Annotated in this window: 104 protein-coding genes, 1 tRNA gene and 11 pseudogenes (1 of these 116 only partly in view); 41 read left to right on the top strand and 75 right to left on the bottom strand. The window is 60.3% G+C overall.

From position 1 onward, the window contains the following. From ligD to ABIB00_RS29915, 3 genes and pseudogenes are all read right to left on the bottom strand, one after another. Positions 1-601, bottom strand: a pseudogene (gene ligD, locus ABIB00_RS29925) (non-homologous end-joining DNA ligase); its annotated part reaches 312 nt to the left of the window's first position; the annotation flags it as partial. After that, positions 601-1,186: pseudogene (locus ABIB00_RS29920) on the bottom strand (alpha-ketoglutarate-dependent dioxygenase AlkB). The pseudogenes ligD and ABIB00_RS29920, both read right to left, overlap by 1 nt. Then, entirely contained in the window at positions 1,173-1,415 is a 243-nt protein-coding gene (locus ABIB00_RS29915; RefSeq protein WP_354052952.1) for a hypothetical protein, read from the bottom strand. Before ABIB00_RS29915 ends, ABIB00_RS29920 begins: the two are co-directional and overlap by 14 nt. A gap of 520 nt (positions 1,416-1,935) precedes the next feature. Here ABIB00_RS29915 and ABIB00_RS29910 point away from each other — a divergent pair. Beyond that, the gene (locus ABIB00_RS29910; protein ID WP_354106835.1) at positions 1,936-2,715 is read left to right on the top strand and encodes a Crp/Fnr family transcriptional regulator; all 780 of its coding nucleotides are present in this window, start codon (positions 1,936-1,938) and stop codon (positions 2,713-2,715) included. 133 nt (positions 2,716-2,848) lie between these two features. Beyond that, positions 2,849-3,427, top strand: coding sequence for a response regulator (locus ABIB00_RS29905; RefSeq protein ID WP_354106834.1), 579 nt, complete (start codon positions 2,849-2,851; stop codon positions 3,425-3,427). Positions 3,428-4,149: 722 nt separating this feature from the next. On the opposite strand, the gene ABIB00_RS29900 is transcribed toward ABIB00_RS29905, so the two are convergent. Beyond that, positions 4,150-4,353, bottom strand: coding sequence for a cold-shock protein (locus ABIB00_RS29900; protein ID WP_354106238.1), 204 nt, complete (start codon positions 4,351-4,353; stop codon positions 4,150-4,152). A 452-nt stretch (positions 4,354-4,805) separates the two neighbouring features. Here ABIB00_RS29900 and ABIB00_RS29895 point away from each other — a divergent pair, with 452 nt between their 5' ends. Beyond that, positions 4,806-5,573 (top strand): Crp/Fnr family transcriptional regulator, encoded by a 768-nt coding sequence (locus tag ABIB00_RS29895; protein ID WP_354106833.1) that lies wholly within the window; start codon positions 4,806-4,808, stop codon positions 5,571-5,573. Positions 5,574-5,578: 5 nt separating this feature from the next. Continuing rightward, positions 5,579-5,803, top strand: a complete 225-nt coding sequence (locus tag ABIB00_RS29890; protein ID WP_354106832.1) for a DUF6894 family protein — start codon at positions 5,579-5,581, stop codon at positions 5,801-5,803. 1,256 nt (positions 5,804-7,059) lie between these two features. On the opposite strand, the gene ABIB00_RS29885 is transcribed toward ABIB00_RS29890, so the two are convergent. From ABIB00_RS29885 to ABIB00_RS29875, 3 genes are all read right to left on the bottom strand, one after another. Next, positions 7,060-7,458: a hypothetical protein gene (locus ABIB00_RS29885; RefSeq protein WP_354106831.1), complete on the bottom strand. Its 399-nt coding sequence runs from the start codon at positions 7,456-7,458 to the stop codon at positions 7,060-7,062. Between the two features lie 525 nt (positions 7,459-7,983). Beyond that, positions 7,984-8,133 (bottom strand): hypothetical protein, encoded by a 150-nt coding sequence (locus tag ABIB00_RS29880; RefSeq protein ID WP_354106830.1) that lies wholly within the window; start codon positions 8,131-8,133, stop codon positions 7,984-7,986. 1,060 nt (positions 8,134-9,193) lie between these two features. Next, positions 9,194-9,499 (bottom strand): hypothetical protein, encoded by a 306-nt coding sequence (locus ABIB00_RS29875; protein ID WP_354053337.1) that lies wholly within the window; start codon positions 9,497-9,499, stop codon positions 9,194-9,196. Between the two features lie 753 nt (positions 9,500-10,252). Between ABIB00_RS29875 and ABIB00_RS29870 the strand changes: the two genes are divergently transcribed. Then, positions 10,253-10,708, top strand: a complete 456-nt coding sequence (locus ABIB00_RS29870; RefSeq protein WP_354106829.1) for an H-NS histone family protein — start codon at positions 10,253-10,255, stop codon at positions 10,706-10,708. A gap of 291 nt (positions 10,709-10,999) precedes the next feature. Here the strand turns inward: ABIB00_RS29870 and ABIB00_RS29860 are convergent, their stop codons facing one another. Then, on the bottom strand, positions 11,000-11,233 hold the full coding sequence (locus ABIB00_RS29860; protein WP_354106828.1) for a hypothetical protein: 234 nt from the start codon (positions 11,231-11,233) through the stop codon (positions 11,000-11,002). A gap of 674 nt (positions 11,234-11,907) precedes the next feature. Between ABIB00_RS29860 and ABIB00_RS29855 the strand changes: the two genes are divergently transcribed. Then, complete coding sequence (locus ABIB00_RS29855; protein WP_354106841.1) at positions 11,908-12,276, top strand: outer membrane protein; 369 nt, start codon at positions 11,908-11,910, stop codon at positions 12,274-12,276. 157 nt (positions 12,277-12,433) lie between these two features. Here ABIB00_RS29855 and ABIB00_RS29850 read toward each other — a convergent pair whose 3' ends face one another. Continuing rightward, the gene (locus ABIB00_RS29850) at positions 12,434-13,714 is read right to left on the bottom strand and encodes a glycosyltransferase (protein ID WP_354106840.1); all 1,281 of its coding nucleotides are present in this window, start codon (positions 13,712-13,714) and stop codon (positions 12,434-12,436) included. Between the two features lie 228 nt (positions 13,715-13,942). Between ABIB00_RS29850 and ABIB00_RS29845 the strand changes: the two genes are divergently transcribed. From ABIB00_RS29845 to ABIB00_RS29830, 4 genes are read left to right on the top strand one after another with little or no spacing between them, the layout of a single operon-like run. Next, positions 13,943-15,190 carry an efflux RND transporter periplasmic adaptor subunit gene (locus tag ABIB00_RS29845; protein WP_354106827.1) on the top strand — a complete coding sequence of 416 codons (1,248 nt, stop codon included), beginning with the start codon at positions 13,943-13,945 and terminating at the stop codon, positions 15,188-15,190. Next, positions 15,187-15,918, top strand: a complete 732-nt coding sequence (locus tag ABIB00_RS29840) for an ABC transporter ATP-binding protein (RefSeq protein WP_354106826.1) — start codon at positions 15,187-15,189, stop codon at positions 15,916-15,918. The genes ABIB00_RS29845 and ABIB00_RS29840 overlap by 4 nt, the downstream gene beginning before the upstream one ends. Before the next feature lie 9 nt (positions 15,919-15,927). Then, positions 15,928-17,088 carry an ABC transporter permease gene (locus ABIB00_RS29835; protein WP_354106825.1) on the top strand — a complete coding sequence of 387 codons (1,161 nt, stop codon included), beginning with the start codon at positions 15,928-15,930 and terminating at the stop codon, positions 17,086-17,088. A 2-nt stretch (positions 17,089-17,090) separates the two neighbouring features. Further along, positions 17,091-18,257 carry an ABC transporter permease gene (locus ABIB00_RS29830; RefSeq protein ID WP_354106824.1) on the top strand — a complete coding sequence of 389 codons (1,167 nt, stop codon included), beginning with the start codon at positions 17,091-17,093 and terminating at the stop codon, positions 18,255-18,257. 139 nt (positions 18,258-18,396) lie between these two features. On the opposite strand, the gene ABIB00_RS29825 is transcribed toward ABIB00_RS29830, so the two are convergent. The 8 genes from ABIB00_RS29825 to ABIB00_RS29790 all read right to left on the bottom strand — a co-directional run bounded on the left by ABIB00_RS29825 (position 18,397) and on the right by ABIB00_RS29790 (position 32,879). Further along, positions 18,397-18,990, bottom strand: a complete 594-nt coding sequence (locus ABIB00_RS29825) for a hypothetical protein (protein WP_354106823.1) — start codon at positions 18,988-18,990, stop codon at positions 18,397-18,399. A 933-nt stretch (positions 18,991-19,923) separates the two neighbouring features. Further along, a complete protein-coding gene (locus ABIB00_RS29820) occupies positions 19,924-21,312 on the bottom strand; it encodes a hypothetical protein (protein ID WP_354106822.1) in 1,389 nt (462 codons plus the stop codon). Then, a complete protein-coding gene (locus tag ABIB00_RS29815; protein ID WP_354106821.1) occupies positions 21,305-22,654 on the bottom strand; it encodes a WS/DGAT/MGAT family O-acyltransferase in 1,350 nt (449 codons plus the stop codon). The genes ABIB00_RS29820 and ABIB00_RS29815 overlap by 8 nt, the downstream gene beginning before the upstream one ends. Before the next feature lie 35 nt (positions 22,655-22,689). After that, a complete protein-coding gene (locus ABIB00_RS29810; protein ID WP_354106820.1) occupies positions 22,690-24,114 on the bottom strand; it encodes a condensation domain-containing protein in 1,425 nt (474 codons plus the stop codon). Next, positions 24,107-30,382, bottom strand: coding sequence for a sulfolipid-1 biosynthesis phthioceranic/hydroxyphthioceranic acid synthase (pks2, locus tag ABIB00_RS29805; RefSeq protein WP_354106819.1), 6,276 nt, complete (start codon positions 30,380-30,382; stop codon positions 24,107-24,109). The genes ABIB00_RS29810 and pks2 overlap by 8 nt, the downstream gene beginning before the upstream one ends. Before the next feature lie 204 nt (positions 30,383-30,586). After that, a complete protein-coding gene (locus tag ABIB00_RS29800) occupies positions 30,587-31,384 on the bottom strand; it encodes a hypothetical protein (RefSeq protein WP_354106818.1) in 798 nt (265 codons plus the stop codon). Then, positions 31,384-32,601 (bottom strand): beta-ketoacyl-[acyl-carrier-protein] synthase family protein, encoded by a 1,218-nt coding sequence (locus tag ABIB00_RS29795; protein WP_354106817.1) that lies wholly within the window; start codon positions 32,599-32,601, stop codon positions 31,384-31,386. Before ABIB00_RS29795 ends, ABIB00_RS29800 begins: the two co-directional genes overlap by 1 nt. Next, positions 32,598-32,879 (bottom strand): acyl carrier protein, encoded by a 282-nt coding sequence (locus ABIB00_RS29790; RefSeq protein WP_354106816.1) that lies wholly within the window; start codon positions 32,877-32,879, stop codon positions 32,598-32,600. The genes ABIB00_RS29795 and ABIB00_RS29790 overlap by 4 nt, the downstream gene beginning before the upstream one ends. An 822-nt stretch (positions 32,880-33,701) precedes the next feature. Here ABIB00_RS29790 and ABIB00_RS29785 point away from each other — a divergent pair. From ABIB00_RS29785 to ABIB00_RS29775, 3 genes and pseudogenes are all read left to right on the top strand, one after another. After that, entirely contained in the window at positions 33,702-34,331 is a 630-nt protein-coding gene (locus ABIB00_RS29785; protein WP_502917898.1) for a hypothetical protein, read from the top strand. 192 nt (positions 34,332-34,523) lie between these two features. Continuing rightward, positions 34,524-34,618: pseudogene (locus ABIB00_RS29780) on the top strand (ATP-binding protein); the annotation flags it as partial. A 665-nt stretch (positions 34,619-35,283) separates the two neighbouring features. After that, positions 35,284-35,380 (top strand) — tRNA-Arg (locus tag ABIB00_RS29775). A gap of 247 nt (positions 35,381-35,627) precedes the next feature. Here the strand turns inward: ABIB00_RS29775 and ABIB00_RS29770 are convergent. The 8 genes and pseudogenes from ABIB00_RS29770 to ABIB00_RS29740 all read right to left on the bottom strand — a co-directional run bounded on the left by ABIB00_RS29770 (position 35,628) and on the right by ABIB00_RS29740 (position 41,053). Next, a complete protein-coding gene (locus tag ABIB00_RS29770) occupies positions 35,628-36,566 on the bottom strand; it encodes an NmrA family NAD(P)-binding protein (RefSeq protein WP_354106815.1) in 939 nt (312 codons plus the stop codon). A gap of 86 nt (positions 36,567-36,652) precedes the next feature. After that, positions 36,653-37,159: an alpha/beta hydrolase gene (locus ABIB00_RS39160; protein WP_502917897.1), complete on the bottom strand. Its 507-nt coding sequence runs from the start codon at positions 37,157-37,159 to the stop codon at positions 36,653-36,655. Further along, positions 37,146-37,364 (bottom strand): annotated as a pseudogene (locus ABIB00_RS39155) (alpha/beta fold hydrolase); the annotation flags it as partial. The gene ABIB00_RS39160 and the pseudogene ABIB00_RS39155, both read right to left, overlap by 14 nt. Before the next feature lie 251 nt (positions 37,365-37,615). Next, positions 37,616-38,626, bottom strand: a complete 1,011-nt coding sequence (locus tag ABIB00_RS29760) for a nitrilase-related carbon-nitrogen hydrolase (RefSeq protein ID WP_354106814.1) — start codon at positions 38,624-38,626, stop codon at positions 37,616-37,618. Between the two features lie 117 nt (positions 38,627-38,743). Beyond that, the gene (locus ABIB00_RS29755; protein ID WP_354106813.1) at positions 38,744-39,142 is read right to left on the bottom strand and encodes a hypothetical protein; all 399 of its coding nucleotides are present in this window, start codon (positions 39,140-39,142) and stop codon (positions 38,744-38,746) included. 170 nt (positions 39,143-39,312) lie between these two features. Then, the gene (locus ABIB00_RS29750) at positions 39,313-39,687 is read right to left on the bottom strand and encodes a hypothetical protein (protein WP_354106812.1); all 375 of its coding nucleotides are present in this window, start codon (positions 39,685-39,687) and stop codon (positions 39,313-39,315) included. Between the two features lie 41 nt (positions 39,688-39,728). Beyond that, on the bottom strand, positions 39,729-40,184 hold the full coding sequence (locus ABIB00_RS29745; protein WP_354106811.1) for a hypothetical protein: 456 nt from the start codon (positions 40,182-40,184) through the stop codon (positions 39,729-39,731). Further along, positions 40,181-41,053 (bottom strand): alpha/beta fold hydrolase, encoded by an 873-nt coding sequence (locus tag ABIB00_RS29740; protein WP_354106810.1) that lies wholly within the window; start codon positions 41,051-41,053, stop codon positions 40,181-40,183. The genes ABIB00_RS29745 and ABIB00_RS29740 overlap by 4 nt, the downstream gene beginning before the upstream one ends. Before the next feature lie 145 nt (positions 41,054-41,198). Between ABIB00_RS29740 and ABIB00_RS29735 the strand changes: the two genes are divergently transcribed. From ABIB00_RS29735 to ABIB00_RS29720, 4 genes and pseudogenes are all read left to right on the top strand, one after another. After that, positions 41,199-41,603, top strand: coding sequence for a DJ-1/PfpI family protein (locus ABIB00_RS29735; RefSeq protein WP_354106809.1), 405 nt, complete (start codon positions 41,199-41,201; stop codon positions 41,601-41,603). A gap of 1 nt (position 41,604) precedes the next feature. Next, positions 41,605-41,961, top strand: a complete 357-nt coding sequence (locus ABIB00_RS29730; RefSeq protein WP_354106808.1) for a copper resistance CopC family protein — start codon at positions 41,605-41,607, stop codon at positions 41,959-41,961. Between the two features lie 18 nt (positions 41,962-41,979). Further along, positions 41,980-42,933 (top strand): copper homeostasis membrane protein CopD, encoded by a 954-nt coding sequence (gene copD, locus ABIB00_RS29725; RefSeq protein ID WP_354106807.1) that lies wholly within the window; start codon positions 41,980-41,982, stop codon positions 42,931-42,933. A 22-nt stretch (positions 42,934-42,955) separates the two neighbouring features. Further along, positions 42,956-43,487 (top strand): annotated as a pseudogene (locus ABIB00_RS29720) (copper chaperone PCu(A)C). A gap of 40 nt (positions 43,488-43,527) precedes the next feature. Here ABIB00_RS29720 and ABIB00_RS29715 read toward each other — a convergent pair. Further along, complete coding sequence (locus ABIB00_RS29715; protein WP_354106806.1) at positions 43,528-43,812, bottom strand: hypothetical protein; 285 nt, start codon at positions 43,810-43,812, stop codon at positions 43,528-43,530. 24 nt (positions 43,813-43,836) lie between these two features. On the opposite strand from ABIB00_RS29715, the gene ABIB00_RS29710 reads away from it, so the two are divergent. Continuing rightward, positions 43,837-43,959: a hypothetical protein gene (locus ABIB00_RS29710; protein ID WP_354106805.1), complete on the top strand. Its 123-nt coding sequence runs from the start codon at positions 43,837-43,839 to the stop codon at positions 43,957-43,959. Positions 43,960-44,001: 42 nt separating this feature from the next. Here ABIB00_RS29710 and ABIB00_RS29705 read toward each other — a convergent pair whose 3' ends face one another. From ABIB00_RS29705 to ABIB00_RS29660, 10 genes and pseudogenes are all read right to left on the bottom strand, one after another. Beyond that, positions 44,002-45,000 carry a formate dehydrogenase subunit gamma gene (locus ABIB00_RS29705; RefSeq protein ID WP_354106804.1) on the bottom strand — a complete coding sequence of 333 codons (999 nt, stop codon included), beginning with the start codon at positions 44,998-45,000 and terminating at the stop codon, positions 44,002-44,004. A 38-nt stretch (positions 45,001-45,038) separates the two neighbouring features. Further along, positions 45,039-45,635, bottom strand: a complete 597-nt coding sequence (fdh3B, locus tag ABIB00_RS29700) for a formate dehydrogenase FDH3 subunit beta (protein ID WP_354106803.1) — start codon at positions 45,633-45,635, stop codon at positions 45,039-45,041. Between the two features lie 12 nt (positions 45,636-45,647). Further along, positions 45,648-48,596, bottom strand: coding sequence for a formate dehydrogenase subunit alpha (locus ABIB00_RS29695; protein WP_354106802.1), 2,949 nt, complete (start codon positions 48,594-48,596; stop codon positions 45,648-45,650). Positions 48,597-48,607: 11 nt separating this feature from the next. Further along, a pseudogene (locus ABIB00_RS29690) lies at positions 48,608-48,816 on the bottom strand (twin-arginine translocation signal domain-containing protein). Positions 48,817-48,844: 28 nt separating this feature from the next. Then, positions 48,845-49,624 carry a Cro/CI family transcriptional regulator gene (locus ABIB00_RS29685; protein ID WP_354106801.1) on the bottom strand — a complete coding sequence of 260 codons (780 nt, stop codon included), beginning with the start codon at positions 49,622-49,624 and terminating at the stop codon, positions 48,845-48,847. Positions 49,625-49,757: 133 nt separating this feature from the next. Beyond that, positions 49,758-50,414, bottom strand: a complete 657-nt coding sequence (locus ABIB00_RS29680; RefSeq protein ID WP_354106800.1) for a DUF3306 domain-containing protein — start codon at positions 50,412-50,414, stop codon at positions 49,758-49,760. Further along, positions 50,411-50,926, bottom strand: coding sequence for a DUF3305 domain-containing protein (locus tag ABIB00_RS29675; RefSeq protein WP_354106799.1), 516 nt, complete (start codon positions 50,924-50,926; stop codon positions 50,411-50,413). Before ABIB00_RS29675 ends, ABIB00_RS29680 begins: the two co-directional genes overlap by 4 nt. Further along, on the bottom strand, positions 50,923-51,930 hold the full coding sequence (locus tag ABIB00_RS29670) for a DUF6352 family protein (protein WP_354106798.1): 1,008 nt from the start codon (positions 51,928-51,930) through the stop codon (positions 50,923-50,925). Before ABIB00_RS29670 ends, ABIB00_RS29675 begins: the two co-directional genes overlap by 4 nt. Further along, positions 51,927-52,466, bottom strand: coding sequence for a DUF6505 family protein (locus ABIB00_RS29665; RefSeq protein ID WP_354106797.1), 540 nt, complete (start codon positions 52,464-52,466; stop codon positions 51,927-51,929). The genes ABIB00_RS29670 and ABIB00_RS29665 overlap by 4 nt, the downstream gene beginning before the upstream one ends. Beyond that, positions 52,463-53,170 carry a biotin/lipoate--protein ligase family protein gene (locus ABIB00_RS29660; RefSeq protein ID WP_354106839.1) on the bottom strand — a complete coding sequence of 236 codons (708 nt, stop codon included), beginning with the start codon at positions 53,168-53,170 and terminating at the stop codon, positions 52,463-52,465. The genes ABIB00_RS29665 and ABIB00_RS29660 overlap by 4 nt, the downstream gene beginning before the upstream one ends. A 204-nt stretch (positions 53,171-53,374) precedes the next feature. Here ABIB00_RS29660 and ABIB00_RS29655 point away from each other — a divergent pair, with 204 nt between their 5' ends. Then, positions 53,375-55,345 carry a 4Fe-4S binding protein gene (locus ABIB00_RS29655; RefSeq protein ID WP_354106838.1) on the top strand — a complete coding sequence of 657 codons (1,971 nt, stop codon included), beginning with the start codon at positions 53,375-53,377 and terminating at the stop codon, positions 55,343-55,345. A 55-nt stretch (positions 55,346-55,400) separates the two neighbouring features. Then, on the top strand, positions 55,401-55,706 hold the full coding sequence (locus ABIB00_RS29650; RefSeq protein WP_354106796.1) for a hypothetical protein: 306 nt from the start codon (positions 55,401-55,403) through the stop codon (positions 55,704-55,706). Positions 55,707-55,779: 73 nt separating this feature from the next. On the opposite strand, the gene ABIB00_RS29645 is transcribed toward ABIB00_RS29650, so the two are convergent. Together ABIB00_RS29645 and ABIB00_RS29640 are read right to left on the bottom strand one after the other, a co-directional pair. Beyond that, positions 55,780-57,042 carry a c-type cytochrome gene (locus ABIB00_RS29645; RefSeq protein WP_354106795.1) on the bottom strand — a complete coding sequence of 421 codons (1,263 nt, stop codon included), beginning with the start codon at positions 57,040-57,042 and terminating at the stop codon, positions 55,780-55,782. Positions 57,043-57,581: 539 nt separating this feature from the next. Then, entirely contained in the window at positions 57,582-57,797 is a 216-nt protein-coding gene (locus ABIB00_RS29640) for a hypothetical protein (protein WP_354106794.1), read from the bottom strand. A gap of 345 nt (positions 57,798-58,142) precedes the next feature. On the opposite strand from ABIB00_RS29640, the gene ABIB00_RS29635 reads away from it, so the two are divergent. The 3 genes from ABIB00_RS29635 (at position 58,143) to ABIB00_RS29625 (ending at position 62,278) form a co-directional block, all read left to right on the top strand. Then, positions 58,143-58,571: a hypothetical protein gene (locus ABIB00_RS29635; RefSeq protein WP_354106793.1), complete on the top strand. Its 429-nt coding sequence runs from the start codon at positions 58,143-58,145 to the stop codon at positions 58,569-58,571. Positions 58,572-59,366: 795 nt separating this feature from the next. Continuing rightward, the gene (locus ABIB00_RS29630) at positions 59,367-60,674 is read left to right on the top strand and encodes a tyrosine-type recombinase/integrase (protein WP_354106792.1); all 1,308 of its coding nucleotides are present in this window, start codon (positions 59,367-59,369) and stop codon (positions 60,672-60,674) included. 1,256 nt (positions 60,675-61,930) lie between these two features. Then, complete coding sequence (locus tag ABIB00_RS29625) at positions 61,931-62,278, top strand: hypothetical protein (RefSeq protein ID WP_354106791.1); 348 nt, start codon at positions 61,931-61,933, stop codon at positions 62,276-62,278. Positions 62,279-63,196: 918 nt separating this feature from the next. Here the strand turns inward: ABIB00_RS29625 and ABIB00_RS29620 are convergent. From ABIB00_RS29620 to ABIB00_RS29550, 15 genes and pseudogenes are all read right to left on the bottom strand, one after another. Beyond that, entirely contained in the window at positions 63,197-63,634 is a 438-nt protein-coding gene (locus ABIB00_RS29620) for a VirK family protein (RefSeq protein ID WP_354106790.1), read from the bottom strand. A 72-nt stretch (positions 63,635-63,706) separates the two neighbouring features. Further along, positions 63,707-64,018, bottom strand: a complete 312-nt coding sequence (locus tag ABIB00_RS29615; protein ID WP_354106789.1) for a chorismate mutase — start codon at positions 64,016-64,018, stop codon at positions 63,707-63,709. Between the two features lie 189 nt (positions 64,019-64,207). Beyond that, positions 64,208-64,894: an urease accessory protein UreG gene (ureG, locus tag ABIB00_RS29610; RefSeq protein WP_354106788.1), complete on the bottom strand. Its 687-nt coding sequence runs from the start codon at positions 64,892-64,894 to the stop codon at positions 64,208-64,210. Then, positions 64,891-65,589, bottom strand: coding sequence for an urease accessory protein UreF (locus ABIB00_RS29605; RefSeq protein WP_354106787.1), 699 nt, complete (start codon positions 65,587-65,589; stop codon positions 64,891-64,893). The genes ureG and ABIB00_RS29605 overlap by 4 nt, the downstream gene beginning before the upstream one ends. Positions 65,590-65,613: 24 nt before the next feature. Further along, the gene (gene ureC, locus ABIB00_RS29600; protein ID WP_354106786.1) at positions 65,614-67,317 is read right to left on the bottom strand and encodes an urease subunit alpha; all 1,704 of its coding nucleotides are present in this window, start codon (positions 67,315-67,317) and stop codon (positions 65,614-65,616) included. 12 nt (positions 67,318-67,329) lie between these two features. Beyond that, on the bottom strand, positions 67,330-67,668 hold the full coding sequence (locus ABIB00_RS29595; protein WP_354106785.1) for an urease subunit beta: 339 nt from the start codon (positions 67,666-67,668) through the stop codon (positions 67,330-67,332). Next, a complete protein-coding gene (locus ABIB00_RS29590) occupies positions 67,665-68,240 on the bottom strand; it encodes a HupE/UreJ family protein (RefSeq protein WP_354106784.1) in 576 nt (191 codons plus the stop codon). The genes ABIB00_RS29595 and ABIB00_RS29590 overlap by 4 nt, the downstream gene beginning before the upstream one ends. Positions 68,241-68,249: 9 nt before the next feature. After that, a complete protein-coding gene (locus ABIB00_RS29585; protein WP_354106783.1) occupies positions 68,250-68,552 on the bottom strand; it encodes an urease subunit gamma in 303 nt (100 codons plus the stop codon). Between the two features lie 26 nt (positions 68,553-68,578). Beyond that, positions 68,579-69,412 (bottom strand): urease accessory protein UreD, encoded by an 834-nt coding sequence (locus ABIB00_RS29580; RefSeq protein ID WP_354106782.1) that lies wholly within the window; start codon positions 69,410-69,412, stop codon positions 68,579-68,581. A gap of 187 nt (positions 69,413-69,599) precedes the next feature. Next, positions 69,600-70,934, bottom strand: coding sequence for a beta-propeller fold lactonase family protein (locus tag ABIB00_RS29575; protein WP_354106781.1), 1,335 nt, complete (start codon positions 70,932-70,934; stop codon positions 69,600-69,602). A gap of 2 nt (positions 70,935-70,936) precedes the next feature. Beyond that, positions 70,937-71,518 (bottom strand): annotated as a pseudogene (locus ABIB00_RS29570) (cytochrome P460 family protein). A gap of 24 nt (positions 71,519-71,542) precedes the next feature. Further along, positions 71,543-72,379, bottom strand: coding sequence for a cytochrome P460 family protein (locus ABIB00_RS29565; RefSeq protein ID WP_354106780.1), 837 nt, complete (start codon positions 72,377-72,379; stop codon positions 71,543-71,545). A gap of 19 nt (positions 72,380-72,398) precedes the next feature. Continuing rightward, positions 72,399-73,717: pseudogene (locus tag ABIB00_RS29560) on the bottom strand (amidase). Between the two features lie 311 nt (positions 73,718-74,028). Then, a complete protein-coding gene (locus ABIB00_RS29555) occupies positions 74,029-74,244 on the bottom strand; it encodes an amidase family protein (protein WP_354106779.1) in 216 nt (71 codons plus the stop codon). A 10-nt stretch (positions 74,245-74,254) separates the two neighbouring features. After that, positions 74,255-75,543, bottom strand: a pseudogene (locus ABIB00_RS29550) (amidase). Positions 75,544-75,764: 221 nt separating this feature from the next. Between ABIB00_RS29550 and ABIB00_RS29545 the strand changes: the two are divergent. The 4 genes from ABIB00_RS29545 to ABIB00_RS29530 all read left to right on the top strand — a co-directional run bounded on the left by ABIB00_RS29545 (position 75,765) and on the right by ABIB00_RS29530 (position 77,864). Next, positions 75,765-76,382: a sulfite oxidase-like oxidoreductase gene (locus ABIB00_RS29545; protein WP_354106778.1), complete on the top strand. Its 618-nt coding sequence runs from the start codon at positions 75,765-75,767 to the stop codon at positions 76,380-76,382. Beyond that, a complete protein-coding gene (locus ABIB00_RS29540) occupies positions 76,369-77,130 on the top strand; it encodes a ferredoxin reductase (RefSeq protein ID WP_354106777.1) in 762 nt (253 codons plus the stop codon). The genes ABIB00_RS29545 and ABIB00_RS29540 overlap by 14 nt, the downstream gene beginning before the upstream one ends. A 5-nt stretch (positions 77,131-77,135) precedes the next feature. Continuing rightward, on the top strand, positions 77,136-77,402 hold the full coding sequence (locus ABIB00_RS29535) for a DUF6510 family protein (protein ID WP_354106776.1): 267 nt from the start codon (positions 77,136-77,138) through the stop codon (positions 77,400-77,402). Positions 77,403-77,576: 174 nt separating this feature from the next. Further along, a complete protein-coding gene (locus ABIB00_RS29530; RefSeq protein WP_354106775.1) occupies positions 77,577-77,864 on the top strand; it encodes a DUF1330 domain-containing protein in 288 nt (95 codons plus the stop codon). Between the two features lie 75 nt (positions 77,865-77,939). Here ABIB00_RS29530 and ABIB00_RS29525 read toward each other — a convergent pair whose 3' ends face one another. The 15 genes and pseudogenes from ABIB00_RS29525 to ABIB00_RS29455 form a co-directional block, all read right to left on the bottom strand. Next, a complete protein-coding gene (locus ABIB00_RS29525) occupies positions 77,940-79,340 on the bottom strand; it encodes a dihydrolipoyl dehydrogenase family protein (protein ID WP_354106774.1) in 1,401 nt (466 codons plus the stop codon). A gap of 112 nt (positions 79,341-79,452) precedes the next feature. Further along, positions 79,453-80,223: an SDR family oxidoreductase gene (locus ABIB00_RS29520; protein ID WP_354106773.1), complete on the bottom strand. Its 771-nt coding sequence runs from the start codon at positions 80,221-80,223 to the stop codon at positions 79,453-79,455. Between the two features lie 30 nt (positions 80,224-80,253). Further along, positions 80,254-81,231 carry a zinc-binding alcohol dehydrogenase family protein gene (locus tag ABIB00_RS29515; protein ID WP_354106772.1) on the bottom strand — a complete coding sequence of 326 codons (978 nt, stop codon included), beginning with the start codon at positions 81,229-81,231 and terminating at the stop codon, positions 80,254-80,256. A gap of 35 nt (positions 81,232-81,266) precedes the next feature. Further along, complete coding sequence (locus ABIB00_RS29510; RefSeq protein ID WP_354106771.1) at positions 81,267-82,136, bottom strand: alpha/beta fold hydrolase; 870 nt, start codon at positions 82,134-82,136, stop codon at positions 81,267-81,269. A gap of 139 nt (positions 82,137-82,275) precedes the next feature. Then, a complete protein-coding gene (locus ABIB00_RS29505; RefSeq protein ID WP_354106770.1) occupies positions 82,276-82,911 on the bottom strand; it encodes a helix-turn-helix transcriptional regulator in 636 nt (211 codons plus the stop codon). A 636-nt stretch (positions 82,912-83,547) separates the two neighbouring features. Then, positions 83,548-84,162, bottom strand: a complete 615-nt coding sequence (locus ABIB00_RS29500) for a response regulator transcription factor (protein ID WP_354106769.1) — start codon at positions 84,160-84,162, stop codon at positions 83,548-83,550. Between the two features lie 2 nt (positions 84,163-84,164). After that, on the bottom strand, positions 84,165-85,904 hold the full coding sequence (locus tag ABIB00_RS29495; RefSeq protein WP_354106768.1) for a GAF domain-containing sensor histidine kinase: 1,740 nt from the start codon (positions 85,902-85,904) through the stop codon (positions 84,165-84,167). A gap of 608 nt (positions 85,905-86,512) precedes the next feature. After that, on the bottom strand, positions 86,513-87,097 hold the full coding sequence (locus ABIB00_RS29490; RefSeq protein WP_354106767.1) for an HWE histidine kinase domain-containing protein: 585 nt from the start codon (positions 87,095-87,097) through the stop codon (positions 86,513-86,515). Next, positions 87,082-87,240 carry a hypothetical protein gene (locus ABIB00_RS29485; RefSeq protein WP_354106766.1) on the bottom strand — a complete coding sequence of 53 codons (159 nt, stop codon included), beginning with the start codon at positions 87,238-87,240 and terminating at the stop codon, positions 87,082-87,084. Before ABIB00_RS29485 ends, ABIB00_RS29490 begins: the two co-directional genes overlap by 16 nt. A gap of 229 nt (positions 87,241-87,469) precedes the next feature. Further along, positions 87,470-87,945, bottom strand: a pseudogene (locus ABIB00_RS29480) (L-histidine N(alpha)-methyltransferase). Continuing rightward, complete coding sequence (locus ABIB00_RS29475; protein ID WP_354106837.1) at positions 87,830-88,114, bottom strand: L-histidine N(alpha)-methyltransferase; 285 nt, start codon at positions 88,112-88,114, stop codon at positions 87,830-87,832. The pseudogene ABIB00_RS29480 and the gene ABIB00_RS29475 overlap by 116 nt, the downstream one beginning before the upstream one ends. Positions 88,115-88,200: 86 nt before the next feature. Next, on the bottom strand, positions 88,201-88,842 hold the full coding sequence (locus tag ABIB00_RS29470; RefSeq protein ID WP_354106765.1) for a sigma-70 family RNA polymerase sigma factor: 642 nt from the start codon (positions 88,840-88,842) through the stop codon (positions 88,201-88,203). After that, complete coding sequence (locus ABIB00_RS29465) at positions 88,839-89,204, bottom strand: response regulator transcription factor (protein WP_354106764.1); 366 nt, start codon at positions 89,202-89,204, stop codon at positions 88,839-88,841. Before ABIB00_RS29465 ends, ABIB00_RS29470 begins: the two co-directional genes overlap by 4 nt. Before the next feature lie 460 nt (positions 89,205-89,664). Continuing rightward, entirely contained in the window at positions 89,665-89,997 is a 333-nt protein-coding gene (locus tag ABIB00_RS29460) for an HAD family hydrolase (RefSeq protein ID WP_354106763.1), read from the bottom strand. Positions 89,998-90,001: 4 nt separating this feature from the next. Beyond that, positions 90,002-90,349 carry an HAD family hydrolase gene (locus ABIB00_RS29455; protein ID WP_354106762.1) on the bottom strand — a complete coding sequence of 116 codons (348 nt, stop codon included), beginning with the start codon at positions 90,347-90,349 and terminating at the stop codon, positions 90,002-90,004. 424 nt (positions 90,350-90,773) lie between these two features. Here ABIB00_RS29455 and ABIB00_RS29450 point away from each other — a divergent pair, with 424 nt between their 5' ends. Beyond that, positions 90,774-95,915 (top strand): trifunctional serine/threonine-protein kinase/ATP-binding protein/sensor histidine kinase, encoded by a 5,142-nt coding sequence (locus ABIB00_RS29450; protein ID WP_354106761.1) that lies wholly within the window; start codon positions 90,774-90,776, stop codon positions 95,913-95,915. Positions 95,916-95,960: 45 nt separating this feature from the next. Here the strand turns inward: ABIB00_RS29450 and ABIB00_RS29445 are convergent, their stop codons facing one another. Then, positions 95,961-96,305 (bottom strand): helix-turn-helix domain-containing protein, encoded by a 345-nt coding sequence (locus tag ABIB00_RS29445; protein ID WP_354106836.1) that lies wholly within the window; start codon positions 96,303-96,305, stop codon positions 95,961-95,963. Then, complete coding sequence (locus tag ABIB00_RS29440; RefSeq protein WP_354106842.1) at positions 96,239-96,568, bottom strand: hypothetical protein; 330 nt, start codon at positions 96,566-96,568, stop codon at positions 96,239-96,241. Before ABIB00_RS29440 ends, ABIB00_RS29445 begins: the two co-directional genes overlap by 67 nt. A 606-nt stretch (positions 96,569-97,174) precedes the next feature. On the opposite strand from ABIB00_RS29440, the gene ABIB00_RS29435 reads away from it, so the two are divergent. From ABIB00_RS29435 to ABIB00_RS29415, 5 genes are all read left to right on the top strand, one after another. Continuing rightward, the gene (locus ABIB00_RS29435) at positions 97,175-97,648 is read left to right on the top strand and encodes a sensor histidine kinase (RefSeq protein WP_354106759.1); all 474 of its coding nucleotides are present in this window, start codon (positions 97,175-97,177) and stop codon (positions 97,646-97,648) included. Next, entirely contained in the window at positions 97,599-97,931 is a 333-nt protein-coding gene (locus ABIB00_RS29430; protein WP_354106758.1) for an ATP-binding protein, read from the top strand. Before ABIB00_RS29435 ends, ABIB00_RS29430 begins: the two co-directional genes overlap by 50 nt. A gap of 191 nt (positions 97,932-98,122) precedes the next feature. Beyond that, entirely contained in the window at positions 98,123-98,995 is an 873-nt protein-coding gene (locus ABIB00_RS29425) for a DUF427 domain-containing protein (RefSeq protein WP_354106757.1), read from the top strand. A gap of 47 nt (positions 98,996-99,042) precedes the next feature. Next, entirely contained in the window at positions 99,043-100,776 is a 1,734-nt protein-coding gene (locus ABIB00_RS29420; protein WP_354106756.1) for an MOSC domain-containing protein, read from the top strand. Between the two features lie 29 nt (positions 100,777-100,805). Continuing rightward, positions 100,806-101,237, top strand: a complete 432-nt coding sequence (locus ABIB00_RS29415; protein WP_354106755.1) for a VOC family protein — start codon at positions 100,806-100,808, stop codon at positions 101,235-101,237. Between the two features lie 60 nt (positions 101,238-101,297). Here ABIB00_RS29415 and ABIB00_RS29410 read toward each other — a convergent pair whose 3' ends face one another. Continuing rightward, the gene (locus ABIB00_RS29410) at positions 101,298-102,443 is read right to left on the bottom strand and encodes a patatin-like phospholipase family protein (RefSeq protein WP_354106754.1); all 1,146 of its coding nucleotides are present in this window, start codon (positions 102,441-102,443) and stop codon (positions 101,298-101,300) included. A 245-nt stretch (positions 102,444-102,688) separates the two neighbouring features. Between ABIB00_RS29410 and ABIB00_RS29405 the strand changes: the two genes are divergently transcribed. After that, complete coding sequence (locus ABIB00_RS29405; RefSeq protein ID WP_354106753.1) at positions 102,689-103,006, top strand: hypothetical protein; 318 nt, start codon at positions 102,689-102,691, stop codon at positions 103,004-103,006. A gap of 40 nt (positions 103,007-103,046) precedes the next feature. Here the strand turns inward: ABIB00_RS29405 and ABIB00_RS29400 are convergent, their stop codons facing one another. Then, positions 103,047-104,027, bottom strand: coding sequence for an AraC family transcriptional regulator (locus ABIB00_RS29400; RefSeq protein ID WP_354106752.1), 981 nt, complete (start codon positions 104,025-104,027; stop codon positions 103,047-103,049). Positions 104,028-104,158: 131 nt separating this feature from the next. On the opposite strand from ABIB00_RS29400, the gene ABIB00_RS29395 reads away from it, so the two are divergent. From ABIB00_RS29395 to ABIB00_RS29380, 4 genes and pseudogenes are all read left to right on the top strand, one after another. Then, positions 104,159-104,695, top strand: a complete 537-nt coding sequence (locus tag ABIB00_RS29395; protein WP_354106751.1) for a carboxymuconolactone decarboxylase family protein — start codon at positions 104,159-104,161, stop codon at positions 104,693-104,695. A 44-nt stretch (positions 104,696-104,739) separates the two neighbouring features. Next, complete coding sequence (locus ABIB00_RS29390) at positions 104,740-105,252, top strand: YkgB family protein (RefSeq protein ID WP_354106750.1); 513 nt, start codon at positions 104,740-104,742, stop codon at positions 105,250-105,252. 348 nt (positions 105,253-105,600) lie between these two features. After that, positions 105,601-106,297, top strand: a pseudogene (locus tag ABIB00_RS29385) (SDR family NAD(P)-dependent oxidoreductase). A 108-nt stretch (positions 106,298-106,405) separates the two neighbouring features. Next, positions 106,406-106,945 (top strand): YkgB family protein, encoded by a 540-nt coding sequence (locus ABIB00_RS29380; protein ID WP_354106749.1) that lies wholly within the window; start codon positions 106,406-106,408, stop codon positions 106,943-106,945. Between the two features lie 16 nt (positions 106,946-106,961). Here ABIB00_RS29380 and ABIB00_RS29375 read toward each other — a convergent pair whose 3' ends face one another. Then, a complete protein-coding gene (locus ABIB00_RS29375; protein ID WP_354106748.1) occupies positions 106,962-107,252 on the bottom strand; it encodes a hypothetical protein in 291 nt (96 codons plus the stop codon). 1,393 nt (positions 107,253-108,645) lie between these two features. After that, a complete protein-coding gene (locus ABIB00_RS29370) occupies positions 108,646-108,858 on the bottom strand; it encodes a hypothetical protein (protein WP_354051727.1) in 213 nt (70 codons plus the stop codon). Positions 108,859-109,953: 1,095 nt separating this feature from the next. On the opposite strand from ABIB00_RS29370, the gene ABIB00_RS29365 reads away from it, so the two are divergent. The 3 genes from ABIB00_RS29365 to ABIB00_RS29355 all read left to right on the top strand — a co-directional run bounded on the left by ABIB00_RS29365 (position 109,954) and on the right by ABIB00_RS29355 (position 113,157). Then, positions 109,954-110,172: a hypothetical protein gene (locus ABIB00_RS29365; RefSeq protein ID WP_354106747.1), complete on the top strand. Its 219-nt coding sequence runs from the start codon at positions 109,954-109,956 to the stop codon at positions 110,170-110,172. Positions 110,173-110,621: 449 nt separating this feature from the next. Further along, positions 110,622-111,014: a response regulator gene (locus ABIB00_RS29360; protein WP_354051730.1), complete on the top strand. Its 393-nt coding sequence runs from the start codon at positions 110,622-110,624 to the stop codon at positions 111,012-111,014. A 1,330-nt stretch (positions 111,015-112,344) separates the two neighbouring features. Continuing rightward, entirely contained in the window at positions 112,345-113,157 is an 813-nt protein-coding gene (locus tag ABIB00_RS29355) for a hypothetical protein (protein ID WP_354106746.1), read from the top strand. A 980-nt stretch (positions 113,158-114,137) separates the two neighbouring features. On the opposite strand, the gene ABIB00_RS29350 is transcribed toward ABIB00_RS29355, so the two are convergent. Beyond that, a partial coding sequence (locus tag ABIB00_RS29350) for a hypothetical protein (protein WP_354106745.1) occupies positions 114,138-114,642 on the bottom strand: 505 nt, incomplete at its 5' end.

The following is a 114,642-nucleotide window of genomic DNA, read 5'->3' as shown; positions in this document are numbered from 1 at the left end:
CGCAATGACGACCTCCTGGCGCTTAGCGGTCTTGATCTTGAGCCACTCATCGGTGCGTGCGCCAGACAGGTATTTGCTGTCCGCGCGTTTTGCCATGATGCCTTCGAGACCCTTCCGCTCGGCTTCCTCGAAAAATTTTGTCCCAAATGTCTTCCGGTCGCGGCTGAACGCGATCAGCTTGTTTTTCGGGTAAAATGGCCTTCAGCCGCTTCTTGCGTTCTGTGAGCGGCAGACGACGAAGGTCTTCTCCATCCTTAAACATCAGATCAAACGCACAGTATTGCAGCTTCGCTTCATGGCGGAGCGCATTCTGCAGCAGCTGGAAATGAGAGACGCCGTCCTTTCCAAGAGCGACAAGCTCGCCGTCGATGACGGCGTCGGCTTTTACGCCCTCCAGCGCTTTCGCGACCTCGATATAGCTCTTGCTGATAATCTTGCCGTTGCGGCTGTAGAGAGTGACCTTGCCGCCTTCGATCTTTGCCACCATGCGGAAGCCGTCATACTTGTCTTCGAATATCCAGCCCTTGTCATCGAACGGCGCATCAGTGAGCGTCGCGAGCATCGGCTGCAGGCGCTTCGGAAATGTGGAGACGCGGGCCACTATGATGCGCGCCCTTCGACTACGTTGCGGAATGAAAGTGAGTAACGCAGGCTTTCGACGCCGGGAATGCTGTGGTGCCATTTGGTGCGCGAGGGACCCCGCAGAAGATAGATGGAGCGCGGCTCGGCAACGAGGTTCATTCGCTCGAATCCGTTTTTTTCTTCTACGGAGCCGGAACGTGCAGGGCGACAGGAGTGAGATGCCCACGACGTGGCCAAATACCGAGCGGTCCTTGTGCCAGCCGATGCCGGCGCCCGGCGCGTATTCCGTGACGAGAACCTGCTGAAAGCTACCGGAAGCGCTTCCGGCAAAGGTTTCGGCGCGGGCGCGAAGCTCGCTGAGGACTTCCGGCATATCTTCCGTCTTCGTAAGGCCCCCGCCGTTGAAATCGTAGCGCCAACCGAAGGAAACGGTCCGGCGCTTGCCGGTGAATCCGTGAAACTCAAATTCGCTGAACGGCAGGCGCTCGACATGACGCAGCAACGCGTGCTCCTCCTCGGGCACGAGAAAGTCCGGCTGATACTTCGTGCCTTCCGGAAGGTGGGGCGCTCCGAAGAGATCTAATGTGGTGCTACGTTCGCGCACTCGTCTTTTTCCGCGGCTTTGTTTTGGACGACTTCCGGTCACCGCGATGGACCTGCCCCGCCTTGGCCACCTTCTTAGCCTTCGTGCGGCGATCCTGTGAGAGCGAGCGGCTTACGTCGTCACTCTCCTTGATCTGGCCCTTGGCGACGCGGCGGATATACCGCTTGTCACCGTTCGGCTCGATCAGCTCGCGCCTCGCTGCGGCCCGCCATTTGGTAATTCGCTTCATATCGTCTCCCCAGTTGGTCTCTCCGTACCCAACTTCCCGCAAAGCCGCAGAGTTCCGTGTGCCGGGGCGCGCCCGCGCCCGGGTCTTCGTCCCGGCCATCCGGTGACGATCCCTCGCGCAGTAGCTGCGGTCGCCGGCCGCTCTACTTCGATGGAGAACAGATAATGGCCTGCGAACAGGCGGCGTTGCAGTCACCTTGCCCAAGCCCAAGGCAGAGGGCCGGTTAGGCATCTACAACACCATCGGTCGACCTTCGATTAATCCCGAGGTCAACGTGGTGGGGGCGTCTTGCCGCAGAGAGCCCGCGCATATACCGCACAAGGCGCGATGTTTTCAGCCGATCCCTGTTGGTGGCCAACCCATTCCGAACACACGAGAGTTACCACCAGGTGCCGAAGTCATGCCGGCGGTCTCGTCCGACTGAGGCACTGCCGCCCTACTCTACAGTCACGAGCCACTGCCGAAATAAACAACGTGTAGCGCCTCGTTGTGTTCACTTTCGCACCGTCAGTTCCCACAGATGGAACGTACATGTCGCCGGTTCTGCAAAGGCGGAGAAGAGCAGGTGGGTTCGGAAAGGGAGAATAGGGGTGCGAGCCGGCCCCACAGTAGACTACTCCGCCTTCTGAGCACGGATGATTTCACAGCGCTCCAACCCAATCTCGAGGAGATCGAGGGCCGTTCCGGCCAAGTGCTCTATCATCCGGGCGACCACGTGGAGAACGTCTATTTTCCATGTGGGCAAGCTCTGGTTTCGTTTGCGGTAGCGGTAGAAGAGGACCGAGACGTGCAGGCCATTATGGTGGGGAATGAAGGGGCAGTGGGTGGGATAGTCAGCCGCGGGTTTCTGCCAGCCTACTCCCGAGTCACAGTCAGACTTGGCGGCCCCTTAGTCAGGCTCTCAGTCCGCAAGCTGGCCGAAGCGCAACACCAGTCGCCTTCGCTGCGGCAATTGTTCGCACGATACGCTGACTGCTTCGTAGCACAGATCTTCCAATCGACGGCCTGCAATGCAGCACATTCTGTCGAGCAGCGTGCTGCGAAGTGGATCATCAGTGCGGTAGAGCACAGCGGCGGAAGCGAAGTGCGAGTGACGCATGAGCAACTTGCCGACTTTTTGGGAATAGGTCGGACGTATACGAGCCGGATCATCCAACAATTCAGGACTAGCGGTCTCATCGAAACCGGGCGCGGCACCCTCATTGTGCGCCAAATTGCGGCCCTCCATCAAAGGTCCTGCAAATGCAATTTTTGGGTAAAAAAGCATTTCGAAGAGGTCTTCACCGCGACCGATGAATGACCTCGCTGACGAACCGACCGTGTTGGATCGTCGGAGTAGCAAGGTCCCATTGATTCTGTCACGGGCGCTAAGAGCAAGGTGGGTCCCCCTAGGGGGATAACTGCACCCCGGAGCCATATTGAGGTTCACGCGCTTGAGCCGAACGCCGGCCTGGGGCCTCATCAAATCATTGGCGGGCGACGGAGTCTCTGGAACCAATTTACTTCAAACAGAAACCGAACTTTTCAGGACACAGGAGCTTCTCTCCAAACAGCAACTCGTGAGTCCCGCCATGTGCATACTGCCTCAGCTCGCGTTGGTGGTTGAAGATGATTCGGAACAGCGCGAAATCCTCGTCGAATCGCTTAAATCCCAAAACATGGACGTCATTCAGTGCGAGAGCGCAGAAGCGGCAGAACTGGTGACAGCCCGCCTCGGTGCGGACCTTGCGCTCCTCGTCGCGGATGTCGGACTGTCTGGAGGCGGGAACGGGATAGAACTGGCACAGTTCGCCCGTTCGAACTTTCCTGGAATGAATATTCTCGTTATTTCCGGGAATAGACCTGACTGGCTACCACCTGAAATGGGCTTTCTGCCAAAGCCGTTTTCACCGGCGGACCTTGTCGGAGCGCTGGTCTGTAGGCCCGTTGGACACAACGACCGCTTGCGCGAGAGTCCGCCCCACGGCGACGGATGGATCTACGAGATCAAGGCCGATGGACACCGCGCGTAGCTGCACCTGGATGTTGGGAGGTCACGGATGGTGTTTTCCAACCAGCACGGCGGGTAACAAGGGGGTCGGTGAAGTGGTCGGCGTATCACCGCGCGTTGTCGTTGGCGGGTCTCATTGTTTGTTCGTTATGTGCTGGTTCTGGCCGTCTGCGCGGCCCGGTGAAATTTTTCTGAAAAGTCGCGGCGTAACCCCCGCCATTATGCGGCCGGAAGTTAAGGCCCATGGTGAGAGAGATTGAGTCGGCCCCTCCCGGACCATGTTTGGGTTCTCATTTTGCATACAAACAAGGGACTTGGGGGCGTCGCCCTAGGCTATGGCTCGACGCTTCCGAGATACCACTACCCGGTCATGCTGCATTGTCCCTAAGGCTGTCTTCGTACCAAGCGTCGCCGAGGGGGCGACCAATGCGCAGGCGGCACTCCGTTACAAGCGGATGGCGCGTGCGTGGTCCGAATTAGCGACAGAACAGGATTGGCTCGACGGTTATCCGACACAAAGTGATCGGGCCGGCGAATTGGCGGCAGACGCGATCGATGGTTTGCTCGATCAAGATGCTAGCGCCGATGACGTCAAGGCTCGAAAGTGCCGACTCATAGATGGCCCAGCTGAGTTTCGGAAATCGCGCGTGGACAACTGTTGATCATCAGCCACGCGTCTCGTTGTGCCGAGGCGTCCTACCGACCTTCCGGACGTGGCAAACGCCGCCAACCCGCTTGGGTGTATCAGCCGATTCTTAGATTTTCCGCCGAGTCTTTACCGCGATTGTTCACGACGTCGAAGCTAACCTTGGCTCCCTCTGCGAGCGAGGTGAAACCAGCCTTCTCAACTGCAGAGATGTGAACAAAGACGTCCCTGCCGCCGTTGTCAGGTTGAATGAACCCGTAGCCCTTCGTCGGGTTGAACCATTTTACAGTCCCCATCGCCACGTCACGTCTCCATTTTTCAAAAACCAAAGCTAGTGCTCGAACTTTGACTAAAGAAAGGCTGGTCGCGACACGCGCCCGCGCCTTGGACCACCCGACACGATCGAACCGACGCGCGTCCGCATCAGTTCGCTAAGCGTAGGAGCAAACCTGAGAAGATGGACGGGCCGATGACTTGGGACAGGCTCCGCGTCGAAGCGGCATTTACCGACTTGCCGGCCGTGGTAATCGCGCCGTACCCCGCTAGACCGATGCGAAGGAACAAGTGAGATTTCAATGACCGAACTAAGACATGGGTGCCAGCTCAATTTCCGGGTTCAAGAACCGCCGGTTTCTGATTGGAACAGAGCCATATAGCGTGCGTTAACGTGCCACCACTGGCCAAGGCTTTGTCCGTAGGCGTCGGTGGCTGAGAGACCAAATGGGCTCCCGCCTGCATCGCACGGGAGCGTCCAATGCCGCATCAGAAGCTAATAGCGCGCCTACGCGCGGTGGTCGGTCTGTCTGAACAAGATCAACTTAGGCTCACACGCATACCATACAGGGTGAAATCCCTTGGAGATCGTGAATACGTCCTGCGCCAGGGCGACAAGCCTGGCGTCTGCATTGTTGTGATGAGCGGGCTTCTGTCTCGGCAAAAAGTGGTGAACGCTCGAAACCAGATTTCGTCGTTCTACATAGCCGGCGATATGCCCGACCTGCCTACCCTGCATCTGCCGGTCGCGGATTGTGATCTTTGCAGCGTGGGCAGTTCGACGATAGCCTCTATCCCCCATTCATATCTCAGAAAGACGATGACGGAATCGCCCGCGCTCACGCACGCTTTTTGGCGCGAGACGCTGATTCATGCTGCTATTTACCGCGAGTGGGTTGAGAATCTCGGATCGCGCCAAGCCTTGGGTAGAGTCGCGCATCTTCTTTGCGAGCTTATCACCCGCATGGAATTCGTTGGGCTGGCGGACAACGGCAGTTTCCGACTTCCGCTCACGCAGCAAGATGTTGCCGACGCATGTGGGCTTTCAATCGTGCATGTGAACAGGACGATCCAGGAACTCAGGCGTGAGGGCCTGATTGAATGGCAGAACCAAACCGTGACTCCGCTCCGCCCACAGAAGCTTATGGATGTAGCCGAGTTCAGCGCTGAATATCTTCATGAGCTGAATTCGAGCGAAGGATCAAAGCTCAGCAAAGTTTTTGGAACGTCCCCACCCGGACTGATTTAGCCGGCATGGCCCGATACCACTTCGACTACCATGAAGCGGAACTCGTTACCGTAGACCGCGCGGGCGAGGAATTCGAGAGCATTGATGCGGCTCGAAAGATGGCGACGATCGCATTGGGCGAGGCCGTGCGCGACTTCACTTTTGCTGGTCGGCCTGGGAGGATAACTATTCTGGTCAGGGACGACATTGGCCCTGTTTTGAGTGTCTCTGCTACTATCGAGCAGACTTGAACAAGAATCCCCTCGATTGCATCTGTTGCCGGTTCGGTTGCGTCTAGTGGAGCGTTGTGAATATCAGTCATTTTGAAACCTTTGTTCTGATGTTCTTCATCAACTGCGCCCGAAGTACGAGCGCGACCTCGACCGGCTCGCGGTCGCCAGCGATTGGCCGGCGGCAGACGAGGCGCCACGCGATACCCCCCAACATTTGGTTTGCAGACGCGCGTGAAACTGGGGGCGAGCGGTGAGCAAGGACGGATCGTGGCTGAAAACTGCCATTCCCCTCCCCCCTTACACCGTGCTCTAACCCGCATGGACCTTCGCGGCGCCAATTGCGCCGTTGCGGACGCGCGTGGGATGATTTTCGCCGGCAAGCTGACGCACAAGTAATACAAAAATTATGTGGCACATCTCTCGTTTGGAGATGCTCGAGAAAAATGCCGATGTCTCCAGGGGCCCGGTTGGGGGCGAATGACGGTAGCCTCAGTTTCGGCCATGAAGACCACCAGCAAAGGCCCCCAGAAGAGGCCCTGCATTCTTGTTCAGGTTTCCTGGTGTTGATGAGGTTCACCTTCACCGAGTCCGAGCCATGGCGCATAGGCCGATCTGCACGTTCTGGAAGTTCAGCAGCGGCGGCAAATCGATCACGGTGGTCGCCCTGATAATTAAAGCGGCCGCCCCCATAGGCCCGTGGCCGCGGGGTTGAAGGGGGGAAGACACCGAGAACGATGTTACTCAGCTCACTCGCCTCCCACAAAGGCACACTTCACGGTTCTGCCGGTAGCCTTCTTCAGCACTGCAGCTAGTAGCAACGCTGGCGTGGCTGTAGGTTATCGCCAAGACGGTGATTGCAGTCGGAGGCTGGCTGCTGTTCTAAAATAGTTCGACGAGTTGCAGAAACTCGCAGGCGGCACAAACAATCATTCCCCACAGCGCAAAGTTTATCTGCAGAGCTGCTACCATGCTTCCTCCCCGTCGGCCGAGCTTGCTGCTACGGTTGATGGTGCACTTGCATTTTCACCATTTCTCGAATCTACACCGATTCGAACGTCTCAACCGCCGCAAGAATACTGGGCGGACTTCTCGATGAAACACGGCAGAACTTCAGGTTATGCACCCGCCCTCTTCCGCATCACGGCAAGACGTTGCGCAGGCGCAACAGCCTTCCATGTTCCGCTTCGGAACAGATGTTTTGGGACTCAACCCGCAAACCAGGTTCTGGAATGATCGCCAACAGCCGGGGCTGGAAGTGTCCATTCCGTAAGCACTCAATTTTCCCGGGAAAATAAAGGCCGCAGGAGATGAGCTGATCCTGCGGCCTTTTTCATCTCAGCGGCGGATGTGGCAATCTCAGGAGCGGAGGGCGGAGAGTGTTGCTCGCTTGAAAGGAAAAGCTCGCCGAGCAACTTGGAGCTACCGAAGACGCCGATCAGCGAAGCGATATCGAACGCCAGCTTGAACAGGTCGATAACGCTACAGTTGTTGGGCGTACCGGGCGAATAAGGACTTCGTGCGGCTACCGCACTGGCCTGCTCGCGCGGTTCATTTCCGTTCGCCAGCTCTTCTGGCCGATGCTTCGCCTTGAAGTTCTCCCAGGCGACCTTGAAGCCGCGCTTGGCTTCATCGAGCGAGCCAGCTTCCCCGAACGGCAGACCGGGAAGCGTCACGATGCATGTCCACAGCTAAAGTCCAAGGGAGCGTTCGCTCGCGTAGCGGATGCGCCCGATTAGCTGCCGATCCTCGTGGACCGTGTAATCATCGAGGCCGATCATCCGCAGCGTCATCATTGTGGCATTGCCGTTGGCTAGGAACGAACTTAAACCGCGACTGCTTGAAAGTTGCCAATCAAAGCTCCCGGACCTGCAGCCGATGCCCTTTCCGCAGTTACCGCACTGGCTTATGATTGCAGGGGCCCTGCTGGTGGCGGCCGGCTTTATTGGAATGTTAGGCAGCAGAAGAAATCGGAGCGAAGTTGATCGGCCTTCGGACGAGCCGACTGACCCGCCATCGTCGCCGGTCATTGAATCCAAATCGAAAAAGAGCCAGCTGGCGGGGCGGCCCGGCGATAACCCTAGCCCGCAGCCACACAAGCGCTGGGGCCGTTCTCTCCGCCGACTAGCGGGCGCCCCAAGCGTTGTAGATCAGAAAGGCCGCGACGATCGGGAGGACCGCTGACCCCCGTCGAGCGCCGTCTATTCCTGGTGCGATGCGCTCAATTTGGTGCGGAATTCGACAATGTCTTTGAGTAGCTGGTCACGGCCCAGCTGCTGTGGAAGTCGACGAGCACCCGCTTCAAGCTGTTCGGCCTGCGCTCTTAACTCCTCCCGTGCGTTCTCGCTCATTTCCTCGTTCCGAGTCGGGCCCATGGCTTCATCTACTTTCGTGAAGTGGCTCTTTCCGCGGCTAACGCAAAGACCCCAGATCCGGGCTGAGGTCGGAGCTGGGGTCCAAGCGTACCAAAGGATCGCTCGGGTGTGCGAGGTCCGAACAGTGACAGCCTGAACCTCAGCTCCTAATTTATCGTTACGATTGGAATACGTTGCGCACCACCAGGACGGGCCGAGGTTCGCGGGTCGACAGCTACTAGGAATCGATAATTTGCGATGTACTTACGATGGCGCTTTAATGGCGGCATGTCCCGTCCTGTCCGACGCCACACGCCTACGCACGCTGACGGCCGACCGCTCAAGATCACATTTGGTGAGATGCGCGAGATGGGCTACGCGGCGTCCTGATCTACTGCCATTGCGGTCACCATGTTGCTCTTAGCGCCGATCGCTGGCCGGACGACGTTCGCTTCTCTGATATAGAGCCGCGGTTCGTTTGCGGTGGATGCGGCAACCGGAGTTCTGAGGTCAGACTGAATTTCAGCAGTGGCAGGCCGCCGCAATTTGCGATCTGTAGCGCTCGTTAGAGGAACGAACGCGCAGAGGAAAACTTGGAGGTTTGCTAGCGCTCGGAGCGGCCCCGGCCGGCAATCTCCACCCCGTAAAGCCGGGGCCTCTCTCGCGGTCGCCGGAGATAGTCGGCCCCTTGCTTAGGAGGTCCGCACCTGAATCCGTAGCACGGGACCGCGCTGCCGCCGACCGCGGGCCCGTCGTGCATGCGCGTCCATGAGACGCAATAAGCCAAAAGCTATGTGGGGGCGACCCGGGTTCTAGCCCGCCCGGGAGAGCCTCCGGGTCGCTTCGTCTCTCACCAACGAGTCAAGTCGATTCAATTGACCAGCGAGTGCAGGCGCGCGGAACCTTTGTGCGTGTGGCAATTCGGCTATACCGGCGTGAACTCATCGATCTCGGGGCCGCGTCAACTAACCCGCCCTGTGTACGCGCATCGGTGGCGTAATTTCACGTCTGCCGAACCGTGCGGTTCGAGCTTAAAATCGAAAAGCCCCCAGCGTCATCAGACCGTCCAGCTGCGCGGCTCGTCGCGCACCTCTTCATTGTGCGCGGCCATCGGGATAGCTGCAGGTGAGTCGGCTCGCACGGCCGCGGGAAGCTTCTCCACGTCAACTTGGGGCGGCACGGAGTGCTCGGGCGTGAGCTGGCTGGTAGGAAAATCCGCGACGGGTCGCGCCGGCATCAGGGCCGGCTTGCTCGCCTCGGAAAAAGGAGCGGCATCAACCACCTTGAGTTCGCGTGCTGGCGGCGTCGGCGGAGCCCGATCCACGGGCGAAGAGGGTAGCAACTCCACGCGCGCATCGATCATCGGGCTCGACCTTTGCTGCGCGGCCTGGTTCTCGACGGGACTAGCGGCGCGGGCGGCCACACTACCGTGAGCTGGCTTTCGCACCGTCGCGGTGCCTTCGGCTAGGAACCAGCATTTGCGGTGGCCGTCCCGCCGATAGACCCAGTGTTGGCGTGGCCAGGTGAGCTGCCGGCCCGCGGCAAGCGTTCCGGCTGCAACGATGAGGTTGTAGCGAGCTCGCGCGGAGCAATATTGAACAAGTCGGTAAAAGGGTCGGAGCACGCTGGTGTCGACGAAAGGCCTCCGACAAGGACCAAACCGGCCAAGTAAAATTGCAAATGACGCGACATCGAAAATTCCCGGTGTTGCGCCCCTACTCGGCACGAGCCTTCGCGGCGACATGGGCCCCATGCGGCTTAAATCTGGCAACGTGATGGATTAATTGTGCTCCTGGCCATCCGAGTTAACAGCCATCCAACACTCTTCGATTGCAACACGCGGCAGCGCATTCATTAAATCGAGCCACATGCGTTACGTGGGGCGTCGATCCCGCTCGCGATCCGCGACGCGGCCGCCCGGTTAATCACTGTCGCTCCGGTGTTTGCGCTCACCTTCGCAATGGCAATGTGAAAGCGCAACTGGTCGAGCGGTAGGTTGTGGATGATACGATGCCGGTGTGCGGGCCTGAGTGAGGATTCGCCTCGCACCAAATTAAATGCTCCGTCACGATATTACCGCCATCGCGCCTTTCTCCCGTTCTACCTCCTCATTTAAATGTGGATTGCACGACGACTATTTAACTCATGGCTTGTCTGCTCCTTCATTCCCGACTTGTCTGCCTGGGCCTTCTCCCAAGAATTGGATCGAGCGATGAACACCGAGCATTTCAATTCGCTTTCCCTTGACGAGCTTTGGATACTTCACCAACAGGTCGCCGCCACCCTCAGTCAGAAAATTTTGGTGCAAAAAGCACGGTTGGAGGAGCGGCTCCACAAAATTGGACTGGTCGAGAAAGCTGTACGGTTCGATCGTAAGCGCCGTCCATACCCGCCCGTTCGCCCCAAATATAGCAACCCAAAGAACCCGGCGGAGACATGGTCCGGCCGCGGCAGACTGCCTCGGTGGCTGCGGCCGCAGCTTCGAGGTGGCCGGAAGTTGGACGATTTCCTAATCGACGCGCCGCGAAATCTAACTCGGGAAAAGGCGTACGCGCGAGCCCCTACCCTCTAAGGGACGACGACAGAGTAGGCGCCAGCCGATCGCCCCCGGGAAGCTGTTGGCGACGCTCAACGCGAGGCTCTCCTCGGTTTCGAGAGCAATTTTCTGGGCAAGCGTGAAGTCGCCCTGGGCCAAGCCACCTAATGGGACGAAGCAGCGCCCCGGCCGGCCCGGCAGCCGACGGAGTTTGGCCTGTAGACCGAGATCCGGACAGACCGCGAGGCTTTGTCGCAAGAAGACCGCCAGCTGTGAACGAGAGACCGCGAGTTGAGGCGGTGGCCCAAAAAGGGAAGCGGGATTGGGTCAGCGACGATCTGGACGCACGTGGAGGGGCACGACTTTATCCATGTCGCTGTGACCGGAGCGCCAGCTTTGCAGCTTCACCACCTGCTCGAGTTCGAGAGCCTCTATGGCGAGCTCATCTGCCAAGCGTTCGAAAAGTGCGCGCTTTTGCGGGTCGCTCGATCGCCTGCTCATAAGGCTCAGATCCACGGCGTCGGCGCGGAGCTTCTCCAATCTTTCCCTGAGGTCCTTCATGGTATCGGCCCAGGTCCTAAACCCACTCAGTGCGGGTGGCGTTCTGCAGGTCAACGACGGAACATGCTATTGGTTCTTCGTTAACTGTTCGTTAGGCCGACATACGTGAACGAGAGCCCGCGCCCGTTTATAAATCTATGAGCTTTGCCTGGCGTCCGTCTGCAAGCGGCCCGGCATTTATTCCGATCTAATGCTTGAGTGACCACAGGTGGTCACGAGCAGCATGGTCCGGCTGCATTGCCAATCGGATCCCAACATTGGTTCAAAGACTCCACGAGCTCGCAGCCGCCGCGGAGCCGTCCAAAGAGCCAGCGTACCCCCTCAATGCACCGCAACCTTAGCCAAGCTGGACCAGTTTGTTCTGGGGTGCATCCGCCGGAGGCGCCGCGACCAGATCCCAGACCAATTCCGTTGAACGGGCGACGAGCGGCCCAGGCGGATTCAACCCCTCAGACCTGTCCGGGCCCGCCAGCAACGGCGGCGGCTTCATCGATCTGTTCGCGGGCGGCGATCTCCAAGTCTAGCGCCTTGTTCTTGGCGGACAACTCGAAGCCAGCATTGCCGATCTGAACTTCAGTTCAACGGGTACGCGGGCCTATAGCTATTTCGACGCCGGCGGTCCAACAGGCGCCACCGCTACGGGCGATTACAGGCCGTAGGTCACGGCTCGGTGGCTGGCCTCCGCGCTGCTTCGGGCCGGCGTTCTCCTGGACGACAACACCCTTCTATACGGGCTTGGCGGCTGGACGTTCGGCGGGTTCGAGGCGCGCAACGTCACCGATAATGCCTTCTACCAGCCCAACGCGACCTTCTGGGCCAACGGTCCGACCGGGGGCGTCGGCATCGAGCGCAAGCTGGATTCGAACTGGCGGTTGAGAGCCGAATATCGTTACACCTGGTTCGACGGCGCTCGGACACAGGACCAATACGCTTTCACGTCCGGGAGCGCGACCACGCAGACCTACGCACGCTCGACCCTGTATGACCAGTCCATGCAGTCCGGCCGGATCGGGTTCGCCTATGCGTTCACCCCCTTGAGATAACGAAGGCGTCTCATTGAGCGCGAGATAGTCAAATGAAATGAATCTATTCGGCGTGGGCCAGTCACTGCCTGAGCGCTGATTCCGCTCGATATTGCCCACCATTCCGAGATCAAACCGGTACACCCAGGCGAGATCGTCGGAATCCCTATCTGCTGCTTCATCCCAAGTTGCTCTGCGCAAATGCTGCCGGTCTGCATCCCGCGTGCTTGGCGGCCAGCCCTTCGAGGAGGGCTACAGTGATTGTCAGGCTCTGGCTCGGCGAGGTCATCTGATTGCCCACCTCGCGCGCCCGAGCGACGCATCCTGGCCCCAGAACGGTCCGCAGGTCGTCGTGAAGGGTCTCCCGAGTCATGGCGGAGAAACGACGCGAGGTACCGACCCCCAGGCGTTTGATCTGTGAAGCCCACACCGGCTGGTCGGCGCCGACCCAGAGTACAAGAGTTGGGACGCCGGAGCGCACGCTGGCGGCAGTGGTGCCGGCGCCGCCATGGTGAACGACGGCCCGGCAGCGCGGTAAGAACTCGGCGTGGTTCACCGAACGCACGATCATGACTTCCTTTGTGGGGGCTATGTCTTCAAGGGGCAAGACTCCTGAACAGATCAGTGCACGCTCACCGAGTTCCTGGCACGTGTTTATAATCAGCGCAAAGGTCTCGGCCGGTTTGTCGACCGGCATACTGCCGAACCCGAAGTAAATTGGGGGGCGGCCAGCTCCGATCCAGGAATTCACGCGATCGTCGGAATGGGTGGCGAATTCCAGAGTCATCGCGCCGACCAAAGGTCTCTTCCAGCCCCATTGCTCCTGGAGCCCGGGAAAGAACACCTTGTCGTAAGCTTGAATTTCCAGCGCACCGTATTCGACGATTCGGCGCACGGCACGAATTTTGGACTCCGGAAGTCCCAAGGCCTGGCGCTGTTCATCGTAAGCTGGCTTCATCAGGCGCCAATGCGACCACTCGGCGACTGACCACAAGGGCTCGATTAAACTCGGGGGTAATTGAAAAGGCAGGATGTGGTTGTTCGCCCTGACGGGGAAGTAATGCAGGGCGGCAAGCCGGACGCCTTGGGCCTCGGCGACATTGGCGGCTACCTCTTGATAGGTCGTACCACTCAGTATCAAATCAGCGCCGGCCGCCAGCTTGGCTAAGGTCTCGCTCATCTCGGCCCAGCCGTCGGTGAGGTACTCTCGAGCCTGCCGCAAGACCTTGATGGGATTGCGCAACTTAAACCAGTCGTGGAAAACCTCCGCCTCCAGTTGCTGTTGGGAGTCGGGGCCGTAAGACTGCACGGAGAATAAACCAGCCGACTCGGCGAATTCGACGAGATTGGGAGGCACGGCCATCTTCACTTCGTGACCGCGGCGCTGCAATTCACGTGCAACGGCAGCCGCAGGCTCGATGTCTCCTCGTGTCCCGTGTACTGCGACGGCGAACTTTATGGTCCCGCTCCGGTTTTCGCGGCTTCAACTTATGGCAATCGCTTTGGCGTGGGTGCCATCGGCTTTATTTCAGGGTTTAGAGAAGATTTGGAGAATACGAAATCATAGGTGTCAAGAGCCGCCTTTAATGCTAATGGACAATCGTCAAGTTGCACGGCCTAGGGCTTTCTCAACGAGATATTTTCTTCACAATCTGCGCTGCATTGCTCGGAAATCGATGATGAAACGATGACTTTGCCCCAAACCCTGAGCGATGGCGTACCCGTCGCCTCCGATCTATCCGCGCTTGCGATCGACCGCAGCGCCGGCACGCGGCGTCGCAGACAATTGCGCCGCGTCCTGGTTCGGGTCCTTCTCCTCGCCATGCTCGTCGGCATTGGGGTCGCCACGTGGGTGTGGCGCCGGCATGCACAGATCGTCGTCGAGACGGCGGTCGTCTATTCTGTCTATCCGTCGCAAGCGCTGACGCTGTTGAACGCGACCGGGTACGTGGTTGCGCAACGCAAGGCATCCGTCGCCTCGAAGGCGACAGGCCGTCTCGAATGGTTGGGTGTACTCGAAGGCAGCAAGGTGCACGCGGGTGAGGTGATCGCCCGGATCGAGAGCAGCGACACGCAGGCGATGCGCGACCAGTCAGCCGCTAACGTGCAGGTCGCGGAAGCCAACCTCGCTCAGGGGCGGGCGGAGCTCACGCAAGCGGAAATCGCGTTCAGGCGCTCCGAGGCCCTCGGCGAGAAGAACATCATAAGCGATTCGATGCGCGAAAGCGCTGAGGCACGCCTCGCCAAGGCGCGAGCGGCGTTTGCCGGGTACGAGGCCGGCATCGTCGCTGCACAGGCCAATCTCCGCGTGTCCGACGTTGCCGTCGGCCAGAGCGTTATCCGGGCGCCTTTCGACGGCGTTGTCCTCACGCGGCACGCCAACGTAGGGGACACGATCACACCGTTCTCGCAGGCGGTCGACACCAAGGGCGCGGTCGTCACCATCGCCGACATGGAGTCACTTGAAGTGGAAGCCGACGTGGCGGAGTCGTCGTACCTGAGCATCCATGTGGGGCAACCGGTGGAGATCCAGCTGGATGCGATCCCCGGCGAGCGCTTCGAGGGCCTGGTTAACCGGATGGTGCCGACCGTGGATCGCGCCAAGGCGTCTACCCTCGTGAAAATCCGGTTCCTGCAGCGCGACTTGCGGATGCTTCCGGATATGAGCGCCAAGGTGGCTTTCCTCGAGCGCGAAGTAGCCGAATCCGAGCGCAAGCCTGTTCTTGCGGTGCCGATGGCGGCCGTCTTCGAGGTGGACGGACGACAGCGCGTCTACGTCATCGAGGACGGCAAAGCTCGCCTGCGGAGCGTGGATCTCGGCGCGAAGGTGGGCGACCAGATCGAGGTACATGACCTCAACGCCGGCACGCGAGTGGTGGTCCGACCGCCGGAAGATCTTGTTGACGGGCGCGCAATCAAGCAGGCCGCGAAGTGACCTTGCTTCACGTCTCCGATGCGCCGGCGGGGGAAGACGTGCTTATCGCGCTGAGCGACGTGAGCAAGAGCTACCGGCGCGGCGGGCACATCGTCCCAGTCCTTTCCAAACTCACATTCGACATCCGTCGTAAGGAGTTCCTCGCCCTGATGGGCCCGTCGGGGTCGGGCAAGTCGACACTGCTCAACCTGATCGCTGGCATCGACAGCCCGGATCAAGGCTCGATCGAGGTGGGTGGCGAGGACATCACGCTCCTTCCGGAAGGCGATCTCGCTGACTGGCGCGCGGCGAACGTGGGCTTCATCTTCCAATTCTACAACTTGATGCCTGTGCTTTCAGCGCTGGAGAACGTCGAGTTGCCTCTCACGCTCACGAGCCTGGGGCGGCGCGACCGCCGAGACCGCGCGCAACTCGCGCTCAGTCTCGTTGGCCTCAGCGATCGCGTCAAACATTTGCCCTCGGAGCTCTCGGGCGGACAACAGCAGCGCGTCGCGATCGCGCGGGCGATCGTCACGGACCCGACGATGCTGGTGGCCGACGAGCCGACGGGCGACCTTGACCGGCAGTCCGCGGAGGAGGTGCTTGAGATCATGCAGCGGTTAAACCTCGATATGGGCAAGACGATCGTGATGGTGACGCATGATCGCCGCGCGGCGTCGCGTGCGAAGCGCATCATGAGTCTGGAGAAGGGCGATCTTTCCTATCTGGTGGAGCAGCGCCTTGAGTGATTGCCAATCATGAGCCAATGGCTCACTCTCGTGGTGCGTAACGTCTTGCGCAACCGACTCCGCACGTCCCTAACGCTCGTCGGGCTCGTTGTTGCGATCCTCGCCTTTGGTGTGCTCCAGACCGTCGTCAAAACTTGGTACGCGGGGGTGGAGGGCGCCGTTCCTTCGCGGCTGCTGACCCGCAACGCCATCTCTTTCGCGCTGCCGCTGCCACAAGCCTATCACAAGCGCATCAGCGCTGTCGAAGGTGTGCGGCGCGTCACCTACATGAGCTGGTTCGGCGGCATTTACAAGGATCCGAAGAACTTCTTTCCCCAGTTTGCGATCGATGCGGCGAGCTATCTCGATATGTTCCCCGACATCGTTGTTTCGAACAAGGTGCGGAGCGCCTTCCTGGGCGACCGCCGCGGAGCGATTGTCGGACGCAAACTCGCCAACCGCTACGGCCTCAAGCCAGGCGATGTGATTCAGCTGCGCGGGACGATTTTCCCGGGCAACTGGGAGTTTGTGATCCGTGGCGTCTTTGACGGCCGAGACCGCAAAACCGACACCTCGCAGCTTTTCTTCCACTGGGACTACTTGAACGAAACACTCCGTGTGCGCTCCAAGGCACAAGCTGACCAAGTTGGCATCTTCGCCGTGGAAGCTGTCAGCATCAATCGCGTCGCGGACGTCAGTCAGGCAATCGACGGCGTGTTCCGAAACTCGCTTGCCGAGACGCTCACCGAGACTGAGCGCGCTTTCCAGATCGGCTTCATGAAGCAGACCGAGGCGATCCTGATTTCCATTCGTATCGTCTCGTTCGTGGTGATCTTCATTATCTTGGCCGTTATGGCAAACACCATGGCGATGACGGCGCGCGAGCGGTTCCGCGAGTATGCCACGCTGAAGGCCATTGGCTTCAGCCCAGGCTACGTAGCACGATTGATCCTTGGGGAATCCGTCGTGTTGGCATTGATCGGCGGTGCGATCGCCATCGGGCTCACGCCCCCGGTTGCCGCGCGCCTTGCCGAGCTCTCCGCGACCCTCTTCCCAACACTGATCGTAAGCGTCCGCACCGTCATATTTCAGGCACTTGCGGCGTTGGTGGTCGGGGTGCTCGCCGCGGTCTTGCCGATGCGCCAGGCAGCCCGTGTCAACATCGTCAATGGTCTTCGGGCGTTGGGCTGACCATGCCGTTACTGCTCGCCTACAGCTGGCGTAACCTGCACGTGCGCAAACTCACCAATTTGCTCACCGCGACAGGCATGGCCCTCGTGGTGTTTGTCTACGCTGCCGTGCTCATGCTTGACTCCGGTCTCAAGCAGACGCTCGTTGCAACCGGCGAAGACACGAACGTTATCTTCGTACGCCGCTCTGCGGAAGTCGAGATCCAGAGCCTGATCGACCGTCGGCAGGCCAGGATCATCGAAAGCCAGCCCGAGGTTGCCATCGGGGCCGAAGGCGCGCCGCTTGTATCGAAGGAAGTGGCTGTGCTGATCACACGGCCAAGGCGCAACGCCAAGCAGGCGAGCAACGTTTTGATCCGCGGCGTTGGCCCAGCCGCTCTGGCTGTGCGTCCGCAGCTGCGGGTCGCCGAGGGGCGCATGTTTCGTCCGGGATCGAACGAGATCGTGATCGGCGGAGCGCTCGCAGGGCGTTTCGAAGACGTCGAGATTGGATCGAGCCTCAGGTTTGCTCAACGGGAGTGGAAGATCGTAGGCCGGTTCAACACGGGCGGCAGCGGGTTCGATTCCGAGATCTGGAGCGATAGCGAGCAGCTCATGCAGTCGTTCCGGCGAGACGTTTTCTCTTCGGTGACGGTGCGGCTCGCTGATCGCTCCAGCTTTGATGCGCTCAAGGCGCGCCTCGAAGCGGACCCCCGCCTTACCATCGAAGCCAAGCGCGAGCGCATCTTCTACGAGGAGCAGTCGCACTTGCTCTCCGGGTTCATTCAGGTTCTCGGGATGACGCTCTCGGTGATGTTCTCGCTCGGCGCGGTCATTGGCGCGACGATAACGATGTACGCGGCCGTGGCCAGCCGCATGATGGAGGTAGGGGTCCTGCGCGCGCTCGGGTTCCGACGCTCGCGCATCCTCGTTGCTTTCCTTGTTGAGGCGCTGCTGCTCGCGCTCGTCGGCTGGGTCATTGGGCTTTTGTTCGCATCGCTCATGATGCAGGTGAAGATCACGACACTCAACTGGACCTCGCTCTCCGAGCTCGCATTTCGGTTTGTACTGACGCCCGGGATCGTGCTGCGGTCGCTCGTCTTCGCGCTCGTGATGGGCTTCCTCGGCGGTTTCCTGCCGGCCGTACAGGCCGCCCGCATGAAGATCGTCGACGCGCTGCGCGTGGCCTGAGCGTTCGGCAACCGCTTTGGCCGCCATACGGTGCATCTTCGCGCTCAAGAGCAGCGCCCCAGCTTTCAGGAATGCGCGGCGGCGATCAGGGTGAGACCATCCTGATGGTCGCGCTATATGCTTTGTTGATCGGTTACCGTCAACTGACCGTCCCGCACAGGCCCATATCCGCGAGCGCATCGCGCACCAATGGCACCAACTCGGCGCGGGTCGTTGCGCGGTCTGGCACGTAGCCGGACACAGTGAAGTACAGCCGTTCGCCGACACCGTAGCACCCGATAAATAGCACTCCACCCAGCCGTTCGAGCTCCGAGGCTGTATAGCGCTCCAGAAGGGAAAGCTGCAAAAGCAATGCCTCGCCGCAGGGGCGGTTCATCTCCAGCGGCAATTCGCCGATGAGACTGCATCCAACGGCCAGGTCCGTCCCGAGCGCCTCCCGTTCCAGATGACGCGCGAGCCACAGCGGCACATACGGAATCAGCGGAAACAACGGCGACACGTCATCACCGTGCCGGATCAGCGACGCCAGCGCAGCCGTGACATCTCGCTGTAAAGCGTGCGGATAGTTGCGGCACGCATCGGGGTCCGCCATCACCGCGATCGACCGCAGCGCGTTGCCGCGCCGGTCACCTGAATGGCGGTCGCTGACCGGCAGCACCAGCTTCACGCACCCTGAGGCGTCGACGCGGCCCATCCGGAAAGCAAGCCGTGCTGCGAACGCCATGATCAGCATGTTACTTGCCACGCCCAGATCCGACGCACGCTGTTGGCACGCTCCTGCGTCCATGACCACCTGCACGAGCGGAACATCCGCAGTCGGCTCCAAGTGGTCGTGGCTGCTTCGAGCGGGGAAGCGCGAACGCGACAAGCCTGCCCTCCCCTTGCGCGACCGCCGCACGAGAGCCACCAGAGCGCGCCAAACGCCAGGCAGGGCGCGCAAGCTCTCAACGCTGTCGCGCGCCAGCATCACTGGAGACCATCGCCAAGATGGGGGTGGGAATCCATGGTCGAGGCGTCGACCAGCCACCGCGTCAGCGATGGCCTGATTGGTGGCTTGCATGTCAGCGATCGTATGCGACACCAGCATCGTCAGCGCGCAGCCACCGCCCTCCAGCGCTTGGACTGCCAGGCGCCAGCCTGGTCCGCGCTCGGGATCCACAGGGAGATCGAGCAGCACACGTCGCAAGTTGGGTAGACACTCGTTGGGGAGCGGGTCGCGAAACCACGTCACTGGGCCCGGCACAGGGTTGGCCACCCAACGGTGCCGCCCCCATGGCAATGGTGAACGCTGCAGGAGGCGTCCTAGGAACCCTCGTGCGAGGCGCTCGCTGAACTCTCTTACGGCAGCTTCATCGATAGCGTGCGGATATATCCAGGTGAGATGCAGCGCTGGCCCGCGTCCGAGCGCGCGCAATCCGACGAATGAGCCTTGGTCCATATAGCACAGAACGTCGTCCGCCCCGGCGTCGGGGTCGCTCGCCCCGCCGCGGCGTCCGCGCGGTTTGTTGGCAGAAGAAGGGCTCACCCCTCAAGCCCCTTGGTTCTTTGCTGCGCGATGCGACCGCCGCCCATCAGCCGTATGTCAGTTTAACTCGATTTTGAAAACGCTTATATTTTATTGATTGGGAATCCACATGCAAAGCCAGCCTTCGAGGGGGCGCTGGGATCAGGCGTCAATGATCGCGTCGAGTCCGAAGTCGGCGAGTGTTCGCGAGGTCACCAGGCGAAGTTCGTCGGTCGTGGTAGGTATGGGTCCCATCTGGTAGGCCTCGATGCAGAGGGAAACGGTCTTGTCGTAGCGGGAGCCCACGACAACGAGATGACCGTGCGAGCGCTCCAGGTCTTGGCGCGTGACGTTGACATCTACGGCTCGTGTCAGCACATGGCGGCACGGCGCGCCGTCGATGCGCGCGAGCCCGTCCGGCAGCATTCCAAGGTCGGAACAGGTTGCTGGCAGCTCACCGGCATAATTGAACAACCGGTTTACGAGCGTCTTTGCGGCAGTGCGCGGCATCCAAGCGATGGCGGGTAGGAGCGAAGCTAGTACATCGGTCTGATTTTTCCTCGCACCGCGAAGCAGCGCCTTCAGCGACGCATTCACGCGCCGCAGGTTCGTGGTCAGGCCTGCAGGCGCGACGTTCATCATGTGGAATTCGATCGCCAGCGCTCGTTCGTCGTCCAGCCCACGTCTTCGGTTTATCGGGACAAGCAGGCTGATAGCGCCGTCGCAGAAACGGCTTCTGCCCAGATGCGATGCCAGGGACGCTACGAAGCCCGGCAGCAGCGTGTTCAATCCACCGCCAAGCCGCTGCTCGCACGCGAACCAGGCACGCGATTCAACAGTGACCACAACAGCCGGAAGCTCCACGATCGTTGATGGGTCGTGACCTGCTTCTGCGGCTGTAACGGCCGGCATCTTTAAAGGGGCGGCGGGCCTGTACCAGTTCGCGTGCGCAATCCGTGCGAGTGCGGCAACCGTGCGCGGAGCGTCGGCGAGGATCTGCCACGAGTCCGACACGTACCCGGACAGAAGTCCGCGGGCGCCTTTAGGCAAGTACGGGCTCGGGACGCCCGTGCCGTTTACGGCAGCCTCGATGACGCGCAAGGCTCCCATTCCGTCGAGCAATAGATGCGATCCGACGATGCTCACGGCTGTGCTGCCATCGTCGAACCGCTGAATAGCCATTCGCCCGGCCGGACCGATGACAGGGTCTATCGGCGCGCGCGCGTGCTGATTAGCCCACTCCAGCAGCCGCGATCGTGGCAGCGGGTCCGAACTCTGCTCAGGCGGAATGGGCGTCCCGGCCGGCTTCACCCAACGAGGCCTTCCCCACGGCAAGGGTGACGGCTCAATGAGCCGATTGAATGCCAGTGCGGCGAGGCGTTCGTGTGTTCGCGCCAGCGCGGCGAGATTCACCTCGCGGTCATAGAGCCAGAGGCATTGCATCAACTGGCTCCGGCCGGTGACCCTGAACAATTCGTAGGCGAGTTGGTCCAGCCAGGCGAGGCGGTGCCGCGCGTATGTCGGGGCTCCGGGCGTGCTCGCCTCAAGCATCGAAAAACTCGCCAGCGAGTTCGTAGTCGGCCAAGAGCCGTTCGACGAGCGCACGAAGATGCTGAGGCTCCGTTACCACGCCGGGCTGGTAGGTAACGAAGCTCAGGGCGAGAAATCCGGGTATGACGCCGGCGAAGAGAGTCGCCACGCCTTGACGCGCCTCGATCGCGCGGCGCGCGACCGGACGGTCGATGCCGCGAGCGCAGATTCGATCAGCCGCGCCGCCGTCGATCTGGAGCACGTCCTTGGGCAGGTGGCCCAGGTTCGAACAGGTGACCGGCAGGTCAGCGAGCGCGCCAAGCGCCAGATGGCTGGCAGCCGAAAATGCGCGTCTAGGCACAAAGGGCACCAAGGGCAGCAGTGCGGCAAGTCGATTGGGCTCCCGTCTCGTCCGCAACAACGTAGCCCGCAGACGCCGCTGAAACGTCTGCAGGCGCCCGCGCCATTCGTCGACATGCACCTTCAATGTGGCAAGGGCGACGCTGTTCCCGCCGGTGTGCGACAGACCCTCTCGCTGATTCACGGGAATCAACAGGGTCACTTCATCGTCACGAACGCGACCGAGCGCCTCGGCAAACGCTGCGGTAACCGCGGTCAGGAGCGTGAGGCGGTCAGTACCGAGGCTCCGTGCCCTGGCGTCCCAGACGGACGTGGGCACGTATATGAAGGCCGACGGAAACACGACAGTCTGCTCATCTGCGATGGTCACCAGTGGCGATGCGGCGGGTGTATTGTACACGGCGCGCGAGGTGTAAGCTGTACGGGCCAGCTGGGCGAGCGCCCGGAGCGTCGCTGGCGCGTCCCGCACAATGCGTTGGAGTTCAGCGCCCAGTGTTATCGCGGCGCGGTGCGCTGACCAGACTGACCGTGCGGGATAGACTGGAGGCCGTCGCTCTCCGCGCACGGCTTCGCTCACGGCTAGTGCGGTTGTCAGTCCGTCCGCGATGCAGTGCGACACTGCAAGCGAGACCACCGTGGAGCCGTCGGTGAAGCTTTGGATCGTGAAGGTCCATGCAGGTCCGCGCACAGGGTCCAATGGAAGCTCCACCTGCGCGTCGGCCCACGCCTGCATCGCCTCAGGGGCAAGCGGCGCCTCCGCGACAGCCAGAGCAGCCGATGGAGGTGGCGCGCTGATCCATTGGTGCCGTCCGAACGGAAGCAGCGCCGGCCGGATCAGCCGCGCCAGATGACCGTGCGCGAGATTGTCACGGAACCGTGTCAGCGCGTCCAGGTCTACAGGCCGCAGATAGCGCCACAGCACCTGAATGACCGGATGCTGCCCAAGCGAGGTGTAAGCAAGGTAAATGCTCTGATCCGCGAAGGACACGAAGGGCGGCCACATACTCGACGTGTTCTCCGGGTGAGGCATCGCATGCGTCATCGTCGACGACCGGCATGAGGGTACGCCGGTATCAATGCATCGGCCGCCCCGCGGCATACGCTTGTCAGCACTTCGACATAGCGGTGTATCGAGGCGCGGGCTGTTCCGTTTGCCGGATAAGCCACCGTAAGCGAGAGCCCGCGTTGCGTACGGAAGAACCAGAGCGCAACCTGCGCGGCCATGCCTTGGTTGATATAAACCCGCCCATTCGCCTGATACCATTCGCGCGCAATGTGCGCACTGAGCGGAGGAACGTTCGCATCCATATAGGATAGCATGACGCCGCCTGTGGCGACGGATCGAATCGTCGGCAGCCCGACGGCGAGTTCAAGTACGCGCTCGATTGGCACGTTGGCAAGACAGAGCCGTTCGTCAAAGTTACATTGGGCAGCGAAGGCGAGTTCAGGAAACGCTCGTTCTTGCACGTCGAAGTCGATTGGCACCACTCCCACGCACCAGCCGACCGTCCTGAAAGCTTGTGGCGATCTTCGCGTCGTTGTGGGCGTGACGACACTGTAGCGCGAGCGCCCGGTCAATTCCCGTTCGGTGAGGGCCGCGCAGGCCAACAGGCCGCCGATGGCCCGCGCGCCGGAAGCATCACATGCGGACTCGAACGCGGCCATGGCGGCATCATCGAGAATATCCACGTGTACATACTCGGCGTGATAGCGATCCTCCAGCACACCGAGCGGCAGCCCGAAACAGGGCATCCGCCCGTCGTTTTGGTGCAGGAACGCGATCCATTGCGTCACCTCGAGATCCGCTAGGGTTGCCATGGCTGCCCGCTGGCGCTGACTGGTGCAGTAATCCAGATAGCTGCCCGGCCGACCGAGTTGAAGCGGCGTCTCGCCGTCCAGCACAGCGCGATAGGCTGAGCGGATCTCCGTCATCAAGAACGCGATGACGGTCGCGTCGGCGTGCAAGTGGTCAATGCTTGCGAAGCAAGTGAATCCATTCGCGCGCTGGAGAAGGCCAAATCGAAAGCAATCCCATGCGAACGGTGTAGGGGTTGCGATGACATGTTTTTGCCAATCCTCCGCGCTCACCTCGCCCAGCGTCGAAGCCTCCATCTGGATAGCCGCAGAGTCGGTAAGTACGTGTCGTACAATCGCTTCGCCGCGCTCCTCGAACCAGCTGTGATAAGTGTCATGCCTGCGCACATGTGCGTTCACCACATGGGTCATGGCTCTGAGGTCGCACCGCCCGGGTTCGTCCCATACGATGACAAGCAGCCGCGCCATCGCCTCGTGTCGCTGCTCACACGCGCGGAAGGCACGCAGATGCTGCTCCTGTTCGTAGCTCGGCAACGCGGGCGACACCGGTGCGCGCTTCGCGCCTTCTATCGACGCCGCGGACGGACACCAGAGAGTCAGCGTCGCAGGAGGCCCTGACCAGTTGTACAGCGGACGCAGATCAGTCACGGGCATCTGCTCCGGCTGGCTGCAATCCCTGCATCGCCCCACTCAGAGTGTCGGCCAGTGCACGCACAGTCGTCGCGTCCACGGCGCGGAGCCGGACGCCGGTGTCGGCTTCGAGCGCCACCAGCAGTTGGAGCGTCCCGAGCGAGTCGAGGCCGTAGTCGAAAAACGAGCGGTCTGGATTCACCGTGCGGCGCAAGATGACACCGAGATGCTCGATGATCAGACGCCGCAACAGGGCGGGCCGCTCGTCGGGCGGCGTGCGTTCGAACTCCGCGCGCGGGCGGCGCGTCGGATCGGCCGCTGCATCTGGAGCCCGCGACACAGCCATTCCGAACGGGCTCCGCGCGGATAGCGTCGTCAGCCACGGCGTACCGTCGAGATGGGCGTAAGCGGCATACCCACGGTCGTGCCGCAGCAGCGTCTCGAATGCGTAAACACCGTCGCTTGGCTCGATCATTCGCGCATCGCCGCGCGCCGAGAGATGCGCACCGGCGCCGATGTCCGCCCACGCGGCCCAGGCAATTGCCGACGACGGAAGTCCCTGCGCGCGCCGCCACTGCGTGAACGTGTCGAGCCAGCTGTTAGCGGCTGCGTACGCGGACTGCCCAGGCGAACCAAAGAGCGCCGCGACCGAAGAGAAACAGCAAAACCAGTCGAGTTGGTGCTTCAGCGTCGCTTCATGCAAATGCCAGGCGCCTTCCGCCTTGGGTGCCCAGTTCCGATGTAGCCTCTCCTCGGTGACAGAGGGGAGGATGCCGTCCTCGACGACGGCTGCGCCGTGCAGGACACCGCGCAAGGGGAGGCCCGTTGCCGTGGCAGCTTCGACAAGGCGTCGCGCGGTCGATGGCTCCGCGATATCGGCACTTATCACTTCGACCTCGGTCCCCCGCGCTCTCATGGCAACCAGCATGCTCGCGGCGGCGCCGGTCGGCTTGGAGCGCGCGTTGAGGATCACGCGAGCGGCCCCGGCGGCGGACATCGCATCGGCGAGGAACAAGCCGAGCCCGCCAAGGCCGCCGGTGACGATGTACGCGCCAGCGCGCCTGAACGGCGTGAGGCGGTTCGGCGCCTCCGGCACGCGGTAGTGGCCGGTTCTTGGAACGGTGAGCACGAGCTTGCCGGTGTGACCGGCGCCGCTCACAATGCGAATGGCGCCAGCCGCGTCGGCGAGAGGATAGGTAGCGATGTCTGGCAGGGGGAGCCGCTCCTCAGCCGCAAGACGCATGACGCGCGACAGCAGTGCCTGCACCCGCGCCGGAGCAGTCATACACATCTGCGCCAGGTCGACAGCGAAGAACGATAGATTACGCTTGAACGGAGACAGCCCTAGCCACGTGCCCCCATAGATGTCCTTCTTGCCGATCTCAATGAACCGCCCGCCCGTCGCGAGGAGTTCCAGGCCAGCGCGCTGCGACGCGCCCGTGAGCGAGTTGAGGACGATGTCCACGCCGTAACCCGCCGTGTCCCGCCGGATTTCCTCGGCGAATGCCGCGGTCCGAGAGTCGTACACATGGCTGATTCCGTTGGCGCGCAGCAGCTCTCGCCGCGCCTCGGAGCCCGCTGTTGCAAATATCTCTGCATTGGCCGCGCGCGCAATGGCCACAGCCGCCTGCCCGACACCGCCGGTCGCCGAGTGAATGAGCACCTTGTCGCCGGGGCCGATCCGCGCCAGATCCTCGAGGCCGTACCACGCTGTGGCAGTCGTCGTGAGAATGGCAGCCGCTTCGGCATCCGTCAGCGTGCGGGGTATTGCGACAAGCAGACGTGCATCGCACGTGAGATATGTGCCCCAAGCGCCCCCGCAGCAGAGCCCGGCCACGCGGTCGCCGACGCGAAACGGTGAGAGGCCCGGCCCGACGGAGGTGACAATGCCGGCAAAGTCCAGGCCAAGCCCCTGCGCACGACCATCGAGTAAAGGATATTGGCCGAGGGCAACGAGCACATCGGCGAAGTTGAGACTTGTGGTATGGACGGCCACCTCCACCTCGCCCGCGTCCGGCGCGCGCCGCTCGAACGCCGCCATCTCCAGGCTCTGTAGGTCGCCGGGCACGCGGATTTCTACGCGCAGACCATCGCGCGCCGCGTCGCGGTCCACCGTGCAGCGATCAGCCTGACCAAGGGGGCTTCGCTGCAGTCGTGCGACATACGCGCTCGCTCCGCGCAGGGCCGTCTCGTCTTCGTCCGAGCCGCTCAGCAACTGACGCTGAAGCAGTGACACGTCCGCCTTCAGGTTAACGTCTATCTGGGTGGGGTGGAGTGCGGGGAACTCGGCGCCGATGGCTCGCAGCCAGCCACGCACGCCGGCGTGCGCGAGCTGAACCGTATCGTCCGGCAGTACGCGTTGGGCCATGCAGGTGACGACGAAGAGGCGGGGCCACCCCTCGCAATCCGTCAGCGCGCTGGTCACGTGCAGCAGGCTGCTTATGTTCGCCCGAGCGGCGTCCGGAGCCGCCGGCTCGTTGCTGCGCGGCAATACCACCACAACAGCTTCAAGATGCTGCTGATGCAGAACGTCTTCGATCTGTTCGCGCCATGCGCCCCGCTGCCCGGCCCCGGCGCTGCTGAGGATGCGAGTCCCTAACCCTTGCTCGCGCAGGCTTCCCGCGAGTTCCATCGTCAACTGATGCCCCGCATCATCGGCGTCGAGCAGCAGAAAAGCCCCGTCGCCCGGCTTGACCGAGGGACGCGGGATGTCCCATGCCTCCCAGACTACGTCGAGCAGGCGCGAGTTGCAGGCGACGGCGTCAGCATCCTGTCCGGCCGCACCGCTACCCATTGCTAACCCATCCACACTGAGCAGCACGCGCCCGGACGCGTCGAGCAGATCAATGTCCACCTCAACGCGCAGTGCGTCCATCGCGACAAAGCGAGTAATGCAGTGCGCGGCGTCAGCATCTGCGCGGTGGAGCCGCAGGCTTCTCACCGATAGCGGCAGTAGCAGGCGCCCGTTTGTCCCCAAAACGACCTGGGCGAAAGCGCCAACGGACTGGAAGCACGCATCAAGCAGCACGGGATGCACTGTGTAGCCACGCGCGCCCGTTCGGAGCGACGTCGGCAGCCGAAGATCTGCAAAGAGCGAGGCGCCGTCAGCAGACAGAGCCAAGCTAGGGGCCAGTGCGCGAAACGACGGTCCGAACTGGATGCCCTGTGATTCGAACCACCGCCACACCTCGTCCGCGGCAACAGGCCTAGCGTGAGCGGCGCGCAGCGCGGCTATGTCGTACGCGGCGGGCAGCTTTGCAGAGGCAGCCACAGAGAGCTGAGCGCTTGCATGGACATGCGCTTCGCTTTTTGCCTGGCTCTCGAGCCTGAAGTTCAACTCACCCGGTCGGTCCAGCACTGCTGTGCAGACGATCGGCGTCGCCGGTTCCAACCGGAGCGCCTGGTCGAACGTCATCGCCTGCACTTCGACGAGCGATGTACCAAGGGCCGTCCGCGCGGCGGCAAGCGCCATTTCGCAGAAGCCAGCGCCCGGGAAAAGCGGCATTCCGTTCACCCGGTGGTCCGCAAGCCACGGGTGGGCATTCAGGCCAAGCTCAGACGCCCAGATGTGGCGTTCCGGTTCCTCGTGTAGTGCGCGGTGGACGTTCAAAAGCGGGTGCGTTGACAGAACGTGATGGGCACCTGCGGCTGGCGTAGCCGGTGCAAGGAACAGGGGATAGTGCGTCCAGGCTGGCAACGGGAGGTCAAGCAGCGGGCCATCCGGATACAGGACACTGAAATCGATCGCCGCCCCGGCGACATGGATGGCGGCAACCAAGTCCAAAAGCCCGTTGTGCATGGGCTCGCCGCGCGTCATCGACGGAAGCGCGCGGACGGCGAAGTCCATCGCGGCAGCATTCTGCAACACCGCGCGGGTCACGATCGGATGCGGCGAAAGCTCGACAAATACGCGGTGTCCGTCTTCGAGCGCCGCCTGCACGGCGGGACGGAAGCGAACTGAGTGCCGAAGGTTATCGACCCAGTAGGCGCCATCGCAAACGGGGGATTCGCGCGAATCAAGCAGGACGGTGGAGTACATCGGCGTGTGCGGCGTGTGCCCAGTCACTCCCGCGAGGCGCTCCGAGAGCTGCGCAAGGATCGGCTCGACTTGGGAAGTGTGTGAGGCGACATCGACTGCGACCTCGCGGGCGAACAGGCCTTCAGCCTGCCAGGCAGCGACGAGGCGTTGCACGGCCTCGACAGAGCCCCCGACGACCGTTGATGCCGGGGCCGCCAGTACGGCTATCTCCACGTCGCCGATCAGTCGGCGCGTTAGATCTTCGCGGAGCGCCGCTGCCGTCATCTCAACAACTGCCATTGCACCGGAGCCAGCGAGCGTGCGGCACAGAATTGCGCGATGACAGATCACCTGTACGCCATCTTCGAGCGAGAGTGCGCCGGCCACGACCGCCGCTGCCACTTCGCCCATCGAATGGCCGATCACCGCCGACGGCACCACACCCTGGGCCTTCAGGGACGCCGCCAACGCGACCTGTACAGTGAAAATGGCGGGCTGGACACGTTCGATGCCGTTGAGTTGTTCGGACTGACGCAGGGCATCGGTCACCGAGAAGCCGCTGAGGGTCTGAATCAGGGGCTCAAGGGCGGCAACCACCTCGGCGAAGACCGCGTCGACATCGAGCAGCGCCGCTCCCATCGACTCCCACTGCGAGCCGTGGCCAGAGAATACAAAGACGGGCCCGCGGCCATCGTCGTCGGCCCCGTCCGCATCGATAGACGCATCGGCTGTGAGCTCGCGCAATTGCGCAGTCAAATCGTCGAGCGTTTTCGCAATCAGCGCGTGCCGGACTGGCCGGTGCCCACGTCTGCAGGCGAGGGTCCGCGCGACGTCACTCGGGCGATAATTGCCGGCGGTCGCGTCTAGCCAAGACGCGAGGCGCCCGGCCGACGCGCGCAGGGCTTTTGACGAGGTGGACGAAATTGGAAATAGCCACGGCGGTCCGTGTGTTGTGGTGCTCTCTAGCGGAAGAGGTGAGGCAGGTGCCTGAGGAGCCTGTTCGAGCACGACGTGCGCGTTCGTGCCGGAGATGCCGTAAGACGATACGGCTGCACGGCGGAGTCCGTCCGCGCCAGTCGAGGGCCAGGGCACGGTATCCGTCGGGACGAAGAGCTGGGTTTCGATTGTCTGGAGATGCGCAGGCAGCCGATGGAAGTGGAGTGATCGCGGTACGACGCCGTGCGCGAGTGCGAGCGTCGTTTTGATCAGGCCAAGGACGCCCGCCGCTGATTCCGAATGGCCGAGGTTGCTTTTGAGCGAGCCGAGGGCACAGGGCGACTCTCGTCCATAGTGCGTTGAGAGGCTGTGGAACTCCTCAGAGTCGCCCAACGGCGTACCGGTGCCGTGCGCCTCGATCATACCGACGGACGATGGGTCAATCTGCGCTTCGGAAAGGGCACGATCGACCACCGCGATCTGCGCCGCGCGGGAAGGTGACAGTATGTTGTGCGTGCGCCCATCCTGGTTGACGGCGCTACCGCGGATAACGGCGAGCACTCGGTCGTTGTCGCGTAGGGCGTCGCTCAGCAGCTTTAGCATCACGACGCCGCAGCCTTCGGCGCGCACGTAGCCATCGGCACGCTCGTCAAACGCATGACACCGCCCTGTAGGCGACAGCATACCGAGCCCCGACGCCGAGGCAAATGTCGTGGGCGAGAACATCAACATTACGCCGCCGGCAAATGCGGTGTGGCACTCGCGCGCAAGCAGGCTTCGCCGAGCCGCATGCACGGCGACGAGGCTGGACGAGCAGGCCGTGTCCATGGTGATAGCAGGACCCGTGAGGCCCATCGCATGGGCAACCCGCCCTGACGCCATGCTGAAGGGCGTTCCTATGAAAGTATAGGCTTGACCCATCGCACCCGCGTCACGCGTGACCTGCATGTAGTCCTGATGCGAAAGGCCGAAGAACACGCCGGCGTCGGCCCCAACCAGGCACCGAGGATCACGACCAGAATGCTCGGCGGCTTCCCAAGTCACCTCAAGCAACAGCCGGTGCTGTGGGTCCATGGCGCGGGCCTCGGATTCGCCGGTGCCGAAAAACGGATGGTCGAAGCCCGATGGGTCGTCAAGGAACGCGCCCCAGCGTGAGACTGAGCGGCCCGGCGCGCCTGGCATGGGCGCGTAGTAATCGTCAGCATTCCAGCGCTGCTGCGGGATATCGGTAACGAAGTCGACGCCTGCCAACAGCGCGCCCCACAAGGCGTCCGGCGAGTCGATATGTCCCGGTAGTCTGCAGCCGATGCCGATAACAGCAATCGCAGTCACAATCGAGACCTTCCTCGGGGAGAACACTTTCGATCCAAATGCAATACTAAACTATTGAGCCTCTAAGCAATGGTCCAGCACGCTGGTTGCTAGAGGCAAGAAAGCAAGACAACCAGCACGGCGTTTGGATGGTCACGTGACCGCCTCTTGCGATCTGGCTTTCCACGGCCTGCCCTGTGCACGCTCGGGGGCCATGGACCCGTTTTAGCGCACTGCCTCTGCAATGTCGGTGCCTTCAGATAACACGAGGTCGGCGATGGCGGCGACGCCCCGCGTTGCCGAGGCGTAAAGTAATCGCAGCTCGATTTGCGCCGGTGTCCGGCTGCGTGGCTGCATGACAACATCGAAGCTCTCGCCGGCCCTGATCGGCGCTATGAAGCGGATACTCATGCGTCGGAGATGGGTGCCGGAGACGGCAGCCGCCAGCGGTTCTGCGAGTGCAGCAAGAAAAGCGCCGGGAACGATGGCCTCCTTTGTCCGATGCAGTGAGTTGTCGTCGCCTGCAAATTTTACGTAGCGAGCGATTAGTCCGTCGGATATCGGACCGCAGCGCACCGATTGCGTCGTTTCGCCTTTCACAAGACGTTCGAGCGCAAACCCCGCCAAGTGATCGATCGCGGCTCCCGCGATATGGCGCAGGCCCACCCTTACCACGACAATTGTTTCGCCATCGGACGTGGTCAAACGCCCGGATATTTCGATGAGACTGGCAGTATCGAGCCCTGCGGGGACTTCGGCAGAGAGCTGGATGGGTTCGCCTGCTTTCGGCGCACGGCGGCATTCGATCAGCAACTGTTCCTGAACGAGGACACGACCCGGATGGTCTGCGAACAGGCGACGGCGCAATGATCCATCCAGACGTGCAAATAGCAGGAGGGGCGCGGTGAAGGGAACGGGTCTCGGCTGGCTGCCGACCGGAACCACTTCCGCTACAAGGCCCGAAAGCGCATCGAGTTCACCGGCTTCGAGCGCGCACTCGAACTGAACCTGACTTGCGTCCATCAATTCGGACGGTCTGCAAGCGCGACGACAAGAGACGCGTTGATACCGCCAAATGCGAAGGAATTTGTCATCGCCGCCGGGGCCGAGAAGGGCAACGCGACATTGGGTACAGGTTTCAGTCCAATGCGCGGGTCGACATCGAGGAAATTGATCGTCGGCGGCGCGATCTGCTCGCGCAGGGCGCAAAGCGTGACGATGAATTCGAGCGCACCGGCGGCGCCGAGCGCATGCCCATGGATCGGCTTCGTTGAGGAGACGGCAACTTGATCGAGCCCTTCACCGAATATCTCGCGCAAGGCCTGCGATTCGGCCTGGTCGTTGGCAATGGTGCCAGTGCCGTGCGCGTTGACGTAGCCGATGTCCGACAGCTTAAGGCCGGATCGCTGCAAAGTTCGGCGCATACAGTCAGCGGCGCCTTTTGCGGAAGGGCGCAGCAGGTCAGTGGCGTCATTCGTGCAGGCATAGCCGACCACCTCGGCAAGAACATTCGCACCGCGCTCCTGCGCGAATTCTAGCGACTCCAGCACGACGACGCCGGCTCCTTCGCCGAGGACCATACCGTTCCGACCAAGCGAAAACGGCCGGCATTCCGTTGCGGTCATCACATGCAGCGCTTCCCAGCAGGCGAACATTGAATCGAAGAGGAGCGCTTCCGTTCCACCAGCAATGGCGCTGTTGATCGCGCCTGAGCGGACGAGATCTGCTGCGAGGCCGATGGATTGCGAGGACGAAGAACAGGCGGTGGATATGCAGTAAGTCGGCCCCGTTACTCCCCATTCCATCGCAATCCACGATGCGCTCGAGCTTGCCATTGTCTTGGGCACGCTCATGGGATCGAGGCGTGCCGTGGGGGTTTCAATGAATTTTGTGAAGTTCCTGTCGATGGTCTCGGCGCCGCCGAGGCCAGATCCGACAATCACGCCGCATTGGCTTCCGAAATCCGCGTCTGTGAGGCCAGCTTGCGCAACGGCTTCGCGCGCCGCGGCAAGAGCGAGAATCGCTGCGCGATCCTGAAAACGCACCTGTGCCCCGCGGAGAAGCATTTCGAAACTTTCGTCGGTGATCCGCGCAGCTTTCGGAACTGACTGTCGCGGAAGTTTAGGAAAGGAAACGTTGCGAACGGCCGTGCGGCCCTCGCGTGCGGCGAGCCAAAGCGCATCCGCGCCAATTCCGCAGGCGGACACGGCGCCCAGCCCGGTAACGACAACGCGGGTCAAGAAGCGGTCCCTTGATTGTGTTCCATAATCTGCTTGGTGACGACATCGAGCATCGCGCCGATAGTACGTGCTTCCGACAATTCACCATCGACCGACAGATACACGCCAAAATCTCCTTCGATGGCCATCAGCACCAGAACGAGGTCTACTGACTTGATCCCGAGCGCATCAAGCTCAGCATCATCTACCAGCTTCGCGCGATCGACCATTCCTTCCTCAGCAACGATATCCAGCAACCTTTCTCGAAGGGCGTTTCCCTCCAGTCGCGAGTTATCCATGGAGGTCGCATTCCTGTCCGAAGAGGGTGAATCTCGACTGGTGGAGATTTCCGCTATTCTTATAGCGAGACCCTGCCTTTACGCAAAGCGATCTCCGCCGCAAACGGGCCAGCAAATGTGGTCGTCAGCAATCTCTCGTTGCCTAGCTTTGGGGTGTTGATTGTGCAAGGCACGAACTACAGTTCAACGCCTGTTCACGTTAGCTGTGATGGGATTTTGCTCGATCTCCCGGTGCACACGCCGCCTTTTAACCTACTGAAAGAATTAAACTCTCGCTCCAATCCATCATGGGTCAATTTGAGCTAGCTACAGCAAAGAAAGACCAGCCAATTCCACGGTGGATCCTCTACGGCAGAAATGGGCCATCGCCGGGCGGCAACCCATTCCCTTTTTGCGGGAGGAAAGGTGCAGCGAACGCTAAAGCGGCTACTCAGGAGCGCGAGAACGGTCTCGTACTAAGCGTCGGCGCCGCCTGCCATAAGCAAGTGCATTGAATTCTGTTTGTATTAGGGAAGCAACAACAACGCTTTTTAAGGGACGGTCCGCTTCAAAGCCACGTCAGTCGTCAGACCAGTCAGTACGCTCACGGCACAAGCGGTCGCGAACGCAGCAGCCGGCGCGAATGGCAAGGTCGCGGACGACGCACGTGTCGTTGCCTCGCAACTCGTGCAACTGCGTCAACTGAAGTTCGTCGTCAAGCAGATGCAGCTGTCACACCATCCCTGAACTACGATCCGGACCGCCTGCGCAAAAGCCTCTCGGTCCAACCGATCGCCATCGGAAGTCTGCCCAGCGATCTCGTTCGCGACTGGCAACTGCCGGATGGGCGTGCGCGCGCTCGCCAAAGGCGATGCCAACGATGTCGAGGTGCTACGGAACTTCGCTGCCGCCGTGCTGGCCGCCGAGCCATCCGCGGCGGGAGCGGCCGTCAGCTACTACGAGTCTGCCAGGACTGTAATCCGGGCCTTTGTGGAAGCCGGAATCCTGGCACTGGTTGCGATCGCCATTCTTCTCGCGATCGCTTTGCGGCGCATCACCGACGTCCTGCTCACGCTGATCCCACTGCTCGTCGCTGGCGCACTCACGCTGGAGCTCTCGGTGCTGCTCGGTCCGCAGCTCAACTTCGCCAATATCGTTGCGCTGCCGCTGCTGCTCGGGGTCGGAGTCGCCTTCAAGATCTACTACATCATGCCCTGGCGCGCCGGCAAAACCGGGCTGCTGCGATCGACGCTGACCCGCGCTGTCGTGTTCAGCGCCATGACCAATGCAGCCGCTTTCGGCAGCATGTGGGCCTCCAACTATCCGGGAATGTCGAGCATGGGAAAGAAGATGGCGCTGGCCCTCACCTGCACCATGGCCGCCGCCGTGCTGTTTCAGCCGGTGTTGATGGGACAACCGCGCCAGATCAAGCCTCATGCGGAGGTGCCTCCATTGCGCGAGGCGGCCGAATAGCACACCAGACTAGCTCCGCGGACGCAAAGGCGAAGTGCGAGAGCAAGATCCCAGATCCGGCCTCAGCTTCATCGCTGGCTCAGTTGGGAGACATCGGAGATAGTCAACTTGACGATGCGCGTTTGTCCGCTACGGTCGATGGTCAACTCGACTTTCTTACCGATCAATTCCAGCCTGCGCGGCGGGGAGCCCGGCAATGCCAAGATGACGACCGCGCTGCTCGACCGTCTGACTCATCACTGCGACATCGTCGAACCGGTAACGACAGCTGGCGCTTTAAAAGCCGCGACGACGATCAAACAACCCGCGCTCGCGCCGTCTCCGCAACCCCGGCCAGCTCCGACGCCGCGAGCGCTACCATCATGACTCGCCGACCAAAGGGGTCCCCTTTGGAGCCCCGATCGGGGGTCCCAGTCCAAAGCCGATTGACAGCCGAACCGACACAAGAATACGAGATCGCTCGCTTGCACGGGCTTTTGGTTGGTCGGTACTGCATTTGGTACTGCACGTGTGAAGGCGACTTTACTTAACTACTGATAGCGGTTCGCTTTTTGAGATGTCCCTGTCCAATCCATCATGGGTGCAATGCAAAATCGATGCGATAACATATTGATGTTATTTCGCTTTATCATCTGATCCCGGAATAGCTGATTTTTGGGCCGACTGAAGTTCAAAGCTGACTATTGGGGCATTTTCCTTTCATTTCAAGTTCTTAAGTCGATCGCCTGTTCGTCCCTCGATGACGCCGCACCTCTCCGGTACAGCATTGCAGTACCGAATGAGTTCATGCAGTACCGCGCTAGTTCCGCCCCTCCTTACCAATCCCGTGCAAAGTAACGTGCCGCTCTGGCCACGCCTAGGATAGAACAAGCGCCATCGTAGTTTTTGCGGCGATAGAGCAAGGAAACCTGCGGGCGGCGATCCCGAAGTTAGCGTTTGCGCTATCAGAACCGCAGGCTTGCGAAAGCCTCGGCCCATATTGGGCTCGAAGAATGAGCGTTGCTCTCCGAAGGCAAAGATCACACGTTCGAATCGTGTCGGGTGCGCCATTTGTCCTTTATCTTACAGCGCGATATGCGCGTCCGAACCGAAATTCCGATTCTGTTTCATTCGAACGAGTAAGCAATCTCTGAAAAGTCATTGTCGATTGCAGATACACTGCGTTTCGGGACGCGAGGAGCTCGCCCGAGGGACCATCTTGGTAGATCGTGACTTGAAGTGAATGTCGGTATCGGTGGATGCGCGCCCTCACAACCACGCTCCTTTGCGAAGCCGTACCCTTGTCTGCGATGCCGTTTATTCGGCCGCACTCGAAGGCGCGACCGGTGCGAACGCACGCGCGTTCTTCTGCACGAATTTCCGAACGCTCATCGGACCTATGCCGGTCAGCCTTTCGACATCATTGCTGAACCGATCGTACCGGTTGTCCTGATGTAGCTCCGCCATGGTCGCCACGTGCGTAACGACATGCGGCGGCATTCCGAAGGCGGCGAGTTGCCCCTTCATGACCTCAAGTGGAACGTTGACGTACGAGATCGTGCGACCAAGCGCGGCCGAGAACTCGCGAGCAACCGCGTCCATGTCCTGCGAAACCGGGCCGGTCAGATGGTAGGTCTGGCCGATATGCTCGGCGGGCCCACTCAAGATCTCGGCGATCACCCGAGCGACATCGGCTGCAGCGATGGCTGAGTTCTTGCCCCTTCCAAAGGGCGCCATGATTTTGTCCTGCATGGAGACGTTTTTCGCGGTTTGAAGCAGTAGCCCTTCCATGAAGGCCGTTGGTCGTACTTCCACCACTGGCAGCCCGGACCAGGATAATATCTGCTCCGCCAACCAATGCTGCTTTTGCTGTGGGCTGGGGGTCGTATTGAAAATGTCCATCTCGTTGACGGTCATCTGGGAGAGATTGACGAACGCCTTTACGCCGTGGTGCTTCGCGACGACGGCGACGTTGACAGCCACTTCGAGATAGGTCGGCGCGACCGACATTGCGAAGCAGAGACGTTCGCACCCTTCGATCGCCCGATGTACCGCCGTAAGATCAAGCAGATCGCCAACCACGACTTCTGCACCGAGCGCGCGCAACCTTGTGGCCCGCTCGTCGTCCACACGAACCTGCGCTCGTACCCGGAACCTACGGGCGAGAAGCAGCTCCGTTACGGAGCGGCCCACCGAGCCGATCCGTCCAGCCGCCCCGGTCACCAGAATCGGAAGTTCATGTTGTGCTTTGCTCATCTTTCGCCTCACTCAGAATGAATATGCTTTGCCGCGCGACGTATCCGCTTTGCCGCCGGCCGATCGGCAGGAGGACTTCGTCCCCGTCATCCTTTGAGGAAGGCCAGCAGGTCTGCGTTCACTTGATCGGCATGGGTGACGCACATGCCATGTGGAGCGCCGGCATATTCCTTCAGGCTCCCGTTTGGCAGGATCTTCACCGAACGTCGGGAGGCGATGTCGATAGGGACGATCTGATCGTCGTTGCCCTGCAGCAGCAGGGTTGGGATCGCCATCTTCTTGAGATCATCAGTGAAATCGGTCTCGGAGAAGGCCTTGATGCAATCGTACTCGCCTTGCAGGCTCCCCATCATGCCCTGAAGCCAGAACGAGTCGATCTGGCCCTGCGAAACCCTCGCGTTAGGGCGGTTGTAGCCAAAGAACGGCATCGCCAGTTCTTTGAAGAACCCTGCCCGATCGGCAACCAGGTTCGAGCGCAGGCCGTCGAAGACGCTCATCGGCGCACTGTTGGGGTTGGTGGGCGTCTGCGCCATATGCGGAGGCACCGCCGAAATCAGGACTGCTTTCGACACACGCGATGTACCATGGCGCATGGCGGCCGACACAGCGCGCGACCTCGCCTCCACCGGTCGAATGGCCGATCATCGTCGCGCCCTTGACGTCGAGCGCCTCAAGCAGAGTGGCGAGATCGTCGGCATAGGTATCCATGTCGTTGCCGGTCCACGTCTGATCAGACCGGCCATGGCTGCGTCGATCATGGGCAATAACGCGGTAGCCGTGGTTCGCCAGGAACAGCATCTGGGCGTCCCAAGCGTCGGCGGTGAGCGGCAAGCCATGGGAGAAGGTCACGACCGGACCGGTACCCAAGTCCTTGAAGTAGATCTTCGCGCCGTCTTTCATTGTTGCAGCCGTCATGAGCCTTGATCCTTTTTTAGCGGGTTGGTGGGCTGGCGATCCGGCGACCTTCATCGCGTCTGCAAGCGCTGCTTTTGGGAGGCCAAGCGCGACGACGAGGCCGCCGCCAGTGAGAAGCAGATGCCGGCGTGAGGTCATGAAATTGCTGCCATCACTGGACGCGAGCCGACTTCTTCCAGCCGATCGGCCGGATCGAGGGATTTCAGCGCTGGATGCGCGTTGCGCTCAAGCACATGGGACTTTGGCGTGCGGTCGATCAGGAGGCTGAGCAGTTCCGGGCGACTGTAGTGACCGCGTGAGTCCATCAAACGCTTGCGTTTGTCGATGGCCCAGAAATCGAGATCGGCGATGACCTCGCCTTCGCCGGATCTCAGCGGCGCGCCCATTAGCTCGCCTTCTGGAGATACGATTGCGGTAAAGCAGCCGCTGGAGATTGGCTCGATCCTGCTGCCGGTATCCTTCATGATCCGAGCTTGTTGCTCGGCATCCAGCCAGGCTGTCGCACAGACCACGAAACATCCGGCCTCCAGCGCGTGCTGGCGGATATTGACCGAGATCTGCTCGGAGAAGCCGTCTCCGGCGAACGAGCCGGGATACATAGCCGAGTGAATCTGTTCGCCGTCGGCCATCAAGGCGTAACGGGCGAGCGGGTTGTAGTGCTCCCAGCACGCCAGTTGACCGATGCGCCCCACGGCGCTGTCGACACAGCGCAGCCCGGAGCCATCGCCCTGACCCCAGACCATGCGTTCATGATAGGTTGGGGAAATCTTGCGACGGTGCTGGATGAGCGTGCCGTCAGCATCAAACAGAAGTTGCGCGTTATAGATCGTGCCGCCATCGCGCTCGTTGACGCCGATGGAGACGACCATGCCAGCTTGTTTGGCGGCGTCGCCGATGGCCCTGGTCGCGTCAGACGGCACGGTCACCGCTTGATCGAGTAACTTGTAGTGCTCCGCGCCCATTAGGTACGGCGCTTCGACGAAGGAAAAATACGGGTAGTAAGGAATGACGGTTTCCGGAAAGGTCGCGAACTGGACGCCCTGGCGCCCAAGCTCGATGACTTTCTTGACCACTTTGCCAACAGTGCCTTCCCGGCTGTAGAGAACGGGACTGATCTGCACGGCCGCGGCTTTGACAACAGGCATCGTGGCGGGTCCTTTTTGGCGAGTTGTTGGTGTAATCCTTGGTCCGCTCCGACATGGCTTCACCATGCCCCGCTCGAAGTCGATCCGTTGGCGATGGAGCCTGAAGCGCCACCAAGCTCACAACGAGGCGCGCGGATCGCACTGCGAACGCGGAGGTTCGGCGATGAGCATGGCGAGCGGCGCAAGCGGCCCGAGAGCGATCAGCTCGAATTCCATCATTCCGGCCACACCCAGTGGAAGCTTCTCCAGGAGTTCGTGCGCCTCTGCCGTGCTGGTGGCGTTCACGACGAACACGACGCCGCGGTCCTCCGTCCGGGAGAACCACTGCTCGATCTTGCCGGCGAGATAATAACGAACCGTCGCGCGCATCTCATGGGGGCGAACCAAGGCAATCGCCTCCGGCGTGCCCTTCGCCGTGATCGAACCGATCGCCAGTATCTTGGTTGTCGAACCGATGACGGCGGCGAGCGCGGGCAATATCTCGGCATGGACGCGTGTATTCTTGACGTCAGGCATTTTCTGTTTCCTCGCGCGGTACTGGTGTGGGGAGCTCGAGCGACGGCGCAGCATCGATCGACAGCACGCAATGCGTGAGGCTGTCAGGCACGCACGAAGGTGATCGAAGCGGGCTCGATAGAGCCTCGAGCGCCACCAAGCTCCCAACGAGCCCCCCGCGGATCAGATCATCACGAGCGGGGCGGCGCACCGATGAGCATGGCGAGCGGCGCAAGCGGCCCGAGAGCGATCAACTCGAATTCCATCATGCCGGCCACGCCGAGAGGAAGTTTCTCCAGAAGTTCGTGCGCCTCTACGGTGCTGGTGGCGTTCACGATGAACACCACGCCGTAGCCCTCGGTCTGGAAGAACCATTGCTCGATCTTGCCGGCGAGATGATTGCGAACCGTCGCGCGAACCTCATGGGGCAGGACCGGCGCGATCGCCTCGGGCGTGCCTTTCGCCGTGACGGAGCCGATTGCCAGGATCTTGGTCGTTGGACCAACAACGGCGGCAAGCGCGGGCAATATTTCAGCGTGGACGCGCGGATTTTTAGCGTCATACATTCGATGTTCCTTTCGATCTATTGGTAAGGACCGCCTGCGAATTACTTAGCGGGATCGGTCAGAAGCACGCGGAGCGGGGCGATCGGGCCGAGTGAGATGATCTGGAACTCCATCAGCCCGGCCTGGCCGAAAGGAAACTTGCCCAGCAGCTCCAGAGCCTCCTTCGGATCGGTGACGTTCATCATGAAGACGACGCCGCTCTGGTCCTGCTTGAGGTACCACTGGTCGATTTTCCCAGCGAGATAGAGCCGTACCGTGTCGCGCACTTCGGCAGGCAGGAGCGGCTTCCACTGCTCCGGCGACCCTTTGGCTGTGAAGGTGCCGATCGCGAGCAGTTTGGTCGTCGGGACGTCGAGGCTCGATGATGGTGGCGCTGACTGAGCGAACGAAGCGGTCGGGCTGATCACCGCCAGTACCGTGACGAGGCCAACGGCGCGAGCGAGCTTGGTCAAGCGGCGTACGCGAACGGTGAGCTTTTCGAGCGCGCGCGGGCTCATGACAGCATCGCCTTCGCTACTTGCGCGGGCTCATCGGCCTGCAGCCAATGGCCCGCCGGTATGAAGGTGAGGGACGCATTTTTGAGCTGAGATTGACGCCGCTCGGCCATGGCGACGGGGAAGTAGGGGTCGTATTGTCCCCATATCAGCTTGACCGGAATATCGAGCGCCTTGAGCGCGGTCAGATGCTTGGCATTTCGGGCGTGTTCATCGAAGAATTCCGCCGCCAATTGCACGAAGGCAGGACCGGCGCCGGGTTGGGCGATGAAGTTGTCGCTGATCAGCGGACCGATGAACGCGCTGAAATGGGGTCTTTGCGCCTCAGGCAAGGGGTCCAGGAATTTCTTCTGCTGCCATTTCAGCAGCCAGCCAAACTGTTCGGGGCTCTGGGCGATCGCGATTGCAAGGGCCTGCATGCTCCGAGTCGCAAAGAGCGTGATCATCTCGGGCCAAAGAAACGTGGAGTCCTCGCTATAGGCCGAGTTGAGCATGATCACGGAAGCGACACCGTCTGGATGAGCGAGCGCGTAGTTGAGCGTCGCCATCCCGGAGGAATCATGAGCGACCGGGACGATTTTCTCCAAGCCTAAGCGGTCGACGACCGCCCTGAGATCGTCGAGTTGCTGCCTGAAACTGTAGGCAGTGCCGGCAGGCTTGTCCGAGGCGCCGAAGCCCAGGAAATCGAACGTCGCCACGCGCCGGCCGCTGGCAAGCAGGAACGGGATCAGATCATCCCAGATATGTAGGTTGTCCGGGAAGCCGTGCATCAGCACAAAGGCCGGGCCAGAACCCGCATAATCTCGCGCGTAGACTTTTCCTTCGCCCCTGGAAATGCGATGCTCGACGAAGGCGGCGTGATCGGAAGACATGCATCATCCTTTCTTCCTCACGGAAGCGCTGATGGGGGTCGCTTAGCGGCGAGGAGCCAGTGCGAGATTTGTTGCCTGGACTCTAGCGATTACGGCGGGGCTGACGTAGGTCGTTCTTGCCACCATTCGTGCCACAGGAGCGAAAATGCATCGGCTCGGTTTCATCGTGCCGCAACGGTTTCAGCTAATGAGCCTTGCGGCGCTGACGGCGTTCGAGATCGTGAACCTGCCCCCGGCCGGCCAGCGCTACGACATCCATTTGCTGTCAGAACATGGCGGTCCGGTGCGGTCTTCATCAGGCATGATGATGGAAACCGAAGCGTTCGGAGATCCCGCCTTCGACACAGTGATCGTGGGTTCGATCACCGAGATGGACATGCCTTCCTCCGATGCGACCATGATCGCGTTCGTGCAGGAGGCCGCCAAGGCGTCGAGACGGATCGCCTCGATCTGCAGTGGAGCGTTTGTGCTGGCTGAAGCGGGCCTTCTGAATGTCCGACGCGCCACGATGCACTGGGCTCATGCAGATAGTTCCAGGGCTCGGTACTGACATGCGACACTCATCTCTGATCGGAATAATCCCGCTGCTGTTTGTGTTCGCGGCCGGCGACGCTTCCGCGCACGCGTTTCTCGACCATGCCGAACCGCGCGTCGGCAACAAGGTCGCGAGCCCCCCGCGCGAGGTGACGCTGTGGTTCACGCAAAAGCTCGAGCCGGCATTCAGCACCGTCACCGTGACCAATGCCGCCGGCCAGCGGGTCGATAGCGGAAAGGCCCGCGTCAGCGGCGAACAGATGTCGGTCTCGCTGCGTCCGGGAGGGACGGGCACCTATCACGTGAACTGGCGCGTGCTGTCAGTGGACACGCACACCACCAACGGCAACTTTACCTTCCAGGTCGGACAGTAGGGCTTGCGGGATGGACCGATGATCTGGTTCGGGGCCGAGATCGACGGCCCGATAGTCGTCACGCGCACAGTCCACTTCGCCGCCTCGGCGATGGTAGTTGGCGCCCTGATCTTCCGTGGCTTCATCGCGGAACCGGCTTTGCGCGTGGCGCCGCCGGCGTGCGCGCTGGTCGACAGGCAGGTCCGCGACATCGCGTGGATCAATCTCCCGATCGTGGTGGTCAGCGGACTGGCCTGGGTGCTGTTGCTGACGATGTCATTGAGCGGCGAGAATCTCGGCGAGGCCGTGATGTCGGGGGCGCTGCGCGACGTCCTCAGTTTGACTCAGTTCGGATGGGTGTCGCAGATTCGTTTCGCGCTCGCGATCCTGCTGGCGATTTGTCTGGTCTTTGACCGCTCAGTGTTGTGGCGCTGGCTCGGGTTGGGGATGGCTTTCTGCTTGATGGCATCGATGGCCTGGACTGGACATGCCGCGTCAACGGCGCATGCATTGGGATACCTGCACCTCGGCAGCGATGTCCTACATCTGACCGCCGCGTCGGCCTGGGTCGGCGGCCTGGTGCCGCTTGCGCTCCTGCTCGGTGCTACCAGGCGCCATAAGGGTTGGGCTTCGCTGGAAGTCGACGCTCTTCAGCGGTTTTCAACGCTTGGCATCGCCAGCGTCGCGACACTGATCCTGTCGGGGGTCCTCAACGCCTGGATACTGGTCGGTTCGTTCCGCGGACTGGTTGTGACTGGTTATGGGCAACTCCTGATGCTCAAGCTCGCCGCCTTTGCGGCGATGCTGGTGTTCGCCGCATTGAACAGGTTTGCCCTGACGCCGCAGCTCGCCTCGCCTTCCGACGATGCGCGGCAAGGTGCGCTTCGCGCTCTCTCGGGCAATACAATGATCGAGATTGCGTTGGGGCTCTCGATCTTTGCCATGGTCGGCGTGCTCGGCACGCTGCATCCCGCCGCTCATCTCGTGAAATAAAATGGAATAGAAGGAGCCAACCATGCAAATCGGGACTCTCACGGTCGCAGCGACCGCCTGCGCCGTCTTGCTTGCGTCTTTGATGACCGCGCCTTCCGCGCGCGCCGAGGACGTCAAAGCCGGCGATCTCGTCATCTCGCAGCCGTGGGCACGCGCCACGCCGGGCGGGGCCAAGATCGGCGGGCCTACATGACCATCGAGAACAAGGGCGCTAGCCCCGATCGGTTGATTGGCGGATCGGCCGATATCGCCGACAAAGTGCAGCTCCACGAGATGACGACCGTTAACGGCGTCATGAAAATGCGGCCGCTCGAGGAAGGGGTCACGATCGAGCCCGGCAAGACAATCAAGCTGGCGCCGGGCGGCATTCACCTGATGCTGTTCGACCTGAAGGGGACGCTCAAGCAGGGCGACAAGGTGCCGGTGACGCTGCAGTTCGAAAAGGCGGGCAAAGCTAACGTCATGCTCGATGTGCAGGGCGTCGGCGCGCAAGGCCAGTGGGCGCCGGCAACATGGATATGAAGATGCGTGACCACTCCGGCATGAAGATGTAAGCAATGATCCGGCGGCCGGTTTCGCGGTGACAAGCCACACCTAGGCAGCCAAGCGGTGCTCCTCTTCGCCCTCCTGGGCGGCTGCGGCAGCAGTCGCGCCTGGCATCATCGCTCCGTGGGGAGCGTTCGGCGTGACGTTTGGGCCATAGTCGTCGTCCTTCTGGTACGTCGCCCAGTGGTGAACGTCATGCCGGAAGGCGCGTTCCTTTCCACTCGTGCACGGGCCGCGCATTTTTTCCAGTATGCCCACCTTGAGCCCCCTACCTTGAACACGCACGACAACGCTGTCCGCAAGGCGCCATTTCGTGGTAAGGTCTTGGGTCATTTCATTCTCTTTGGGAGAATTGCGATGAAGTCCTTCTTGCTCGCCTGCGTGGCTGCCATCGTCGTGGCGACGGTCGCGGCGGCGGTTCTTGACCGCGTGCAGGAGCCCGCCGAGCAGGCCTTTGCGACGACGGGCGTGCGGCTTTAGCGATTGCGCCGTGAACGAACGCCTGGGACTCGCGGGTTCCATCTACTCCGCCGCAGTGGGCTGGCCTCGTGCGTCGTTTGCGCCGGTGCGCGCATTCTCCTCTTTGAGCCAAAGACTGTGGTGCTCCTTCGCCCAGTTGACATCGACGGTGCCGCTGCCCATGGCTTCGAACGCACCCTCCATGCCGATCGTGCCGATATAGATGTGGGCCAACATCACCGCCATGAAGAGCATCGCAACGATGGAGTGAACGATCTGCGCGAGCTGCATCCCTTCGATACCTGACAAATAGAAGGGGAACATCAGATTATAGCCGGTGGCTGCCACGAGCCCTCCGCCGATGACCACGATCCAATAGATCGCCTTCTGGCCGGCGTTGAAACGATAGGCCGGCGGCTGATCGTGACCCACAATGCCACCGCCGCGCTTGAGCCAATCGACGTCCACCTTGTTCGGGATGTTGCCAGCGACCCACATCAGGAAGATCAGCACGACGCCAATCGTGAAAGGAAAGCTCAGGTAGTTGTGCGCATATTTGGCCCACTGCGACCATTCGGAAAATGCCTCGTGGCCGAGCAACGGCAGAAGCAACGGACGGCCGAAGGTGATATTCAATCCGGAAATCGCGAGAACGATGAAGCAGGTCGCGGTCATCCAGTGCACGAAGCGTTCGAATGCGTTGAAGCGCACGATGGTCCGGCCAGAACGACCGCTCCCCAGTCGTACCATGCCGCGGCTAAGATAGAAGATGATCAACACCGCGAGCATGCCAAGAATGGCGATGCCGCCAATCCAGCGCAGCGTTACATCGCGGAATTCCCGCCATTCACGGCCTGCCGGCTGTTCGAGGACGCTCGAGCGCTGGTCGGGAATGCTGACGCGTCCCTGGACCCGGTTCAGTTCCTGCAGAAGCTGTTGCTCCTTGACGGCGCTGGCGGTCGGGTTGACGTCCCGGGCAATGGACGGAGAAGCCGAGGAGACGAGCAACAGGAGCGTGCCCGCGCCAATCGCTAACCGAATCAATCGTGCAAAACACGCCATCAGTTCCTCCCGATATTGATCGCTGGCGATGTCGTCATTCAGGACTCGATCGGCTCGCGATAAGCGGTCTTCCAGCCCCAGGCGCCGGAGCCGTAGCCCCGCTTGATCACCCGCTCCTTGTAGATCTGGGCAATGATTTCGCCGTCGCCGGCGAGCAGCGACTTGGTCGAGCACATCTCGGCGCAGAGCGGCAGCTTGCCTTCGGCGAGACGGTTTGCGCCGTATTTCTCATACTCCTCCTTGCTGCCGTCAGCTTCGGGCCCTCCGGCGCAGAACGTGCATTTGTCCATCTTGCCGCGCGAGCCGAAATTGCCGACCTTCGGGTATTGCGGCGCCCCAAACGGACAGGCGTAGAAGCAATAGCCGCAGCCGATGCACAGGTCCTTGGAGTGAAGCACGACACCGTCGGCCGTCGTGTAGATGCAGTTCACCGGGCACACTGCCGCGCATGGAGCGTCGGTGCAGTGCATGCAGGCCATGGAGACAGAACGCTCGCCCGGTTTGCCGTCATTGATAGTGACGACGCGGCGCCGGTTGATGCCCCAGGGCACCTCGTGCTCGTTCTTGCAGGCGGTGACGCAGGCATTGCACTCGATGCAACGGTCGGCGTCGCAAAGGAATTTCATACGTGCCATGGTCGTTGCTCCTTATGCCGCCGCGATTTGGCAAAGAGTGACTTTGGGCTCCTGCATGCCGGTCGCCGGATCGTATCCGTAGGTGGTAATCGTGTTCGCGCTTTCGCCGAGCACGATCGGATCGGTGCCCTTCGGGTAGTTGCCGCGAAGATCCTTGCCTGCGAACCAGCCGCCGAAGTGGAAGGGCATCCACGCGACGCCCTTGCCGACGCGCTCGGTGACCAGCGCCTTCATCTTGGCGCGCGAATTGTTTTCGGCTCCAGTCACCCAGACCCAGCCGCCATCCTTGATGCCGCGATCAGCGGCATCGGCCGGGCTGATCTCGATGAACATGTCCTGCTGGAGCTCGGCGAGCCAGGGATTGGTGCGTGTCTCCTCGCCTCCGCCTTCATATTCGACCAAGCGGCCCGAGGATAGGATCAGCGGGAATTGCTTGGCGATGCCCTTCTCCACCGCCGCTTTCTGCACGGAGAAGCCGATATTGGGCATCCGGAACTGCTTGGCATCGGGCAGCGTCGGATATTTCGAAACAAGGTCGACCCGCGGCGTGTAGATCGGCTCGCGATGTACCGGAATGGGATCAGGCAGGCCGAACGCATTCATGCGTGCCTTGCCGTTGCCGTAAGGCACGCAGCCGTGCTTCATCGCGACGCGCTGGATGCCGCCGGACAGGTCGAGCGACCAAGATACCGCATCGGGATTGGTCGGATTGACCTTGTTGATGGTGGCCATTTCGGCGTCGGCGAGGTCCTTGTCCCAACCGAGCTTTTTCAGGCTCGCCAGCGTGAACTCAGGATAGCCGTCCTTGATTTCCGAATCTTTTGAGTATGACCCGTCCGCAAGCAGGCTTACTTTCCGCGTCGCGCCATCGGGCAGCTTCTCCTCGCGCTCGAGGCCAAAGCGCGGACGGAACGTGCCGCCGCCATCCATCACACTCAGATTGGTATTGTAGAGCAGCGGCGTGCCGGGATGCCGCAATTCAGGTGCGCCCCAGCATGGCCACGGCAGGCCGTAATAGTCGCCGCCGACTTCCGGATCGTCCTTGGGCGCCCTCATGGTCAGGAAGTCGAACTTGGCCTGGTTCTTCATGTGCGCCTTGAGGCGCTCGGGGGACTGTCCGCAATAGCCGGTTGACCAGCTGCCGCGATTCATCTCGCGAAGGATATCCTCGGCCTCCGGCAGATTGTTCTCGACCTTGATGTTCTTGAACATCTTGTCGGCGAAGCCGAGCTTCTTCGCCACCAGATACATGACCTCGAGGTCATCCTTCGATTCGAAGATCGGCTTTACGACCTGCTCGCCCCACTGCAGCGAGCGGTTCGAGGCGACGCGCGAACCCTTGCATTCGAATTGCGTACCAACCGGGAGCAGGTAGAGGCCGTCCCTGCGTCCTGCCTCCACCGCGAGCGATGCCCAGGTAGTCGGATGCGGGTCGGCGACGACAAGCAGTTCGAGGGCCTTCAGACCATTCAGGGATTCGGGAACGCGAGTGATGCTGTTGCTGGCGTGTCCCTGCACGAACATCGCCCGCACATTGTCTTTCTGCGCGACCTGGTCTTTCGGTAGCGTCACCGCTTCGAACCAGCGGGTGAGCGGGATGCCGGGGGTTTCCATGATCTGCTTGGAATCGAAGCGCGACTTCAGGAAGTCGTAGTCAACTTCCCAAACCCGTGACCAGTGCTTCCAGGCGCCTTCGGCCAGTCCATAGTAGAACGGCAGCGTGACGACATCGAGCCCGACGTCCGTCGCTCCTTGCACATTGTCATGGCCACGGAAGATGTTGGCGCCCATGCCGGGGCCACCGACGTTGCCCGTCAGCAGCAGCGCGATGCAGCTCGCCCGCACGTTGGCAGTGCCAACGGTCTTCTGGGTCTGGCCCATGGCCCAGATCAGTGTTGCCGGCTTCTCGGTGGCCAGCATCTTGGCGACGCGCTTGAGCTGTTCACCCGGAACGCCGCTGACGCGCTCGACCTCTTCCGGATTCCACTTCTCGACTTCCTTGCGCAGATCATCGAAACCGTAGACGCGCTGTTTGATGAACTCCTTATCCTCCCACCCGTTCTGGAGAATGTGCCACATCATGCCGTAGAGCACGGGGATATCGGTGCCCGGTCGCATGCGCACATATTCGGTCGCATGCGCCGCGGTCCGCGTCAGGCGCGGATCGATGACGACAAAGTTGGCCTTTTGAAGCTCCTTGCCCTCGAGCAGATGCTGAAGCGATACGGGATGTGCTTCGGCGGGATTGCCGCCCATGATGATCTGAGTCTTGGCGTTGCGGATGTCGTTGAAGCTGTTGGTCATCGCGCCGTAGCCCCAGGTGTTGGCCACGCCAGTGACGGTTGTAGAATGGCAAATGCGCGCCTGATGGTCGGTGTTATTGGTGCCCCAGAATGCGCCGAGCTTGCGGAACAGATAGGAGCCCTCATTGGTCATTTTGGCCGAGCCGAGCCAGTAAACGGAATCGGGGCCCGACTTCTCGCGAACTTCGAGGATCTTATCGCCGATCTCGTTGATGGCTGTGTCCCAGGAGACGCGCGTCCACTGTCCGCCCACGAGCTTCATGGGATAGCGCAGCCGACGCTCGCTGTGCACGAGTTCACGCACGGAGGCGCCCTTCGCACAATGCGATCCGCGATTGATGGGGGAATCCCAACTCGGCTCCTGGCCGATCCACACCCCGTTCAACACCTCCGCCGTCACGGTGCATCCCACCGCGCAATGCGTGCAAATGCTCTTGCGAACGGTCGCTCCGGATGTGAGGGGACCAGCCGCTGCCGCTTTCGCCTCGCGTACGCCACCGAGAGGCAGCGTGCCCAACGCGGCGAGCGCGCCGCCGGCAAGGCCCGATCGACGCAGGAAGGTGCGGCGGTCGAGACCATTCGTTTGCCTGGACAGGCCAGCCGCGATTGATCCGCGTGAAGTGGTTTCGGAATGCTGTAGTGTCCTTTTGATCAGCACGGCGGCCTCCCTCAACCAGGATAACGATTGACGCGGTAATAGGCTTTCACGTGGTCGGTTTCCTTGTAGCGCGCCTTGCGTTTCTCATCGTCGGTTTCGCTGTCGGCCTGCGCGGGGCCACCGAGGGTGTTGCCAGCGTCGCGCCCGCGCCGACCGCGCCGATGCCGACCTTGCGAAGGAAGTCGCGGCGGCCGACCGTCGTTTTCTTTTCGTCCCTCATCGCATCTCTCCTGGACCAGCGGTGCCGGTCAGTTGGCCAACGTGAAAGCCTCGGTTTCTATTTCAAGCCAAACTCGTGCAAGCGTTCCGACCGACCGGTAGAATTTGGCGCTTTCCGCCTTCTCCATGTCGGCGAACAAACGTCCCATCCAGCGGGACACGTGCTTTTCGAAGAAGGCGCGCTGCGCTTCCGGCGATGCCAGCAAGCGCGCCGCCGCAAGACCCGCCATGATCTCGCACAGCGTCGCCGCATGATCCTCGGGCTCAAAATTGCTCTCCACCCGCTCGATGCCGAGCGCAGCCAGATCGTCGCGCAAGCGCGACAGCGGGCGTTCGTTGAGAAAGCCGGTCAGGTAATAGGATGCGTAAGGCAGCAGCTCGCCACGGCCGAGACCGACGAACAGATCGAAATATTCGCGCTCGACCTCGGATACGACGGCAATCGATGCGGCGTCTGAAAGAGCGGCGTGGACGCGGCCAAGCGGCGTCGCATCGCCCTTCAGTTGCGCGATCTGTTCCAACAATGCGGCCGACGGCGCGGACGATAGCAATGTTGCAAGCAGCGCGTACTCCTGAGCGCGCCCGGCATCGATCGGATCAACCGCGTCGTCCGCTACGGCCGGCTCGCTGTAGAGATCGGGGCGAAGCACCTTGCGAGACACGCCGGTTGCCGCCTCGACCGCAATCACACGTTGCGCAGGCACCGTATTCCAATTCGACACCGACGGCTGGGCAATACCGATCTTCCGGGCAAGCTGGGCAACGCCGCCCGCCGCATCGATGGCACGTTCAAGGCCTACATCGCGCACGCTGACCTCCTCCCATCCTGGGGGCCAATTGCGTTTGCGGACCAAAGACTACGGCGCGCGTCGGGAAGTGGTCAATCAACAGCCATAGCCAAAGGCTATCACATTTAGTCGCAGTCTACGGCGTAGTCGTAGTCTACCGGGGTAGCGCTCCGCCATGTGTGCGGCGCGGAAGGGAAGTCTCTTCACTCGTAGCTTCCGATTGCGATGCAGCAGAATTTGACGCCAATTCCGCAGCGGATTCGTCGAGCGTTCGAGGATTCGTGATTGCATTCACCGAGTTAGATGGATGCGCGAAACCGGTCTGCGCATGCGTCGGTCGCGCCCCCTCTTTGGCAACCTCCGTGGGCGGGTCGGGGAGCCTGTCAGCGGTCTCCACCACGTCGCCCGCAATGATGCGGCGGACGAGCGCGTCCACCTGCTCGGCGGAACAATCCAGCGCACCGAAGCCAGCCACGGCGTTCGGGTCATTGAAGTCCCAGGCGCTTTCCGCCAACCCCACGAAATCGCGGATGGCGGGATCGGCGCTCCAGGCGCGCCGAAGCGCCACACGGCTCAACTCCTGCGGAATGCCTTTGCGCAGAAAGGCTGTGATGTCGGTAGCAGCGTCAATCGATTCGATTGGGGGCAAGCTCGACAGATCCGCCACGGACGGAACCGGCTCCGTCGCGGTACAGTCGGATGGCGCTGGCGCGTGCGCCTTAGCAGCATCTTCGGCCGCAGGTTCGGCGTGACCGGCCTTCGCCTCCTGCTTGCGGCGCGACCACCGCGCCAGGAATTGCTCGTCGCTCATTCGTGCCCACCTTCGTGGTGACGCCGGGCGAGGGCCTCCGGATCAGCGCGCCGCCGCTCGCGCTTGACGAACTCCGTCTCGACGTAGTGCTGGGCGATGAAATTTTCAATCGCCTGATGCAACACCTCAGGCATCGGCACGGCCTCGACCAGATTAGCACCGGCTTCCGTGAATGCCTCCCCTTCGGCGGGATCAGCGGTGACCGCCGAAACAGCGTAGGGCCAGGCGCCCTCGGACGGAGTCAATACGATCCAGACGCTAGGAGCGCCGGTTGCAAGGTTGTCACGATAGCGCGCGCTTTCCGAACGATAGAGGTCGATCGTCGCGCTTCCGGCATAAAAAAGCGTCGTTCGCTCTAGCTCCCGTATGACAGTCCACGGCGTCATTTCCGGCTCATCCGGCAACACGCCGGTGCCGCGCCAGACAAAATCGATCCATGGGGATTCTGCCTTGCGGCGCTCGACGACCACGCCGACCGGAATGCGCAACAATGGCAGGGCGGCAGGGCTCACGTAGCACCCTCCAGGTGTCTGATCGGCAGCCCCGTCAACAGATTTTGCGGCTTCATCCGCACAAGCTGATCGGGGGTCATTGCAAGTATCAGATAGACCGGCTCCCGCCCGACGGCATCGACGGCCAGATCTGGATCCGCAAAAGTCACCTGGAACAACGCCAGCACGCGCGCCATCGTTCGCTCGTCGAGCATCTCGCCGTTCCAGAGCCGGTCACCGATCCGGGTGGCTTCAGCATCCAGCCCAACATACCAGGTGAGCTTCGCATCGCGGAGCGCGATGAGTGGCTCGATTGCGACGTCAACTCCAAGCAGATGAGAAATCCAACGCCTCATGACCTCTGCCAACACAGCCGGCCCCAATGTTCCGCCGGTGAGATCAAGCGCAAGATCGAATTGATCGCTGCGAAGCCAGTAGCTTTCGGCGTTCCCCTCGTCCAAGACGTCGACCTCGGGGCTGGTCGTGGCCGCCAGCATGGAGATCAGCGACAATACGGGCACTGGGCTTGGCCCGCCAATGATTTCCTCGTCACCCAACAGCAGCAAGTGTTCGTGCGGCACGATACGCTGCGGCCGGTAGAACAGTTCGGCCGCGCGCAGCACGAACGGATCCTGGTAGCCATCAAGCGCACTCCGCAGGATGACGTGCACGAGCTGGTTCAGGAACAGGGGCGGCAAATTGACCGATCCTGAACGAACCAGCGCAAGATAGGCCGCTTCCAATGTGGGCTGCCGCAGCAGAAGGTCGCGAAATGCCAGCACGAACTGCCAGTTCTCCCGCGCATCCGCATCGGCGATCGCAGCAATCTCCGCCGCGGCGACTGCCCGGCGCGGGTCTGCCAGCAGCTCCCGATGCAGCCAGCGTTCGACTTTGCAGGCATCTTCCGGCGGCATCAGCTCGGGACGGGCGAAATAGGCCTTCAGGAACTCATCCGTGACCACCAGCCAGCCGCTCGCGTTGTGATCGAGCAGGTGGTAGCCGCAGGTGATCCAGAAATCCTTCATCGGCGTGACGGCTCCTCGCTCATATTCGCAAGGTTGAGATTGCCATCGGGCTCGGTGTCGTCCTCTACTTCCATAAACGAGAATGCCTTGCCATGACGCTGCCCCTCCCGCAGTTGCAATCTGCGGAATGATTCGCGGACCTCGCCATTGCTCGCGGCGCGGTGGACCGCGATCAGGGAGCCGATGGGATACGTGCAGAGCGATTGCGCAAAGGCGACTTCTTCTTCTGCGGCAAGGCGCGCGCTAGTAGGATCCGGCGCCCCGAACCGTTCGACCAGCCGCCTAGCAAGGAGGTCTACGACCGCGCAGTGATCGTCCTCGGTCGCGTGGACGATTTGTGCCAATGTCGACCAGCCCCAGGACTTGATACCGAGAAAGCCGCTGCGGAACGCCGAACGATCCTTGCCGCTCAGCTTCGCTGGATCCCGATCACAAAAGCGGAACGCGCCTGACACTGCCCAATCGCCTGGCTCAGCCGGCACATCGAACAGGAAAGTGTCGGATGGGTCGAGCGCGATGGTGCGCAAGAGTTTCACAGGCGCGGTCCCCCGAGTTTTGGATCGAGCCACGATGGCGATAGCAAGCGCTTCCGCAAATCGCGCCGATCGGTGCTGTCCGTCCCGATCCGGCGCACCAAAAGATCACCATTATCGGCGATCACACGAGAGGCATTTCGTTCGCGCACCAGTCGACTCTGGAATTCGCGCGCAATGCCGTCGAATCCGTCGGATTGCCAGGCGTCGACAGCGCGCATCAGATGCCGCGCAAAGCTTTCCGTCAGCTGAACCGCGCCGGCCTCGCCAAAACCCTCCTGATCCAGTGCGGAAGCGAGCGGATACACGCCGGCTTCCTTGTCGGTCATCGCGACCGTCCGGACCATCGCGCCGAACACCAGCCAGCGCGGAGGCTCGTCCTCCTTCGCGGATGACGGCCAGCCAAGCCGTCCGCCACCAACAAGGCCGCCGTCGACGCGGACTGTGTCCGGCCAGTCGATCGCGATCTCCTTGTTCGGCGGCGCATAGGCACGCAAGGCGTCGGTCAGCGCCACCATTCCCGCGTAGAAGGCACGGCGCGCGGTGTGCAAGGGCTCGCCGGGTTCCAGCACGACCGCAAACTCGGCAAGATCGAACCGTCCTACATAGGTCAGCGTACCTGCCCCGCCCTCTTCCGCGATATCGAGCGCGTGGGCGAAGGCGTCACGGCTCTCGCGCAGCCTCACCAGCGTGAATGGCGGGGGCAGATTGATGGGCTCCGAAACGGCTGAGCGCCTAGGGGCTGTCAGTCGAACCTCCAGCTTCCTTTTCTTCCCATGTGAGAATAACTTAATCGAACAGAAGGGTCGACGCGAATCCGCTCGCCGCCGTTCCCAGACCTCTTCAGGAGGTAAGAGCTACGCATGCCGGATGTGCCGAAAACGATCCTGATCTGCTCGTGCGAAGACACGATGCGCCTCGATACGGGCGCCGTTCAGCGAGGTTGCCGCAAAAGCCAGATCGCCGAGTTCCGCCAGCTCTGCCGGGCAGAGCTTGAGCAATTTCGCAATGCGGCAGGGGCGGAAGGAACACTCGTCGTCGGCTGCAGTCAAGAGGCGCCGCTGTTCGGCGCCGAGGCAAAAGGGCGTTCCGGGAAAATGGAATTCGCCAACCTTCGCGAGACGGCCGGCTGGTCGACGGAGGGAACGAAGGCGGGCCCCAAGATGGCGGCGCTGCTCGCAGCCGCGTCCGAGCCTGCCCCTTCTTTTCCGTTCATCACCTTATCGAGCGAAGGGGTCATACTGATCTACGGCCGCGATGAAGTCGCGGTCGAAGCTGGCCAACTGCTTGCCGATCATCTCGACGTGACGATCATGATCACCAAGCCGTCGCAAATCATGCCGCCGGCGACGACGTCGTTTCCCATCGTCCAGGGGACCATCCGCAACGCCAAGGGCCATTTGGGAGCGTTTGAACTGACGGTCGATGACTATGCGGCCCCCCGCCCCTCCTCGCGCGACGCGCTTGTCTTCGAAGCACCGCGCAACGGCCTGACCTCGCGCTGCGACATCGTCCTTGATCTCTCCGGAGGAACCCCGCTTTTCCCGGCGCATGACTTGCGCGACGGCTATCTCAGTGCCGATCCGCGAGATCCAGCCGCTATGCTGCGCGCGGTGCTGAGGGCGCGCGACCTTGTCGGCAGCTTCGACAAACCGAAATACGTCAATTTCACCGCAGAAATCTGCGTCCATTCGCGCTCGGGACTGACCGGTTGCCATCGCTGCCTCGATCTCTGTCCGACCGGAGCAATCACACCGGACGGCGATCACGTCAAAATCAATGCTGAGGTCTGCGCCGGATGCGGCCAGTGCGCACCAGCCTGCCCGACAGGCGCAGCAACTTATGCCCTGCCGCCAGCGGATGCGCTGCTGCACAAGTTGCGCGCCATGCTGCTAACCTACCGCGAAGCCGGCGGCTCGCATGCCGTTGTGCTGTTTCACGATGGCCAACATGGCACTGCGTTGATCGATGCGCTTGCTCGTTACGGCGACGGGCTTCCGGCCAATGTTCTGCCGTTCGCGGTCAACGAGGTGACGCAGGTCGGGCTGGAAGCCGTCGCGGCGTCCTTTGCCTATGGCGCGGCGGGGATGCGTTTTCTTCTGCGGCCAAAACCGCTGCACGATGTCTCCGGTCTTTCCCAAACCATAGCGATGGCTGATATCATTCTTTCCGGGCTCGGATTTTCCGGACGCCGCGTCTCGGCCATCGAAACGAACGATCCGGATGTACTTGGGGAAGTACTGCGGGCAATCGAACCCATGCCGGCTGCGGAGCGTTCCGCAACCTTCAAAACGGTAGGCAAGCGGCGCGACCTGCTTCGCTTCGCCCTTCACGAATTGCACCGTGTCGCGCCTGCGCCGTCCGACGTCATTGCGCTGTCCCAAGGTGCGCCGCTTGGTGCAGTCACCGTCAATACGGACGGATGCACTTTGTGCCTGGCCTGCGTGTCGGCCTGTCCCACCGGTGCCCTTCGCGACGATCCCGAACGTCCCGTGCTCAAATTCGTCGAAGATGCCTGCGTCCAATGTGGACTGTGCCAAAGCACCTGTCCGGAAAAGGTCATTACCTTGAAGCCGCAGATCGATTTCCGTGCGGCCACGGCTCCGCCCGTGATCATCAAGGAAGAGGAGCCGGCCCTTTGCATCCGCTGTGGCAAATCCTTCGGCGTGAAGAGCACGATTGAGAAAGTGGCAGCAAAGCTTGAGGGCCGGCACTGGATGTATCCAGCAGGCGATAAGCGGCTGGACGTGGTGAGAATGTGTGCGGATTGCCGCGTCATCGCCATGAGCGAGCAGCAGTTCGATCCGTTCGTCGGCGTCTCGGAGCGCGCGCCGCCGCGTACGACTGAAGATTATTTGCGCCTGCGAGAAAGCAAGGACTAGGACGCGGGCTCGCGAAGGCAGCCATTCGCAGAGTAACGAACCGCGGGAGCACGTTATGTCTAGATCCTTCAAAGTTACGTCGTTCGTTGCTGTTCTATTCGTTAGCGTCGCCGCCGTAGTGCCCAAGCCTGCCGAGGCCGCGAGCCCATCCAAGGCTGACAAGATTGCCCTCAAGCGGGCGATCGTGGTCTGCAAGGCGGAGGCAAAGGGCAAGAAGATCAAATGGCTCTCGCGCCGGAAGTACGTCAACAACTGCGTCGCCGAGGCCATGAAGGACCATCCCAGTATGGATGTCTCCACCTTGCTCAAGCAGCATCCGGATTTGACGGATCTTCCGGTTGAGCAATGGCCTGGGTATTAGGCAGCTGCGCCGAGGCGCGGGGACGGCGGTGAGGCCTTCTTCGCTTGATCCGCGCAGCCGATCGTGCGACGAGTTATTTCGATGTCACACGCCCCAGAAAGTCCGTAAGAGCCCTGCGATCCTCCGCAGATCCAATCCGCTGCTCCGGCATTTTTGTCCCCGGCGTGTAGGTGTTCGGACCGAGCTCAAACAGCTTTGACACCGTCTCGGGCGTCCATACGATGTCCATCCGCTTCAGGGCATCGGAGAAGCGATAGCCTGGCAGCGACGCAATCCTGCGGCCGTATAAGCCCGCAAGCGTGGGGCCGGCACGTTGTGCGTCCCGCTCGGAGAGGGTGTGACAGGCAACGCACGCCCTGAACACCTCGGCGCCGTGATCTCCCGCATAGGCGGCAAGCGGATCGCGCGACGTTGCCTGCAATGATGACCCGATGGGTTCGCCGGTCCGCGCGTTCCAACGTCGGATCTTGCCGTCGGCGCCACCTGTCAGCAACGTTGCGTTGTCCGGTAAAATCGCGACCGACCACACGGGCGAACCGGGATCGGCCAGCGTTCGCGCGATGCTTCGTGTCTTTCGGTCGATGACGGCCACGGCGCCGCCGATTCCGGCAGCAACGATCAACGTGCTATCCGGAGAGATCGCGAGCGCGACGATCGGCGTCTGGCCGGCTTGCACCTCGCCGCTTTCCTCGCCCACCGTCGTCAGGAAGCGCAGCTTCCCATCGGCACCAGCCGTTGCGATCTCGCCGTCGGGCGCGACGGCCACGGCGTTAAGGGGTGAGCCCAACATGGAGATGTTTGGGGTGCCACCTGCCAACGGCCAGATCCTCAGCTCGCGATCGTAGCCCACGCTGACCAGCGATCGTCCATCCGCCGTGAATGCGACGCCGTTGACGTTCTGCGAATGCCCTTCCAGCACCTGATGCGAGCCGTCATCAAGCGACCAGATGCGAGCCGTGTGGTCCCAGGAGGCAGAAGCCAGTCTTGCGCCATCCGGCGAGACAGCAAGTGAAACGATCGGCGCCGTGTGGCCTTCGAAAACCTGGTCCGGCTGCTGCCGGCCAGGCGTCCAGATCGCTATCTTCGCATCCGCTGCGGCGGTCGCCATTCGCCCATCCTTCAGGAAGGCTACCGCGTTCACCGCATTCGAGTGAAAGCGAAGAACCTGTTCTGCGGATTCGGTCTTGAGCGACCATCGGATTGCGGCGGTGTCGAAGCTGCCCGACAGAACACTGTCGCCATCACTGGAAATCGCAATCGCCCGTACGGGCCCGCCATGACCCATCAGCTGCGCATGCGCCGACGCCATATGAATCGCAAGCATTGCCGCAACCATGCGGAGATTTGTGCCGAAACTTGGGACCCAATTCATCTGCGGCTTACAGGTGGTCCGGCATGCCATCGCTCGGTCTCGTCAACGAGTGAAGCCGTTGTTCGGTTTCAATGCTGCATCGTAGGAAACGAACGGTATCTGCTACTCAATGCCGCAATGGCCCTTGTCAACTTGAACGGGGCATAGCCAGATCCTATGCTTGATCATGACGCGTCAAGGATGACGGCATGCAAATACGACCCAAAACGTATCTGCATCTCATTTCTCTATGGCGATCAGTTCGCGATGCGATTTCGCCACATCATGACCGTGTGCCCGCTAAAACGTCACCGTTCCTTATCTATACCGCGGTCGTGCTCGCGTTTCTCGTGGCCATACTTGAAGTAGATGCTCATCGAGGCGAGCTGCAATCGCTTGGTCTCGTAGGCGGCGACTACCCAGTCCAAGCTGGTTTTTTGAGCCCATAGCGCTCGCCGCTCGACCAAGCTCTTCTCCGACCTCGAAGGCCCTTTCAAGCGGCAGCGGCAAGCGCGACCTCTTCGTTAGCGCTTTGATTCCCGCGGATAGACCAACGACCGATCATCAAATTCGTCTATCGGGAGCTTTTCTGCGCTGCGGCCGCTTTGCATGTCATGCAATGTTGACATGCTTCCGGTTCCAGCACGCCCGATTGTCGAGACGGTGTGTGATCGCGGGACGCTGGTCACGGCGACAAGCAGACCGACGGCAGCGATTACAGAGATAATCAGAAGCTTCATGTGAAATCTCCTGTTGCTCGAAACACAGCAAACTCTTGCAGCATTCTGATTAGTGCGAGGCGCGACGCCGAGCTGTGAGCAGCCTCACATCTCCTGGGATTCTTGCGCTGCGGCTGGTCAGGTTCCGAATTTGGAACCCGTGCAGGTCAAATCGTGCAGGTCAAATCAGGCCGGCTCCGTGTCCGAGAAAAATTTTCTGATCGCGCGGATAGCAAGGCTCGTACTTTGTAAAGTGAACAATCTCAGGAGGAGCTTCAGGACAGCCCGGATTGGCGCCGCCTAGCGCGGAACGGACGAACATTCTGTTCGTTCAAGGGCTGAATATCCAAAGAAGGATGAAATTCGATGAGGGCCTCCATTATCATCGCCACACTCGCGATCATGCTCGGCGGCACCGCACTTTCGCTGGCGCAACAGAATGCGCAAGGCGCGGTTGAACTGAGCAACGGCACAAAGGTGCCGCAGAATCCATCCTTACCGAAACTCAACCTCACGAACACGCAGCGCGAGCAGATTCGCAAGGCTGTGCTAACAGAACACAACGAAGTCGAATTCCGGCTAATGGCCACCAAGTCCGCCAAGGACTTTACCCCTGCCGTTGGCTCCAAGATTCCAAAAGGAGTTAAGGCCCAATCGCTGCCAACGCCGGTCCTAACGCAAATGCCGGAATTGCGTGACTACATGTACGTGAAAATGAAGGACAAGGTGCTGATCGTGAACGGCATGACCAACAAGATCGTTGATATATTCCCGGAGACGGAGCCACTTTCTTAACGGCATGGTGGCGTACCACCCCAATCCCGCAGACGGTCCGTTTTGCCCGCCCTGATATCCTACTCTACGACAGACATGTAATTGACGACAGACATGTAATTGGTCTGTACCAATTGACGGGCGCTTCGATCATGTTCGCGTAGACGAGTACGATCTCGAGCTCGCCCGCATTTGGTATCAATTGCACCTCGAGCGCATCCAGGAAGACGCCGAAATCCGGCAAGCTGATTTAGTTCAGGTTGAACAGATTGCGCGTGGCTATCCTTCTCGCGAGCGCTTCCAATGACCTAGCTGGTCCGCCAACAAACCAGCACAAACCGCCGCGGCGTCTTCGCAGAGAGCCCGTTTTGCTCGCCGTGATATCCTATTTTGCGACGCGCATTGGCTCGACCTGTATCAATTGATCTGCGCGCCCTATCTCATGCCGCGAAGATAAAAAGAACCAAAGGAAACAGCGTACATCTGTGGGTCAAAAATCAAAGATATCCAACCGGGTAGTGTTCGGCCACCATTTTGAGCCTTCCTTGCGGATCGATTGAAACACAACATTCGGCCGATCGCGGCCGCGACGTCCTCCGCGGATGAACAGCGGCTATGCCTACCAGCAGCGATTCTCCCGGATGCCGAGCACCTGGGTCGACTTCGTCGACCAGAACAAGGCGGCCGAAAGCGAGATCGCCCGCCTGAATGTGCGACGCGCCTACGAAGACGGCCGGCGCGAGGCGACCGAAGCGGTCAAGGAAGGCTGGACCGCGCCCGCGACCGACGATCGCGCCGCCGTTCGACCCCGTTGCGATGTTCGACCGCCTCGTCCAGGACGCCGTCGCTCAACGGCTTCTGCTGCTTCCCCTGCCGCAGGTGGGCTCGATCTCGCCCGCCTCCGAGCCTGCGGCACAGATCCGCACCGAGGAACCGGCTGAGAACACATCCAACCGCATGTCCGAGGTGCTGGCAGATTTCCTCAAACCGCTGGACCGCAAACGCAAGCACACTGCAAAAGGCCGTGGTGAAGCAGCGCCGGTCGTTCAGTTCGCCGTAGATCTTCTGGGCGACCCCCGGATGGACGAGCTGACCGAGGCCAAATGGAAGCAGCTCGATGAGGCGTTGCCGGACATTCCCAACCGCGACAACATCCCGCGCAAGTGCTCCGAGACGCTGTTTCAGCGTTACAAATACGCGGAAACGACAAACTGGTCGAAGCTGGAGCGCGTGACCATCACCACCATCAAGAGCAGGTATTGGGCCGGTCTCTACAAGTTCGTCGACTTCGCCATCACGGAAAAATTTTATGAGGGGCCGCGCCCCAAGTTCGTGTGCATTGATCCCGAAAACCTGGCGCCGCTGCCGCGCGACGCTTTCGATGATGACGAGTTGCTGACCTTGCTGCGGTTGCCGCTCTTCACCGGCTGCAAGAATCGCATGCATGTCTGGCAGCCGGGCAGTTATTTCGTCCAGTCTCATATTTGTTGGGGCTTCCTGATCTGCATCCTCACCGGCATGCGGCCCGGAGAGGTCGGCCAGCTCGAATGTGCCGACATCCGCACCGAAGGCGAGTTTTTCTATTTCGACCTTAGGCCGTTCGACGCACGCAACGGGCGCGTGGCGCTTCAAGATTTACGCAATCTGAAGACGAACGCAGCCGGGCGCGTGATCCCAATTCATCCTTTGCTGATTGAACTAGGGCTCCTCGATAGAATGCATGAATTGATGGACAGACGAGAAGAACGGCTTTTTCCCGAATGGGACTCCTACGTCCGTACAAAGGACGGCACTACACGCTGGTCACAGCCGCTGAGCAAAGCTTGGCAGTACGTTAAAAAGCTTTTGAAGATTGATCGAGCTGACCTCACGTTGTACAGCACGAGGCACCTGATGGCGGACTGGCTCGACAACGAAGCAATCGCTCAACGCACGCGCGATCGTATTCTCGGGCACGCCAGCGACGTTCGAGGGCGCTATGGACGCAAAGGCGTTCTCGATCCGCAAATCGCGGCGAAGATCGAGGCGCTCGAACCGCCAGCAATTAAGCTGATGAGAGAGATCCTGCTCGCGGCGACGAAGCGCGCCGACGCCGGCGGCCTCACGGTCCTGAAGACTTATTGAGTTTTAGCTGGGCTGAATGGCGCACTGGGACAACTTCGTCATCAATTTCAGGATAAGCGGTACTTCTGGCTCGGACGGGAGGGATCGAATCTCCACGCGCCTACATTGAACCCGTGGAAAGATCGAGCTTTTCACGTTCCCTTGCCGAGGCTGTATTACACGCCCTGTGAGACAGCGAGCAAGCTGCGTAGACGGCGCGCCGGCGCCAGCAGCTTTTCAACCCGCAAAGTGAACTAGCAGATTGACAACTCCCACCCTGCATTCCGCCTGACCTGATCTCGATGGAGCAACCGTCAAAACCGGAAGCGTGCAGTCCCAAGAGCGGGAAAGGTTACATGTCACACTCAATTAATTGTCCAGAGCCTCTCAGAAATTTGTGACTTGGAGCTATCTTGTTGCAGCAATGCCCGGATCCCAGTTTGACTGTGTGATCAGATACGGAGAACGAACAAAATGCGTGTATTATTGGCGACGCTCCTCGCAGTGGCTTCGTTCGACCAGGCCCGCGCAGAGGCAAAGACCAACAGCCCGGATGCAGCGTGTCGCTACACGTTAGCAAGCGGCGAAACGTACCAGATACCCGCGGGCCAGACTCTTTGTTGGCGCGTACCGCCTCCCTCATATAGATCTTACACGCTCCTGCGTTGTGATCCGCCATTTCAGGAATTCAACCGGGTACGACTGGGCGATGGCCGCTGCAACAGGTACGAGGAACGTCAATAGCCGCAGGCGAAGGAGCGCTTCGATGGCGGTCCTCGCCGCGAGGCCATAGGGGCGTGAAGCTCGGCCGTGGAGCAGGCGATTTTGATCACGGGGTCCTGGTCAAAGCCCCAGCGCGCTACCAACGAGCCATCGACCCGCCGCATCGGATACTACTCCACCGTGTGTTCTCGTCCTCGTTAGAAGGCCGCACCCCAGCGGCGGCGACCGCGCCTAGCTCTTCCCGAACAGCCTGTGACGGGCAACCTCCAGGCGTCGTAGCTCGGCGCAAACGTCGGCCCGTTGTCCAGATTCCCGCGCGATGTCGATCAACATTCGGGTGCGCGCCATAGCCGCCCGGACTGATTCTGCTGATCGGCTTCGTACTAGGCGAGCGCGTAACCAACCGGGCAAACTTTACCCGTGTCGCCGAGGACTCGGCAATTTCTTCTCGCCGGCCAAGGTCGCCCAGGTACTTCAAGGGTGGGACACCGAGAAAATTAGGCAGGGCGCTTTGGCACGCGCGTTGCAACATGAGATCGTCTTGGGGACCGAACATGCAAGTCACGACTGGATCATCACCTTTCGGCTACCAGGCCGCGAACGCAACTTCGTCGATGACGAAGACGCCGGCGGCGTTCAACGGCGGCAGCGTGCAAGCGAGCGGAGATGGCGATTCGGGCGACGGCAGCGCAGTGGCGGACTTCCTGAAATACGCGAAGATGAATCCGTTCGATCGTATGCGGGCCGGCATTTTGAAAAGCATGAATCTCACCGATGCCGATCTCGCTAAAATGACCCCGGACCAGCAAGCAGCTGTCGAGCAGAAGATTAGGGATGCAATTGAAAAGCAACTTGAAAAGACGGGCCAGCAAGCCGGCAGTCTAGTCGATCTCTCGGCATAATTGCCGCGCAAAGGACCACCGCCTCGTTCGATTTCGCGAGACACTCATTGGTGACGGATGAAACGTTGAAAGACGTTAGCGCTTGTGCGTCGCCACTCTCAACTTCTGAGCCTTCAAAGGCCCGGGGCTTTGTTGACCCATGTGGTCCTCCCCTTCTCGGCAAAGGCCGGCTGCTGCCCACGGCCGAAGCAAAACAAACCGGTCCTGCCTACAGCATCTCGAGCGCCTCGCGTATTCCTTCGCTCTTCAAAGTCGTATGTCGAGCGCCGCAGTCCCGGACAACTGTGTGTTCTGCGCGTCTACAGAAGAGCCAAAGTAAGCAGCCAGTTGCGAGAGGCCGGAGAGCATTCGCCGGTCCTCAACTCTATCTTCCTCGGAAGGCATAGTACCGGAACTCGACAACTGAGCCTGAACCCCGCTACCTCCGAGCGCGAAGCGGAATGCGGACAAAGTGCGCCCATCTCCAAGGCTCGTCGACACCTTCGACAGAATGTCGAGCTTGCCCAGTAGAGCGCCACCGCTCGACGAACCGCTTAATCTACCCAGAGTGGGTGGAGCGTCGCCGCGCCCTCGCGCTGCTTTGGCAAATAGACCTGCGGCCCACCCGTGACAATCATCGCCTTAACTCCCACGCCATGCTCGCTTCATGGATCTTAAGTAGCAAGAACAATGCCACACAAGTGCTGTGCCAAATGGCTGATTTCATTCGTCGCGGCCGCGATATTCTCGTCAAAGTGGGAGCGATAGGCATCATTTGCCGGCAAGATTTGACCAGTCAACGTTACATGGCTCAGATCCGATACGCGAGCGTGCAATCGGTTGCCGTAATCGGAGTGATGGCCAACAGATATCAAGTCGTCGGAACCTCCACAAAGTCCATTTCACGACTCAAATTGGAGCGCGGAATCGCAATGACAGCTACCAGTAGAAGATAACCGCTCTCCCAATCTCGCAATCGAACGAGGTATCCTTGAGCACTACGAAATTGACGGCACCAAGAGTCATCGTATGAGCTTCAATCTTACCGTCTGCATGCACCCTAAACGACAAGAACTCTCTGACCGATCTGTCCGGCCTCACGGTGAAATGGGTCGTCGCGAAAGCAATCGTTCCATCTGACTGGATCATATATCCATCAAACCGCATACTCGCCTTGATCGGGGCGCCCGCGAGACCCGCGCCGTGAACTTGACAGGCGGAGAAGTCGATTAGCATGCGCGGCTCCTTCCCCTCGAGGATCGCGTCCTTAAGGGTCGCATAATCGGCGTTCTTGGGTTCGTCCGCGATCGCATCGCAGGTCCAGGAGCTGAACACGATTGTCAGAGCGACGATTAGGCTTGTGAAAGGGCTTTGCAAGTATGGCTCCCGGCGGCAGGGAATCCCAACTGGATTTCATCTTGTCTACGCGCATGCGACTGCATCCGCAGCCTAGCAGGTTCCCGATCTGAATTTAGCCGCCTCATGATTGGTGACGACTTCTCGAATTACCAGAGCATGCAGTTTCTGAATAAACCCAGGGTGAAGAGCACTCTGCGTTGCGAGCATGCATAAGCGCTTCAATTGCGCTGCTTCACGTTTGGGATCTCGAGATGCCAATCCATGTCTGGCCTTGAGTTCTCCTATCGCATCGGTACAGCGAAAGCGCTCCGCGAGCAGGTGCACTAGCGCCGCATCCAGGTTATCGATGCTCCGGCGCAACTTCGCCAGATCGCCAGAACACTCTTGGTGATCTTCCGTCATCGCAACTTCCTTCCATGCGTGCGCGCAGCTCAGAGCGCTATTCAGGCGGCATATCCTAGCGGCCGTCCCGCCCCGACGGATCTGCTGCGCCACCACAGGTGTCTCGATTGCGCAGCTGTAACGTCCGCTCACCATCGCGATAGATTCGAATTCCCGGCTTCTCCACCGGAACTGCACGCGTTTTCATGATCATTGAACAGCCTGAGACAACCTCACCGAGGACAACCCGCCTTTTTGCAGAATGAAGTCCGCGATTTCATCCACACCCTGGCCACTCTTCAGATTGGAAAAGATGAATGGCCGCACGCCTCGCATCCTCCGAGCGTCACTTTCCATGATTGCCAAATTGGCGCCAACCATAGGCGCCAGATCGACCTTGTTGATCGCCAATAAATCGGATCTCGTGATCCCGGGTCCTCCCTTACGGGGAATTTTCTCGCCTGCGGCGACGTCGATCACGTAAATGGTCAGGTCAACGAGCTCCGGGCTGAAAGTCGCGGCGAGATTGTCGCCCCCCGATTCGATAAAGCAAAGCTCCGCATGGGGGAACCTTAAGTTCATGTCATGGATCGCAGCCAAGTTCATCGAGGCGTCTTCTCGTATGGCCGTATGAGGACAGCCACCTGTTTCCACCCCCATGATGCGCTCGGCCGCCAGCGCCTGCGCTCGAGTCAGGATGAGTTGATCCTCCTTGGTGTAGATGTCGTTTGTGATCACGTAGATATCGTAGAACTTGCGCAGATGCTTACACAGAGCCTCAACCAGCGCCGTCTTGCCGGAACCAACTGGGCCGCCTATTCCGACGCGGAGTGGACCATTGGTCGTTGAAACGGCGGACGTGCTGAGAGACCGGTCGTCACGTTGGGATGTGCTCATGAGCGAAACAACCTCGTATACTGCAGCTCGTGGGCAATGGATGCCAGCTCAGCCATCACACCCGCCGAACCAAGATCGTCGACAGTTTCGCGGGTTGCGATTTCACTCCGCGACAGGATCGCCTGCTCGAGCGCGGCGATCGCGAACTGACCATCAGTTTGACCGAGAGGCACCAATCGTACGCCAGCACTCACCAAGTTAGCGACGTAGCTGTGCAGGAATGCCGGGAGAGCAATGCCGACGGGTATTTGCGAGCGTGCAGAGCAAACGCCAAGGAGGACGGCCGATACCGGCGGACATTTCGGATCTGAGAAAATATCCAGAACTCGATCCGGCCACGCGCGGCGGAGAGTTGTGAGATACGCAGACGACTGCTGTGCTGCCTCGAGCGCAAATTCGGATGTCCCGCGCGACGCTGCGGCGAGTTCTGCGAGATGCGGCAGTTGGTTTTCCGCCGCCTCGGTCACACACCGATACGCCTCGATGAAGAAGATGGCCTCATTCCGGCCGGAGCCGTAGCAAAGGTCGGCCTCAAGCCACTCGATGAGGCTGCGGCGGTCCGAAATGTATCCAGCCTCCACCGCCCACTCCAGGCCGTGCGAATAGCTGTAGGCCCCGTTCGGGAACGACGGCGAAAGCCAGCTCAACAGCCTTATGAATGCCAAGGCCGAATATTCGGGGTTCTCGTCTGTCATCGCACCACCACGCAAGAAAAGTCATCAGTACATGAAGTATCGCTGCGCCATTGGAACGACATCCACCGGCGGACAAGTGAGAAGTCGTCCATCTGCCCGCACCTCATAGGTCTCGGGATCGACTTCCATCTGAGGCAACGTGCTATTGAGAATCATGGAATGCTTGCCGATCGATCGCGTGCCCGAGACCGGCAAGAGGCGTTTTTCGAGGCCCAGCTGGATCGTCGTTTCGAGTGAGGCTTGGCTCACGAATGTCACCGAATTTTTGGCAGGAGAGCGGCCAAAAGCACCAAACATCGGCCTGTAATACTCCGGCTGAGGCGTCGGTATCGACGCATTAGGATCGCCCATGATCGCAGCGACGATCATGCCGGACTTCAAAACCATATCAGGCTTGACGCCGAAGAACGCCGGGTCCCAGATGACGATGTCTGCAAGCTTCCCGACCTCGAGCGAGCCAATGTAGCGCGACATTCCCTGCGCGATGGCTGGATTGATGGTATATTTTGCGACGTAGCGCCGAGCCCTGAAATTGTCGTTCTGTCCGGCCTCCTCCGACATCCGGCCGAACTGCTTCTTCATCTTGTCGGCGGTCTGCCACGTACGCGTGATCACCTCGCCGACGCGCCCCATCGCCTGGCTATCCGACGACACGATCGAGAACGCGCCGAGGTCGTGCAGGATGTCCTCGGCGGCAATCGTCTCTTTCCTTATGCGGCTTTCGGCGAAGGCGACGTCCTCTGGGATACGACGGTCGAGATGATGGGTCACCATCAGCATATCCAGTGCTTCGTCGAGCGTGTTCGTCGTGTAGGGACGCGTCGGATTGGTCGAGGCGGGGATGATGTTGCTCTCGCCGCAGACCTTGATGATGTCCGGCGCATGGCCGCCACCCGCCCCTTCGGTGTGGGCGGCGTGGATCGTCCTTCCCCTGAACGCGGCGATCGTGCTCTCGACAAATCCGCCCTCGTTCAGGGAATCGGTGTGGATCATGACCTGCACGTCCATGTCGTCGGCGACGGAAAGGCAGCAGTCAATGGCTGCCGGCGTTGCGCCCCAGTCCTCGTGCAGCTTCAGACCGCATGCCCCGGCTTCGATCTGCTCGACCAGGCCCTCGGGTACGCTCGCATTGCCCTTGCCGAAAATGCCGAAATTCATCGGGAAGGCATCCAGCGCCTCGAGCATCCGATGGATGTGCCACGGCCCCGGGGTACAGGTCGTTGCCGTTGTTCCCGCGGCGGGTCCGGTGCCTCCGCCCATCATGGTTGTCACGCCCGAGAAGAGCGCCTCCTCGATCTGCTGCGGGCATATGAAATGAATGTGGGTATCCATCCCTCCCGCGGTGATGATCTTGCCCTCGCCCGCGATGATTTCCGTCCCCGGCCCGATGATGATCGACACCCCCGGCTGTGTGTCAGGGTTACCCGCCTTGCCGATGGCAAAGATGAGCCCGTCCTTGATCGCAACGTCGGCCTTGACGATTCCCCAATGATCCAGGATCAGTGCATTGGTAATCACCGTATCGACCGCTCCCTGCGCGCGCGTGAGCTGCGATTGTCCCATGCCGTCGCGAATGACCTTGCCGCCGCCGAACTTGACCTCCTCGCCATAGATCGTGAGATCCTTCTCGGGCTCAATGAACAGATCGGTGTCCGCCAGACGCACCTTGTCGTCGACCGTGGGGCCGAACATTTGCGCATAGGCTCTGCGGCTCATCGTGTGTGACATGTCTTCCTCACCTTATTCGATGGAGCCGGACGCATCGGTCCTTGACTCCAGAGGCCCCATCACGCTGCCACTGAAGCCGTAGACGCGCCGCGCTCCGGCAAACGGAATCAATGAGACCTCGCGCGACTGACCTGGCTCAAACCGCACGGCCGTCCCGGCCGGGATGTCGAGGCGGCATCCACGAGCGGTAGATCGATCGAATGTGAGTGCGGCGTTCACTTCGGCGAAGTGATAATGGCTGCCCACCTGGACAGGTCGGTCGCCGGTGTTGGATACGTGAATCGATAGTCCCGTCCTGTCCCTGTTCAGGACGATGTCGCCGTCAGCCGGAATGACCTCCCCAGGAATCATGCGAGGCCTCCGAGCAGCAGCAGCCCAACAAGCCCGGCAGAAACGCCCGCCGCGCGAAGCAAACCTCTTCTGGCCGAGCTTCTTCCCCAAGACCCGATGGCCATGCCGACCAGGAGCAGAGCAGCGGTCGCCGTTGTGAAGCCGATCACGTAAGGCACGAGCATCGAGGCGGCTTCAGTTCCGTGCGCGTGACCATGGAAGAACGCGAACAGGCCGACGGCCGCCGCGCCCAGCATGACGGGCATCCTGAATTCAGACGCAACGAACGCTCCCAGCATCACCACCGAGAAGCTGATCGCCACCTCCACAAAGCCCATCTGAAAGCCCGCGCTTGCCGCGGCGAAGCCGCCCAGCATCGCGATCAGAAAGGTCAGCGGCCACACGGTCCTCGCAGATCCGGCCACGAGCGCGCTCCACGTTCCCACCAACGTGATCGCAATCAGATGATCCGCGCCGCTGAACGGATGGACGAGACCCGCCTCGAACGAACTGCCCGTGCCCGGGACTGGATGAGCAAAAGCCGGCGAGGCAAGCACGCTCAGCATGGCGACGCAGAAAGGCGCGAAACGCATCATCAGCTCCTATCGGATCGGGTTGTGCACCGGGACAAGCTTGGTCCCGTCCGGAAACGTTGCCTCCACCTGGACCTCGCGGATCATTTCCGGGATACCCTCCATGACCTGGTTGCGGCGTAGAAGCCGGGCGCCTTCGGACATCAGATCCGCGACGGATCTCCCGTCGCGAGCGCCTTCCATGATGGCATCCGAAATCAATGCGATGCTTTCGGGATAATTCAGCTTGACACCTCGCGCGAGCCGGCCACGCGCAACGCTCGCGGCGAGGGCTATCATCAGCTTGTCTCGTTCCCGTGGCGTCAGATTCAAGATGCTCCTCCCACTTGGCCGCGCTGCTAACAGGACCACATCTTCGGCACTCCGAAGGGACCCGATCCGAGTTCATGGTTGAGTTGATCGAGGAAGCGGCGCAGACCTCGCCTGAGATCCACGCTTGCAATCGCGGCTACCCGGACCACGATGATCGCGCCCACGATCGTGACGCCGCACGCGCATTCCAGGGAAGCACCGATCTCGCGCAATCTCTCGAGCCGGGCCTCAAGACCCGGACCGAAATAGATCATTGTCGCGATCGCTTTCCAGTTCGAGAGTAGGGCCGTCTTCCGAACCTGCAGGAGCGCATGGTCTGACGCGAGGAAGCCATCTGCCCAAACGAGACGGCCGTCGACCCTGACGCGCCAACTGTCCAGAATGTGCCCGGCAAGAACCTCCTCGCCGCTCTCGATGCGGCCAAGAACCAACCACTCGAGGGCAATCAATTCGGCGCCCGAGCTCACATCGATCTCGGTCTGTCGCGCGATGCGCGCCTGATTGAAGACGATCGTCTCTTGCGGAAGCCACGCAAGCCGGGCGCTTCCCTCAGCCCATAATCGCGTCCGGATTCGGGCAGGCTGATCTAGCGCTCGATAGACCTTCTCCGCGGCCTGCGTGGTCACCGCGACAGACGCATTGCCTTGAGCGCCCACCTCGATCCTGATCTCGTCGCCGCCTGCGACACCGCCCGAGGTATTGATGAGGACGGCCTCCTTGCACCGACGATCATCGACATTCGGGAAGGCAACGGCCATCGGAAACTTCTGATAGACGTCAATGATCTCCGTGCCGTTTGCGGCGCCGGAGAACAGCACGCGAGCTGCCCCGACAGCGCGCTGCAGATCGAATTGTTCCATGGAGCTCTGCCCTTCTCCTGGATGGCCGGGATGAGACGCGGATGTCCCGCGAGAGCGCTCGTGAAGTGCTTCAAACATCCGTCTCGGGGCTCATGATTGACCTTGTGTCTCGCATGTCTGCGAGGGAGAGGCCGGGCGCGGAACGGCAATGCCGACCACGCCCGGACCTCGTGCCGCGAAACCGGGATCAGAAACCCACAAGCCCCTGGGAGCTGTTGTACGGGATCTTGACGCTGCCGATCTCCTTCAGCGAACCGTTCAGCTGGGTGCTGTAGCTGATCAGCTTCGAAGCGTTGCCGTAGATCTGATAGAGATACGCGCCGTCCGGCGAGATCCAGCTATCGCTGGGACCGCTCGTCACGGTTCCGTTCAATGCCCTCGCGGTGCCGTCGCCGGTGACCTTCGGACACGCCGGGTCGCACGCAATCTCCAGGCCGCTACCGTTGATCCGGTAGCTGCTGATGTTGCTGTAGCCGAAGTTCGTCGCGTAGATCGTGCGATCATCGGGCGCGACGGCCAGCCAGCATAGCTCGGACGGCAGGCCCGCGCTGGTGTCGATCTTGACGAGCGGGCCGATCTTGATCGAGCCGTTCTTCTCAATGGTACAGATCGAGCATCCGTCGCCGACGGCATAGCCGATCACGAACGTATTCGGGCGCTGATGCAGGAAGGCAATGTAGAACGGTGAGCCGCCCTTCGCGTCGTAGAATTTGGCCGTGCCGAGCGAGCCGTCCTTTTGCAGGGCGAACGTGGCGAGGCCGTCCGGATCCGGCGCATTCGATGCGATCGAGTGCAGCGCGCCGCCAGCCCGCTGGACCCAGAGAATCGGCGAGCCGTCGGGATAAACGCCGGTGAGCGCGATCGGTTCGTCGAAAGTGGTGCCGACAAGCACGAGGTCCTCGCTGGGCGAGACCACGACCATCGTGGAGACACGGTTCCGCTTGCTGTACGTGTTCACGGTGTATCGCTCGGGCCGCGTCTTGAGCATGCCTTCGGCATCAACCGACATCAGCCGAAGATGATCCGGTCCGAACGAGTGCAACACGAAGAGGGTGCGTGTCGACGGGGCGAAAGCCAGCGATTTAGCCGTGCCACTCCTTCCATCGACCGGGTTGCCGGTCGACTTCACGTCGAGCAGCATCGGACGACCGTCGCTATCCAGGCGGAAGCTCGAAACGGAGTTGTCCCCACCATTGGTCGCGAACAGAAAGCGCCGATCGGATGTAATGATCACGCTTCCCGCGCCCTCAAAGGAGTTGGGCGCGCTGTCCTGGCCGCTGATCGGCTTGAATTCACCGGATCCAGCGCCGCCCGTCTTGATACGCGCGATCTCGACCAGCTTGCCGTCCGCCTGCCGCGTGTAGTGAATAATGGTGTTATCGATCTCATTGGTCTGGATGTAGAGATGGCCAGTCTGCCGTTCCGACATTCCCATCTCACTCGTCGTCGCCTCTTTAGCCATCTCTCGCTCCTTTGATGATTGGCTTTGGTAAATCGAATGACTTTCGGTGCCCTGCACCATTGCTATTGCTTCAACGGAGGGTATCCATCGACGTAAACCCACTCGGATGTCCGCACAGGCACATGGCACGCCTGGCATTGGGCCCTGTAATTCGTCGTCGTCTTTTTTGAGCGATCGCTCGCGTCGAACCAGGACCATCCCCAGCCGTCGCCCCACAGCGCGCTCTCCGGGTGACTGTTCGCAGCGTCCTTCACCATGACGAACTACCCCTTCAAAGCATCGGCGCGGCTGACGGTGCCGGTCGTCATTTCAGAGGTTGCCGCCTTGAACACCTCCTTGACCAGCACCGCACCGTCGGGGAAGCGCTTGTCCCTCCGATAGGCGTCGATCACTCCCGGCGAAGCGTACACGACGTGAAGCTCCTTCGAGCCGTGACTGTCGTCTGCCGCAATCGCCCAGCTTCCGAGGAGCTGATAGGTCGAACGATAATCATCGGGCACATGCAGATGCCCGTCGCGGTCGGCGAGACTCACACCGGTCGAAACACCATCCGTCGCGTTTGCCGGCAGCTGTGACTGCCTAACCGCGGCCGCGATCCCAAGGATCACAACGAAGGCGATACAAGCGGCTTTGAGGATTTTCATGTCGATCTTCCGCCGATTACGCGGTCAGCGCGCGTCCTTGTTGTCCAGCAGCGGATAGAACTGGGTCCAGACCTCATCCTTCTTGGCGTTGGCAATATGGCAGTAGGCGCACTCGTCCTTCGACTTCACCTTGGCCATCGACGCCTTTGGTTCGTGGTGATTGAAGTTGAAGTATCCCCATCCGTTGGTATCGGCGAAGCGCTTGGAGTCCTTGACGGTCACGTCGGCTCCGTTCCACTTGCCCGGAAAGTACCCCCTTCCAGACGCCTCCGTTCGCGAACCGTCGGCGTTCTCCTGCGGCAACGTCAGCTGCAGCTCCTTGAAGAAGATCGTCCCTTCGGGGAATTCGCCGGTCTTCTTGTAGATCGCATACGAGCCCGGCTCGATATAGACGTTGTGGAATTCCGGGAAGTTCGCCTGCCCGCCGTTGAGGGCATTTGGCGTCAGCGGCGAGCCGACATAGACCCACTCATGAAAATCCTTCGGCAGGAGCAATTGCCCGTCTGCAGCGTATTGCGGTAAGTAACGCGCATTGCTCTGAGCGTTGCTGTCCTTGAACGATCCGAAGAACAGGATCGTCGCGACCGCACTGCCCGCGATGACTATCGCTGCTGCCTGACCTCCAACTCGCATAGCTTCCTCCGGCGATTGTGGACCGAGCGCGCGTGGCGTCGGCACGAATGATCTGTCGGAAACTAAGATAGCCAATCGCAGAAGAGCTTGCGCGTCGGCGATTGCCTTCGTTTTTTCTATCTTGATGTATTCCGTCCTGGCCTTGCGATGGCAACGATGTTCGCGCCCAAGGACGAAGCGCGCAGCCCGCCTGGTAGCGCGGCCGTTACGTTGCCGCGCTGAGCTCATTGGATCGAGCGCGTGCTGATTAGATGGCAAGACCTGAAAGCGGGGGTCTTCTCAGGTGATAGTCCGTACTGCTTTCAAATGCTTGTCCGACCCGGAGGATGGTTTCCTCGTCAAATGGCTTACCGATAATCTGAAGACCAATCGGAAGGCCATCAGGCGCGAAGCCGCACGGAATTGAAGCCGCGGGAAAGCCGGCCAGATTGAAGGGAGCGCAAAATCTGGCCGAGACCTCGAAGACCGTCTCCTCTTTCGAGCCGATCCTGCTCATAGTCTCGCCAACCTTCATTGCGGTATTCGGCAAAGTCGGTGTGACCATGACGTCAACGGCTTCCATTGCAGCGCGCAGTGACGATCTCCAATCAAAGCGGACCCGCTGCGCATTGATATAGGTCGTGGCGAGCGTCAGCTCACCTGCCTCAAGCAGGAACCGCACATCGTCCGCGTAAAGGTCGCCTTTCGACCGGAGGCTCTGCTGATGATAGGTCGCGGCCTCCGCCAAGGCGATGGCAAGCCACGAGTCGATGACCGCTTCCATGCTGGGAGCGGTCATCGGGACGATGGCCGCCCCCAGCTTTTCCAGCACATTCACGGCATTGCCGACAGCATGCGCCACTGCCGGCTGGACATCCTCGAAGAAGTAGTTGCCCGGCACGCCGACGCGTATACCTCTGACGTCGCCGTCCAGCGCCTTCGCATAGTCCGGTACGGGTAGGTTCTTGCTGCTGGGATCCTTCGGATCGACCCCGCTCATGACTCCAAGCAAGACCGCGAGATCTCTCACGGTCTTTCCCATCGGGGCGGGATGATCAAGTGACCAACTGACGACAGTAATGCCCGCTTTGCTCACGCGACCAAAGGTCGGCTTGATGCCGGCGACGCCATTCGCTGCGGCCGGCGTGCGGATCGAGCCGCCGCTGTCGCTGCCCACGCCCGCCAGGCACAACCCTGCTGCGAGAGCGGCCGCGGCACCGCCAGTCGAACCCGAGGGAATGTGATCCAGATTCCACGCATTACGGATTGGGGGGCTTCGAAGCCGAAGGCAAATTCATACGTTGTGGTGGTCCCGAGCAACACAGCACCCGCGTCCCTGAGCTTGCGAATGACGGTGCCATCGACTTGAGCTACGTAGTGTTCCCGCACCCGCGAGCCGGAACGGGTTCTGACGCCAGCGATGTCATACAATTCCTTGATCGCGATCGGGATGCCGTGCAGCGGGCCGCGATATTGGCCGTTGCGGATTTCAGCATCGGCCTGCTTCGCAGAAGCCCGCGCCTGGTCTGACAACACTTCGACAAACGCTTTCAGATGAGGATCGACCAGGGAGATGCGCTCCAGCATGTGCTCAGTGAGGTCGATAGGAGAGAGTGACCGGGACAATATCGCTTTCGCTGCCCCCGTAACGTCCAGGCAGCCGATGTCCATGCCTCAACCTCTGTTACCGTGGTCGAACCCAAGCGCAGGCGGCGATCATTGGCAACGTGTCCGCTCTCCGCATGACCGCTGCTCTGATCGAAGCCATCAGCGCGGCGATCCTGGCTCGGTCCGCCTCCGCGATGGAGATTCCCACCGTCGCCGCCAGTTCGTTCACAGTTGCTGGGCTGATCCGATCATCGCTCATTGAAACCTCCGTTGTTCGCAGAAATCGCCGGTCACGCCTCCAAGGGGCGCTCACGGCAAATTCGGTAATTGTCCTGCCATGGCCGAAGCCGCTCAAACGCCGCACTCGCCGCCAGCACGTCGAAGTCGGCATTTCGCCGACCTATGATCTGCATCCCGACCGGAAGCCCCTCGGACAAACCAGCCGGAATCGACGCCGCCGGATGGCCGGTAAAGTTCACGAAATAGGTCAGGCACCATCCGATCAAGGGATCTATGTCAACGCCGTTGATCGCCTTCGGACCGATCGTATTGCCGTCGCCCGCATTTATCGACCGGCGGACATGCGAGAGTCGGCGTGACGAGCAGATCGAACTTATCAAGGACGGTCTGAAACGCGTCGTACACCTCCGACCGGACGGCTTGGTCCCGGAAGAAATCGAGGCCGGACATGCGATTGGTCTTTTCGACCCAGTCCAGGTATTCGGGCGGAAAGTCGGCGCGATGCTGGCCTAGCAAATCGATGCCATCGCGCTTCAAGTTCTCGATCGCCTGCAGGTTCAGAAGCATATACAGGCGAGACCAGACGTCGCTCAGCTCCCGCTGCGAACCGGAGATGCCAAGCTTCACCTCTTCCACGTGGGCGCCTGCTTCCTCGAACGCCTTTAACGCGCGACCGACTGTCTCGGCGACCTTTCCGTCGACCGGAAAGACGTCCAAATTCGGACTATAGGCGATCTTGAGGCCACGGATGGACCGACGGATCGCCGCCGTGAAATCGACGACCGGCTCAGTCAGGCTGAAAGGATCGCGCGGATCATGGCCGGCAAGGACGTTCAACGCGATGGCGGCATCCTCGACCGTTCTGGTGATGGGCCCTTCGAAGAGGAAAGGAGAGTCGGCCGCGCCGAACGCATTGGGGCGCACCAGGAACGGCACACGGCCGAATGAAGCCTTGTAACCATAGACGCCACACCATGCGGAAGGAATGCGTATCGATCCGCCGGCATCCGTGCCTTCTGCAATGGGCAGAAGTCCATCGGCTACTGCCGCGGCACTGCCCCGGAAGAGCCGCCTGTATTCTTGGAAAGATCGAAAGGGTTGCGCGTGGGACCAAACAGGTAATTGTCGCAGGTGCCCCGGAAGCCCATGAGCGAACTGTTGGTCTTGCCGAGGAACACTGCTCCGCCACGCTTCTCCATGCACTCGCAAAACGCACAATAGGCGTTCACGACGTTGTGTCTGAGCGCGCGGATCCCGCCTAAGCTCGCAGGCCAGCCCGGCTTGAAGTCGAACAGATCCTTGAGCGCTGACGGAACGCCATGCAGCGGCCCCAATGGTTCGCCAGCCACCAATGTGCGTTCTGCCTCTTTCGCTCCTGCGCGAGCTCCCTCGAAATCGAGATAGACGAGCGCGTTGAGGCTCGGGTTACGCGCTTCGATGCGCCGAATGAAAGCAGCGACCACTTCAACCGGCGACAGTTCACGTCGACGGATGCGAGCTGCCAATTCCTGGGCAGTGAGGTAAGCAAGTTCGTCCGAATGCAACGTCCGCCTCACGCCCGACATCATTACCTCCTGTCCGAACCGCTCGAGACCAGGCGCATTTAGATATTGAAATGAGCCATCGCTGCGCATCCGCGATTGCTTCGTCTTTCTCAATCTTGATGCATTCGCCGCGCCGACTATCGACAAGCCACGGATCAGGGAGCATGTGCGTACGAGCAGCGTCCAGGGCACGTCGATGCAGACTCGGACTCCTGCGCGTCACCATCCAAGGGCACGCATCCATGGACCAGCATCCCGTTTCCCGCGGCTTCAGATCAAAGCGACAGACGCCCGGAGCGCCCCGGTTGCCACCGGGCCAGTATCTGACGACCGACTTCCCCGTGCTCTCCGCCGGGCCGACACCGGAGATCCGCATCGCCGATTGGAAGATTGCGCTTCAACTTGGCGGCGCGCTACTTGGCAAGTGGTCCTGGGACGAATTCGAAGCACTGCCCCAGACCACGATCGCGACCGACATTCACTGCGTCACGAAATGGACGAAGCTCAACACGGTTTGGCAGGGCGTCACGTTCGACGACCTTCTGAAGGTGGTTGGACTGAGCGAGCCGCCGGACGCTTATGTCACGGCGCACTGTGACGGCGGGTACACCACGAACCTGCCCGTTGCCGACCTGATCGCGGGAAAGGCGATGATTGCGACCCGCTATGAGGGTTTGCCGCTTGCCCCGGCGCATGGAGGCCCTGCGCGGCTTCTCGTTCCTCACCTCTATTTTTGGAAGAGTGCAAAGTGGCTCCGGAGACTGCGCTTCATGCCCAAGGACGAGCCGGGATTCTGGGAGTCGCGTGGCTATCACAACTACGGCGGTCCCTGGAGGGAGCAGCGATATGATGGTGATTGATGCGCCTCCGTTGCGGCACAGGATCGAATGGCAGGTCGGACGCGTGCAGGCCGTCGTGGCCGAGACAAGCCGGGTAAAGAGCATCGTCCTGCAGCCTACCCGCTGGTCCGGGCACTGGCCCGGACAACACGTCGACATACGCCTCACCGCTGGCGACGGCTATCGGGCCGAACGAAGCTACTCGATCGCGTCGCCTCCGGAGGAGGAGCTGATCACTCTCACCGTAGAGCGGATCGAGGGCGGTGAGGTCTCCCCCTATCTGCTCGACGAACTGCGGGCTGGTGACTTTCTCGAATTTCGCGGGCCCATTGGGGGCCATTTCATCTGGAGCCAAACGCTCGGTGGCCCGATTTGCCTAGTCGCAGGAGGAACCGGGATTACACCGTTGATGGCTATGTTGCGCCACCGCAATAGGTCGCGCGACCGCGTACCGGCATCATTAATCTATTCGGCACGTAGCGTGCCTGACGTCGTATATCGAGATGAACTTGATGAAATGTCTCAGAGCGATCAAGACTTGCGTCTGATCTATGCGCTGACCCGCGAGCATCCGGGCGACTGGGAGGGGCATCGAGGACGGGTCGACGAGGCTCTGCTCACAGCAAACATCTTTCCGCGCGAGCAAAAGCCGGCGTTCTTCATTTGCGGCCTCACGGGGTTTGTCGAAAGCATCTCGAGCATGCTCGTGAGGCTCGGCTTCAACCCTCTCGCCATCAAAACCGAGCGTTTTGGACCATCAGGAGGATGATCGCCATGGCCGACAACATCTCCGACCTCATGATTGGCGGTGACCCAGCTACATACCTCCTTCAGGAGGTTTTTGCTTTTGATATCACTCTGACGAAGATCCAGTGTGACGCATGCGATACGGTATCAGGCCTCGGCTCGCTGGTCGTGGAGGGAGGCCCCATGGAGGCACTCGTAAAGTGCGCCAACTGCGAAAACTATCTGATTAGGGCAGCACGAACTCCAAACGGGCGCCTCCTTGAACTGAACGGTGCCCGACACTTGTACTTCTGAACTATAATCCCCTGCTACACGGCAAGACTAACGGCCCGCGAGGCATGGTATCGAACGCCCTACCAGTCGCCAACGAGAAGCAGCTGCTGAGGTGAACCTTCCAGGGCGAAACGAACTCGGAAGGAGCGTCTCCTTGAGATCGACTTCCGACGCAACCGGCTGGAGACAAATGCAATGGCGGCTTATGTCATTTTCGACGTCGAGATTCTTGATCTGAAGCAATATCAGGAATTCATGTCAGCCGTGAAGCCGGCGTTGGAAGCGGCCGGAGCCAGATATCTGGTGCGAGGCGGGATGCACAAGGCTTACGAGGGAGACTGGGGGCCGCGGCGGATCGTGTTGTTGGAATTCCCGACCTTCGCGGCATGGGAACAGTTTTATTACGGCCCAACTTACCAGGGGCTCAAGAGCATCCGGGACGCGTGTAGTTCTGCACGTTTGGTCGGCGTCGAGGGCCTTTGATCACCAGCGCATGAACTGGCGTCCGAGATTTGCTCCTTTCTCAATTCGCGTGATCGGCGCTTCTTTGGTCCTTTGTCACCGAAGAGATCGCTCCGGCAGGCTCCCCAATAGTGGCCCGAGCCCCTCGGCAATCGTGAGGTGCGCAAAGATCGTATCACGAACTCGCATATATGGCAGCTCGGCCAACATTGCTGTCTGCATCACCGCCATCACCTCACCCGCGTCTGCCCCAATCATCGCGAAACCCAGGATTCGATCATCCGTCGCCCCGACGACCACCTTCATGAATCCATCCTTTTCATCGGTCGCTTCCGTCCGCAAGACGTTCGACATCGGCAACTTTCCGATCCGAACGGCCAGGCCGTGGCGCCGCGCTTCCCCCTCGGACAACCCGACGCGTGCGAGCGGCGGATCCGTGAACACCACGTGTGGAACAAGCCGATCGTTCTTGTTTCGGTTTCCCCCAGCCATGTTGTCCCGCACGATCCTGAAGTCATCGACCGAGACATGGGTAAACTGTGGGCTCCCGGCACATTCACCAATGGCCCAGATCCCAGCTGCGGTCGTCTCGAGCCGTTCATTGACCCGGATGAAACCGCTGTGGTCCAGCTCAATGCCGGCATTCTCCAGGCCGATATCGGCCGTGTTTGCGATCCGACCCGCTGCCACCAACAGGTGACTGCCTTCAATCTCACGTCTGTCGCCTTCCTTGTCGACCGTAACGAAGACGGCATCACCGGAGAGACCGCGGACGCTCTTCGGTTGCGCGTTCGATAGAACGTCGATGCCTTCGGCGCTGAGAACCGAACGAATCTCTTCCGAGACATCCGGATCTTCGCGCGCCATGATCTGCGGCCCGGGTTCAATGATCGTGACGCGGCTGCCAAAGCGGCGATACGCTTGCGCCAACTCGATACCGGTGTACCCGCCGCCAAGCACGATTAAGTGCGGAGGCACGTCGTCGAGCTCCAACGCTTCGATGTGCGTCAGCGGGCGCGCGTCGCGCAAGCCCGCAATAGCTGGAATGGCGGCGTGGGAGCCGACGTTGATGACAATCTTCTCAGCGACCATCGAGCGTACGCCGCCGCCATTCAAGTTGGCCTCGATCGTTTTCGGACCGAGAAGGCGACCATTGCCCATAATGAGTTCGACGCCACTGTCCTTGTAGGCACGGAGATGGGAGGCGATCTCACGCTCGACCATGACGTCCTTGCGATGCCGAACATTCGGCATATCAACTCCAAACCCTTTCAATTGACTGCCAAATCTGGCCCCATTCCGGACCAAGTGGGCGACACGCGCGCTCCACAGTTCGTTCTTGGAGGGAAGGCACGCAACGGCTGGACACGAGCCACCGACCCATCGGCGCTCGACGACCGCGACCCTCTTGCCGGATCGGCCAAGATGCCAGGCGAGGAGCTTTCCGCCTTGACCACTACCAAGAATGACGACGTCGAAATGTTCGGAACGAGCCATGCTATGTTCTCCCGATGAGACTGACGGCGAACCATCTGCGGCCGAACGGCATGGCGCATGTAGCCAAGCTTCGTCAGCCCGTCATTCTGGTGCGACCGCCAGCGCGTGTAACTCAGATCGCTTTCACTTCGCCGCCATCCATTCGCAAGGCCGAGCCGGTCATCCAGCGGGCGCCGGGCGATACGAGGAACGCCATTAGTTCAGCAATCTCCTCTGGCTCGCCATAACGCGCGATGCCGGCTTCCCTAGGAAACTTCGTCGTTGCCTCCTCGACCGTCATGTTATGCAAAGGTGCCCAATGCTGAAGATAGGAGCGACGGCGGCCTGTCATCACCGGGCCGGGCAGGACGCTGTTGACCTGGACACCATCGCTGATCCCCTTATCGGAGAACGCCTTTGCCAGAGCGACGATTGCGGCATTGATGGTGCCTACCGCGGCATAGGTCGCCTTGGGGAAGGAGGCCGAGTTTCCGGACATCAACACCACGGCGCCCTTCGCTGGCATGAGCGATGGCCAGGCAGCGATCGTGAGCCGCCGGGCACCATCCAGCTTCAAGGCCAGTCCGGTTTCCCACTGTTCGTCCGTCGTCTCGAACAGATCGGCCTGGGGTACCGCGCCAGCGACATTGAGCAGGGCATCGATCCGGCCGAAGGCCGCCAGGGTCTGATCGACGACAGCTTTCGCCGCGCCGGGCTCGGACAGGTCAGCCTCGATCACTAGAGCCTCTGCGCCGACAGCCCTAACCATCGTTGCGGTGTCCTCCAGATTCAAGCGATTTCGCGCCACGAGGACAAGCGCCGAGAAATCGCGAGCCAGGCGCACCGCGGTCGCGCGGCCGATGCCCTGGCTTGCACCCGTCACGATGGCAACTGATTTTGACATATTGGGTCCCCGGGGCCGTGCTTGTGGTTGTCAGTCGGTAACAACGACCATCTTCCCAACCGCCTCGTTCGCTTCCATGACGCGATGAGCCTCGCGAATCTCGTCGAAGCGAAAGATCCGGGCAGGCTTGACATCCAGCCGCCCGGCCGCAGCATCGGCGGCTATTGCCCCAAGTGGCACGTCGGAGAGAGGAAACCCTGGCGTGCCGAACACGAAGCTGCCGAAGAAGGTCAGATAGACGCCGCTCGCCATCTGCAACAGCGGATTGAAATCGGCAATCGGATCGAGCCCACCCAACCAGCCAGCAAGGCAGGACCGACCGCCCCGGCGGAGCAAGGCGAGTGAGTCGAGCACGACACTGTTGCCAACAAGATCCAGAACTGCATCGACCTGCTTCACCTCGGGGAGATGCTTAGAGAGATCTCGCCGTTCAACTTCGCAACGCGTCGCCCCCAGCTTCTCCAGCATGGCGAAGCGCTCACGCCTGCGAGACGTCGCAACGACCTGCACACCGGCATTGACCGCAAGCTTGAGCGCCGCTTGACCAAATGAGGACGTCGCCCCGCGGATGACGAGAAGCTGGCCTTCCTGAAGCTCGAGATTGCGGAAGAGACAGGTCCATGCCGTCGCAAAGGTCTCGGGTATCGCAGCGAGCTCTGCCCAGGGTAGATCCACATCGATCAGCGCGACGTTCGAGACCGGAGCCTGCGTGTATTCGGCATAGCTTCCATTGATTGTCCGGCCGAGACCGCCCATCAATGCGGCCACCTTGGCGCCTACCGGGAATTCCGCGCCCGGACACGACTCCACCAGACCGACGCATTCGATTCCGCTAATCGGCGCCGCTTCGGGCCATTCGCCCCGGCGCATGTGCATCTCCGCGTGATTGATGCCGAATCCCTTCACTTGGATGACGACGTGACCGAGCAGCGGCTCCGGTTCTGGAACGTCTCGATAGACCAGGCTGTCCAGGCCGCCAAATTTCTCAAGAACGATAGCGCGCATCATACTCCTCCTGGAATCCGCTCCGCGAGTGCATCCGGTCACGCGCCTGATGTTGGCTGGACAAAAAAATCGCGGATCACGGCTGCGATCTCCGCGGCATGGGTCTCGAGTGCGAAATGGCCTGTATCGAGGAAGCGCACCTCCGCATCCGCAATATCGCGCTGGAACGCCCTCGCACCCGCCGGCAGGAAGAACGGATCATTTTGGCCCCAGACAGCCAGAAAGGGTGGCTTGTGTTTCCGGAAGTAAGCCTGGAATTCCGGATACAGAGCGACGTTGGTCTTGTAGTCCGCGAAAAGATCAAGCTGGACTTCGTCGGCACCGGGGCGCGCGAGATAATAGTTATCCAACGTGTATCCATCGGGAGAGATCAGAGAGGCATCAGGTACCCCGTGGGTGTATTGCCAGGCCGTAATCTCCGGCGAAAGGAATGATCGCAGCGCCGACCGGTTCTCCTTCGATGAATCCTTCCAGTAGGCACGGATTGGACTCCAGCCGTCGCTCAGCCCCTCCTCATAGGCGTTACCATTCTGGGAAATGATGGAAGTGACACGCTCGGGATGTCGCAGGGCCATTCGGAAGCCTGTCGGCGCGCCGTAGTCGAAGACGTAGAGCGAGAAGCGAGCAAGTCCGACAACTTCAGTGAAGCGCTCGATCACTTGCGCCAAGGCGGCGAACGTATATGCAAAGGTTCCGCGATCGGGCATGTCGGATTGGCCAAACCCGGGCAAATCGGGCGCCACGACCCGGAAGAGATCCGAGAGGGCGGGAATCAGATCGCGGAACATGTGGCCAGCTGTCGGAAAGCCATGAAGCAGCAGCAGGACAGGCGCGTCAGGCGGGCCGGCCTCCCGATAGAATATCTTCAATCCGTCCACGTCCGCTTTGCGGTATCGAATGCTTGTCATCTACGGTCCCTCGCTGCCCGCCCTTGGACGCCCGTTGCGTCCTGTAAAAACGATGATCTGATCACAGTCGATCCAAGGCGTTCTCACGCAGATATTTCGTGGGGCACGGCGACTCGGTTACAAACTTTTAGATTCTTTTTCATTTGAGCTCCCTGCGATAGTCCGTAGGGGTCCAACCCGTCGCCTTCCGAAAGGCCGAGCTGAAAGAGCTCGTTTGCGCATAGCCGAGACTGAATGCGATGTCCGTAATCGATACCGCGCGATCACCCAGTCGCAACTTGGCGAACTCCATGCGTCGCAACACTTGGTATTGGTAGGCCGGGATTCCGAAAGACTTCTTGAACGCACGGCAAAAGTGGTGAACGCTCAGCCTGGCAAGCTCGGCAAGCTTTAGCAGGCACACCTGTTCTCCCAGATGCTCCTCGACGTACTCGACGACAACACGCCTCTGCCACCCTGCCAGACCTCCACGACTGACCGGTGTCGGCTCGCGAACCAAGTCGTCCGCCCTCGAAAGCTCGTGGGCAAGCACGCCGCAGAGCGCTTCGAGATAGGGTGCGCAATCCGTTTCCCCGCTCTCGATCGCCTTCTTCAGCTTGGAGGCGGTCTCCCAGACCAGCGGATCTTCGAAGTATACCCTCGGCGAAAGCCCGGCCTCGCCGGCATCGGGCTTGTGGAGCGCGACAGGGTCGAAGTAGAGAAAGGTCACTTGCGCGAAGGAGGCAGCCTCATGCCATTCCCAATAAGCGCGTCCAGCCGGGACGAACGTCAGCATATGATCAGAACCTCGCAGCTTCGACCGACAGACGCCGTCTATGAAGGTCTCGCCTCTCTTCCTCGCTCCCTCGTTGTAGAGTGCCAGAAGATGTTTCGATCCCTGGAAGCGAAATTCAGTTCTGTTGCCGACTGGCAGGTGAACACTCTCTGAAAACCACCAACGCCAACCCATCTCAAGGCGCTTCACCGGCTCGGCAGGCGTTATGCTAACTCTTGGATCAAGAGCGACTCTGGGCAGCCTAGACGGTTGCGCCTCTCCCACGGGCCGGATAGGCGAAGCCGAGACTGCGGCTCGCCGGATGCTCTCACTCGGATTTGGTACGTTCATCCCCATCGTCGTCACCTGCTTTGTGCTCCGGATGGCTGCGTTCGCTCATCAGCGAACTTCTGTGCGGAGGCGACGCTTGGTTGCCCGGATGCAGGCGTTAAAGCCGCAAGCTGCAATTGGCGCGTCACCTCTCCGGTCAAGTGCGCTGCCAACATTGGCTATAGGCACCGCACAGGGAGAACATGCTGCTCATCGCCCCTGCGAGCAATCTCACGCTTGTGCGGTTTCGGCCCATACCTAGGTATGGGTACCAGGCAAGGCCGCGCTGAGCTGTTTCAGCACGGTCTGCTTGTCTCTAGCAACGCTTTAGCGTTGGAGTTGAAGAGCTTCCGCCATTCGAACGAGTGTTGCAGCCGTTCTTGCTCCCAGCTTCCGCATGACGCTTCCGCGGTGCATTTTGACTGTCGCTTCGCTGATGGAGAGTTCGTTGGCGACTTGTTTGTTCATCAGACCGGACGCGACCAGCGCCATCACCTGCCGCTCGCGAGCGGTCAGGAGTGCAAACTTCTCCTGCAATTGCGCGATCTGCGCGCTGTCGTCGCGCCGGTCCGTGTCCTTTCGAATCGCGGCAGTTACGGCATCCAGAAGATCCTGATCTCGTATCGGCTTGGTGAGAAAATCGACCGCTCCGAGCTTCATACCCCTTACAGACATGGGAATGTCACCGAAAGCCGTCATCAGAATTACTGGGATTCCGACATGTATTTTTGTCAGATACTCTTGCAACTCCAGACCACTCGTGCCCGGCAATCTGACATCGAGGACCAGACACGCGGGCGTATCCGATAGTTCGACCTTCAGGAAATCCGACGCAGATCCGTACAACGCGACCTTGTAATTCAGGGACTCGAGCAAGTCACCAAGCGACTCGCGAACCGCCCGATCGTCGTCGACGATATGGACAATGCCGGACTGAGGCACGTCTACTGGATTTTCGACGTCCGAACCGCCTGGCGACGCGGGAGAATGAAAGTGAACTTCGCTCCGCACCTCCCGTTTTCTTCCACCCATAGCTGTCCTCCGTGGAGCTTGACTATCTTCCGGCAGATCGACAGTCCCAGACCGAGTCCGGCTCCCTTCGTTGTGTAGAGAGTCTCAAATACCCGCTCCCTGTCGGCCGGATTGATACCCGCACCGGTATCCGCGATTGCGACCAAGATCATATCATCAGCGCTCCTAGAAGAGATGGTCAAAATGCGGTTCCCCTCCCCAACCTCGACCATCGCCTCAATGGCGTTCCGCACAAGGTTGAGAGCGACCTGCTGGATTTGAACTCGGTCCGCTTCGACATGCGGTGATGACCGATCGAAATCCGTACGGATGCAAACACCGGCTCGCTCGATCTCTCTTTTCGACAGAAGAAGGACCTCCGCAACAGCGTTGTTGATATCGAACTCCGCGAAATGAACCTGGGTACCCCTTAACAGGGACCTGACCCCGGTCACGACCTCCGCGGCTCGACGCGCCTGCTTGATAATACGCGTGACCGATTTTTGCGCCTCGGCAGCCTCAGCAGGATCCCTGTCGAGCCACCGCGCGCAAGCTTCCGCGCTTGTGAGTATGCCCGTCAACGGTTGATCGATCTCGTGAATGATCGAGCCAGCGAGTTCGCCAAGCGTGGTCAGACCCGACGCTCGCGCGAGCTCATTCCGCGCATCGGCGAGTGCCTGTTCCGCCGCCTTTCGTTGGGAAATATCCGTGATGATACCTTCCAGCTCCAGATCCCCTGTCGGCCCCTCATCGAATTGTCCCACGGCTACGACATGCAAGGACTTTCCGTCCCGGTGGATGACGCGGTATTCGTGAGTGAATGGCGATTTGGTGCTGATCGCATCACTAAGGGCTCGCTCCAACGCAGGATAATCTTCTGGATGAATCCTACTTCTGAACATCTCGAATGGCACAGGATTTACATCCAGGTCGAGATCCAGAATGCGGTAGCATTCGCGCGAGCCACGTGAGAGCAGAGTCCGCGTATTCCAGCGATAGCTACCCATCCCGCCGATCTGCTGGCCTCTGACCATCCACATGTTGGTCTCGCGCAGCGCCTCGAAGAGCCGCACCGATTCGAATGAGATGGCGGCCTGGGTGGCGAGCATCGATATCACCCAAACACATTGTGGCGTGAAAACATCTTGATCGCCATCGGACTCGAGATAAAGAACGCCAATTGCCCAGTCCTGATGAACCAGCGGCAAGCACAGCTGAGCTATCTTACCGCACGACGGTTTCGTAGGATCAACCAACGCCGATCTCGCAGCTCCGGCGTGTCTCACGACGGTCTCCTTGCGGTCGAGTACCACTTCAGCGAGATCGTTCGGCAGACTGAATTCGGCATTCGGCGGGAAAGAGGCAAGAAAATTCGTTCTCTCGCGAGGGAAGCTCGCATCCGCCTTCGCGAGCAATTCTCGTTGCCCGCTGAGCAAGATCGCTCCGCGAGTCGCCCCAGAGTAGCTTAGCGCCTCCGCAAGAAGGGCTTTGGCCAGTCCCTGATAGCTGATCTCCCTCGAGATGATCTGAAACGCCTTCGCGACCAGCTTTAGTTCTTGTGTGCCGTTTCCACGCCTCATGCGAGAGTTCTCGTAATGACCGTCACGTCCGTGCGTCTCGACGCAGCACACCTCGGCCGCGCATCGAAGCTGTGGCGAGAGCTCGTCGGTCATGGCAACATGTAACCGTACTCGGAAGTGTTGCCAAGCTCGGCTTACAGGGGGGACCGGGTCTGCAGTCGAGAAGTCGTGCGACGCCCGTTCCATTTCGCATTACTTTTTTTGCGAATGCGCGTAACAAAATCGCTGCGAGTTACGAATTTACACGAAAGCTTGGAGGTCGGCATTGTGTCCGCTGGTGGATCGACCGCGATCGGAGTCGTTGCACTTCATCACGCAGAGTATTGAGCGAGGGATAAGAACGACGAGCGACGATTTTCCGCCCTACGTGATCCTGGATGACGCTTATCGGCCTGATCGCCGCAAAGCCATTTCGCCCGCTATGCCCGGGCCGGCCGGGATCCTTTTTGACACACCCGTCCTCGGCGCGAGATCGCAACCACTGACGACGCGGCTGCGGTGCCGAGGCCGATAAGCTGCCCGGTGTATCTGGCAATTTACTCATGGAGTCAGTCCAGATGTTAACTAACAGCACCCGGACCAGTCGTTGCTTGATCCAGATCGACCAAGAGCCGACAGACAACACCATCGGCCGCGAAGTCGAGATCGACCTTTGCACTCGGCAAAGCCCTCTTGATCAATTTTGTCCCAAAACCTCCACGTTACGGCTTTCTCACTCTCGGTCCGCCACGCTCGAGCCACTGGATGGCATGACCTCGGCCTCCGAAACAGGAGGGGCTATCCCAGCTGATTTCGACCGCTCCCCCAATTGACGTCAGCGCACCGTACTTGCTCGCGTTGGTAGCCAATTCGTGAATAATGACGTGCAGGGACAAGGCGATGTGCGGCTCCAGCGCGAGGTCAGGTCCTGCGAACACAATGCGACCGCGGTGAAACATCGCGTGCGGCTTGAGCGTCCTCTCCAGCAGCGCCGCAAGAGAGACCGCCCGTTCGTGTGCCCCCTCGATTATCCGGCAAGCGTCCGACAGGGCGGCGATTCGCGCCGAGAGTGCTGCGCGAAAATCGGAAGGAGCATCGGCATCGGTGTTGTTAACGAAGCAAAGAACGACGCTGAGGAGATTTCGCATTCGATGCTGCAACTCCCTGACAACGAGTTCGAGCGCTTCATCGCGCATCGGAGCCGCACCTTCGTAGCTTTCGTTGTGGAACGAGCAGACTTCAGTGCGCCTCATGTGCGGGACCTTTTGGCTGTCTCCACGCCTGTCAACGATCAGCACCCGCGACATATTTTAAGCTTCTTGTCGAGCTCTGCATCGAGCCCCTGCTGCTTCTGGTTGAAATCGGTAATGCGCCTCTGCAACGTATCCTCGGCAATGGAGTTCGGCATGAATGTGCTGCCGCGCGGCTGCACGTGCACGCTCTCAGCCATGCTCGGCTCCTTCGACGACGGCGCGGAAACTGGATCTGCGAGTGCAGTTAGAGGAATCGCGGCAAAGCTGACGATGAGGGATGAACGGAATTGCATGGTCGCGCCTCAATGCGGTTGGTTGACGTGAATACACGCACAGTATGCCGGACATCTTCGCGCCTTGCTGTTCGTGAATTGCGCTGGTTGAGGCGATATTGTTGCAATGATCCTCTTCTGCCTTCGACGCGACCTATGGTGCCGCTCGCGGCGGCCTCTGCTCCGCGAGAATGACGGAGAAGAGTTCTGCATCATCCGTCCAATCGGCAACGGGATTCCATCCGCCGGCTTGCAGGAGGATAAAGGCGTCTCTTCGCCCGTATTTGAAGCTATTCTCCGTGTGGATGGTCTCCCCGTCATCAGCGAAAAAGTGCGACCGCTAATCTCGAAACGGACGTCTCGAGCGGCTTCCAGATGCATCTCGATGCGCGACTCTACATCGTTCCACCGCGCCACGTGGCGAAATGTACTGAGCGGAATCGATCCACGAAGCTCGCGGTTAATTCGATGCAAGAGATTAGGATTGAAAGCGGCCGTCAGTCCCTGAGTGTCGTCATACGCCGGCAGCAGAATGTCCTGATCCTTGATGCGATCGATATCTATCAGCAGCATCGATCCGGCACCTAACGTCGCCGCCAAGGCTCGTAGTAAATCGACAGCCGCGGGCACTGTCAGATTTCCGATTGTCGAACCGGGAAAGAAGCCAAGGCAGCAAGGTGATAGCCTCAAACAGAGCCGATCCGCGGTGGTCATAAAGCGATCTCGCCGGAATTGCCTTCGATTTGAGACTTAGCCCTTCGAAGACATCATTTCGGAATGCAATCGCCGACTCGGCCATCCCGGATGGGAATTCATTTTGGAGTTGAAGCAACTTCACTTTCCTCACATACCTTCGTCTTCGGCGGGCTCGTTGTCGCAGCGACTTCAGGAAACCAATGCAACCAATTTCTTCAGCCCGCGATGGATATTGACCTTGACCAGATCCACGGATTGGCCAGTAGCGCCGGATGCTCGCGCGATGCTAAGACCTTTGAGTTTCACGAGACGGATCACGCTCTCTTGCGCGGGCTTCAATCGGCCAAGCAACTGATCCATCGTAACAGCGCTGATCGCAGCATGCTCGTGATCTTCGATTGCAATTTCGTCATCGAGTGTGATGGCCTTGTATCGCGATGCTTCGCGAACGCGGTCGACCCATTTGTAGCGGGCAATGGCCGTCACCCAGGCGCCGAACGGCTTCGAGGGTTCAAATGTGTGACGCTTGGCGTGGATGGCCAGAAGTGCCTCCTGCCTCGCGTCGTCAGCAGCGGGATATGGCAGCCGACGCGCGTAGTAGGCCCGAAGCCACTGGTCCAGCTCTCGAAGCAATTGCTCATATGCGGCTTCATCCCCTGCTCGCCCCGCCAGCATGAGCTGGCTCCAGCGCTGCGAACCGTTTTTCCATCTGCCTACGTAAGGCACCTTCCGCTGAACGATGCTTGACCGAGCTGCACCGTCCCGAGATTCGCCGCTGGACGATTGTGTGGACGTGGCGGTAACAACATCATCGGTCGAGAGCGCTTTCATCTATGAAGGCTCCTGTCGAGGCACTCAAGTAACACGCTGGTTTCGAACGGCTTTCTGAGAAGGCAGAATGCACCGATTGATCTCGCTTCCTCGTCCAGCTGCTTTTGGGGAAGCCCGGTGATTAGAATCACCGGTGCTGCGACTTTCTGCAGCTGGAGTTCACGAATGAGGCTGAACCCGCCCATACCCGGCATATGAACGTCTGCAATGATGCAATCGAAGCTAAACCGGTCGGCATAGCCGAGCAGCGCTTCGGCTCTGTCAAACGGCTCAGAGCGGTAACCGATCGATCGCATCAGATCTACCAAAGACAGGCACAGGGCCTCGTCGTCATCGACGACTCCTACAAAAGGGAGCTTCACCTGATTTACCCTCGCAAGGCGCAATCATCATCGAGACGCGATCGCGACAAGGTCGATCGGTGCGCAAGCCGCCCCCCGATCGACCAGGCTATTGCTGTCGTAGCGTTCGACACTTGTTCGCGAGAGGCGCATGTTCGATGCCCCATGTAAGGGAATTCCAGCAGCTGCGCCGAGACTGGTTGCGTAGCCGAGCCCGGAGCATGCGTTCGGCTGGCGCCCCCCACAATCTCACGATTGTGATGCACAGACCCATACTTTGGTATGGGTTTGCCTGCCGGCCGTCAGCTTTTCCGCCGCGACCTTGCGTTGCTCTTGGCCAATTGCGCCGCTTGGAGGTGCTGTCTACCTTGTCAAGCAGGGCATTGTCCGGACAGCCGGCTTCGTTTCCGCGGCCCAGCCAGAGCAGCGCCCACTCGACGAAATGCGCTGCGTTAGCGCCGGTTAATCCGAGACGAACAAGTCATCTTCGCGCAATGTGACGGGCGATGAGTTGCTCGACAACATCGACGAGATCGCGGCCGATGATTTGCGGCTGAGGACCAACTCCGAGGATATCGTTGCCGGCCCGCCTGATAAACGCAGCTTCCCAACCGGCCGCCACCGCACCCAGGGTATCCCAAGCGTGGCAGGCGACCATGCAGAGTTGAGAGGGCTGGGCTCCAAGTTCATGAGCGACGTGGGCGTAGGTCTGCGGCCACGGCTTGCAGGCCTTGACGCTGTCCACACTGAACGATTTTTCGAAGAATCCCGCGATTCCTGCGCGCTCGAGCTGGAGGGTTTGAATTTCGGCCAAGTTGTTAGTGAGAGTGAAGAGCCGAAAACCAGCACCGCAGTTTCCGCAATGCTCCCGATACTTCCGGATAAGGCGGCATCGTGGTGAATTTTTCCCTGAGCTCCTCGCTATCTGTCGGCGCGAGCCTGATGCCTTGAGCGTCCGCGAGCATCTTGAAGACAGCAGCACCGATATCGGTAAACGGCACATAAGAGCCTGCCGCCGTCAGGGCGAGCGAGTACATCACGAGATCCGCAAACCAAAGTCTCACATCGACCTTACCTCGGAATATCCGGTTGAAGACCGGCTCCACTGTCTGAAGATCGAGAAGCGTTTCGTTGACATCGAAGACGATCAGAGGAAGGTCGGACATGCTGCAAGCTCCAACATCGCTTCAGCCGTGCGCCGCGGGCCGGGTCAGCACGGTCTCAGCACGTCATTCGCGAACGGACACAACCTGGTTACAGGCGAAACCGAAAAACTCAGACACATCCGGAGCTCACGCGAGAGTTACTGAAAGCTGCCGGCAGATTGCAATCTACCTGTAACGCGGATAGCACTATCGGCAAATGCTCAAGGTTTGAAGCTGCTCTTCCGATGCATGACGATCAGCGCATCGCAATGCACACAGTCGCACTCAGTCTTTGGCCAGCCTACTTCGGAAACCAAACGAAGCGGCCGGGCTCTCAAATGATGAGTTCCGTTGTGTCGGAATCCTGCGGAGAGTACGCTGACGAAGGGTCGATTAAAACACGGTGCGCCTTTTCCTCGAAGCGGCCGGTTCCGGAGTCCGGCAGATGCACGCATCTTCGACAACCCCCGCGAACGGAGATGTCGGTCCCGAGATCTTGTGGGATGACGGACAACGTGTTTTTTGCCGCCAATGGCGCCGGGGCGACGATGGCAACGTCACTAGTGTCCTGGTCGTAAGGGCCATCGCGGAACATGCACCGGCTGTAGTCCTCGAGCACCTCGCCAACGAATTCGCATTGCGCAATGAGCTCGACCGAAGCTGGGCCGTACAGCCTGTGGAGTTGATCCGCAATGCCGGTCGAGCTTCGTTGATATTGGAAGACCCCGGCGGCGAACCGCTCGAGGGACTACTCACCGCTCCTTTGAATCTGGATCGCTTTTTGCGATTGGCTGTCGCCATCACCACGGTCGTCGACCATCTCCATCGACGCGGCCTGATTCACAAGGATCTGAAGCCGGTAAATCTCCTGGTGACCGGGGCGGACGAGGTCCGGATCACCGGATTCGGCCTAGCCTCTCGCCTGCCGCGTGAACGACAGCAGTTCGAAGCAGCGGAGACGATTGCGGGCACGCTGGCCTATATGGCGCCCGAACAGACCGGCCGCATGAACCGGTCCGTCGATTCCCGCAGTGATCTGTACTCGCTTGGCGTGACGTTGTACCGAATGCTGACGGGCGCACTGCCGTTCACAGCGGCCAATCCGATGGAATGGGTGCACTGCCACATCGCAAGACGAGCCATTCCGCCCGCCGAGCGGACGAATGGCGTACCTGGTGCTGTGTCGGCTATCATCATGAAGCTTCTCGCCAAGACGGCAGAGGACCGGTACCAGACCGCCGCAGGCCTCAGGAGCGACCTCAAGCGCTGCCTCGCGGAATGGGACGCGCGAGAATGGGTCGACCATTTCGTTCTGGCTCAAACCGATACGCCGGACCGTCTTCTGATTCCCGAGAGATTGTACGGCAGGAACCGCGAGACCAAGGCGCTGCTTGCCTCGTTTGACCGCATCGCTCGCAGTGGTATGCCCGAATTGATCCTGGTGTCTGGCCCGTCCGGCATAGGCAAGTCCGCGCTCGTCGACGAGATGCATAAAGCACTGACCCCGTCGAGAGGGCTTTTCGGATCAGGGAAGTTCGATCAGCACAAGCGCGATGTGCCTTACGCACCGCTCGCGCAGGCCTTTCAGGTGCTTATCCGAGGCCTCCTTGCCAAGAGCGAAGCCGATCTGATGCCTTGGCGCAGCGCGCTAGATGAAGCACTTGGCCGGCTTGCTCTACTTATGGTTGATCTCGTGCCGGAACTACGTCTGATAATTGGGGATCAACCGCCTGTCCCGGACGCTTCACCGCGTGATGCGCAACGGCGTTTCCAACTCCTCGTTATCCGCTTCATTGGTGTCTTCGCCAAGCCAGACCATCCCCTCGTGCTCTTCCTCGACGATCTGCAATGGCTCGACGTAGCAACGCTGGATCTGATCGAATATCTTCTGACCCGATCTGATCAGCGAAATTTACTTCTCATCGCCGCGTATCGCGACAACGATGTCGAAATCAGACATCTGTTGGCACCGCGACTCGCCGAGATTCGCGAATCCGGCAAACGGGTCCAGGAAATCAACCTGACACCCCTCACGCGCGGCGCCGTCGAACAGTTCACGGCTGATGCACTTCATTGCGATCTGCCGTTCGCCTTGCCTTTAGCCCAGCTGATATACGAGAAAACGGACGGAACCCCTCTATTTCTTAGACAGTTTCTGCAAACACTGGCCGACGAGGAACTACTTTTATTCAATCATCACAACGGACAGTGGCGCTGGGATCTCCCTCACATCAATGAAAAGAGCTACGCCGAAAATGTCGCTGATCTTGTGGTCGGCAGGTTGTCCGGCTTGCGCGGCGAGACACGCGACGCCTTGCTGGAGTTGGCGTGCTTGGGCAACAGCGTCGAGCTCGACATTCTCTGCCTCGTGCACGGAACAACGGAGCAGAAGGTTCACGCGGATTTGCGGGAGGCCGCCCACCTTGAGCTGGTCCGGCGCCTCAAGAGCTCCTATGCGTTCGTGCACGATCGCGTGCAGGAGGCCGCCTATGCGCTCGAACCCGAACGGGACAAGCGAACGGCCTTGCACCTTCGAATCGGCATGGCGCTGGCAGCACATCTGACGCAAGACGACACCAACGAGCGCGTCTATATTGTTGCCAACCAGCTCAATCGCGGCGTCGCCGCTTTGAAGAACAGCGACGAACGCGAGAAGATTATTGACGTCAATCTCGCTGCGGGCCAACGCGCGCGAAATGCGGCAGCTTACCACTCCGCAGTAACCTACCTAGAAACTGCCCGCAGACTGCATGAGGAACAACGGCCTCCGAGAAATGGCCAGGACGCCTTTGCGATCGGCCTGCTTTACGCCGAATGCAAATTTCTTCTTGGCGATCTAACTACCGCGGAAGCGGAATTAATAGGCCTGTCGCGAAGTCGTTCGGATGTTCAAGCGAGTGCTGAGGTCGCCAGGCTTCGAGCGCAGCTGTACACCGCCGCGGGCCAGCTCGAACCGGCGGTCGACGTCTGCCTTACATTTTTGCGGAAGACCGCGATTGACTGGCGCCCTCATCCCGGCCGCAGCGAGGTCGACGAAGCTCGAGACCGCCTCCGGCGCGTGGCCGCGAAATTGTCTGATGAACAACTTCGTGCACTACCGCCGATGACCGATCCCGACCATCGTGCGACTATGCGCGTTTTAGCGGACCTTGTCACACCCGCGTTTCTCACTGATCGCAACTTGTCCGACATCATGCTGATGGAGGCCACTCGACTGACACTTGAGCATGGGATCAGCCCGGAATCGTGCTATCCGCTGACCGCCATATTCGGCGCGCTCGCGAGCAATTCAACCGATACGGAACTTGCGCTCCGGCTGTCGCAGTTTGGCGCGGCTCTCGCTGATATGCAGCCGCAGACAGGGCTGAGCGGCCGAGCGCTTCTGGTATTCGGCCTCCATGTAACGCCCTGGATTCGTCCCATCCGATCAGGGCGGTCATTCATTCAGCGTGCCCTTGAACTCTGCTTGACCACTGGAGATCTGGCTTTCGCGGCGTATTCGCATCGGGGGCTATTGGCGATGGATCTATTCAGCGGTGAACCACTTCCAAGCGTTCTATTGCACGTTGAGCAGGCGCTGGCATTTGCGGAAGCCTTGGGCATCAGGCTGAATTCCGAATGCCTCGCGACCCAACGGGCTCTTGCGCTTGGTCTGATGGGACGCGATGCCGGACACTTCGGAAAGTCGGGATCCATTGAGGCTTCCGCCACCGCGGAACCATTGAGTTCGTTCTTCAGCTACGCCGTGCAAGTCCAGCTCGAGGTCCTTTCCGGACATAACGTTAGCGCCGTCGCTATTGCCAGATGCGCCGACAAGCACGCGTGGTGCGCCAGAGCTTACTCTGAGTTCGCCGAGTATCGGTTCTATACCGGGCTTGCCCATGCCTCCGCCTATCACGAGGCACGAGCCGAAGATCAAGGGCAACACCTCATTTGCCTTCGAGAACAATATCGAAAGCTGGTGGCGTGGTCCGATCGCTGCCAGGCCAATTTCGCCGCTCGTTGCGCGTTGATTGCCGCAGAGCTTGCGCGCATCGAAGGCCGCGAGCTTGAGGCAGAACAGCTGTACGAAGAAGCGACACAATTGGCGCACGAAGCCGGGTTCGCGCAGGTCGAAGCGATTTCCGCAGAGCGCGCAGCAGCTTTCTATGAGGCGCGAGGCATTCGCACGGTCGTCCTATCTTACTTGATGAAAGCAAGGAATTGTTACGCGCGCTGGGGCGCGACGGCAAAGGTCAGCCAGCTCGAGGAGCTCCACCCGGGCCTTCGAGAGACAGGACCTGTGCTCAACGCCGCTGGTACGATCGGTTCACCTGTCGAGCATCTGGACCTCGCGACGGTTCTCAAAGTGTCGGAGGCCGTTTCAGGAGAGATCGTACTGGAGAAGCTAACGGAGACCTTGCTGCGTTCGGCCATCGAACACGCCGGTGCGGAACGTGCCGTGCTGATTTTGCCGGAAGGCTCGGAGTTGAGAGTCCGGGCGCGAGCATTGATTGGGGACGGCTCGGTTGCTCTTGATTTGGCCAATTCACCCATCTCTGCCGCCGAAGTGCCGCTATCGATCATACTCTACACGGCCCGCACGCAAGAAAGCGTCGTGCTTGACGACGCATCGACGAGCAGCACGTTCGGTGGCGACGAATACATCCGCCAGGCGTGTATCCGATCGGCCTTGTGTGTACCACTCATCAAGCAAGGCAGGGCGGTCGCTTTTCTGTATCTCGAGAATAACCTTGCCACGCGCGTCTTTACCCCCGCTCGGATCGCGATCCTCAGGTTTCTCGCGTCCGAGGCTGCGACTTCGCTCGATAACGCCCGTCTGTACCGGGAGTTGCAGGAGCGGGAGCGGCGTTACCGCGAAGCTCAGATGGAGTTGGCCCATGCCAACCGTGTCGCGGTGATGGGTCAGCTGACAGCGTCGATTGCTCACGAGGTCAACCAGCCAAACACCGCGGTCATCTCCAGCGCTCAGGCTGCATTGACTTGGCTAGACCACCGCCCGCCCGCGCTGCAGCATGCGCGCAAGGCGCTGACGCGCGTTGTCGAGAACAGTATCCGATCAAGCGAGGTCATCGGGCGCATTCGTGATCTCGTGAAGAAGGCACCGCCCAAGCGGGACTCTCTGGTTATCAACAACGTGATCGCTCAAGTCATCGAGCTCACCCAAGTCGAAGCGGCCAGGAACGGCGTCTCGATCCGGACGGCGTTTGCTGACCGTTTGCCAAAAGTCCCCGGAGATCGCGTCGAATTGCAACAGGTGACGCTCAACTTGATCTTGAACGCCATTGAAGCCATGAGCGAGACAGCGGAGGGCAAGCGAGAGCTGCTGATCCGAACTGCGAGGACAGATGCCGAGAGTATAGTCGTATCGATTGCGGATTCAGGGCCAGGATTGTCTCCAGAGGGCCTGGCACGGCTCTTCGAACCCTTCTACACTACCAAGCCGGGTGGTTTGGGCGTTGGGCTGTCGATATGTCGTTCGATCATCATCTCGCAGGGTGGTCGACTATGGGCGGCCGCCAATGAGCCGCGCGGAGCCGTCTTTCAGTTCACCGTTCCGATCGACGACGGGCCGAGCGTCGGCTAGAACGCTCAGGAAGTGCTTGATGATCGCTCGTCCACCGTGCGGGGACTACGCGTCCGAATACTTGGCGCGCCGCCACTCGCCGGGTGTCATCCCAACCTTTCGCAAAAACACGCGGGTCAGATGACTTTGATCCGCAAAGCCGCACTCGAATGCGACCTCGCTGATCGATTGCTTTCCCCGTAACAGACACTTGGCACGTGCTATCCGCTGCTCGAGAAGCCACTGGTGTGGCGACGTTCCCAGCGTTCGCCTGAAAGCGCGCGAGAACTGCCCTGCGGAAAGTCCGCAAGCGCCAGCCAATTCTGCGACCGAGCGGTCTGCGCTTACGTCGTCAAGAAGAAGCTCTTCGATCCGAGCCACGTCGTGACCGGAAAGTTTCGATCCCGCCATCGATTCAGTACGGTGCAATCCACAATAGGCAACAAGCAAGCGTGTGCGCAGCGCAGAGAATACGTGGTCGACGATAGCATCGGGATTTCCGCCGGCCGGCTTAATGCTGGTAGTACGGCGCGGGCAAGCGACGTCGCGATTTCGTCCCTGTACTCTCGTTCGACGTCGTAGGGGAAACCCGAGAAGGTCGAACCGAGTTCGCGTGCGGTCTCGTCAAAGGCGAGATCGGGGACGAAAAAATTTAATGCCTCGAACGGCGCCATATTGTCGCCCTCCCAATGATGGCGCATGTCGAATAGGAGATAGCTCCTGCCTTAATCGCTGGTCGCATGGCGTGATGACCATCTTTCCAGACGTCTTGCGCTTCGGGATGGTCCGTAAGATATACGGTCACCATGTACATATTTTCGCGGAGGTGCATTGAAGTCATTTCCGAGCCTTCTCGGCGTCTCAGAGTATGAACCGCGTTGTTAAGGCCGGCTTTGGCGAATTTTGCACCAGCGACCTCTCGAACGAGGCATATGCCGTCTTTGGGATCGGATAAGAAATCTGACGGCTTCTCTCCCGCCATCCCGCTCTGACTTCTCATCGCTCTGCTCCATTTTCTGGATAATGATTGGTCGCTAGATCTTGGCTCCTGCTTCGTCAGCAGATGCTCTCGACGACCATTGGGAGTGAGGTCGGTCGTCGTCGTCCCCGATCACATTCATCCAAAACGATCGTCAGGTCTATTCAAAGACTGTGACGTGGCTCTTCGTAAGATATCCGCGGAATGCGAACGGGTCGCTGGCATCGGCCTCATGTTGCGCTGCGATGATGGATGCGACGATGTTGGAGATCACCTCGATGCTGAGCTTGGGAGCGTCGCGATGGATGTGTTTGAAGTCAGGACGGCGGGGAATTTCCTTCGTGGAACGGAGCAGGAAAGCGATCGCCAACTGCGGTTAACCCAACTCGGGGAACTCGCTGGAACAATCATGCACGAGGTCAATCAGCCGCTTGGAGCGATCATTTCAAGCGCCGACGCCGCCTTGCGCTGGCTTGACCGCGAGATACCTAACGTCGCCTCTGCTACGAGATCCATACAGCGCATCCGCACCATAGCAGGTCGGTCCGGGCGGACGATCGCGGACCTGCAGTTGTTGTCCGCGAATATTCTGATCGACCCCATGGAACAGTCGTTGAACTCCATCGTCGAGGAGGCACTTCAGATATTCGAAGCCGCAACTCATTCTCGCAGAGGTAGCAACGCAGATATGCCTGGATTCGGCTCCGCCGGTCGCCAAGGCGAACATGGATCTGCTGCTTCAGGTGATGCTAAACATTATTCGGAACGCGATTGACAGCTTGCTTCAGGTGTCGGACCGCCAAAGGACGTTGAGCCTCCGAACATTTAGCTCATCAGGGTCTGTGGTTGTCGAGTTAGAGGACAACGGTGTCAGCCTTCCCCAGGATCCGGCGGCAGACCTGTTCGATCCCCTCTACACCACGAAAAAGGGCGGCATGGGCCTTGGTCTCGCACTATGCCGGCGCGTCATGATTGCTCACGGAGGATCAATCCAAGCGAGACCGAATCCCGTTTACGGTGCGACAATTGTCGTGAGTCTGCCGCGAGCGGAACCTTAGCTATCGCCACGCATCCGTCGCGCCGATATTCCAAAGTCGCTGGTCGGCGTCAGAAAAAGGTCGTCACAAAATATGCGATCACCTGTAACTCCAGCCGGACGACGCACGAAATATACGCGACCGAATACTTCGGGCGAAACCACAAAGGCCGGGACGGATCCGACACCGTCTAGCGCAACGAGGAGGGAAATGTGGGATTATCGTGGCAACAAGGTCCGATTTCAACCGGAGCGGTTGGCCGCTTCCTTGTCCCCGAGCCGCTGCCCAAACGGCTTTTGTACATTGAGCCGCTGCGTCGTCGCATGCGCGTGCGCTTGGGCGGAAGCTGGATCGCGGATAGCGAGCGGTGCCTCCTGCTCTTCGAAACAGGTCGCTACCCTGTAGCGTATTTTTCCGAGGCCGATGTGTCGCCAAAGGTCCTGCAGCGCACCGAACAAGTCACTCAACACGCTGACTTCGGTCCCACGTCCTGGTATAGCGTTCAAGTAGACGAGCAACACATCGCTGAGCGTGGGGCATGGCAGCACACCGACCTGCCTGCCTATGCAAGCGACTTGCATGGTCTTATCGCCTTCGCCTGGCGGGCGATGGATGCGTTCTATGAGGAGGATGAACGCATCGTCGGTCATGCCGCCGACCCCTATCACCGCATCGACATCCGCCAGACCTCTCGTAACCTCGTGGTCAATCATGAGGGCCGGGTCATCGCCGATACAAAGCGGCCGCTGGTCCTTTACGAGTCTGGCTTTGCACCCCGCTGGTACGTTCCACGTGCCGATGTCGATGAGCCCGCCCTCACCGCCGTGAAACTCCAGACCTTCTGCCCGTACAAGGGCCTCTGCAGCTATTATTCCATCGGAGGCGCCCGTCAGGCGGCATGGTGCTATCCCGAGGCTTACCCAGAAGTCCGCCGCATCTCCAATTTTGTATCGTTCGAACCAGACATCGTGACGGTCCATCTCGATGGCAAGCAGATGCATCTCGAGCCGGGCCAGTCGGTCGTTCCGCACGGGCCCGATCGAAATCTCGACGTCGCTGAGATAGTCCGCGAACCTGGTGCTTGAAAAGGCGGTCTACGGCAAGGACACTCTCAGCCGAGTCGGAGCTGCATATGGCGTGCCTCATATCGGTGAACGTCGGACTTCCACGCGAGATTGCGTGGAGGGGCCGCACGATACACACGGGAATTTGGAAAACTCCGGTGCGCGGTCGCTGTCGCGTTGGCCGGCTAAATCTAGAGGGAGATGGGCAAGGCGATCTCGGTGGGCACGGTGGTGAGCAGAGAGCATGCTTCCTCTACCAGATCGAGTCATATCGCTACTGGCAGACGCGGTTGAACCGCACAGATTTCGTCCACGGACAGTTCGGCGAAAATTTTACCATCGAAGGGCTGCCCGACGATGCCGTTTGCATAGGCGATCGTTTTCGGATCGGCAGCGCTGTGTTCGAGGTTACTCAACCTCGCGTGACCTGCTACCGCGTCGGCATCCGGACCGACGAGCCGAAGATGCCGGCCCTGCTGACGTCCAGCGGACGGCCGGGATTTTACTTTCGGGTCCTGAACGAAGGCGAGGTTGGCGCCGGCGACGAGATGACCGTCGCCGAGATCAACGCGCTGCTCTACTCCTCCGATCACCCGCGTGATCGGCTGGAGCGCGCTTTGCGGATCAGGGCACTCTCGCCGGGATGGCGCTCGTCGTTTGAAGCATTGCTTCAGAGCCAAGCGACAGGCGCGGGAGGGAGCGGCAATGCAGGTCTTGCTCCGGCAACCGCTGCTCATCCGGCCGCGCCGGGATTTCTTCCGCACGTGGTTGCGGCGATCGATCGGGAGACCGTGGACATCGTCTCTTTTTCCCTGCAGCATCCGGATCGCGAGCCATTGCCTCTGCCTCTGCCCGGCCAGTACGCTGTCCTGCGCCTTCCGCGCGCCGATGGTCCGCCGCTCGTTCGCAGCTACTCGCTCTCCGGCCCTCAATCGACCGAGAGCTATCGGATCAGTGTGAAGATCGAGCCGAATGGAGCCGCTGGAGACTATTTGAAGAACCTCGTCCAGACAGGCGATGTCCTCGAAGTCAGTTCTCCGCGCGGAGGCTTCATCCTGCAATCCCGAGAGCGGCCGGTGGTGTTGCTCAGCGCGGGCGTCGGGGCAACGCCCGTTCTGGCCATGTTGCACGCCCTGGCCGCGACCCACTCGACACGACAAGTCTTCTGGGTACATGCTGCACGCGACGGGCGACATCATCCATTCGCCGGTGAAGTCCGCCGCCTCATGCTTGCCCTTCCCCGGGGTCGCAGCTTTGTCTGCTACAGCAGACCGGCTCCGCGCGACAGGCTCGGCGAAGATTTCGATGCTCCTGGTCGCCTATCGCGACGGGTCTTCGAGGACATCGGTATCCCGCGCGAGGCGGATGTCTACCTCTGTGGGCCGGCCCGTTTCATGGCGGACATGGACCAGGCACTCGCAACGTTCGGCATGAGGCCGGACCTGATTCGTATGGAAGTCTTCAATGGCGGCGCGTCATCAATGCCCGGCGTCGTCGGTGCGGCCATACGAGCACCCCATCCGCCCAGGGACGCCGCCGGTAGCGGCCCGTTCGTATCCTTCGCGCGAAGCGGCATTGAGGTCCATTGGACGCCGTCAGCTTACGCGAACCTTTTGGAGCTCGCCGAGGCATGTGATGTTCCGGTCCGCTGGTCGTGCCGGACTGGCGTCTGCCACAACTGCGAAACCGGCCTGATTTCCGGCGCGGTGGTCTATGAGCCGCTGCCGCTCGACAAGCCGGCCGACGGCAATCTCCTGATCTGCTGCTCGCGGCCGGTTCGCGACGTCATCATCGATTTGTAGATCGCAAGGCTGCAATAGACGGTGCCATCATGAAGTTCTCGGTCGAGGTGATTACGATTCCCGTGAGCGACGTCGATCGCGCACTGCAATTCTATGTCGATAAGGTCGGCTTCGCGCTCGACGTCGACTATTCACCGAGCGGAGCATTCCGCGTCGTGCAGCTCACACCCTCGGGCTCGAGCTGCTCGATCCAGATCGGCAAGGGAATCACCGAGGCACTCGCCGGCTCGCTTCGCAACGCTTATCTCGTCGTCACGGATCTTGAGGCGACGCGCCGCCACCTGTTGGAACGTGGCGTTCAGGTCAGCGATATCAGGCACAAGACGCCGACCGGCGCGTGGAACGGCAGCTTCGCGCCGGGACTCGATCCTACTCGCGGGGACTACGCCAGCTTCGCCGACTTTTCGGACCCGGACGGCAACGGCTGGGTGCTCCAGGAACGGGGCTACCGCACTGCTTGAAGCGTGCGCCTCCAGACATCGTCATGCCGTACGGCGCAATTGCTCCGGCGCAGGAGACACTCACTCGGTGACAAGCTCGCTGAACTTATCGGTCTCATGGAGGATCACGCCGGCCAGCGGATCGAACTGGCCGACCCACGGCTCGCGCGCGAGCACGGACCTGGTGTGAGCATAGCCCGCGTCCCAGCGCTGCCTGATGCCTGCTGGGCTGAAATCAACGTCCTTGGTGTGATCCTCGCGATCGAGTTGTGGAGTCATCAGTTGCACCACGTGCATCCGGGTCTGGCAGCCGTAGCTCATCAATTCCCAGACCTCTGGCCTGTCGCGCTCAGCATCCGGCAATCGTGCGGCAAGCTCGTTGATGACGTGGCGCAGCCGGTGAGACTGTTGATGGCGCACGATCTGGCTGGCGATCCGACTTGAAAATTGCACATCCTTGTGGCGATTGAGGACCTCCGCCATCGTGTTCGGTTCGTCGCCTGCGGGATTCCAGAGGTGAACGGAGAATATGATCGAGTCCCTCCGCGGATTGTCGTCGAACACCACTTCTGTCGGCGTGTTGGAGAGGATGCCACCATCCCAGTAAAGCTCACCATCGATGCGCACCGCGGGGAATGCCGGCGGCAGCGCGCCGGACGCCATGATGTGCCTGACGCCCAGCCTGCACTGGTGGCTGTCGAAATAGGTCATCCGACTGGTGCGCACATGCGCGGCCCCAACGGTGAGACGCGGACTGCCCTTATTGATCAAATCGAAATCGACGAGCTCGGAGAGGGTTTTTTCGAGCGGCGCGGTCGAGTAATAGCCGGCGCGATCCGCTCCGAGCGGGAAATTCTCGGTGATATGGGCGAGCGGATTGGGCGTGAAAAAGCCTGAGATTCCCTGCACCAATGTCGTCCAGTAGGACCATCTGTCGCCCACTCCCGGCAAGACATGATGCAGGTCCCAGTGGGGCGCGCGCTGCATCCTGGTCCAGAATTCGGTCAGTTTCGACAGCCGGTCCTGCGGTGCATTTCCTGCAATCAGGCTCGCATTGATGGCACCGATCGAGGTGCCGACGATCCAATCCGGCTCGATGCCCCCGTCCTGCAGTGCTTGGTAGACGCCGGCCTGGTACGCCCCCAACGCGCCGCCGCCCTGCAGCACGAGGACGACCTGGCCGGGAAGGTTGGCTCTGTCGAACGGCCGGCCCTGTGAGCTGGCCAATGCCTTGCGTCCTATTGGTTGTGCCATCTGCGATAACCCTGATCTGCCTGCTACGCGGGCCACACCTTCAATCAATCCACCAATGAGGCCGTGTCAACACCGCGCAGCGCGGACCACCCCCATCCATCGCTGTGAGACGAACGAGCATGTCTTCGAGATCGCGCGGCATTCAGCCTTTCGCGTCTATGACTATCGTGGTCCCAACGGAGCCGCTCATCCCGAGCCTCCACCAAGAGAGTGCCACCATGACCCAGATTTCGACCCGCAAACGCTCGATCCGCTCCGCATTTGCAGGAGTCTTCCTGGCGGCCTTGCTGTCGCCCGCATATGCGTCCGATCGAAGCACCCCTATCGACGCCCTCCGCGATCCGCCGGCGCGTGCAGCCGAACGTTTCGCTTCGGCCGAGCTGACGCCGCATCGGCCCTGGCTCGCGCCGATCGGCCACCATCAGCCGAGGCGCGCCGACGCACCTCAATCGGACTCTCTGTCTGCGTTGGAGCGTGAGCAGCAACAGCGAGATCTTATGCGGGACCGCAAGCTGATCATCTGCCGCGGATGTTGAAGTGGCTCGGCCATCGCAAGCGCACCTGCCCAGGCGTTTTTCAATGTCCGGCATCACCCTTGCTCTTCTCCAGCCCCAGTTCGTCAACCGTCGCTGATGTCTGCGCTGCCTTTCGCCATTGCGCGGGGGTGATGCCCATGTGGCTCTTGAAGGCCCGCTGGAACGCTGCCTCGGATAGATATCCGACCGCTTCCGCCACCGCTCCGGTCGAGATCGACGATTTCCGCAGTTCGTTCGTCGCCAGCGTCATGCGGATGTCAGTCAGCAGATCACTCGGGGAACGCCCAAGCTTCTCCTGAAACTGACGGGCGAGTGTTGCGCGCGACATGTTGGCGAGTTGCGCGAACTCAGGCAGCGTCCACGCGCGCGCTGGCTCGTTGAACATGGCCGCGACCACCGGCGCCAGTCGGGGATGACCTGCGAGCGTAAGCAGCCCCGGTGGCGTATCGCCGGTCTCGCTGGCAAGGCGCAACACGAGCGCGAACATCGCGGTCGACAGCGCGTTCAACATCGCGCGGCCTCCCAATTGATCGTCTGTCGTCTCGCCGCGCATCAAGGCAACCAGGCCCGCGAGTTGCCCCGCAGTATCCCGCTGTCCAGCCTTTGCGCCGGCCCTCACGACCAGGATCGGGGGCAGATAATTGCGCAGCAGCCGGTGGGGTGGGGCGATCGAGAAGTGTCCGCACAACAGATCGAGCCGCTGGTCCGAGCCGGGATTTTCGCTGATCGTGAAATTGAGCGACGCACGATTGCGCACCGTCAACGGCGCAGCGCCGCTGCCGTCATGCATGATGTGCCGCGGGTTGCCCGGGAGCAGCACGATGTCGCCGGCCTTGAGTTGCAGCGGCCGGCCACCCGCCGGATTGTCCAGCATCGCCGAGCCTGCCAATACGGCATGGTACGGGATTTCATTGGCCTCTCCCGGTCCCTGGTCGATCCGCCAAGGCGTGCCGTAGGAGCAGCGCAGGTCCAAACGACCGTGCACCGGCATCATCTCGAAAAGACGGCTTAGCCAATCCATCGTCCCCCGCCCTCGCAACGTCCCCTTGTGAGACGAATGAGCATATATCTAGGTCATCTTGGCATTCAATATCTCACATCGGGACCATACTGTGGCTCTGCAATCTTCACCACCCGCCAAGGAGTGCCACCATGTCTCGTCTTTCCATCCCGAACCTCGAAGCTGACACCGGTCCGTCCGGCCAACTCTACGCCCAGATCAAGAAGGCCATCGGCAGCGTGCCGAACACCTTTGCGGCCATTGCCGCCCATGGCCCTGCTGCGCTCAAGGCCGTGCTCGCGGCCGATACCGTGCTGGCGTCCGGCAGCTTGGCCAAGTCCGACAAGGAAATCATCAAGCTCGTTATCAGCGAGGCCGCCGGCTGTGACTATTGTGTCGCCGCCCATAGCCGTCTCGGAAAGCTCGTCGGCGTAACGCAGGAAGTGCTGAAGCAGGTCCGCGACGGCCAACCCACCGGCGATACCCGGCGCGATGCGTTGATCACGTTCGTTCGCAAGCTCGCGCGCACCAGCGGCACCGTCAGCGATCAGGATTACGTCGCGATCAAGGCCGCCGGCTATACCGACGCTCAGCTCGTCGAGATCAGCCTTGCTTTTGCAACCACTGTTTTCACCAACGTCTTCAACCGCATCAACGATACCGAGATCGACTTTCCAGCGGTCGCGTAACGCGACTGCGGCGCATCGGTCATCTCGACTCAAGGATCAGCATCATGACTACGCTTGCCAACACCAAAATTGCTCAAAGCCCTCTCCTCCGCACCTTGCAGGGATCCGGTCTGCTCGAGGTAGATATCGACTATCACATCGTTCGCGCCTCGATGGTGATCATGTTCTTTTTCTTCGGTTACCAGAAGTGGTTTCCGTACGAATTTGAGAGGCTGGTCCCGTTCATCAGCAACGGGCCACTGATCTGGTGGCTCTATCCCGTGTTCGGCCATGCGGGCGCCAGCTATTTCCTGGGCATCTCGGAATGGACCTTTGGTTCGCTGCTGCTCGCAGGTTTCTGGAACAAGCGACTTGGCGTTCTCGGGGCGCTCGGTTCAACCGCCACGTTTGTCGCAACTGTCACTATCATTCCCTTCATGCCGGAGGGCTGGGATACTGCGGCAGGAGGCTTTCCAGCGATGACCGGCAACGTGCCGTTCCTGATGAAGGACGTCGTTTTGCTCGCAGTCTCCTTCTATCTATTGAGACAAGATCTGGTTCGCTTGGCACGTCGATAGCAGACACGCTGACTGTGATCCGGCACCGGCGAGCATCCTGGCTCGCCGGTGTCGCACGAAGACCGTGTCGAGAAAGCCGCGTCTACGGATGCCCTGCGGAGGGCCAGTGTTCGAGAAACCATACTTCAGTATGCGTTACTGCATCATAATCGCCAGGTTGTGAGCTGCCGTTACAGAGGGCACCCTGCAACAGGCACTGCATTCGACGAGACCCTCGGCAATCCGAGTCGGATCGAGAGGCCTCTCACGTTCCGCCGAAATGCCACTCGGAAGCGCCATGGTCTCGCGTTGGGGCACGCCGTCTAAGTATTTGTCGCTGAAGGACAGCACAACCAGACGAGGCGTACTATGAACACGGATCAGAAGGTTGTTGTCATCACCGGGGCTTCGGGGGGCCTGGGCGAGGCAATCGTCGACGGATATCGAAGCCGCGATTATCACGTTGTCGCGACTTCTCGTTCGATTGCACCGTCCTGCGATCCTGGTTGTCTCGTAATTCGCGGCGACATCGCTGATCCGGAAACCGGAAGGCGCGTCATCGAGTCTGCCCTCGAGCGGTTCGGACGTGTCGACACGCTGATCAATACCGCCGGCATCTTCATTCCCGGGGCCGTTCGAGAAATACACCGAACAAAACTACAGAGACGTTCTCGCGACCAATCTGCACGGCTTCTTCTTTATCACCCAGCACGCCATCAAGGCGATGCTACAGCAGAAACGCGGTCACGTCGTCCAGATCACCACGACCCTAGTCGAATACGCCAACTCGAACGTCCCTGCCGTTCTGGCGTCGATAACCAAGGGTGGTCTTGCCGCTGCGACGCGGGGTCTCGCAATCGAATACGCCTCCCGCGGCATTCGGGTAAATGCGGTGGCTCCCGCCATGATCAAGACGCATCTTCACGCTCCCGAGACATACGAAGCCGTGGCATCGCTGCACCCTCTCAAGCGTATGGGTGAACCGGAGGATATTGCCCAGGCGATCCTCAACTTTGTAACTGGGGAAACCATTCACGTTGATGGTGGCCAGATCGCAGGTCATTGACTGAGAGACGCCGCCGCAACTGGCGACGGCATTCCCCTCCCCGACCTATCCCTTGCTCAGCCACCATGCGATGTCCCCGTCCCCTTCGCCAACAGGAGAAAGCACACTATGAACTTCATTATCGATACGCTCGGCCGTTCGGTCCTGCTGCGGCGCGACCTTGATTATCACCTGCTCCGTGCCTCGATGGTGATCATCTTTGCGTGGTTCGGGTATGACAAATGGTTTGAATCCGAGATCAAAGGGCTTGTGCCATTGATTACCCACGGCCCGTTTATCTTCTGGACGATTCCGGTCTTGGGTATCGGCGGCACTAGCGTTCTTCTGGGAGCTTCGGAATGGACCTTTGGTTCGCTACTGCTCCTGGGATTCTGGAATAAGAAACTGGGTGTACTTGGCGCCCTCGGTTCCTGCTGCACATTCATTGCAACCGTTACGATCTTGCCATTTGCTCCTGACGCCTGGGATCTCGGCGCCGGAGGATTCCCCGCCATGGGAATGGTCGCGGCCTTCCTCTTGAAGGATCTCGTCTTGCTGACCGTCTCTGTCTATCTGCTGAAGCAGGATGTCGAACGGGTGATCGCGGCGCGCGACAAACCGACATTGTGCCGAGAGCGTAGTGTGTTGTCCGCTTCCGCTACGAACTAACACGCTCACATCAAAATCACTCCCAACGCTGTGACGGCGGATGACAAAATACGCATCGACCGATTTCGGACACCGATGAGAAAAGGACAATCGCATGATTTCCGCAGCCTCGAGGTGCCTCGACCGCGCCGGGCCCAATCGTTGCGCGCCGTCGGAGTGCGCGCACCGCATGCTTGCGATGCCAAGCCGTCGTCGCGCACAGCTCGTCGAGGATCCGCCCCTTCTCCGCCCGTTTGGCCGACCGGTAACGCTCCGTCACCGCCGACAACACCTCGCGCCGCGCGCCCATGCTGATCTTTCCCGCCATAGAGGCCACCGAAGCAATTTGGTGGCGCCGCTGCAGTCATCGGCGAGAAGTTGTCCAGTAACATTCTTGATGAGGCAATGCGGGGTCAAAGTTCGGCGCTTATTTACCTGCACCAAGCTCAGTGTGTCGCGAGCGAGAACAGCAATTCGCCGAAGACGCCGGCTCTTGAAGGGCCGAACTGGACGCGGGCAACGAGCGGCGCCCTGCCCGGCGCTGCTTCGGCCGTATTTTGGGGAGGTTTGACCATGGAGCTCGTTCGGGCGCGCAGAGAACCGAACCAGTCTCTACATGAATGTGTCAGAACGCGAACCGCGTACGCATCGCCACGGCATCGAATTTCGAGCCAACATCGGCGATCGAGACCGGCGATGCCTGCTGTGAGAGGTTGCCATGCAGGTAATCGAGCATGAAACGTAGCAACGCAACGCCGCCCGCGCTAAGTACGCCTCCCAAAACCCTCCGCCGAGTCAGCTTGAATGCCGTGGGAGGGCCATCGCGGTACTGACTAAGCATACGCCTAAACCTCGCGGCCAAGCGCCATCGCCGTGATAGCGATCCTCCCGTGTGCTCCTGCATCGATCCATACAACATTCGCACGAAGTCCTCATGTCAAGGTATGACTGATGATCACGAAGCCCCCGTTGGCGCGATCGCCAGCCATTGATGAGACCGCGGCGCAAGCTTCCCCAGTCCATAGCGGGGCTTCACGATCATCTGAGACGCAGCCTACGATGGCGTTCCGCCTCAAACCGGTAATAACGGCGCTCGTACTGGCGCCTACTTTGATCGCAGCCTTTACTTAGGTTTCGTTGTAGGAGGTTGCGCCCGCTGAACGCTTTCCTCTGCCGCCGCCTGCGAGGTTCTGCTTGTGGGTGCCTCAAACACTGCAATACGTTGATCAAGCTGCCATAGCTCGATGTCGTTGGCATCAACTAGCTGCTGAGCACGGTCGCGTGCTTCCTGCTCGTCGGCACACTGCAATTTAGCCACGCTTATAACGTGGCGTTTCTGATCCAAAAGATATGCTCGGTAGTGCGTCATCCCCGCGCCCCCCAGCTCTAGGACAACAGCGTACTCCATTGATGCAAACGGAAACTACGGAAAATTTTAGCTCGAAGTTCACGCTTAATGTCTGTCCCTTTCAAAAAGTTGGTTCGATGCAGGCGCCGGGGCCGCATTTGGTCTCAGGCTTCGCAAGGACAACGCCAAACGAGGTGGGCCGGCTGATCCGCCCAAGCTAATGCCCCGGTCATTCTGACGACCGACGAGGAAACGCGATGGCTGGATGGCGCACCATGGGATGAGGCCAAAGAATTACAACGGCCGTGTGCTCATGATCCTAGTGCGTGGGGGCAAAGAAGATCGACGGCAGATAGAAACGCGAACAGATCGGCTATCCCGTCGTTGCGCCATCCAACCGCGCCAGCCCTGCCTCGATCACGTCGATATCTTCCTCGATCTGCTGGATCGTTGTCCGGCAATCAAAACCGGTAAGCGCCTTCAAGTCCACGGCGAGCTTCCGGCGCTGCATGCGCAAATCGTCAAGAGCCCTCCTGTCATTTAAGCTGACGTAGCCGTCCACAATGAGCTCGATTGCGTTTGGCATTCCCCGATCCAACTCCTACCACCCACCGCAAGGCTTAGCTCGCGACACTCTTCGAAACGGCATCTCTTCGCAAATCGTCTGCAGCAGTCGTCAAATGGGACCCCACGATCAGCCCGATCCGCCGCAACGTCAGAAGCGCAAGAGGGTCGCACAGTTCGATGGAGAGCCCGGCTCCCAATACTGCGATAGCGCGCCGTTCATCGTTATCGAGATCAGACCATGAGATGTCTTTCATTAGGCGCCTCGCTCAAAACAACGTTCAAAAACACAGATGCTAGCAATAGCCGCAGCATAGCTTTGGCGGCGCGGTATACCGACCGTAAGTTGGGATCAATTAGCTGAGCTGTACTGCTCGGCGCCACACTAGCCGGGAAGTCCATACTCCGGGCATTCCCTCCTGAAAGAGACCACCAATCCTTGGTCTTGCCCGCGTTCAAACCACTTCAGCAATTCCATGGCCGCAAACCGCGACTCATCTGCAATGGTGAGATGGTGACAACAACCGGTGACAAATTCCTTAATTGGGGCACCAACGGGCCGCGCGAGCAACGGGATGAAGTTTGGACGTGCGATAACGCTGACGACAGACGATGCACACGATTTCTGGGTGCGTGCGCCCACCCTCGCCCGGCGGTGACCTGCTGGTGCGGGGCGAGCCGCACCTGATCCAGCAATCCGTGCGACTAGCGCTCCTCTCGCCCATCATTGAGTTGGTCATCAAGTTCGAGGTCGCGCATGCTGGCGAGCTACGCCTGCTTGAGACTGGCCCTTTGCCTTATCGAGGCAGCAGCGCCGCCGAATGGCGGGCCGGGGTTGGTGATACGGATAGACCAGACACAAACTGCCGGTCGGTTCATTGGCGCAGCGACCTACAATGTTCCAAGTGCGGAACGAATGCCCGCCGGCAGCGCACCGCGCGTGAACGAATGCGCGATCCGAAGCCCAAACGAAAGTTTCTCGCAGCAAGCGCGCCATCGACCGATTGGTCGGCGATCGGAAAAACCTAAAAATACTTCTGGATTATAATCATGATGACTCTGACGCAAAAACAGAAATTAAGGTGGGAAAAAGTAGAAGAAGGACGGGAGGAAGGGAATGAAAGCTGTACGCCGCTTGCGCGCGATGGCCTCGTTGTGCCGACAGAGCGCCGCATATCATCCTGACAAAAGCTGGAAGCTGCTCGCCGAGGCGGAGTACTGGGGCCACCTAGCCGATGGGGAGCTTCTTGAGCACTACAAAGAATGCACGGGCGGCTCAATACAAGATCGCTGCGTAAAGAAGCATGCATCCGAGATCCAGCAACCCAACCTGTGAGCCCAAAGAGCCTTTCAGAATGTGAGTGTGCTGCTCGTTGGCGAGTTGAGGCAAGCGCTCCGCCGTCACGCTGATTGCGGGCGTGTCGCGCTGGACGGTACGGCTTATTAGTGTCGGCGAATTCCGGTCTAGTCGCGTCGGCTTCACCGGATCAGGCGACTTCCGGTCTACGCCGGTGAAGGGACATTCTCAGGACAGGCGGGCAAGTCTCAACGCCAGCAGGCGACATTCAACCGAAAGAGGCCGCGCCAACAGCGAGTCCTACGTCTCGTCCTCCATCCAAGTGTGCTCGCCGGAGGCGCATTTGAACATACGGACTATTTTGTCATTTTGAGATGTAGAGACACCGCAGCTTGGTTCCTCCACAAAGGACACGAGGGCCGTCTAGCGGAACTGGGAACCACCGATTCACGTTTGTTCCAGAACGAGGATTGACGTCAAGAGGCGAGATGATGACATGCCACGTAGCACGTTCAATCGAGGGCTGCCGCGTTCTGATCATTGAGGATGAATACTTCCTGGCAGATGACTTGGCGAAGGCGCTTCGGTTAGTTGGCTGCAAGGTGATCGGCCCGGTCGCCGAACTTAGGGATGCAATGTCAATCCAGACGGATTCCTTTGACCTTGCCCTGATCGATATAAACCTGCGCGAATGTTTAGCCTACCCGATTGCTGACGAATTGATTCGTCTGGGGAAGCCCTTCATCTTTGTAACCGGCTACGGTGCTGATGCTATGCCCCACCGCTTCAAGGACGTGCGGCGGTTTGAGAAACCCTGTGACTTTAGGACGATCTCGGCTGAGATTAGCATGCTGTGTGGCCGTGTGCTTAGCTCGTCGTGACGAGTCCGCTGACTCAGCTCTGGGTGAAAATGCGAAGAAGTCAACCTGAGCAAGTCCGCCGTGCCTCAATAAGCGGATCTCAACGGGGTGCGCCGTCACTTCGCTGATGGGCCCAAGGCGAAGAACTCAGAGCCAGCGATACTGGTCCGATATTGCGTAGGCGGAGCAGTCCACATTCCTTTGATGTAGCGCGAACCTGCTCGCAGCGAAGGGCCCTTCGCGGTTGATAGCGCAAGCAAAAAAATGGCCTCGAATGTCGGGGCCATTTTCGTTAATCGTCGTAGTCCCAATGATGCTGACGCCTAATAACTACCGTGCGGTCTCGATTATGATTGTACCAGCCGTGGTGCCATCCGCGATCAAAGCCACCGTCATATCCGTAGTCCCTGTCGCGATAATATCCGTGGTCGCCACCGATCCGGAAACCGAACTCCTGAGCACCGGCGAGCGTCGGTGCTGCCACGCTGAGTGCCGTCACAGCGGCGAGAACATAACAATGCTTCCTCATTGTGCATCTCCCTTGCTGGTTACGATACCAACCAGTGGGGAATGTCGCCGTTCCGGGAACAGCCGCGAAACTTTATTGAACAGGCGTTCACCATCATTGCAATGTGGAAGCAACGTCCCAGATGATCTTGTCGATCTCAACACCGTCCAGCTGCGTTTGATCCGCAATACGATGGATAGCACCACCACGATAATCATCGTCAGGCATCAACAAATCTCGGACTGCTCTTGATAAAGCAATTCGGCGTGCTACTACGCACCCGGTAGCCACAAGCCATACCCAAACCAAAACGGCCCCGGCGCGTGAAGCACTCCGGGGCCGTTCAAGATCATCAGGCTCGGGTACAACCGCCGTGTCTTCTGATCATTGATGTCGCCGATTACGCCACTTGATTTTGGGCAAGATGTGGCGACCGCGCGGCATCGAGCTGCTCACATTCTGCGCGAAAGCGCTCGGCCTCCACCTCGGCCTTGCGCCACTCAGCGCGCCGCCGGTGCTCAGCCGGCTGCGCAACCCCGACCAGGCTCCGCGATCACACGTCACCCCGCGCCGAATGGCGGACAGCGCTTGCGAAGGGTCAAGGTTCCTTCCCTGGTTGTCCGGCCATCAACATAGTTTCGCCTCCTCGTCTGCGTTAAAAGCTCCCGTATAGTTCTGGGGTGAGCTGGCAAAAAAAACGACGTGACGTGCAGTTCCATGCTCATCCCTGGGAAAGCTTCGCAGGCTCAAAAACCATCTGCATCCCGTTGAATGTTAGCTCGCCGTAGCGCAGATGCGCGGATCGCTCTCAGGTGGGGTGCCATTGCATTGATGGAGCACCAAATGGATTCCACGCTGGACGACAAGCTCGCGGAAGAGCAGATCACGAAAAGCTTGGAGGAGCAGTTTTCTAACCGGGTCAACTTGGCGCACGAAGAGGAAGTCGGTCCTTTGGCCCCGCCGACCAGGAGGAAGACGTCTCGCGCCCCGCCGGCAACGATTCATCGCTCGGCGGGTCGGCGCTACGTGGCTTTCGTCGGTTCTCTGTTGGCAGCATCCATTGGTGTCGCTGCCTGGCGGTGGTCATCCTCCGCTGATACGGCGAAGATGGCCCCCTCAAACCCGGCACCCCTGACACAGGCCGCGCCGGACGCCGCCGCGCCGAAAGACGTTGCGCCGACTGCTGTTGCCCTGTCTTCCGAGTTTGCGCGACAGCTCCAACCGATGGCACACGATTTCGCTGCCTTGAGGCAAACGGTCGAACAGCTCGAGGTGAGACAAGAACAATTGGTCCGCGACAATGAAAATCTCGTGAGCCAAATCAAGGCGAGCCGGGAAGAAATGGCACGCAGCAATAGTACCATCGACCAGATCAAGGCGACCCAGATGCAGATGGCGCGCGACGGTCAGACGCTTACGGAGCGGCTCAACGCAAGCCAGGAACAACTCGCCCACATCATCGCCAATGCCTCAGAGCCAACTGTGATGCCTGAAGAGCCAAAGGTGATGCCCGAAATACCACTGCCGCGTCGGCGGCAGTCGGCCAATGTCGCCCAGACGCAAAAGCCGACGCCGAGCCCGGCGCGGCCGCAAGCCAAAAAACCACAACCGTCATTGGCATGGCCATGGTCAGTGCACTCGAAGGCCACAGAATGATTCGAGGCACCCGGGCGAGACGTAATTGTCAATCAACGCCTTTCCCGGTTTCAATCGGCTTGGCTCTTTCGAAGGCAGCTATAGGGACCTCGGCGAGAGGTTCAATCAGCGCAGTGATAAGGTTTGGCATTGTGTGCAGAGCGGAGATCACCAGACCTTGCTCGATAACTCGGAGTTGCTAATCCGCGCCAGATCTTGCCCGATAATTCGGACTCACTGTCTTTCGCGGTAAACCAACCTGGAGTCCCTCTTTCCGCTTCTTCTGCATCTCGGCGAACAGGCCGAATGGCAGCCGCTCAGGTGTTGAGCCGGCGGGTGCGGTGAACGGCTGTAACCGCTTAGCCGGAACCCTTGCTTAGGGATCGGTATAGCTGTGCGAAAGAAGCCGCCGGCTTGGACGGAGGTTTGGGATGGGATTGGACAGCAAAAAGGACGTCCATTTGGACGGCTCAACGACGGGGGCGTCGTGAAGGGCCTCGCGTCCAACCTGCTTCGGTCCTCCCACTCGCGTACGAAGGGCCAGCTGCGAACTGCTTGGCCTGGCGGGCATGAGCGGCCTTCGCCCTCTCCACCAACGAAGGGGCGCGACGAAGCTCCGCGCTATCAGCCGATGTGCCACCAGCTTCGCGGTGTCGCCTACCACTCCCTCGTTCAAGCCGTCGCTCACCATCTGGTCTGACCTTTAATGCCCGCATCCAGTGGGCGTTGTCTGAGCTTGTTCAGGAATATAGCAGCCGGGTGATGTCGCGGGAGAGCGCCGAGAGGTCCCGAGGCGACGGCTACTCCTTCGGCTTGTAGGTCCCGTCCAGCCATCGAGCAGCTCCTCTACGACCCTGGATACCTTGATCTTATCGTGGGTCGCCTTGATGGCGTCGCGAGCGCCTCGAGGGGATGCTCGAATGCTGTGGTGAACGCCGACTTGGCCGACACGGATGATCTTGCTGTTCTGAAGGCAGCACGGCCCATTCGATCAGTAATTGCTACGCAATCAAATCGTGAGCCGCATGGAGATTGGCGTGCCCTGAGTGATCGTGGTGCGCATCTGAAATATCAATCCCGTCAGCATCCTGGACCGGCTCCGGCCCCTCGCGTGCAACAGCATGCTGACCATCTCCATAGGTTTTTCCATTTCCGTGGCTCAGTTGCTGTAGGTCATACATGTCTGAAAACGTATTGTCGGCGCCATTTTTAAAATGAAAGGAATCGCCAAGTTCGGTGCCAACCGCTGATTTGGCCTGATCTGCGCTGCCGGAAGAAGGCCCGCTCTTTCCTGCAGTCGCAATCTTCAACGCCGAATGTGCGTCGTTGGCAGAATTTACGGACGCCGTTGGTATATCCCGCTGCAGCTTGGCAGTATCTAAATCACCTACCTGTGGATGCTGTGCGTGTTGCTTGCCGGCCCCGGAGCCATCTTCGAAAGCCTGCAAATCGCCGTGCGCCTGTCCGCGATTCGAATCTTCTCCCGCGGTCTCATGCTGGGCGTGC

Origin of the sequence: Bradyrhizobium sp. LB14.3, from assembly GCF_040547985.1 — a bacterium.
GTDB lineage: Bacteria > Pseudomonadota > Alphaproteobacteria > Rhizobiales > Xanthobacteraceae > Bradyrhizobium.
The sequence above is the reverse complement of the archived record's forward strand: the minus strand, read 5'-3'. Positions and strand labels throughout refer to the sequence as shown.

Excerpts from the sequence above, each read along its gene's own strand:
- ABIB00_RS29650 (WP_354106796.1), top strand. The coding sequence starts at position 55,401 with ATGTCTAGATCCTTCAAAGTTACGTCGTTCGTTGCTGTTCTATTCGTT.
- ABIB00_RS29835 (WP_354106825.1), top strand. The coding sequence starts at position 15,928 with ATGAGCCAATGGCTCACTCTCGTGGTGCGTAACGTCTTGCGCAACCGA.
- ABIB00_RS29565 (WP_354106780.1), bottom strand. The coding sequence starts at position 72,379 with ATGAGCTCAGCGCGGCAACGTAACGGCCGCGCTACCAGGCGGGCTGCG.
- ABIB00_RS29730 (WP_354106808.1), top strand. The coding sequence starts at position 41,605 with ATGCGACACTCATCTCTGATCGGAATAATCCCGCTGCTGTTTGTGTTC.
- ABIB00_RS29510 (WP_354106771.1), bottom strand. The coding sequence starts at position 82,136 with ATGACAAGCATTCGATACCGCAAAGCGGACGTGGACGGATTGAAGATA.
- ABIB00_RS29845 (WP_354106827.1), top strand. The coding sequence starts at position 13,943 with ATGACTTTGCCCCAAACCCTGAGCGATGGCGTACCCGTCGCCTCCGAT.
- fdh3B (WP_354106803.1), bottom strand. The coding sequence starts at position 45,635 with ATGGCACGTATGAAATTCCTTTGCGACGCCGACCGTTGCATCGAGTGC.
- ABIB00_RS29540 (WP_354106777.1), top strand. The coding sequence starts at position 76,369 with ATGATGGTGATTGATGCGCCTCCGTTGCGGCACAGGATCGAATGGCAG.
- ABIB00_RS29520 (WP_354106773.1), bottom strand. The coding sequence starts at position 80,223 with ATGTCAAAATCAGTTGCCATCGTGACGGGTGCAAGCCAGGGCATCGGC.
- ABIB00_RS29750 (WP_354106812.1), bottom strand. The coding sequence starts at position 39,687 with ATGTATGACGCTAAAAATCCGCGCGTCCACGCTGAAATATTGCCCGCG.
- ABIB00_RS29670 (WP_354106798.1), bottom strand. The coding sequence starts at position 51,930 with ATGAAGGATTTCTGGATCACCTGCGGCTACCACCTGCTCGATCACAAC.
- copD (WP_354106807.1), top strand. The coding sequence starts at position 41,980 with ATGATCTGGTTCGGGGCCGAGATCGACGGCCCGATAGTCGTCACGCGC.
- ABIB00_RS29895 (WP_354106833.1), top strand. The coding sequence starts at position 4,806 with ATGCCGCATCAGAAGCTAATAGCGCGCCTACGCGCGGTGGTCGGTCTG.
- ABIB00_RS29875 (WP_354053337.1), bottom strand. The coding sequence starts at position 9,499 with ATGATCGATGCGCGCGTGGAGTTGCTACCCTCTTCGCCCGTGGATCGG.
- ABIB00_RS29740 (WP_354106810.1), bottom strand. The coding sequence starts at position 41,053 with ATGTCTTCCGATCACGCCGCCTTCGTCGAGCATCGCATTTCCAGGGGC.
- ABIB00_RS29405 (WP_354106753.1), top strand. The coding sequence starts at position 102,689 with ATGACCCAGATTTCGACCCGCAAACGCTCGATCCGCTCCGCATTTGCA.
- ABIB00_RS29715 (WP_354106806.1), bottom strand. The coding sequence starts at position 43,812 with ATGACCCAAGACCTTACCACGAAATGGCGCCTTGCGGACAGCGTTGTC.
- ABIB00_RS29820 (WP_354106822.1), bottom strand. The coding sequence starts at position 21,312 with ATGCTTGAGGCGAGCACGCCCGGAGCCCCGACATACGCGCGGCACCGC.
- ABIB00_RS29390 (WP_354106750.1), top strand. The coding sequence starts at position 104,740 with ATGACTACGCTTGCCAACACCAAAATTGCTCAAAGCCCTCTCCTCCGC.
- ABIB00_RS29680 (WP_354106800.1), bottom strand. The coding sequence starts at position 50,414 with ATGAGCGACGAGCAATTCCTGGCGCGGTGGTCGCGCCGCAAGCAGGAG.
- ureC (WP_354106786.1), bottom strand. The coding sequence starts at position 67,317 with ATGTCACACACGATGAGCCGCAGAGCCTATGCGCAAATGTTCGGCCCC.
- ABIB00_RS29430 (WP_354106758.1), top strand. The coding sequence starts at position 97,599 with ATGGATCTGCTGCTTCAGGTGATGCTAAACATTATTCGGAACGCGATT.
- ABIB00_RS29790 (WP_354106816.1), bottom strand. The coding sequence starts at position 32,879 with ATGGATAACTCGCGACTGGAGGGAAACGCCCTTCGAGAAAGGTTGCTG.
- ABIB00_RS29400 (WP_354106752.1), bottom strand. The coding sequence starts at position 104,027 with ATGGATTGGCTAAGCCGTCTTTTCGAGATGATGCCGGTGCACGGTCGT.
- ABIB00_RS29710 (WP_354106805.1), top strand. The coding sequence starts at position 43,837 with ATGAAGTCCTTCTTGCTCGCCTGCGTGGCTGCCATCGTCGTGGCGACG.
- ureG (WP_354106788.1), bottom strand. The coding sequence starts at position 64,894 with ATGAGCACATCCCAACGTGACGACCGGTCTCTCAGCACGTCCGCCGTT.
- ABIB00_RS29435 (WP_354106759.1), top strand. The coding sequence starts at position 97,175 with ATGGATGTGTTTGAAGTCAGGACGGCGGGGAATTTCCTTCGTGGAACG.
- ABIB00_RS29815 (WP_354106821.1), bottom strand. The coding sequence starts at position 22,654 with ATGTGGCCGCCCTTCGTGTCCTTCGCGGATCAGAGCATTTACCTTGCT.
- ABIB00_RS29415 (WP_354106755.1), top strand. The coding sequence starts at position 100,806 with ATGAAGTTCTCGGTCGAGGTGATTACGATTCCCGTGAGCGACGTCGAT.
- ABIB00_RS29630 (WP_354106792.1), top strand. The coding sequence starts at position 59,367 with ATGTTCGACCGCCTCGTCCAGGACGCCGTCGCTCAACGGCTTCTGCTG.
- ABIB00_RS29705 (WP_354106804.1), bottom strand. The coding sequence starts at position 45,000 with ATGGCGTGTTTTGCACGATTGATTCGGTTAGCGATTGGCGCGGGCACG.
- ABIB00_RS29910 (WP_354106835.1), top strand. The coding sequence starts at position 1,936 with ATGGAACGTACATGTCGCCGGTTCTGCAAAGGCGGAGAAGAGCAGGTG.
- ABIB00_RS29615 (WP_354106789.1), bottom strand. The coding sequence starts at position 64,018 with ATGACGGAAGATCACCAAGAGTGTTCTGGCGATCTGGCGAAGTTGCGC.
- ABIB00_RS29355 (WP_354106746.1), top strand. The coding sequence starts at position 112,345 with ATGGATTCCACGCTGGACGACAAGCTCGCGGAAGAGCAGATCACGAAA.
- ABIB00_RS29440 (WP_354106842.1), bottom strand. The coding sequence starts at position 96,568 with ATGGCGCCGTTCGAGGCATTAAATTTTTTCGTCCCCGATCTCGCCTTT.
- ABIB00_RS29380 (WP_354106749.1), top strand. The coding sequence starts at position 106,406 with ATGAACTTCATTATCGATACGCTCGGCCGTTCGGTCCTGCTGCGGCGC.
- ABIB00_RS29395 (WP_354106751.1), top strand. The coding sequence starts at position 104,159 with ATGTCTCGTCTTTCCATCCCGAACCTCGAAGCTGACACCGGTCCGTCC.
- ABIB00_RS29420 (WP_354106756.1), top strand. The coding sequence starts at position 99,043 with ATGGCGTGCCTCATATCGGTGAACGTCGGACTTCCACGCGAGATTGCG.
- ABIB00_RS29360 (WP_354051730.1), top strand. The coding sequence starts at position 110,622 with ATGATGACATGCCACGTAGCACGTTCAATCGAGGGCTGCCGCGTTCTG.
- ABIB00_RS29915 (WP_354052952.1), bottom strand. The coding sequence starts at position 1,415 with ATGAAGCGAATTACCAAATGGCGGGCCGCAGCGAGGCGCGAGCTGATC.
- ABIB00_RS29545 (WP_354106778.1), top strand. The coding sequence starts at position 75,765 with ATGGACCAGCATCCCGTTTCCCGCGGCTTCAGATCAAAGCGACAGACG.
- ABIB00_RS29800 (WP_354106818.1), bottom strand. The coding sequence starts at position 31,384 with ATGGACGCAAGTCAGGTTCAGTTCGAGTGCGCGCTCGAAGCCGGTGAA.
- ABIB00_RS29490 (WP_354106767.1), bottom strand. The coding sequence starts at position 87,097 with ATGTCGCGGGTGCTGATCGTTGACAGGCGTGGAGACAGCCAAAAGGTC.
- ABIB00_RS29880 (WP_354106830.1), bottom strand. The coding sequence starts at position 8,133 with ATGAGCGAGAACGCACGGGAGGAGTTAAGAGCGCAGGCCGAACAGCTT.
- ABIB00_RS29470 (WP_354106765.1), bottom strand. The coding sequence starts at position 88,842 with ATGAAAGCGCTCTCGACCGATGATGTTGTTACCGCCACGTCCACACAA.
- ABIB00_RS29370 (WP_354051727.1), bottom strand. The coding sequence starts at position 108,858 with ATGCCAAACGCAATCGAGCTCATTGTGGACGGCTACGTCAGCTTAAAT.
- ABIB00_RS29515 (WP_354106772.1), bottom strand. The coding sequence starts at position 81,231 with ATGATGCGCGCTATCGTTCTTGAGAAATTTGGCGGCCTGGACAGCCTG.
- ABIB00_RS29590 (WP_354106784.1), bottom strand. The coding sequence starts at position 68,240 with ATGCGTTTCGCGCCTTTCTGCGTCGCCATGCTGAGCGTGCTTGCCTCG.
- ABIB00_RS29595 (WP_354106785.1), bottom strand. The coding sequence starts at position 67,668 with ATGATTCCTGGGGAGGTCATTCCGGCTGACGGCGACATCGTCCTGAAC.
- ABIB00_RS29635 (WP_354106793.1), top strand. The coding sequence starts at position 58,143 with ATGAGGGCCTCCATTATCATCGCCACACTCGCGATCATGCTCGGCGGC.
- ABIB00_RS39160 (WP_502917897.1), bottom strand. The coding sequence starts at position 37,159 with ATGCGCCATGGTACATCGCGTGTGTCGAAAGCAGTCCTGATTTCGGCG.
- ABIB00_RS29785 (WP_502917898.1), top strand. The coding sequence starts at position 33,702 with ATGGGCGTGCGCGCGCTCGCCAAAGGCGATGCCAACGATGTCGAGGTG.
- ABIB00_RS29505 (WP_354106770.1), bottom strand. The coding sequence starts at position 82,911 with ATGCTGACGTTCGTCCCGGCTGGACGCGCTTATTGGGAATGGCATGAG.
- ABIB00_RS29495 (WP_354106768.1), bottom strand. The coding sequence starts at position 85,904 with ATGACCGACGAGCTCTCGCCACAGCTTCGATGCGCGGCCGAGGTGTGC.
- ABIB00_RS29445 (WP_354106836.1), bottom strand. The coding sequence starts at position 96,305 with ATGGCGGGATCGAAACTTTCCGGTCACGACGTGGCTCGGATCGAAGAG.
- ABIB00_RS29655 (WP_354106838.1), top strand. The coding sequence starts at position 53,375 with ATGCGCCTCGATACGGGCGCCGTTCAGCGAGGTTGCCGCAAAAGCCAG.
- ABIB00_RS29890 (WP_354106832.1), top strand. The coding sequence starts at position 5,579 with ATGGCCCGATACCACTTCGACTACCATGAAGCGGAACTCGTTACCGTA.
- ABIB00_RS29640 (WP_354106794.1), bottom strand. The coding sequence starts at position 57,797 with ATGAAGCTTCTGATTATCTCTGTAATCGCTGCCGTCGGTCTGCTTGTC.
- ABIB00_RS29735 (WP_354106809.1), top strand. The coding sequence starts at position 41,199 with ATGCATCGGCTCGGTTTCATCGTGCCGCAACGGTTTCAGCTAATGAGC.
- ABIB00_RS29455 (WP_354106762.1), bottom strand. The coding sequence starts at position 90,349 with ATGTCCGACCTTCCTCTGATCGTCTTCGATGTCAACGAAACGCTTCTC.
- ABIB00_RS29575 (WP_354106781.1), bottom strand. The coding sequence starts at position 70,934 with ATGGTGCAGGGCACCGAAAGTCATTCGATTTACCAAAGCCAATCATCA.
- ABIB00_RS29830 (WP_354106824.1), top strand. The coding sequence starts at position 17,091 with ATGCCGTTACTGCTCGCCTACAGCTGGCGTAACCTGCACGTGCGCAAA.
- ABIB00_RS29860 (WP_354106828.1), bottom strand. The coding sequence starts at position 11,233 with ATGAAGGACCTCAGGGAAAGATTGGAGAAGCTCCGCGCCGACGCCGTG.
- ABIB00_RS29530 (WP_354106775.1), top strand. The coding sequence starts at position 77,577 with ATGGCGGCTTATGTCATTTTCGACGTCGAGATTCTTGATCTGAAGCAA.
- ABIB00_RS29605 (WP_354106787.1), bottom strand. The coding sequence starts at position 65,589 with ATGACAGACGAGAACCCCGAATATTCGGCCTTGGCATTCATAAGGCTG.
- ABIB00_RS29755 (WP_354106813.1), bottom strand. The coding sequence starts at position 39,142 with ATGCCTGACGTCAAGAATACACGCGTCCATGCCGAGATATTGCCCGCG.
- ABIB00_RS29645 (WP_354106795.1), bottom strand. The coding sequence starts at position 57,042 with ATGGTTGCGGCAATGCTTGCGATTCATATGGCGTCGGCGCATGCGCAG.
- ABIB00_RS29760 (WP_354106814.1), bottom strand. The coding sequence starts at position 38,626 with ATGCCTGTTGTCAAAGCCGCGGCCGTGCAGATCAGTCCCGTTCTCTAC.
- ABIB00_RS29745 (WP_354106811.1), bottom strand. The coding sequence starts at position 40,184 with ATGAGCCCGCGCGCGCTCGAAAAGCTCACCGTTCGCGTACGCCGCTTG.
- ABIB00_RS29475 (WP_354106837.1), bottom strand. The coding sequence starts at position 88,114 with ATGGCCGAGTCGGCGATTGCATTCCGAAATGATGTCTTCGAAGGGCTA.
- ABIB00_RS29450 (WP_354106761.1), top strand. The coding sequence starts at position 90,774 with ATGCACGCATCTTCGACAACCCCCGCGAACGGAGATGTCGGTCCCGAG.
- ABIB00_RS29770 (WP_354106815.1), bottom strand. The coding sequence starts at position 36,566 with ATGAGCAAAGCACAACATGAACTTCCGATTCTGGTGACCGGGGCGGCT.
- ABIB00_RS29485 (WP_354106766.1), bottom strand. The coding sequence starts at position 87,240 with ATGGCTGAGAGCGTGCACGTGCAGCCGCGCGGCAGCACATTCATGCCG.
- ABIB00_RS29870 (WP_354106829.1), top strand. The coding sequence starts at position 10,253 with ATGTGGATTGCACGACGACTATTTAACTCATGGCTTGTCTGCTCCTTC.
- ABIB00_RS29535 (WP_354106776.1), top strand. The coding sequence starts at position 77,136 with ATGGCCGACAACATCTCCGACCTCATGATTGGCGGTGACCCAGCTACA.
- ABIB00_RS29365 (WP_354106747.1), top strand. The coding sequence starts at position 109,954 with ATGAAAGCTGTACGCCGCTTGCGCGCGATGGCCTCGTTGTGCCGACAG.
- ABIB00_RS29580 (WP_354106782.1), bottom strand. The coding sequence starts at position 69,412 with ATGGAACAATTCGATCTGCAGCGCGCTGTCGGGGCAGCTCGCGTGCTG.
- ABIB00_RS29375 (WP_354106748.1), bottom strand. The coding sequence starts at position 107,252 with ATGGCGGGAAAGATCAGCATGGGCGCGCGGCGCGAGGTGTTGTCGGCG.
- ABIB00_RS29525 (WP_354106774.1), bottom strand. The coding sequence starts at position 79,340 with ATGGCTCGTTCCGAACATTTCGACGTCGTCATTCTTGGTAGTGGTCAA.
- ABIB00_RS29825 (WP_354106823.1), bottom strand. The coding sequence starts at position 18,990 with ATGCTGATCATGGCGTTCGCAGCACGGCTTGCTTTCCGGATGGGCCGC.
- ABIB00_RS29625 (WP_354106791.1), top strand. The coding sequence starts at position 61,931 with ATGCAAGTCACGACTGGATCATCACCTTTCGGCTACCAGGCCGCGAAC.